Below are 115,343 nucleotides of genomic sequence, written 5' to 3'. Positions count from 1 at the left end.
TGGTTTGGCGGTGACAACAACAAAGCTTCTGTTATTTCCATATTTTCTGATAAAGAAAAAATAGAGGGGGCAAAAAGATGAAACAATATTCCAAAATTATTGTTTGTTGCCTAGTAGCTTCGTTTCTCATAGGCTGTGCAACGGGTAGTGTTATCCTTACTGGAACTGCCCGGCCATCTACGGATCCACAATCAGTAAAGCTTTATTTAGAGGAACCAAAGAAATATGATGTGCTTGGGGTTGTTGAAGCATCAAGTGATTCGGGATGGACGGATCAAGACTCACAAGATTATGCAGTTGCGGAGCTTAAAAAACAAGCGGCAAAAATCGGCGCAAACGGTGTGTTATTAACAAATACGGGAACTCAGACATCTACTATGGCCGGTGGTTATGGGAGTGGTGCAATATGGGTTGCGCCTGTAAATGCCAAGGTTGTTAAAGGAACGGCGATTTTTGTAAATGAGGAAGAATAGAGATTACAAAACGGTAGTGTTTAAATGACTCAGGAGGATATATGAAGAATTTTGGAATAATGATTCTGTGTATTTCTTTGGCAGTATCAGCCTTTTTGTTTGCACTGAATGGTAGATATCAAGTCACAACTTATCAAGGAAGTGGTCAGTTGGGTGGAATGATGTGGATGAAATGTGACACCATAACCGGCAGAGTCTGGGATTTAAACATAAACAAAGGTAAACAATGGGTAGAGATAATAGATTATGGTCAAGGTTATGTTCTTGAAAATGAGGAACAAAAGTAAAAGTTTAAGAGATTTTCTCTAGGAGTAATGAATGGGCGATTTTATTGCTTGGTGGGATCAAGCCCCTGTAGCATGGATTGTTTTGGGAATTATTGGCGGTATCGTTGCCATCGGTTTTTATTTCTTGCCGACTGTTGTTGCTAGAAAGAGGAAGCATAATAATGCTTTAGCCATATTTATCTTAAACCTGTTTATGGTTTTTACTGGGGGAATTGCGTGGATTGTCGCTTTAGTATGGGCTTGCACTAATAACACCGAAAAAAAAAGGAATAAAATATGAGATTTGCTCTGGTTGGCGGAGATAAGACGGAAGCTCAGCCGGGGTTACGAGGTTCGTGTGTGCATTGCCAAAGCGATATGATCGCTTATTGTGGGGCAGAAAAAGTTTGGCATTGGAAGCATAAGCGAAAATCGTTGTGTGATCCATGGTGGGAGAATGAAGCGGAGTGGCACAGAGAATGGAAGAAACATTTTCCGAAAGAATGGCAGGAGCTTGGGCACTTTGATTCTATGAATGAAGAAAAACATATTGCAGATGTAAAAACGATCAGTGGGCTTGTAATAGAATTTCAGCATTCGGCAATCGACTCTGATGAGATAAAGAGTCGTGAAAATTTTTATAAAAATATGGTGTGGCTTGTTAACGGTACACGATTGTCGATGGACTACCGACGTTTTTGTAAAGGGTCTAATGATTTCCATGCCGGGTCAGGGCATAAAGACTTTGGATCTTCAATTTGGAAAGGCATATATTTTACCTATTTCCCAGAAGAATGTTTTCCTAAAAGGTGGCTTGAAAGCTCAGTACCAGTTTATTTTGATTTTCAAGGTATTCCCCCTGTCGATCAGGCAGATGAAAGGCGATCTTTTCTTTGGTGTCTTTTTCCGGGAGATATGGGCGGATGGGCTGTAGTTGCCAGCCTTAGTCGAAAAGACTTTGTAGAATGTGCCTTAAATAATTCACGTTTGCTTTTAGCTCAAGATATTCTATCTCACATGGATGAGCAACGAGAAAAAGAGAAACAACAAGCTGAAGAACAAAAGTGGAGGGAAAATCAGCGAGCTGAGGCTTTTCGTCAGCTTATGATAAACCCAAAACGTGGTAGGTATAGGCGGGTTATCGGTAAAAGGTAGATTTTCACTCGCCAAGATTAGCGCTTGTATAGGGATCGAGAATTTTAGTTTTGAGTGACCATTTTCATGGTTTTTTGCCGGTGTTGTGATAAAACACCTTTTCGATAAGGTGCTGAATTATTAATGGGTTGGCCGAGGGACATCAAAGTGCCCATAGAACGCTTTTTATAAAGTTTCACAAGTAGTTGTATTGATTGGGCTTGTGTAGTTTGAGTAGTGTCACATTCGGCCCGTCTTCATTATCTATCAAATCCCCGAAAACATGCTCACAGAGACTAAAGCAATTTATATTTTAATTTCGATATTAGAAGGGTGAAGATTAATAAAGTTTGCTTTAGTTTCGGGAAGAAGTATAATATTAGCGATAGCAAAATAAATTTTATTTTATGAACAATCAAAAATCGATAATTTATTTTTTTATCTTAATTGACACAAATCCAGCCTAGGCCATATAGATCTAAACCGGGCATAGACACTATTTGACCAACATGTTATAATTAAAACGTAGTTGACATTAAAAATAGAGGAGTTTTTATTTAGGGGCTATTGCCTATCACGCAGGTGATCGTGGGGTCGAATCCCATTGACCTCGCTATACTTCGTTTCGATGGAATTTCTTAAAAAATATTTTTTGCTTTTTGTAGTTTTTGTCACTGGCGCCTCGGTACTTGTTATCGAAGTGGTTGCGGTTCGTATTTTGTCTCCTTATTACGGCAATACGATTTTTACCGTATCGAGCGTAATAAGTGTTATCCTTGCCGCGCTAAGTTTTGGATACTATGCCGGCGGCAAGCTGGCTGATCGTTATCCATCTTCGAGTTGGTTCTTTAGCATCATTCTTCTGAGCGGACTTACGCTACTTTTGTTTCATTTTGTCGGCGTTATTCTTTTGCCGATTTTGAGCTTGGCCTTTTCAATTTCCGCCGGACCTTTAGTGTCCTCAATATTTTTATTTCTGCTACCAGCATTATTGCTCGGCACATTGTCTCCCTATACAATTAAATTACAAAGCGTTCACTCTCCAAACCAAGGCGTTGGAACGATCGCCGGAAAAGTTTTCTTTTGTTCAACTTTAGGAAGTATATTCGGAAGCTTGTTGGCAGGATTTGTGCTCATACCTAATTTTGGAATAAATCAAATTGTTATTGCTAATGGAGTAGTTTTGTTTCTTCTCGGGCTAGTCCCTCTTTTTGTGCTCGGTTTGAAAAAGAAATATTTGTATGGTGTTCTATTTGTGTTTATGCTTTTTTTCATCATGGCGCTGTTTATTGAATACCAAGAAAATGAAGGTGTTGTTTACAGTAAAGATGGCGTTTATGAAAGAATTACTATCTATGATAGTGTTTTTGATGGGCGACTAACAAGGTTTTTTCAGCAAGACCGCAGCATCTCAGGGGCTATGTTTCTCGATTCCGATGATCCGATCGATCTGGTAGGGGGCTATGCAAAATACTATGCTCTTTATAAGATTTTTACGCCCGACGTAAAAAATGCTCTTGTTATCGGTGGTGGTGCGTATTCTCTCCCCAGAGCATTGCTCGCGGAGTTGCCAGAGGCGACAGTAGATGTTTCTGAGATAGAACCTTCTTTGTTTAACCTTTCAAGAAAGTATTTTCGGGTAACCAACACACCGCGGCTGAGAAACTATATAGAGGATGGACGTCGCCTGTTGCGAGACTCAAATAAAAAATACGATTTAATTTTTAGCGATGTATACTACTCGTTTTTTTCTGTTCCGGCACACTTTACTACCAAAGAATTTTTTACAATCGCGAAAGAGAAACTTAGTGACGAGGGTCTTTTTATCGCAAGCCTGATTGGGAGTTTGTCTCGTCAACAACCATCGCTTATTATGTCCGAGATAAAGACATTCCAATCGGTTTTTCCGAATAGTTATTTTTTTGCGGTTGATTCGCCGGGGATAATCGAATCACAGAATATCGTTTTAGTTGGCCACAATAGCGATAAAAGGATAGATCTAGGCGCAGCTTCGGTAGTTGAACATCCTAATGAAATTATTCGATCCCTACAAAATAAGATTATCGATATGAACCGATTTGAGTTTTCGGTTTATCCTGTATTGACCGACAATTTTTCGCCAGTTGAATATTTGACCGGACAAATTTTGCGCAATAGCTTTAATCAGAAGTCATCCCTTAAGGGTGAAGAAATGCTAGCTCTCGTTGCTCAGCAACTTCGCTATGGCCCACGTTACCTAAGCGCAGGTGGACACGAAAAAGCCCAAAATTTTATATTGGCCGAAATGAAAGAACTTGCGCCGGAGGTAAAAATTCAGACCTGGGAGCAGGCTGGACAAGACGGGAAAGTTCATAGATTGACAAATATCATTGGTCGATTGTTTCCCGCCCAAGAGCGGCGGATTATACTTGGAGCGCATTACGACAGCAAAAAATTTGCCGACAAGGACAAAAGGAACCCCGACCACCCAGTGCCGGGGGCAAATGACTCTGCTTCGGGAGTGGCAGTTCTTGTGGAATTAGCTCGTTTATTCGCCAACGCACAGGCGGAGCCAAGCATAGGGATTGATGTTGTTTTCTTTGATGGAGAAGAAGGTGAAGAAAATCAAGGTGGAGATTATACTTATTGGAAGCCGCTCGGCTCCACTTACTTTGCTGAGCATTTGAGCGAAATATACAGCAATACCAAGCCAATCGGTGGGATTGTATTGGATATGGTGTGCGATAAAGATTTAAGAATCTTGAAAGAAGGATTATCGGTTAAAAATTCTCCTAACCAAGTAGAATCTTTTTGGAGTATCGCACAGGAAATCAACGGTAATGTTTTTCAAAAAAGAGTTGGGCAAGATATTAGAGACGATCACATTCCGCTTAATCAAGCCGGAATTCCAAGCTTTTTGCTGATTGATTTTGAATACCCGTATTCCCATACAACAGGTGATACAGTTGATAAATGCAGCGCACAAAGCATGGAAACGGTTGCTCGTGCGATAGGCGATTATCTTTATACGATTGAGTAATATAACGATTTGAGGTACGACAGGGTGCCTTGAGTAAGTTTATAAACTATACACAGAAAGATAAACGAAGGCTACAATGCGCAATGAGTTTAAGGGGTTTTTAAATCAATGGGCGGCAATGCCGTTGACCCCGTTTATAAAAGAAATTAAAGGGATTTCGCGGGGATAAACTCCAGCCTCAGAGGGGACCGACACAAACCTATGGCAATGCCTAATTTTTTGATTATTGGTACTGGGAGGGTTGGTACGACCTCGCTTTATAACTATCTGGGGCAGCATCCCGAAATTTATATGAGTCCGGTTAAGGAGCCAAATTTTTTTGGCTTTGAAGGCGAAAAGAAAAAAAACGGGAGAATAGCTAATTTAGAAAATTACAAAGAGTTATTCAAAAATGTTTCAAGAGAAAGGGCTATTGGCGAAGCATCAATTATTTATTTGTCTAAGCCAAAAGCCGCTGAGCAAATAAAGCGCTATATCCCAAAAGTAAAACTCATTGTTATCTTTCGTGACCCGGCTGATAAACTATATTCGAATTTTATGCATCGGTGTCGAGAAGGCAAAGAGAAGCCCGACAGCTTTAGTGATTTCCTTGGACAAATAGATACGGGGTCGCCTGGATACCGCAGACAGCATCTAGAAAACAACTCTTATTATCGGCACCTTAAGCATTATTTTAAACTTTTTGACCGTTCGCAGATAAAAATTTTTCTTTACGAAGATTTACAAACTAACCCTTTTGACTTATTAAGAGATATTTTTAGGTTTTTGAATGTAGATGAGAATTTTTTACCAGATATCTCTATTAGACATAACCCTTCTGGCCTGCCAAAAAATATCGTCATGCGTGGGTGGCTAGTGCTTGGGCGCAAGGCTACAGCGGTGGTTAAACGCCTTAGAAGTTTTTTGCCAAAAATAGTTTTGCGTTTTTTTTCGGCTCTTCGTGATCGATTTTGGAAAGCCTGCCTGGTTAAACCATCTCTATCACCCGAGGCACGAAGGCGGATAGTTAATTTGTATAGACAAGATATTTTAGAACTAGAAAAACTTATCCAAAGAGATCTTTCAAATTGGCTCAAGTAAGGCAGAGTTAAGGTGTATTTTCGGTCTATTTTAATTGGCGTAACAGTTTTAATCCTTGCTGTGGTTGGTTGCCATTATGACCAGCCGAGCAAAGTTTGTTTTAAACAGCACTGCTTTGTTGTGGAGATTGCTGCAACTCAGGAACAGCGCGAGCAAGGATTAATGTTTCGCAAGAGGCTTGATCGGGATAGAGGGATGCTGTTTATTTTTACCGAAGAACAAATCCATAATTTTTGGATGAAAAACACTGAGATACCTTTAGACATAGTTTGGTTGAATAAAAATAAGGAAGCAGTTTTTATTAAAGAAAACGCTAAGCCATGCACTTTAGATAATTGTTCGGTATTGAGTCCGGATAAGAAAGCTCTTTATGTTTTGGAAGTAAGCGCTGGTATAGTTGAAGATGTGGGGCTAAGAGCTGGCGATAAATTAATATTTGATTTGAATCTTTAAATATCGGAAAAAAACAACAATCAATAAGAGTAGAGGTTATGAAGAGAGAAACCAAGAAACAAAAAAAAATAGTTATTATAGGAGCGGGCCCAGTAGGTTGTTATTTGGCACAGCTTCTTAAGGGATCGGGGCTAAACCCTTTACTTATAGAAGATCATAAGGAAATAGGCCGACCAGTGCATTGCGCCGGGCTGGTCGGTGGAAAGGTTTTTAGCGAAGCCAAGGTGTCGATTGCTCGGGGCTGCGTTTCAAATACGATAAATGGAGCAGTTATTCGTTTGGGGAAAGACAAGTTTGTGCTTAAAAAGAAGAAAGTCGCTTATGTGGTTGACCGAGAAACTTTCGATAAAAACTTAAGCAAAGGTCTTAATATACTTTTTGAAACTAAATTCCTTGGTCTGGAAAAAGAAAACGGCAGCTATATTATCGAAACCGACAAGGGAGAGATTTTGGCAGATATTGTTGTTGGTGCTGACGGAGCTAACTCTGCAACCAAAGGGTTTGTTACTAATAATTATAAGGGGAGCACCTTGAAGGGGGTCCAGTTTCGCATGGCACATAAATCCCAGAGAAAGGATTTAGTAGAAGTATATATAGAGCGGCCTTATTTTTATTGGGTAATTCCAGAGTCAGAGCGGGTGGCCCGAGTCGGGGTTATCTCTAAAAACCCTTATCAAGATTTATTGACTTTCATTAAAAGGCAAAAAATGAACGGGGAGGTTATTGAAAAATTTGCTGGAGCTGTGCCATTAACTCAGCATAAGGATATATCTCGGGAGAAAGTATTTTTGGTCGGTGATAGCGCTTCTCAAACTAAGCCACTAACTTATGGCGGAATTTATATGGGTATGCGTGGTGCTGAAACATTAGCCGAGTGTATTATTGAGAAGAGGTATTCTAGCTATCCTTCGCTTTGGATGCAGAGATTTGGCCGAGAATTAAAAATACCCTTGAGAGCTCGAAAGATATTTCAAAAGCTAAGCGATCAAGATGTTAAGCGAATATTTTCCTTCGCTAAAAAAAATATTACCACCATTGAGCGCGAAGGCGATTTTGAGCGCCACGCAACCCTAGTTTGGGAGCTGTTACGAAATCCTAAAAGTTCAGGAGAGTTGACCGCGATTCTTTTCAAGATACTTAAGGCGAGTCTAGGCAATAGCCAATAACCCCCCGAAATTTAATTTCTAGTAGTTTTAGCCAAATAGCTATGCTCCTTGGGTATTTTTTTAGTTCTTTTAGCAATTATTAGCAATAGCTAGCAAATGATGATTATTATTAATCTTTAATAAAAAAAGTCATCATTCGTTGACTTCTTTGCAAAAATGTGCTATTTGTATAATGTTGGAGGAAAATGAAACCTAAAAACCCAAAACAAAAGCAGTTCGAGTATTCGGGAATTATGAACCCTAAAGAGGCGGCTAAATATTTAGGGTTACATCCAATCACGGTTTATCGTCTTACAAAGAAAGGTCAGCTACCGGGTTTCAAGCTTGGTGGGCAATGGCGCTTTAAAAAAGATTTACTTGATTCCTGGATAGCAAACAAAATAAATAAAACTAGCGAGCAGGAAGGTAAAATCACACGCATTTAGGATGTAGAAATTTAAGGAGCTAAGGAAATGAAACTGTATTTGAATCTTGTACGGTTAATAAAATTCTTTCACAGAATAGATGTAAAGTTGTCGCATTTTATTTTTCCGGTAGTTTTAGCTTTAGGGGCAGCGCTGTTTGAGGGTCTTAGTATAACGCTTTTAATCCCCACGGTAAGGGGAATCATTAAAGCAGATTTTATCTTTGTCAGAGAAGTCCCCATTCTAAAAAATATTATTGAACAAATTCCAGATTCGCTTAGCGCAACAAATACTTCATTATTTATCTTGCTTTTGGTCATGATTGCGACGACAGCAGTCGCAAAAAACATTTTTCAATATCTATCCGCCGTTGGCATAGCTCGTCAGGTAAGGAAGTTTTCCAATCAATTAAGAAAAAATATCTTCAAGCGCTACCTTGGTTTTGGGAAAAAGCATTTCGACCTTAACAGCACAGGGAGTCTTAACCAGGTGCTCATCGGTTTTACCAACAAAATTTCGAGTCAGCTCATGATTTTAGAAAATTCATGCATTTTGATACTTATGCTTGTTGTATACATTATTATAATGGTGATGATTTCTTGGAAGTTGACAATTTTCGCAATGCTTGTTTTTCCCCTGGTATTTTATTCTTCGCAATGGCTTATTGATAAGATCAAAAAAAGTTCAGTTGTTTGGGCCGGTGCCCATACGGTTTTGGGCCAAAGTATTTTCAATATATTATCTAATATGCTTTTAGTTAAAGCCTGTGTTGCAGAGAAGAAGGAGGAACATCGTTTCAGTAAGGCCAGCGATGCCATAGAAGAGCTGGAATTTAATGTTGATAGAAAGCGTTATTTAGTGCCTTTGGTTCATGAAATTATTGCCTTAGTAATGCTCTTATTATTTATCGCTGCCACCGCCTTTTTGATCGTAAAAAAACAGTCAGGGGATGTAGCAATCTTTGCGGTGTACATCGTTATTATCAAGAGGATTTTTACCTACTCAAAAGGGCTAGGTTTGTTTAGAGTTTCTTTAGCTAATATAGAAGGCCCGATGAGGAGCATATTAAAGGTTTTTGACGATAAAAATAAATTTTTTGTAAACGGCGGCCGAAAAGAGTTTAAACAATTAAACGAAAGCATAGATTTTAGGCATCTAAACTTTTTTTATAAAAAAGGAATACAAACATTAAAAGATGTTAGTTTTTCGGTCGAAAAGGGAAAAATGACTGCGATAGTTGGTTCGACCGGAGCCGGGAAAACCACGCTTATCAGTTTGATTTTACGTTTTTACGATTGCCCACCTTCAACAATTTTTATCGACGGCACCGATATAAGAGAGTTTACAGTGGAATCGTTGAGAGGGCAAATAGCCCTGGTAAGTCAAGACTCAGCACTTTTTAATGATACCCTTAGAAATAACATTACCTATGGCTTAGATAGAGAATGCTCGGAAGAAGAAATAATGGTTGTTGCCAAAAAGGCAAGATTGCACGAAGTTATTTTGAAAGCATCGAAGGGCTTGGATAGCTTGGTAGGAGATAGGGGGGTCCAGCTTTCAGGCGGGGAAAAGCAGAGAGTTTCTATCGCGCGAGCAGTGCTTAGAAGGTCTGAGATTTTAATTTTAGACGAAGCTACCAGCTCTCTTGACACACATACCGAACGGCTTATACAGGAGGCGGTTGAGCAGATGGTTAAAGGGAAAACTGCGATAACTATTGCTCATAGGCTTTCTACGATAAAGAATGCCGATAAGATCGTGGTAATCGAGGATGGTCGATTCATAGAGGAGGGGGATTTAACCGAGCTCCTTAAGAAGAAAGGTAAGTTTTACCAATATTGGGAAGAGCAAAAGTTTTATTGAAAGGGCGGCTTAAGAGATGGCGAGAATAAAAAAACTAATATTCTTTTTTGCTTTGGTAGGTGCCGCAGTCATAATCAGCCAGGCAATTGTTTCTCAAAATCTAAGGTTTTTATATTTGATTTTGGGGCTTGGCGGCTTGGCCGGTAGTCTTTATTTGATTAAAAGGATCGGCTTGTTTCCCTTTTTGTGCGTGGCGGTCTTTGTCTATTGGCTGCCTTTGGACTCAAGGTTACAGAGTTTCTCTCCGGCATTGACCCGGGTCTATCCAACTGAACTAGTTATCTGGGGGCTAATTATTCTCGGACTGCTTCTTGGCAGTGTTTCTAAGAAGGTCCCATCTATCCCTACCCGAGGCGGTTTTCCTTTTTTACCTTTTACGCTATTTGTTATCGGTGCTTTACTCGCTTACATATCAGCTGAGTACAAAGGCGAATATTCGCTTATCGTGATTCGAACGGTGTGCTTTCTGCCGCCGTTGTTTTGTTTTTTATGTTTTTGGTTAATTAGAAATATTAAACAAGCCGAGCGCCTGCTTTGGTGTTTTTTAATTTCAGCTGGATTGCTGGGTTTAGTTTTTCTTTATGCGCCGCAGCTAGCTAGTTATGAGCAGGAACTTATGAGCGCCTCAGTTATCGGCAGCGAGCGCTTGATGAAGATAATTAATCTACCTTTGTGTGACTCTTTATTTATGGGGGCTGAAGTCACCCCGATTAGCTATGCTTTTGTAGCGATATTAGCATTCAATCTCTGGTTAAACGACCGGTCTTTTGGGAAGCGCCTAGCGGCTGCCGGAATTATGTTGGTAGCGGCTTTAATAATTATCAAGTCCCAGGGAAGAATGGCGTTAATTGCAACCGGAATTTCTACAGTGGTGTTGGCTGTATTGGCTTTGAAAGTAAAGAAACACTCTCCGGCAAGCTTTGCCGGAACTTTATGGAAGATAGGCTTACCGGCATTTGCCTTATTTTTTGGTTTTTGGTATTACGCTAAGTTTTCTTTGGGGGCGCGGGCTCAACAGCGCGTCTTAGAAGTTTTGAACGACCCCAGCCAAGCACCCGGATTAGCTGACCGCATTTGGCGGTGGCAAGAGTCGGCTTTGGTAGCTTTGGAGCATCCTTTTTTTGGTGTGGGCCTGGAGGGATTCCAAAAATATGGCTATGTCTATACTTGGTTTGCCCATAACACCTATTTATATTTATGGCTTTCTTTTGGGATCATCGGATTTATTGGTTTTATTTGGATTTTTGTCCGGTTCACAAAGGCCTATCTTCGGGCTTTGCATTCTAGCGATGCTGGTTGTCAAACCTTAGCTTTCAGCGGAATAGCTTGTGTGGTTGCTTTGTCTTTGGTAAGTATTACCTCTTCTACATTTTTTGTTACTCCCTGGCAGTTATTCATGCTTTGGACACCTTTCGGTATTACTTTTGCTGCGGTTACCTTGGCGAAAAATGAGTAATTATCCGAAAATCACTTTTGGCCTGATCGTGTTTAACGGAGAGCCGTTTACACGCTACTGTTTACGGTCTTTATATCCTTTCGCTCATCAAATCATTGTGGTAGAGGGCGCGGTTCGCGCGGCAGCAGATCTAGCCACAGCTAACGGACATTCAGTTGATGGGACACTTGATGTACTCCAGCGGTTTAAACAGGAGGAAGACCCCGATAACAAAATCGAGATCATTACAGCTAAAGGATTTTGGAGCGAAAAAGAGGAAATGTCGCAAGCCTATGCGCAACGGGCAACGGGAAATTATCTTTGGCAGGTTGATGTAGATGAGTTTTATAAACCCCAAGACATGCAGGCGATATTAGAAATGCTGCGCAGCGATTCGAAGATCACCGCTGTTTCTTTTAAACAGATAACTTTTTTTGGTGGATTTGATTATGTGGTTGATGGATGGTTGTTTCGTGAAAAGCCTGCTAAATATTGGGCCCAAAGGTATCATCGCTTATTTAAATGGGGGCCGGGCTATAGATATATTGACCATCGGCCGCCAACGGTTTGCAATCCAGAAGGTGTGGATTTACGTAACTTGAAATGGGTCAACGGAGACAGCTTAATTAAGAAAGGTATTTTTTTGTACCATTATTCGCTAGTTTTCCCCAAACAAGTCTTGGATAAAAGCCGGTATTACGACCAAGCTAAATGGGCGCAACTTAAAGGATTCCAAGAGTGGTACCAAAAAATATTTTTGGGTTTAGAAAGCGGCTATCGAGTGCATAATGTTTATAACTATCCGGCTTGGCTGGAACGATTTTCCGGCCAACATCCGCCAGAAATTAAAAAAATGATAAAAGATGTAAATGAAGGAATAATCCAAGTAGAGAGGCGAAAGGTTGATGATATTGAGCACCTTTTGGGTTCGCCAAGGTATTGGCTAGGAAAAAAGTTTTTTAAATTATGGGGGTTTATTAATAGACTAAAAAGGGCAATAAGGCGAACAATCAAAAAACAACTGATATGAAAACTCTTCATTTAAGTACTTATGATTCTGGCGGGGCCGGCAAAGCAGCCTATAGAATTCATTGTGGTTTAAAACAGGCAAAGGTAGATTCTAAAATGTTAGTTTTGCGCCGCTCATCGCAGGATTGTGATGTTGTTGAACTAACTGAAAGCGATAGTTTAGTTACTCGGTTTAAAAACAAAATCAAGAAAAAACTGATTTTTAGAGAGATTAAGGGCCAACAGCGAAAGCAAAAAGAGGAATTAATCTTTAGTAATGAGCGGTCAATCTATCGGCTAAAAAGGCAGCCAGTGGTGCGTGAGGCAGAGGTTATTAACTTGCATTGGGTAGTAAAAATGGTCGACTATAAAGATTTTTTTCTAAATTTAGGGCCTAAACCGATAGTTTGGACGCTGCACGATCACAATCCTTTTACCGGCGGGTGCCATTGTCTTGAGGGGTGTAACAAATATGAGATTGGTTGTGGATATTGTCCTCAGCTGGGTTCAAGGAAAAACAGAGACCTTTCCCGGAAAATATTGGAAAGAAAGAAAAAGGTTTTAGAGAAGGCCAATATTAATATTGTTGCTCCCAGCTTTTGGCTTGCCGAACAAGCTAGGCAAAGCCAACTTTTTAAAGACTGCCCGATAAAAGTTATTCCCCACGGAGTCCCTATTAATGTATTTATTAAGAAGGATCGGTTTAAATCGAGGAATTTATTGGGGCTGCCTCAAGATAAAACTATTATTTTATTCGGAGCAGATTACAAGAGTAAAAACAAAGGCTTCCAATATTTAGTGGAGGCTTTAAGTATATTAGGGCAGAAAATTAATACCTCCAAACTAGCCTTAGTTATTTTTGGCGCCAAACAAGATATAGAGGATAAATTAAGAAGAAGTGATTTAGCTATTTATCAATTGGGGTATTTTTATGATGAAGAAAGTCTAGCCAATGTTTATAGTGCCGCTGATGTAGTAGTGATCCCCTCTTTAGAGGAGGCTTTTGGTCTATTGTTGTTAGAATCAATGGCTTGCGGCATTCCAGCGGTAGCCTTTAATATTGGGGGGATTAACGAAATAATGGTACCAAACGAAACTGGGCTTTGGGCTGAGGTAAAAAATAGCCAAGAGCTAGCCGCAAAAATAGCTTGGCTGATAAATCACCCTCAGGAGCGTCAAAGGCTCGGACATCACGCTAGGGAAAGAGTAGAGAAGAAATACGCCCTTAAGAATCAGGTAGCACACTACATAAATCTATATCAAGAAATAATAGGAAAACCGGAAAAGAATTTTTGACTATGATTAGCGTCATTACCCCAGTTTATAATGGTGAGCGGTTTATCCAGGGCTGTTTAGAAAATGTGATCGAACAGAAATGCCCGGAAGCAGAGCATCTGCTTATTGATGGCGGATCAACCGATAAGACCGTAGCAATTATCAGTAAATATGCCAAGCGCTATCGGCATATTAGGTGGGTTTCCGAAAAAGACCAAGGGCAGTCGCAGGCTTTGAATAAGGGTTTGGCCATGTCTAAAGGGGAAATAATCAGCTCTTTGAATGTAGATGATTTTTATGAGCCCGGTGTTTTAAATCAGATATTAGAACTTTTTAAAGATTTGCCCGAGCCTAGTTTATTGGTGGGTAATTGCAATGTTTGGGGGGATGAAGGTAAAATTTTACAGATAAATAAACCGAAAAAAATGGGGATAACTGACCTATTGTCTTTAAAAGAGCCTTTTCCTTGGAACCCTTCGGCATACTTCTATCATAAATCGCTGCACCAAAAAATAGGGCTGTATTTGACCGATGAGCCTTATGGCCCGTACATGATGGATATAGATTTTATTATTAGGGCGGTGCTGGTTGCCAAGGTTAAGTATATTGATGAGATTTGGGGGAATTTGCGGTTAATTAAAGGGGCCAAAACCACAACCCTTAAAGAAAAAGGGTTGCATGATATTTATTATAATCAGCTTTTAGAAAGGCACCGGCAAAAGCTTTCTTTCCCTTTAAGAGTATTAACAATGATTAAATATATCCTTTTTCGGAAATTTAAAGTGCGGCGAATCAGTTATTATTTTAGGAATCCTTTTAAGATATTTTCTTTAATTAGACGAAAATTAAAAAAGCTAAAATGAAAAAAACCGGCCGGCCAAAACTTTTAGTGATTTCGCCAATCGCCAACCTATCTCTTTTAGAAATGGGTTGCCGAGTGCGGATTTTTAACATTTTGCGGGCTGCGCGGGAAAAATTTGAAATAACTTTTCTTTCTACTAGTAACCAACGAGATATTCTTACCGATAAAAAAGTTTTACAATCGCTATGTTCACGGGTAATAATTTTGCCTAGTTGTTACACAAAAAACTTCATTACCCGGGCGCTACATCGTACCTTATCTGGTTTAGCCTGCTATCTTTTTGGTATTCCAAAAAGTTATTATCTAGGCAGTCTTAATCTATCGCCGAAAAGAGTGAAGAAGGCTCTTGACAACGATGAGTTCGCTATTGTTCTTTTCGAATATTGGTACAGCGCAGCATCATTAAGCTATTTTAAAAATAAGGGTATCCCTTGTGTTTTGGATATGCATGATATTCTTTGGCAATGGCGGGCCGCTCAGATAGATGCGATAGGAAGTTTTAATAATGCCGGAAAGAGTAGAAAGGGGCCGGGCAGGCTTTACCAAAAATTTTTGATTAAACGATATCGTACAATAGAAGAGAAAATCTGGCGACAATTTAGCCAGATCATATCGATAAACCATGTTGAAGATGAGTATCTTCGCCAAAAAATACCTCAGAATATTTCTACGCTAATTGCCGGCATGGGAGTTGATTTGGCGGAGTGGCCATATTGTTGGAAACCGGCTAAACCGCAACGAATTATTTTTTATGGTTCGCTTTCCGGTGAGCAGAATGAGCAAGCTGCCTTACGTTGCGCCAATAGAATTATGCCCTTGGTTTGGCCTAAGGTTCCTGATGCCGAACTATGGCTAGTGGGGGCAAGGCCTTCAAATAAACTGCAGGCTTTAGCCGGGGATAGCCGGGTGAAGATAACGGGATTTATTGAGCGAGTTCAGGAGACGCTAGCCTCAGCTACGGTTATGATCTGTCCTTTAAAAGGAACTTATGGTTTTAGGAGCCGGGTTATCGAGGCCATGGCTTTGGGGGTTCCGGTTATAGCTACTGATGAGGCAATTTATGGAATGAATTTAGATAATGAGCGGGGCCTAATTATTCAGAATAATGATCAAGGGATAGCTGAAGCAGTAAACAAATTTTTAGCTTCGGCCGAACAAGCCAAAAAACAAAGTCTTTTTGCCCGCAAACAGATTGAAGAAAAGTTTTCTTTCCAAGATACTTATGGACGGATTACTTCATTTCTTGTTTCTTGTTTAAGGGATTAATTAGAGGCGCAGTTATAATATCGGGGACGGGTAAGGATTAAAGATTAAAAAATGGCGATACGTATAACTTTTGTTATCCCATCTCTTTCAGCCGGCGGAGCAGAAAGAGTGATGAGTACGGTGGCTAATTATTTTGCAAAGCAAGGCTATTCAGTTACTTTACTTACCTTGGATTGGGGCAGGAAACCTTTTTTTAAAATAGATGAAACAATAACTCAGCGTTCACTTGGCTTATTGTCTGTATCAAATAATATTTTCCAAACCGTAATAAGGAGCCTGCGTCGAAGTTATCGGCTGCGCAGGGAAATAAAAAGAAGCAACCCCGATGTCGTTGTAAGTTTTATGGATAAGACCAATGTGCTAACTTTATTTTCTTTGTTTGGTTCAAAGATCCCAGTAATTGTTTCAGAACATATGGATTCAAAACAGGGAAGACGAATGCTGATTTTATTGCGAAGAATTGCTTATCGTTGGGCTAGCCGGGTTGTGGTGCTAACTAAAAGCATGAAAAAATATTTCACTAATTGGTTGGCTAGTGAACAGGTAGTCATAATCCCTAATCCGATCAGGCTTGAGGATGAAAGGAGTAATATTTCTAATCAGGTTAAGCTCCCCAAGGGTAAATTAATAGTTGCTATCGGGAGGCTGGTTCGGCAAAAAGGGTTTGATTTGTTGATTGAGAGTTTTGCCAAGGTTTCTTCCAATAATCTTGATTGGAACTTAGTCATCTTAGGGCAAGGGCAGATGCAAGGGGAACTAGAGAGGTTGATCGGCTCATTAAATTTGAAAAATCGCATATTTTTGTTAGGGCTAGTTCCTAACCCGCTAGCTATTTTAAAACAGGCTGACATTTTTGCAATGTCATCGCGGTTTGAGGGTTTTCCGATGGTCATTCTTGAAGCAATGGCTCAAGGGGTGGCGGTGGTAAGTTTTGATTGCCCCTGCGGGCCAAGTGAAATTATCAGAGATAAAATTGACGGAGTGTTGGTACCGCCAGAAAATGTGGCGGCTTTAGCTACAACCATTGCTAAGCTGATGCGTGATGAGAATGAAAGGAAACGATTGGCTTTGCGTGCTCCAGAAGTGTTGGAAAGATTTGGCTCTTCAAGAATTTTAGAAATGTGGCGAAGGGTGGTCGATGAAGTTTATCAGTCTGGAGCTAATTCGAAAAAACCATGAATAAAGACAAGGTAGCTATTTTTGTGCCTTCAATGCGTGGTGGGGGAGCCGAACGAGCGATGCTTAACTTAGCTATTGGGTTGCAGGAACGCGGCTTGACTGTAGAAATAGTGTTGGCTAAAGCCCAAGGCCCTTATCTATCTCAAATCCCACCCGAGGTCAAAGTAATAAATTTAGGGGCTCAACGAGTTTTAACCAGCCTTAAAGGGTTAGTTGGATATCTTAAAAAAGAACAGCCAGCGAGTTTGCTTTCAGCTATGAGACATGCTAATGTCATAGCTATTTTGGCAGGTTGGTTTGCTAGAGTGAATACAAAAATTATCGTTATAGTTCAAAATACGGTTTTGGCCAGCCGGTCAAAACAATTCAGGTTAAAGGATAGGGTGGGTTTATTTTTAGCTAAGCTAATTTATTTTCGAGCCCAGACGGTGGTAGCAGTATCGCAAGCTGTCGCCGCGGAAATAGCTAAATTGGGCATGGCTAAGTTAAGCCAAATTAAGATTATCCCTAACCCAGTTATTACCTCAGAGCTTATAGCTAAAGGCAGGGATAACCCTAAACACAAGTGGTTTATTGAAAAAGATATACCAGTTTTACTTTCGGTAGGCCGGCTAACAGCGCAAAAGGATTTTGGGACGCTGCTTCGAGCGTTTAGACGGATTTTGGAGCAACGCCCAGCTCGGTTAATAATTTTAGGCGAGGGGGAGGAACGCGGCAGCCTTGAAAAGTTAATTAAGGAATTAAACTTGGAGGCAGACGTAGCGATGCCTGGGTTTGTTGAAAATCCTTATGCTTGGATGGCTAAAGCTAAAATATTTGTTTTGTCTTCAGCCTGGGAAGGGCTTCCCACAGTTTTGATTGAGGCCTTAGCTTTGGGGGTAGCAGTAGTGGCTACTGATAGTCCGGGGGGTTCTAGGGAAATATTACAAGGCGGACGGCTGGGAAAGCTAGTTCCGGTAGGTGATTGGGAGAGGTTAGCCGCAGCGATTATTGCTACACTCGATCGACCCGGTAAAGGTATTGAGGCCGAAGAGTTAAAAATATTTACTAGAGAGGCAGTTGTTGGGGAATATTTTAAACTGCTTAAGAGCTAAAAATAAACGGGACAGTTAATTTAATGAGAATCTGTCATATTATAACTGGTCTAAATATTGGTGGTGCCGAGATGGTATTGTATCGGCTCCTTTTGGGTTTGGATAAAGAAAAGTATAAAGTTTCAGTTGTTTCTTTAACTGAGCTCGGTCCGGTCGGAGAAAAAATCCAAAATTTAGGTATAAATGTAAAAGCCCTAAACATGCGCTATAGAGTTTCTGACCTTAAAGCTCTAATCCAGTTAATAGTTTATTTGAAGCGCAGCCGGTTTGACTTGGTTCAAACCTGGATGTATCATGCGAATTTAATCGGAGGCATCGCCGCTAAGCTTGCCGGCGGAATCCCGGTTATTTGGGGGCTGCATCATAGTGATACCAGTGTAGGGTTTGTGAAAAAAACCACTTTATCGGTAGTAAAGGCCGGGGCTTTGCTGTCAGGTTGGGTCCCTGAGGTTATAGTATGCTGCTCACGAGAAACCCGGCGAATACACCTTAAATATCGCTACCGTAGCGACAAAATGGTTGTAATTTTTAACGGTTACGATTTAGTTGAGTTTAAACCCGATCTATCGGCTCGAGCCAAGCTTCTTCAGGAACTTAAACTTTCCAAGGAGGCGCTGTTAATAGGTTTAGTTGCCCGGTTTCATCCCCAAAAGGACCAGCGAGGTTTTATTGAGGCTGCCGAAGGTTTAAGTAAAAAAGTTCCGGCAGTCTATTTCATTTTAATTGGGCCAAGGGTCACTGAAAGCAATAAACAACTTTTCCAATGGGTTGTTGAAAAGGGTCTTCAGCAACGGGTTTACCTATTAGGGGAAAGAAATGATTTACCACAAATATTGTCAGGTTTAGATATTGTAACTTTATCGTCTTCCTGCGGAGAAGGATTTCCTAATGTATTAGGGGAAGCCATGGCTTGTGGCACTCCTTGTGTCACAACCGATGTGGGAGATTCAGCCTTTGTGGTTGGCGAGACCGGACTGGTTGTTCCGCCAAAAAACCCAAAAGCGCTTACCGAGGCTTGGCAGCAACTTATAGAATTGGGTTCGGAAGGCCGCCGAAAACTGGGAACAGCAGCCCGGCAGCGGATTAAGGACAATTTTCCCTTGAGTCGGAACTTAGAGCAATATGAAAGATTGTATGAACGATTAGGGCCATCATAGGGGTAATTTTTTCGTAGAGAGATTAATCGAAAACAAGTAAAATGCCGGCAAGGTGATTTCAGATGAGGATTTTATATATTACTACAGCAGCTGCTTTTGGCGGGGCTACTAAGCATGTGGTTCATTTAATGCGTTATTTCGCCGCAAAGGGTTGTAGGGTCGGTTTAGTTGCCGGTCCCGAACCGCGCTTAATGCAGGCGGCCAAAGTTATTGGAGCCAAAGTTTTCCCCGAGCCCCATTTTATTTATCCTATTTCTCCTTACCACGATTTGAGGGCTTTAATTTCAGTATGGCGGGCAATAAAGTTTTTTAAGCCGGATATAATAAGCAGCCATAGCACTAAAGCTGGGTTGGCGGCGCGGCTTAGCGCAGCCTGGGAGCGTAAGCCAGTAATCTTTACAGCTCATGGATGGAGTTTTGGCGAAGGACGCTCTTTTGGGAAACGTTGGTTTTTGTCATGGCTTGAACGTTTAGCTGCTAAATCTACAGTTAAGATTATCTGCGTTTCCGAGTATGACTATAGGCTAGCGCTTAAGTTCAGAATCGCACCGCCGAACAAGCTGGCAATCATTCATAATGGCATAGATCCAGCCCCAATTGGCGAAGCTGATAGAATGAAAATTCGAAAGGAGCTAAAACTAGAGAAGGCCACGGTGATAACTTTTGTTGGCCGCCTAAACCCTCAGAAAGATTTATCTACTCTTATCAAAGCGGCAAAGCTTATCGCAAAAGCAAAAATAATTATTGTTGGTGATGGCCCTTTGCGTCAGCAAGTGCAAGGGATGATCGGTAAGAGTAATTTAGCTGATCGGGTGGTGCTCGTCGGCGAACAAAAGCGGGTGGAAGAGTTTTTAGTTGCTTCAGATATTTTTGTGCTATCTTCGAATTGGGAAGGCCTTCCGCGCTCAATCATTGAAGCAATGTTAGCTAAGCTGCCAGTAGTAGCCACAGATGTCGGGGGAGTGAGTGAGTTGGTTAAAAATTCAGTTACCGGGTTTTTAGTCCCGCCGCGCGACCCCGCGGCTTTAGCCGGAGCCTTAGAGAAGCTAATCGAAGATAAGAAATTGCGCAAAGATATGGGGGAAGCAGGTTATCAACGGGCCCTAAGAAAGTTTAGTTTAGATCGGATGCTGGTCGAGAGCCAACAGGTGTATGAAGAGATATTGAAATGTAGATTGTAATATAGTAAAATGCCTTCGGAAATAATTTTTAGATTTATGGCTTAACTTAAATGCTTAAACGATCATTCGATATTATTTTTTCCTTAACTGGCTTAATCTTAGCTTTTCCCTTGGGGGTTGTCATTGCTTTATTGATTAAAGTGGAAGACGGCGGGCCTATTTTTTATTCTCAAGCCAGAATTGGCAAAGATAATAAAGTATTCAAAATACTTAAGTTTCGTTCAATGGTCCCTAACGCTGAAAAGGATATTGGCCCAACTCTATCCTTAGGAAATGATGCCAGAAGTACAAAGATCGGGAAAAGGCTAAGGAAGTCGGCTTTAGACGAGCTTCCGCAATTAATTAATATTTTAAAAGGAGATATGAGTTTCGTTGGCCCGCGGACTGAAAGACCGGAATTTGTTAAAAAGTTTTGTCTGGAGTTTCCCGATTTTACTAAGCGAAATGCTATAAGGCCGGGACTGACCGGGGTGGCTCAAGTGTTTGGTTCTCACTATCTTAATTTTCGCGAAAAGTTTAAATACGATATCTGGTATGTAAAAAATCGGACCTTTTTTTTAGATTTTTATCTTATTTTTCTATCATTTTTAGTAACGTTTAACAGCAAGTGGGAAGTAGAAGGCGATAAATTTCGTTTTTTAGGAGGAGCTCTTAAAAACAAAATAGAAAGCCAACTAAACGACCCTAATTAATTTTAAGTTATTTATATGGAAAAAGTTGAGCAGTTACGAGAAAATTATAAAGAAATTTTTGCTTTAAAGGGGCCATTGCCGGTTAGGCCTTGTAAAGCGATATTTGACCGTTGTGCTTCAGTCATTGCGATTTTATTTGCTTCGCCGGTTTTTCTACTGATATTTTTTGCCTACCTAATTGATAATCTTTTTTATCCCGACGATCGAGGCGGGATTTTAGCTTCCTATATTGCTTCAGACCGAGGAAAAAAATTCATAAAGTATAAATTTAGAATTACTAAAATGCGTTTTATCAACAAACGCTTAAGAGAGCAATATGATGTTGCGGCTTATCCGGAAGAGTTTCCCGAAAAATTAACTCGGGTGGGAAAAATTTTAAAAAAAGCTTACTTAGATGAGCTTCCCCAACTTTTCAATATCGTTAAAGGCGATATGTCCTTTGTTGGAACACGAGCTATTGCTTGGGAGGTTTATCAGGATGTTTTGCAAGAAGGCTATGTGCATAAAAAAGTTTTAAAGGCTGCTTTGTGGAGCGAAACGGATGTTCGTAAGGGTACACCAGATTTACATAATTTAGTTTTGGAGTACGACTATATCAAAAAATATATGGAGTTTTCGGCTTGGCGTCTTTTATTGACTGACTTTAAAATCATGGCCCGAGGCATAAAACAAAATATTGAGGCTAAAGGTTACTAAGCTAAAGGGTAATTTTAATCCCTCGCAGAAATCCCCGGGCTTTAGCCCGAGGGATGAATGCTCTTTTAGGATTTCTGCTCGGGAGGAAGCCCTGGCCTTTAGGCCGGGGAGGATTCACTTGATCAGCTAGATTATTTTGGAGGCGTTGAGAGGGTAAAACAATAAGGCGTAGATAAAATATTTGTTTGTATTGGTGATGGCCGATGTATAATATAGGCTAGCAAGAATTATGAAAATACAGTTGATCACTAAAAGTTTTTAAATGAACCGATTAAAATTAAATGAAAGCTATTAGTTTAAAAACCAGAATCATTCTTATAGTAACGATTTTTACCATAGTTACTATTAGTATGTTTCTTGTAATCCAGCTCGCTCACGAAGTGGGGACGGTTGACGGGTCGATAAAGTATAAGGCAAAAACAACTTCTTTACATATTGAAGAAAAACTAACTGAGGTATTAAATTCATCAGGAGCAGAGACCAAGCTAGAGGCCTTAGGTAAGGGTTTACAATTGTTAAGTGAAACTCTAGCATCTTCAATAGCGGACAGCGAAAAGATTAAAGCTGTAAATAAAGGGCTACGGTTGTTAAATCGACAACTAAGTATTGATTTGCCAATTGAAGAAAGAATTGGCTATCTTGGCAAAGGTTTGGAGTTTCTAAAGAATGCAGAGTCTTTGCAGGCAGCTTATATCTTGGACAGAAAAGGCCAAATAGTATTCTCAACCGAGAAATGGTTTTCCGGGGCTCAAGGCGATTATGATGATCTGGATATAATTAAGAAATTAAGACGAAACGAGACGGTTAGCGGCCAGTCGGTAGTGAATAAGAGCTTAAAACAATTTTCTGTATATATTCCACTCACCGATAGCCAGAAACGCATTCCCTTAGTGGTCCGAGCCTTTTTCCCTTTGGGTGACGTCTGGTTAGCCATAAAAAAAGTTTATCAACCGGCGATCATAGTAGGAGTGTTGTTGGTAATAACCAATATCTTTTTAGGCATTTTTTTATCCCGCTTAGTAGTCAGGCCAATAAGGGTTTTTAACCGGGCAGCTAAAACCATTGCTTCTGGCCAACTCGATTCGCGCGTAAGAATCTCTACTAATGATGAACTCGAAGAGCTGGCTGATACTTTTAATACCATGACTAAAGAATTAGCCTTAATGAAGGAAAAGGCAGAGGATGCGAATCCTCTTACCAAGCTCCCTGGCAACATCGTAATTATGGAAGATGTGACTAGAAGAATTGAAGAGGGTAAGAAATTTACAGTTATTTATTGCGATTTAGATAATTTTAAGGCTTTTAATGATAAGTATGGAATTCATAAAGGTGATGAAGCGATCATGTTAACCGGGGGTATATTTAAGGAGGCAGTTAAAACCAAGGGAGCCGCTACGGATTTTATCGGGCATGAAGGCGGCGATGACTTTCTTTTGGTGACTGAACCGGAAAGAGCACAAGATCTAGCCGATCACATAACTTCTACCTTTGATGAGAAGGTCAGAGCTTTGTACAATCAGGAAGATTTAGAAAGAGGGCATATTGTTGCTCATGCTCGGGACGGTTCAGTAAAGCAGTTTCCGATTATGACCATATCTTTGGCCGGCATAACTAATGCTCACCGGTCGATTGAATCTTATGCCGAAGTAACTAATATTGCCGCTGAAGTAAAGAAAAAAGCCAAGAATGAGCCAAGAAGCTGTTTTGTTTTAGACAAAAGGAAGGGTGATAGGCCAGCAGAGGCCTAAGCTATAAAAATAATTTAATGAGTAGTATCTTTAAGATTCCTTAGGAAAGTAAATCAAAGGTTCGCTTACTACGAGGTCTTCGGCAACTGCCTTAGTGCTAATTTTATCGCTGTCGCGTTCGCGAGAGGTTTTCTCATCATAGTGGATTTTCGGTGAAGCAGCATCCTTTTTGTCTTTATCGGAGAATACAACCCCATTGAAAATTAGCCCATTTACAAACAACACTATTAGAATAAACAGTATTTTTTTACTCATATTGTCCTTTTCTCCTTCAATTTAAGTATAACATTAGTTAGGACCATTGTCAAGGAGGTAACTTATTGGTAGACAGGAAGTTAGGAATAAGAACCATCGGTTATTTTTATCTCTGCTTAAGTATCCTTTACGGGCTACCTCTTTTCGTCTTTTCTACCCAACTGGTGATTTTTGGAGTAGCGGTTAGCCCTTTTTTGGCCAAAATCATTCATTTTAACTTTCTTATTTTATTTTGGTTTCTTTATTTAGCAATGAGGGAAGCTAAAAAAAGCGGCTTTGTGGCTGCTTTGTTTTTGCATATTATTTTTCTAATTAATGGCATTCTTATTGCCAATCAGAAGACGGCGTTTTTAAAAATAGAAGGCCTAAGGGCAACTAGACATAATGGTGAAAATTTAATTGTTGTTTTAGGTATAGTAATTAATATATTAATAATAATTTATTTAATGAAACGAAAGGCCTATTTCGTTGACAATGTCTAATATTTTGCTACACTAAGACTTAGTGATGAGTAAAAGGATATTTTTCAAAAATTTTCTTCCTTTGATTGTTGCTCTTGGGGGAGCTTTTGTCTTTTTCGCTGGCTATAACCATTATTTATTAGATAATTCATTAGTCAACTTAAAGCTTTCTTTAAGGGAGCTAGATGGAGCGGAAACAGTAAGCCAAATAAGGGCAGTTAAAGATATTTTAGATAATGCCTTTGTGGCAGAGTCAACCAAAGAAGGATTTGATCTAGCAGCGGCTTTAAAAATAGAAATTGGTGATTTAGCAAGCGAAAAAATTTCTTTCCAACAACGGGAAACTAATAAAAAGTATATAGAAGGCATGATTGCTGCAACTGAAATTGATGTTGCCAGCGATCTTCTTTCTCAAGCTTCTAGCGGCGACCACATCGAAGATGCAAAACATTTCATTCGAGCAACTATCGTAAAGAAACAGAAAGATAAATCGTTTTTACGTTCCAAGCTCGATGATTTTGTGATTGCTCTCACGACTGTTGGCAAAAAAGGCGTGAAGAGAAATTTAAATAAAGATATCGAAGATGTAAGAAGTAAGCTAGTCGCTTATAGTAAGCAAGGGTCTTATAGCAAAGAAGATCTCCAGCGAGAATATTTAAAATTGGGCCAGCTATATTTGCAGATGAAAGATTTTGATAATTCTTTAGTTTATTTGAATAAGGTGGTAGAAGCTGATCCCAACAACATAGAAGCCTTGGCGGCTAAGTTCTATTCAGGTATTGCTTATAAAGCCAAAAAAGATTTTAAAAAAGCACAGTTAGTTTTTAATGAAATAAAACAAAACTTGCCCAAAGAATGGCAGGGGTTTTCTAGCTATCAGGAGGCTAGCTCTCTTTACGCTTTAGGGGAAACTGAGAAAGCTTTAGCTATGTTTAAGGAAAATTTTGAGGCAGGTTTATCTCAAAAAACGGGACAGTTATCGCAACTTCGGGTAGGTTATATTTATATGCGTGATATGGAAGATATGAAAGCAGCTAAGGCTGCGTTTGATAAGCTAAAAACTAAGTCCGGAGAAACTGAGTACAGCGATTATTATGAGGAAAAGATTAAATACGATTTAGCCGATCATTATGGCTATGAAGGTTTTAATTTGTTGAGGGAAGGGTATCGAACTTCCAATCCCGAAAAATATTACCAAGCTTTGAAACAATTTGATTTAGCTTTAGGAGTTTCTTCTGATTTAGACTTAGCCTATAGCGGAAAAAGCTTGGCTTATAATTTGCTTAATAAAACCGAAGAGGCTCTAGAAGAAGTCGAAAAAACGCAGCAACTTTCTGAGAAAGGGGCTGAAAGTACAATTGTTTTAGGTTCAATTTATTACAATTTGGGCATGGGTGATGAGGCAATAGCTGAGTACAAGAGGGCCTCAAAAATTAACCCCAGTTTGGATGTATCGAATTACAATTTAGGAACTCTTTATCTGTTAGACAAGGATTATGCAAAAGCTAAGACTTTACTTATCCGAGCTATAAAAGTTAATCCTGATTTTGCTGAAGCCTATAATAATTTAGGTTATATTTTTTGGCTTGAGCGTGATCACCGCACAGCTCAAAAATATTTCAGAAAGGCCATAGCTTTAAAGCTCGATTATATCGAGCCAAAGTATAACTTAGCCGTAGTTTTATTTTCTTTGGGAGACTATGCTAGGTCGCGGGAAATGTTTAATCAGGTAGTTGGTCTGCAATCAGGTTACAGAAAAACCGAACAATATTTAACCAGGATTAAAGAAAGGATGGGCTACTAAGTGATGAAGTCGCTGTTTTTTTCAAGATTGGCCAGTAAATTTTTTAAGAAGAGAAATAGAAATTTTGCTAGGATTCGAGTGCACTGTTTATTGAAATATAAAAGCATTGATGGCCAGTCAAAGTTGTCTTTTGCCAGAGATATAAGTGCTGGCGGGGTTCTCTTCCATGCCAAGGAAAATATTCCGGTTAACAACATAGTAGAAATAGAGATAAATTTTCCGCCACGGGTTGATTCAATTAAAGTCGTGGCTAAAGTTTTAAGAAGCAGGGCTTTGAAGAAAATGGGTGGATATGATCTTGCAACCGAATTTGTCAATATTGATGAGAAGGCGAAAGAGTTTATTAATAATAGCATTGTAAATAGTTATAAGGCTCGAGGCAAGAATATTAGAGAGGGAGAAAGGCATTAATAAGGTTATGCAATATCAGCAGAGAACTTTGTTATTAAGAGTGATAATTATAGCTGCTGTCTGTTTGATTGGGGTGGGGTCAGTTGGAGCCTACGCCGAGACCGAGCCGGATCAGAATAGCTTTGATGTCTTGGTTCAGGAAGCTCAGGGGGGAAGACTTAGCGCAATAAGAAAATTTTTAGACAATCTTACTCCTTACGTTGAGCTTAAAACGACTATTAACGATAATATTTTTCTTACCACTGAAGATATTGAGGGAGATTTTGTTACTGAGATTAGCCCGGGGGTAAGATATGGAGATCTAAGCAGTCAGAAAAAAACTAATATTTTTGTTGATACCGGGATTTTGGTTAAACAATATGCTGAACATGACGAGCATAACGTTGAAAATCCCTATTTTAGTTTTTTGGTTAGCCATGGCCTGGGTATGTTTGCTTTAACTCTAGACTATCGATTCATAAAGGAACAGGCTACTTTGACCGACTTGAGCCTTACTACTGACGAAGGGTTTGTGGATTATTTAGAGCATTATCCAAAACTAAGCCTGGATGTAAATTGGAATCGGTTTCGTTGGGAGATGGCCTATCTACATCGCGATAAGGCCTACGAAGAAGGCGATTTTCGAACAACTCATAGCTATAAAGCCGATACAGTTAGTTTTACTGGGTCTTTAAGGATTGCTTCTAAAACCTATGCTTTTTTGGAGTACGATCATGAATGGAAAGATTTCTATAAAGGTGGGAGTGTAGACCGGGATCGCGATGAATATTGGATCGGAGTAAGAGGGGATATATTTTCAAAGATTAAGGGGCTAATAAAATTTGGTTATGAGGAAGGGCACTATCCAGAAGAGCACGTATCTTCCAATGCTGTGAATATAAATTTAGATTATTTACTTTCTCGAAGATTCATTCTTAATGTTAACGCTGAACAGGGAGTGGGAGCGTCTTCTATTAGCACTGATGAGCTAGATTCTTATTCTAACTTCGGTTTCGGGTTTCGATACTTTCCGCCGTTTAACCGAAAGCTAAAATTAATATCTAACGTCTCTTTTAATTTTGATGAATATGAATCTGGGAGACAAGATAAACAATACAATATTTTGTTAAGCTCAGAGTACACTTTAACAAAACAGCTAAAAATAATCGGTAATTATGAATTTGAAAAAATAGGTTCAGACTCAACCTTGGCTGAGCATGATAATAATATAGTGTCTTTAAAGCTATCAATGGATTTTTAAAATGATACCACCCGCAGAAGTAAAAGTGTTAGGCATTAAGGATTATTGGGAAATTTTTTTGAAGCGTAAATGGTTAGTTGTGTCTTTTATCTTGATAACCGTAAGCCTAGTTGCTTTTTATGATTTCACTCAACCTAAAAAATATCGGGCAGAGATGACAATGCATATTGAAAAGCAAAACCCGCAGATTATGTCTGAAAAGGGTGGGTATGCTTATCAGGGCGAAGTCAGAGATAGAGAGTATTATTATAGCCAGTATGGTTTGTTGAAATCACTTTCTTTGGCTGAACGGGTTATTGATAAGTTGGATCTTGCTAATGATCCTGAAATTGGCGGGAAGAGAAATCCGGCTAGAGTTCTTTTGTCTTGGGTTGATGTTAAGCCTGAGCGGATGAGCAATTTAGTTATCATTACGGTTACCGGTAGGGACCGTTTAAAAATAACCAGTATCGCTAACACTTGGGCTAGGGAATTTATTTATCAGGATATAGAAAGAAGGACTGGGATTGCCAAATATGGTGTTTCTTGGTTGGAAGGACAGCTTGAAGAAGCATTAAAGAAAATACAACAATCGGACAAAGAGTTAAATAATTTTGTTCGTAAAAATAAGATCGTTAATATTCCAGACATGGAGAAAGAGTATGATAAAAGTATTTTGCGTGACCTCGAAAAACAAAAATCTGACTTGGAAAATGAAGTGGCTTCCTTATCTAAGAAATACAAAGGAAAACATCCTGAAATACTTGCTTTGAATGAGGAGCTAAATACGGTTATTTTAACGATTAAAAGTGAGACTGAAAAATTCATGGCCATTCAAGATATTTCGGCTGAGTACAGAATTCTTAAACGAAGAGTAGATTCGAATAAATCGATATATGAAAACCTTCTGCAGCGGGCTAAGGAATTAGATGTTTCTAAAGAACTTTCTATTTCTAATATACGCATAGTTGATGAAGCTGATGTTCCTTTGTCTCCGGTTTGGCCTCGGCCGAAGCGGGATATCATTCTAGCTTTAGCGATGAGCATTTTTCTAAGCTTATCTTTTTGTTTTTTTCTAGAATATACCGATTCTACCTTGAAGACATCGGACGATGTAGAATTTTACGCTAAGCTCCCCTTTCTTGGAGCAATCAACTTGGCAAAGGAAGAGCAAACCCGAGAAAAACTAAATTTATTGTCTCACACCCAGCCTTTTTCTATAGTTGCTGAAAACTTTAAGAATTTAAGAACAGCCTTAATTTTTTCTTTTCCGGAGGATAAGCCTCTACGAACTATAGTCATTGGTAGTACTATTCCGCAGGAGGGAAAAAGTTTTACTTCTGCTAATTTAGCAATAGCTTTTGCACAAACCGGCGACTCAACTTTACTTATCGATGCTGATATGCGCAAGGGGCACTTAGCGAAATCTTTTAGTCCTTCTTCCGAAATTGGCTTAAGTAGCCTGCTGGCTGGCGTAGCTTCTTTAGAGGAAGTAATAGTGTCAACTGATGTCCCGAATCTTGATTTTATTGGTTGTGGTCATTACACGCCTAACCCCACAGAGCTTTTGGGCTCAGCCACTTTAAAAGATATATTGCGCGAGGTAGAGAAAAAGTATAAAAGAGTTATTATTGATTCCACCCCGGTTTTGAGTGTATCTGAGGCTATTCTTTTAGCGGATAAATGCGATGGGTTAGTTTTTGTGATTCGAGCCGGAGTTACTCCACTTAAGCATATAGCTGAAGCTAGGAAAATATTAGGCAATAAAACAAAAATTATCGGCGCTGTTTTGAATGGTATTGAGCAAAGTAAGGGTGGTTACTATTTTTATCATTATTCTTACTCCCCGGAAACTAAAAAATGATAAAAAAAGTAATTCCGGATTGGCTATTTGAAGCTATCTTGGTTTTTCTTATAGTTTTTGTTCCCCTCGGTTACGGTTCAGTTAAAGGAACATTTCTTTTTGTCGTTCAGATAACTATACTAGTTATTTTAGCTTTATATCTGGCGAGGAGTTTTCCTGGTCAGTTGCAAATTGTTTATCCGCGGCAGACCTATCTTTTAGTTGTTTTTATCGCTATTGTTATTTTCCAGATTTTACCGCTTCCACAAGCTGCAATAAAATTTATTTCATCAAAAACCTATTTTTTTAAGCATAACTATATGCCGCTTGATAGTCAGTCGGGATTTTTATCGTTATCTTTTTATAGAGCAGCAACTAAAGCAGAAAGCATAAATCTGTTATCATTTTTGATTTTATTTTTGGTTACACTTAATACTATAAAGAAACGCTCTCAATTCGAGCGTCTGTTTTTAACGATAATCATTTGGGGAGCGATTCTTTCATTTTATGGGGTCATAAAAAAGTATTTTATAATTAATGCTGAGATAACTGGTGCTTTTAGCACTTTCGGTAATCGTAACCATTTTGCCGGCTATATGGTTATGGTTGCGCCTTTGGCTGTCGGCCATGCTTTGTATTACCGAGACAAGGCTAAAAAAATTATTTTTGGATTCCTAGCAGTTTTGATTTCAGCCAGTGTATTTATTTCTCTTTCGCGAGCCGGATCGCTGAGTTTAATTTTTTCCTTGTTATTGATGGGGATATTTTCTAAACGAAAATTTTTAATAAAGAGTAGCGGCTGGATTATTCCCTTGGTATTAATTTTCGGTTTGGGATTAGTTCTAATTCCAGGCTTAGCCCCAATAAAAGCGCGATTTATTATGATTGAAGAGGGATTTTTGGGTCGTCTTAAGATAGCGGCTAATTCTTTGGCTATTATAAAAGATTTTCCTTTATTCGGTATAGGTCTAGGAAATTTTTCATATATTTTTCCCTACTATCAAGAATTCGCATGGAGTAAATTTTTTTACCATCTTCATAACGACCATCTCCAGATGGTTGTTGAAACCGGACTTATCGGAGCTTTTTTTTATCTGGGGTTTATAGTTACGATTTTTAAAAGCATTTTAAAAAAGATTAGTCAAAGGCAGGACAGTTTTGTAAAGATAATTACCTTAAGCGGCGCCTGCGGTCTCATTGGGGTTTTGTTGCATAGCTTTTTTGAGTTTAATTTTCATATTCCAGCGACGACATTCCTATTTTGGCTAATTTTGGCTTTAATTTATAAGTGCGTTAATACTCAGTTTAATCACCATGTGACTAATAAGAATAGAACTTAAATGAAAGAAAAGGTTTTTGATCGGAAAGAAAAATATATTTTTTTTATAGGAAGCATTTTTTTATTAATCTACCTCACTTTTTATATCAGTTCTAATTATAGAGCAAATTGCATTTACGAAAATCTTTCTACTTTTCAGAAACCAGATTTAAATGCGGCTAGTTTAAGTTATTACCGCAAGGTTTTAAAATCAGTATTTAAAGCCATAAAAATAAGTCCTGATAAAGCTGACTATTATGCAAAAAAAGGGGACTATCTATTAGAGGCCAAGGAAGAGGGGTTGGCTGATGAGCTTTCTATCGATAAGGTCCAAATAGAGAGTCTTTACAAGAAAGCAATAAGGTTGAACCCGACCAATTTTGATTATCACTTAAGGTTGGGTCGGTTTTATACAATCGAAGGCGATGAAAGGGCTAAATCTGAATTAATTAAGGCAACCCAACTATATTCCAAAGATCCGAATACTTATTCTTATCTTTTTGAATATTATTTAATTAAGGGCTTGGAATCAGAGTTAATTAAAGCAGCCCAGACTCAACCAGAAAATCCGATTATTTATTTATGTTTGGCTAAGTATTATTTTTCGGAGAATCAAGAGAAGACAGCATTTATAAATTTAATTTCATTTTTCCACTATCAAAAAGATAAAGTATCTAGGTATCAAGCCGCGCAGAAGATTAGCAAAAAGATAAAAAATGTAAAAAGAGCGGAGATAGACCTTGAGGGAAGAAAAACGAAGCTAATCGTTTATCCGCAAGCTCCTGAATTTTTTCTCAAAGAAGAAGGATTCCCTCAGTTGGAAATTAATTTGGAAATTCATGTTTATGCTAATGGTCCGATAACTGGAGTTACTCTTTATAGGGGGGTAGTACCGCAAGAAAAATTTCGAATGATAAAAAGAAGAGACGAGCCAATATATTATCGCCTTCGGATAAATAATGTTACTAACAATGGTTCGCTTGATGATTTTAAAATTAGTACTAATGATGGAACAGTGATTGAAAAAATAGAATTTATTAAAAGATTCTAATTTTTTTCAAAGATGTGGTATAATTTTTCCCCGTTGGCGGCGTAGCTCAGGCTGGTAGAGCAAACGGCTCATACCCGTTTTGTCGGTGGTTCAAGTCCACTCGCCGCCATTGTCTTCCTTCCTTAAATGCTGGTGGCTAAAAAGGATAAATAATGGAAAAGAAAAGTTTAGTTGTCGTAATGATTGTTTTTGTCATTATTGGTGTAATTATGGCATGTGTGTATGGTAAGATTACAAATAAGATAGCAAATATCGGTATGTTAATAGCTGCAATTTACTTTGTTATCCAAGGCATGAAACTTAATAAAGAGTCACCTAATAAGACAATTAAAGTATTTAAGTCTGTAAAAGTAGGTAAATTCACGATGTTCATGGGAGTAATTGTGTTTATTGGCAGCTTAATATCTCTTTTTGTTGGGTAGTTCACTTACTCTAAAGCAAAAGAATAGTTTAAATAAATGAAAAAGAAGAGGAGGTAAAAGATCGGATGAATATTGAAGTTAAGAAACCTACAGAGCAAGAGTTAGAAGTTTTAGGAGTTAAGAGTTGGCCGATTTGGGAAAAGGAAGCGAGTAGCTTTGATTGGTATTATGACCAAAAAGAGTCTTGTTATTTTTTAGAAGGAGAAGTTGAAGTAGAGGTTGAGAGTGGTGAAAAGATTAAAATTAAGAAAGGCGATTTTGCAACTTTCCCCAAAGGCTTAAGCTGCAAGTGGCATATTCAGAGAGACGTTCGAAAACATTACAAGTTCGAATAAACTAAGAAGTTTTTCTTTCCTGTTTTCTTTTCTTCTCTAGAAAATGTTTACCGCGTTCAGTTAGCTTTTCAAAGGGCAGCTCTTTTTTTGCGTGTAGCCGTACCTTTTCTTTAGCCTTTCTGATTTTTTTCCGGTGGAGCTTTTTTAATTCTTTTTTTGGCCTTCCCATAATATCTTCGATTATGGCTAAAACTCGGGTTTTGTCAAGGTTTTCTTTATTGAAAACTGGTTAGGTTTTGATAGAATGAGCATATGGTTTTTAAAGGTTTTTCTCAGAGGAAAATTTTTATAATAGCCAGCTTTCTTGTTTTAGGGGCAATTTTTCTTTATTTGAAGATTGATCTTGTGCTTTTCGAGGATCGGCTAATATACGGAAGTGACCCACGATATTCAGGGACAAACTTATCGGAGCGGGCTATCCGCCACGGGAAGCAACAAATTCGAAAAATGCTTAAAGACAGGCCGGGGATGTCCAAGTATGTTAATAGGTTCCATTTTCTAAGATCGGTCAGCGAGGAAGACTCTATTTGGCAGTGGGTAGTTAGAAAATATGCTGGTCAAGATTCTAGAGAGTTAGTCGATTGGAACCCCAAATATCCTCCTCAGGGTTGGTTAGCTGTAAATCGTAATCAAACCGGTCGCAGAGGATCTATTAGTATAAATATAATTTATACAAAAGAGACGGCTCATAATCGGAAAAGTATTGGCAGAGATCTTTCCTTTGAAGATCTGTGGGCTTGTGCTATATTTGAATTAATTAATATTAACAACAAAGATGAGTTTAATGATATTTTTGAAAAAGCCGCAGATAGAAAAATTACTAAAGAAGAGTTTGTTATGCAAATTGCCAAGGTAGAATTTGAAGCAGTTAAGAAGACAAAGGAATTTTATTATCGGGTTTGGCAGCCCTGGGCTATTAAGCATCGGTTTAAGACCAGTTCAAAATCACTTTTTGCCGGTTATGCCACAGCACCAACTGATTTAGAATATGGATATATGATGTTTGGCAGAGAGAGTTATTTTAATTTTTATCGAGATATGTACGATAAGTATTTTATTAATAATTAGGAGGGATTATGAGAAAAGACCGTTTAAAATGTTTAGTCGATGAGTACCGCTTAGTCCAGTTGCGACTGGATGAGATAAGAGGAGATCAGACAAAGAACCAGACTTCATTAGAGATTTCAAAAGAGCTAGAGAAAGACCTAAAAGAAGAGGTGGAGAAAGCAAAGAATTCAGAAGACAGCTCCTTGCTTAAGCGTTGGCAAGAAATCAGTAATTTTATTTCTGAAGATAAAGATTTACCTAGCCAGGAAGAAATAAAGAAAGCTAACGAGAAAGCTTCCGGGGAAGGGGAGAAGCTAATTGTTTACTATGAACGGAAGTTAAAGAGTGTAAGAAAATTATTAGGAGATCGGCTTGCTGAACTTGTTGAAGGCTATGCCGAAAAAAATATCCTAATTGGAGGAGGGTCTTCCTCAGAAGGGTCTTTTAGGAGAGTGGTAGACAAGGAGGAAGAGGAAAAAGAAATTACTGACAGACAAAAGAAAGACAAAGATGTTAATTTTACCAAGATGTAGAGGCAAATAAATGAAACCAGTAACTATAAGTATTTCAATTATGGTATTTTCATTTTTTGTCTTTCAGAATGTTTTTTCTGAAGGTAGAGTTGTAGATATCGAAACTGGTCTGCCGGGCATAGAGGGGAAGGCTAATGATGAGCCTTTAGATAGATGTACTGATCGTTGCGGTGATGGATTTTGTCAAGATAAAGGCTGTGGTTCTCGCGGATTTACTTGTTGCGAAACGGCAGAAAGTTGCCCGAAAGATTGCTTTAGAGATAAAAAGGCAACTCAGGAGCTTTTTGGTAAGCTCCGAGAGTTAAAAAAGGGTTCTTTTCAAAACAAACTAGACATTGATGATTCAGAAGAAGAGTCTGATCAGCCAGAAGTAGTTATTCAGAAGGGTGAAGGCGTTATAACTAGATGTAACTACCGGGCTGGCAGCAGGGCTTGTGGAGCTTGTTATTGTCTGAAGGCGAGCAAAGGAAATACGATAGTATTTAATGGTCGAAAGCTAAGAGGGTGTGCCAGGCTAGATATTTCACAGGTTGGGGATTTAAGTAATTTTGTAGATAAGGCCGTTTTTTATAAAGGAACTTCTGATTTTGACACTACTTTTATTTGCCCACAACATTTTCAGTTATTTTCCATCGAAGAAGCCGAATAATAATTTAGAAACAGTTAATAGCTTGGACAGGTACTTTTCCGTCAACCTGATAGGTGGTTAATTGTAATGGAAACTTTAGTTTAATGAAAAACTTTTTATATTCTATAAGACCAAGGCAATGGATTAAGAATTCTTTTATACTTTTGCCTTTAATTTTCGGAAAGAAGCTTTTTTCTTATCCTGCTAATCTTGATGCCGTAATCGCTATGGTTTTGTTTTCAATGACATCGGGTGCGGTTTATCTGTTTAATGATTTAATTGACGTAAGGAATGATCGGGTTCATCCCTTAAAGAAATTTCGGCCAATTGCTTCCGGTAAGCTAAGCATCGCCAACGCGTTGATAGCGGCAATTATTTTATCTTTTTTGTCTATTGGCCTAGCTTTTGTTTTGAACAGATATTTGGGTTTGGTTATGCTTATTTATCTGTTGTTTAATTTAATTTATACAAAGGTGCTTAAAAACTTTGTTATTGTCGATGTTTTTTGTGTTGGTGGGTTTTTCCTTTTGCGAATAATAGCCGGCAGCGTGGCTACCGGAATTGAAATGTCACATTGGATTATATTAATGACGGTTTTGCTGGCATTATTTTTGGGATTTATTAAAAGGCGTCAGGAGCTGATAATTTTGCAAAAAAAGGCTGTTTTACACCGGAAGGTTTTGTCTAAATATAGCGTATACTTTATAGATCAAATGATAGCGGTGCTGACGTCTTCGATGGTAGTTATCTATATGCTTTATACAGTAGACACAAGGACTATTAATGCATTTGGAAGTAATCATCTTATGTACAGCCTGCCGTTTGTATATTATGGTATATTTCGTTATCTTTACATAATTCATCAACGCTTTAAACACGGAGATCCTACGCGAATACTTTTTGCTGACTTAAAGTTGCAGCTTAATTTGGCCCTCTGGTGTATAGTTTGCATTTTAGTAATTTATTTTGGAATTTAAAACCAGAGCCGCGATAGCCGCTGATACAGATTTTTATGTTTTGATAAATGGAGCAAAAGGAAACCCTAAAGCTCGGGCTAACCCAGAGAGCGCTTTAGAAGCAGAGCAGATTAGATTTTTTAAGAGATTTCCATGGGTAGATATTGCAATTTGAAGATGGACTAAATAGTTGTTGCTTAAATCACCTTTTCTTTTTATAATAAGGCCTATATGCAGGGGTTTTGGGAAGGAATATATAGAAATAGGGCTTTTTGGGCTATTGTAACCACAATTTTCGTAGCCCAAGTTTTAAAGATTTTTACCGGGCTCATAAAAGATAAGAAGTTTAACTTTTTTTGGGTTATGGGTACTGGCGGCATGCCATCAGCTCATAGTGCCGCAGTGGTTTCTTTGGTTGTTTGCGTGGCCAAAGAGGCTGGAACCGGATCTATTCTTTTTGCGATGAGTGTTTTGTTCGCGGTGATTAATATGTTTGATGCCCAAACTTGGCGGCGTTCGATAGGCTTCCAGGCAAAAGTGCTTAATCGAATGGTTGAGGATTTTCAGGAAGGAAAGAAGATTGGAGAATCTCGTTTGCGAGAACTTGTTGGTCATACTCCGATAGAAGTTTTTATCGGGGCCATAGTCGGCATAGTAGTAACTCTTTTCTTTTACCGATAATTAAAATAAAAGGAAAGGCTTAATGAAGAAAATTCACATAGTTATTATTGTCAGTATCAGTATGGTGATAATTTTTACGCTTATAGCCCTATCTTCAAAAAAATCAACCATACCTAAAAAAACTATTTTTAAATCGGCAGTTTTAAAGGAAGCTGAATCAGCTTTTTCGGTTGGATCGTTCAAAGAGGCCAAGAGGTTGTATCAGGAAAGTTTAGAAAATGTCGATGATCCTAACCTAATCAATAGTATTCGCCAGAAGATTGAAGATATCAATATAAGAATTATTTTTTCAAAAGATCTTGATCAGTGCAGCACTACCTATGTTGTTCAACCCAAGGATACTCTAACAAAAATTTCCAAGAAATTTAAAACCACGGTAAGTCTAATTAAACGTTCTAATAATTTGTCGTCGGATACGATTCGTCCTAAGCAAAAGTTAAAGGTAGCTTCTTGTGAATTTTCGATAGTAGTTGATAAGTCGCAAAATTTACTTTTTTTAAAACGAAAAGGTGAAGTAGTAAAAACCTATATTGTTTCTACGGGGAAGGATAACTCAACTCCGGTAGGTAAGTTTACTATCGATCGGAATAAGCTTAGAAATCCTACTTGGTTTAGGACCGGGGCTATCGTTGATCCTGCAGATCCAGAAAATATTTTGGGTTCTCGTTGGATGGGTTTAGAGGGTAAAGATGCAAACGGAGAAGATATAAAAGGGTACGGCATTCATGGAACAACCAAACCTCAAGAATTAGGTAAACAGATTACCTTGGGCTGCATACGGATGAGGAATCAAGAGGTTGAGGAACTTTTTGATATTGTTCCGATAGGAACCGAAGTGTTAATCATTGATTAGATATTATGATGCAGACTTGGGATTTTGAAAAACCAATTATTGAGCTAGAGAATAAAATTGAGGAGTTACGAAAGTTCTCCAAGGATAAGGCGGTTGATCTTAACTCTGAGATTTCCGATTTGGAAGAGAAGCTGCAAACTTTGAAGAAAGAAGTTTATTCTGGCCTATCGGCTTGGCAAAAAGTTCAAATCGCCCGTCATCCTAATCGGCCAACCACCCTTGATTATATAAATTTAATTTTTAAAGATTTTGTTTCTCTTTGTGGCGATCGTCTTTATGGTGATGATCTAGCTTTAATCTCAGGTCTTGCTAAGCTGGATGATAGAAAAATTGCTATCATCGGGCATCAAAAGGGTAAAGATACCAAGGAAAACATTGAGCGTAATTTTGGCTGTGCTCATCCGGAAGGATATCGCAAAGCTATGCGGGTGATGAAATTGGCTGAGCGTTTTTCAATGCCAATTCTTTGTTTAGTTGATACTCCGGGAGCTTACCCGGGAGTAGGGGCCGAAGAGAGGGGCCAGGCTCAGGCAATTGCTGAAAATATTAGAGATATGTTTTTGCTCAAAGTGCCGATTTTAGTCGTAGTCATCGGCGAAGGTGGAAGCGGCGGGGCTTTAGGTATCGGTGTTGGAGACAGGGTTTTGGTTATGGAGTATTCTTATTATTCGGTTATTTCACCTGAAGGTTGCGCAGCAATTCTTTGGAAAGATGCATCTAAACGTGAAAAAGCAGCTGATGTTTTAAAGCTTACTGCTCCGGAGCTTCTTTCTTTGGGGCTCATTGATGGGGTGATTCCTGAAGTTGAGGGTGGCGCTCATTGGGAGTATGAAGCATCAGCCGGTAATTTAAAAAAAGCAGTTAATAAAAATTTAGACGAACTTACTCAGCTCTCTGTACCGCAATTGCTAAGCTCTAGACAACAGCGTTACAGAAAGATGGGAGTTTTTAACGAGTAACGGATGCAACGCCTAATAATATTAGGTATTTTAAAAAATAGCCCACGACACGGTTACGAGATAAAAAAGATTATAAAGAAAGACCTCGCTGTTTTTACCTCTCTTGAAAATAAATCAATCTACTATCCTTTAAAGATTATGGCCCGAGAAGGGCTCATCAAAAAGACTACTGCTAAAGATAAAGGAAGACTGCCTAGATACGTATACTCTATTACTCCTCATGGTAATAAAGAATTTTTAAGGCTGGCCCTAGAAGCTTTATTGAGCGAGAAGCGGCCGTTTATCGATATCGACATTCCTTTATATTTCCTTCCTTTTTTAGATACAAAAGAAGTAATGGCCCGCTTGCGTTTGAGGAAACGATTCTTAGAGAAAGTAAAGCAATGGTTGTCTGAGAACATTGCGATTGAAGAAGAATTTCCAGTTCACCAACGCCTCCTTCTTAAACATCACCTTAATCTCTTAAGTGCCGAGGAAACCTTTGTTGATGAAATTATCGGCATTGTTAAGGATTACTAAGGACTAAAAATCCTTAACTGAGTTTACTTTTTTAGTCTAGTTGAAAGGTCTCCCCTTAAATGGTAAAATTGAATTGAGAGGGTAGGTTAAATATTGGGTTATGAGGAATTTTAAGGAAAAAGGCCAAATAAATAAAGCTATGCGTAAGAGTTTTTCTAAGCGGGCTGGGTTTACTCTATTGGAAGTGATGATAGCTGCGGCTATTATAATGATAGTTGCTAGTGGGTTGATTATGGCTTTTGTTTCTTGCGCTTTTCTCAATGAATCAAGCAATAACTTAGTAGCTGCGGCTAACGATGCTCAATGTGTATTAGAGGAGATCAAGACCTTATCTTATGGGGATATAGATGTTTATTCTCCGCCGGTGTTTGATAATTTGATAGATGAGAATGTTACTGTTCAGGCGGCAGGTACAGAAACGTCGCTTACGGAGGTAATAGCAAATGTTAGCTGGTCTGAAAGGCAGAAAACAAGATATTTTGAGCTCTCAACATGCATTCATCGCTAAGCAGAAAGCATTTACCCTTACGGAGATATTGATTGCTTCTCTGGTGCTGTCACTTATTGCTACTGCAGTGGTTAGAGTTCTTCAAGCAGGAGAATCAGTTTTTCCGGTAATGACTGCCAAAATAGATTTTCAGGCTAAGATAAGGTCGATAGGGAATTTAATAGTTAGAGATATCCGCCAGGCTCCTTGCTGGGACATAGCCAACAATAACCCTTCTGCTTCGTATATTAAATTTCGGACGGTTGACGGGATAAATACAACTACCGGTAATTATATATTAAGTCTGGACTATATTGAGTATGATTACGATAATACTTTAAGTAAGATTACGCGCAGTGTTATTGATAGCGGCAACAATACAACAGAAAGCAGGGAGTTTATAGGCATAACAGAGCCGCCTTTTTATACTATCGATACTGGCGGCGCGAGAACGACGGATAATTTTAAAGATAATCTTAATAATAGTAAGAGGATGGTTGTCGCGATCACCGGCCAAAGTCAGGTTCGGGAGAGGGACCTTCTTCCAATTACCTTAGAACTGGATGTGAAAATAAGAAATGAATAAAAGAGGCGGTGTTTTAATCCTTAGTCTTTTAATGATGTTGATTATGATTATGCTATCGACAGCACTTTTTTTAAAAACTATAAATGAGAACAAGCTTACCACAAGATATGTAGGGGCTGTCGAAGCTTTTTGGCTGGCCGAGGCTGGTATTGCAATGAGCAAGGGTAATCTACCCGACAATACATCTGGATGTATGAAAAGTAACTATTGTTATGCGGCAACCACAGAAGCGTTAGGTAATTGGTATTATCAGATCGACTCAACCGGCACAGTTACTTTATCTTCCGGGGCAACAATCGAAAAGTCTTTACGCGCAATTGTAAGAGTAGATCCTCCTGATTCCTCCAAGTTCCAATACGCGATTGAGACAACAGGTGATTTAGTAATTAAAGGCCAGGCATATACCATTACTCCTGAGGATTCGTTCAATGAACAAGCGGTTTTAAATTTTTCGGATTTGTTTGCAAATAGTAAAGAATCAGTAAAGAATATGGCCACGCACCTTTACGATGAAAGCACTTTTGGTGAGCCGGTTGACGGCATAACCTGGGTTGAGGTTTCTCCGGGGGTAACTTTGACAACGGCAGGAAATTTACAGGGCAGCGGGATTTTAGTCATAGAAGGGGACGTTCACATGTCGGGAACTGAAAATTTTGAAGGTATAATTTATGTTATCGGGGAACTTTCAATTACCGGTAATGTTGCTATCAGCGGGTCAGTTCTTGCTGAAAGCGGCGCCGGTATAGATACTACCATTAAGGGCAGTGTCGATTTAGCTTATGACCCTGACCTGATAAGTGCAGCTTTAGCTAATTTGGGGTTCTCATCTTCGGAGACAGTGTCTTGGCAAGATATTGAATAGATAAATACAGTAAAGATGACATATTGGCAATAGAGCCCTTGGGCTTAGATGCCGATGCTCAGTTTATTTCTTGGAGGGATGCTCAGAATATTTATCCTCTTAACTGAGGTAAGATCATGAAGCCAAAGGGGGCTTACTTTAGTTGAATTAAACTAGCGGTTTTGTCTAAAATTACAGTAAATATAATATGTTTTCGGTTCAGTCGAGTTGACACTAGCAATGAAAGGTGTTAGTATTTTGTAGTAAGCGTATAAATACTATATTATTATAAGAGGGGGCAGAGTGAAAACAAAAAATAGAATAACTAATTTAAGTCTAGCCAGAAGGATTTGGATTTCGATTGCTTTGGTTTCTCTCATTCCGTTGATTGTGCTTCTTTACTATTTATTCGGATACCAGATATCTTTTTTTGCAGCTACGACATTATTATTAGTTGTAATTTTGGGATGGCGAGTTGTTTTTGAGGTTTTTTCATCAATTATTAGACTATATACACAATCAAAGACTGCTTTAGAAGATATTGGCGAACAGGCTCCAGAAATTTCAGATGAAGTCCAGAGCCTAGAGACAGTTATTAACGTACTTTCGGATAAAGTTAAAAGCGGGTTTGAAGAATTAAAAGACTTTACTCAAAAAACCGAAGAACTCAACCGAGAGGTCACTAAGAAAGTTCTTGTCCTCTCAGCTATTCTACAGGCCAATGATTTATTTTCTAAGGATGCTCCGGCTGAAGAGATTATTAAGTTTTTAAGTGAGCATTTAAAGAAGATTTTGGAAACTAATGTTTGTTTTTGTAGCTTAAAAGATGATGCTCAAAGTAAGCTAAAACCAATTTCCTTTTTAGGAGTAGAAATACCGATTATCGATTCTTTTATTGAAAATCGTAATAGTGATTTACCTCAGAGGATGAAGCTGTCAGTTGTTGATTCTAGCAATAAACCTAAGCCTTATCTGGGGTGGGCTAAAGAATTGGGGCTTGTGAATATGGCTTTAGTCCCGGTTGTTGCTAAAGGCATAGTTGTTGGTATCGTCGGAGTCGGCAATAATCAGGATGAGTATAATTTTAGCAAAGACGAAATAGATGTTTTGAACCTATTTTCTCAAAATGTAACTCTTATTTGGGAGCATCGACGTCTTTCTTCAAAGATTGAAGATTTAGAGGTGCTTGACGATTTGACTGATCTATATAATGAAAAGGTAATTATTAGAAGGCTTGATGAAGAAATAAGGCGCTCAAGCATTTATCAGCGTCCCTGTGGCTTTATCTCGGTTAGTTTGTTAGATCCTGATAAATATCAGAAAGAATTTGGTTTGATTGAATCTGAGAAGATACTTAAAAAAATCGCCCATGGCTTTAAGAGAAGTTTGCGTCCGATTGATATCGCCGGAAGAATAGGCCCCCAAACCTTAGGTGCCATTATTATAGAAAGCAATAAGCGTCATTCTCAAGAGGCAGCGAAGAAGGCAGAAGCCGCTCTTAAGGTAATAACTCAGGGAAAAGTTAAGCTTTCTTTTTCGGTGGCAGCAAGCCCATTGGACGGGACAACTGCCAAAGAGTTGATTAAATTCACCAAGCTTAAGAAAAATAAGCAAGATAATTAAATGAAATCTCACAAAAAAATAGATAAGCCTTTGGGGCAGATTTTAGCAGAAAGAGGGGTAATTACTCCCGATCAACTGAAGGAAGCTATAACAAGCCAGAAACGTCAAGGAGGTTTAATCGGTGAAGTCATTGTAAGTTTAGGCTTTGCCAAAGAGGAAGATATTGCCTATTGCTTGTCTTTACAGTTTGGTTATCCCTATCTTCCTTTAGAGAACTATCAAGTTTCCGAAGAGGTAGTTTCTTTAGTCCCCAAAAACGTTTGCGGTCATTATTGTTTACTTCCAATAGATAAAATAGGGAACACTTTGACTTTAGCTATGGCCAATCCTCTTAATATTCATGCCATTGAAGATTTAGAAGACCTGACCCATTGCGATATCCAAATATTTGTTAGTACCCCTTCAGACATACGTAGTGGTATAGGTAGATTCTACCCTTAAATGAAGAGTAAAAAATTTACCGATTACATATTAGAAAAAGGACTTTTAACTAAACAGGATTTAGATAAAGTCTTAGTCGTCCACAAGGAGAAGGGCGGTTCTTTAGTTGAGCAGCTTATGCAGTTAGGCTACATAAAAGAACCAGATCTTCTCGATTTACTATCTAGCTATCTTTCAATCCCACCGGTTCGAATCCTTAATCTTAATATTCCCAAGGAGATCATATCTTTAGTTCCGGAAAGAGTCGCCCGAGACCATAAGGTTTTACCAATCGGCAAGATTGGCAACACCTTAACCTTGGCCATGGGTGATCCTTTAGATATTTTAGTTATTGACGATATTAAAAAAATTACTAAGTGTGAAGTAAATCCGATAATTGCCCCGCTTTCAGAAATAAAAGAAGCCATCTCAATGCATTATTCTCAGGTCCATATGGTTTCGATTGAGGATATTATTAAGGGGCAGCATGCCGAAAGCTTAGAGTTTGTAAAAAAGGTCAAAAAGGAAGTAACTCAAGAAGAAATCGTCCGTTCAATTGAAGAGGCTCCGGTAATAAAGTTTACCAATTCTTTTTTAACTAAGGCAGTTGAAGAGGCCGCTTCAGATATTCTGATAGAACCCTTAGAAAACGTAAGTCGGATTCGATTTCGGATTGACGGAATTTTGCAAGAAATCGATACCTTTTCAAAAAAAATTCATCCTTTTGCTATATCACGGATAAAGGTAATGTGTAATTTAAACATTGCCGAACACCGTTTGCCTCAAGAAGGAAGATTTCGGAGCAGAATTTCAAATAAAAATGTTGATTTTCGAGTTTCAGTTCTTCCTACTAGTGTTGGAGAAAAAGTCGCGATTAGAGTTTTAGATAAGGCAACTGCTTTACTTAATTTGGATCTTTTGGGGTTTGAAGAAGATGTTTTAAAACAGTTACGGGAAGATAGTCTTAAGTCTCACGGTCTTCTTTTGGTTTGTGGTCCTACTGGGGCCGGTAAGACCACCAGCCTTTATTCGGTGATTAAACATGTTTACGCACCGGAGAAGAACATAGTTACCGTAGAAGATCCGATAGAATACCAATTAAAAGGGATCAACCAAACCAGTATTAATCCTTCGATTCATTTGACTTTTTCTGCCTGTTTACGTTCAATATTGCGTCAGGATCCGGACATAATAATGATCGGTGAGGTCAGAGATGCTGACACTGCTGACATGGCCATAAAGTCAGCTTTAACCGGGCACTTAGTTCTTTCCACACTTCATACTACGACCAGCGCAGGTTCAATCACTCGTCTTATTAATATGGGAGTTGAGCCATTTTTGCTTTCTTCGACATTGGTTGGGGTGCTCACTCAGCGTTTAGTGCGAATGTTGTGTCCTAAGTGTAAAGAGGAATTTGAATTATCTGATTCGGTTCGCGAGCGATATCTTATTAATAAAGAAGTTTTAATTTATAAATCAAAAGGCTGTAGAAATTGCCAGAATACTGGCTATAAGGGAAGAGTTGCCCTTTGTGAGTATCTGCACGTTGATCAACAAATAAAAAATTTAGTAAACTCTTCGGCTTCAGAAAGTATCATTAAGAAAAAAGCCCGTAACCTAGGTATGCGTACTTTGCGCCAGGATGGAATTTTGAAAGTCGAAAAAGGAATTACTACTTTAGAAGAAGTACTTAAAGTTACTGCGCCAGATGAACCATTAAAATAAGATGACCATAAAAGAGAAGATAATAAAGTACATTCAAGAGGACAAAAAATGTGACAAGAAGGTCCTTATCGATATTGCCAAACGAGCTCGTACCTATGCTGATTTAAGGAGCCTTTTGATTGAGAGCGGGCTTATCAGCGAAGAAGAGCTCTTATTGATGTTTTCCAAAGAACTTAAGATCCCTTTTCTTGATTTAAAAAAATATAAACTACCTTACAAGAATCAAGAGCTATTACCTAAAGATATAGCAATTAAGCATAAGGTTCTTCCTTTATGCAAGATCGGCAATGTTCTGACTTTGGCCACAGCCAATCCTTTAGATGTTATTACTCATGACGACATAAAGATTATTACCAATGCCGAAAAGGTTGATTTGGTTCTTTCTCGTGAGAAGGATATAAGTAGAGCCATAAATTTTTTATACAAGTCGGCTGAACATATTTCCGAAACCCTTAGTAGCGATGTATCTCTTGATTCGGTTGGCGAAGGATTGTTGCATCAAGAGTCTAAACAAGATCTAGAGAGTTCAATTTCAGAAAGCAAGCATCCTCCGGTCGTGAGAGCAATTGATGTTATTATTTATAATGCCTTAAAGAAGCGGGCATCAGATATCCATATTGAGCCTTGTGAAGATAAATTATTAATTCGTTATCGAGTAGATGGATCCTTGGCCGATGAGTTTAGTTTTCCTAAAACCAGCCAGCAAGCCGTAATTGCTCGCTTGAAGATCATTTCATCTCTAGACATTACTGAGTCGCGGCTTCCTCAAGACGGTAGATTTCGGGTTAAATTTGAGTCTCGGGAAATAGATTTTAGAGTTTCTAGTTTACCTACCCACTTTGGCGAGAAGTTTGTTCTCCGGGTGCTCGATAGAGAGAGCTTATCGATAGGGTTAAAAAAACTAGGGTTTTCGCCCGGGCCGCTGGCTTTGTTTGAAGAGGCAATCAAAGCTCCCTTTGGAATAATGTTAGTTACTGGGCCAACTGGAAGCGGTAAATCAACAACTCTTTATTCAATCATTAATCAGATTAACTCGACTGATAAAAATATTATAACTATTGAAGAGCCGGTTGAGTATCATTTAGAAGGTATAACTCAAATTCAAGTTAATGCTGAAATCGGCTTAACTTTTTCTGCTGGTTTACGGTCGGTTTTGCGTCAATCACCGGATGTAATTATGGTTGGTGAAATCAGAGATGCTGAGACTGCCGACACAGCGATTAAAGCTTCTTTAACCGGCGAGACCATACTTTCTACTCTTCATACCAATAGCGCAGTGGGAGCAATAGCTCGTCTGCGCGATATGGGTACAGAGCCATTCCTGTTAGCTTCATCGTTAGTTGCCCTTACTGCTCAGCGTTTAGTGCGTAAGCTTTGTCCTAAATGTAAGGAAGGATATATCCCGGATAAGGATTTATTGAAGCGTTTGGGGTTTGGATTAAGTAGTAAAATAATGGGGAACAACGAGCCAAAAAAGATTTATCGAGCCAAGGGCTGTCCTCACTGCGCTCACAGCGGTTATAGAGGTAGAGTAGCAATACTGGAAATTATTCTTTTAGATGATAAAATAAGAGAGATGATTATTGAATTAGCAACTGAGGAAACGATTATCCAGTACGCTCGAGAATTTAAGGGTTACCAATCTTTGGCCGAAGATGGTTTTTTAAAATGTAGCGAAGGGGTAACTTCGGCAGAGGAAGTTATTCGGGTAATCTCGGAGTGAGATGAAGTTATTTTCATATATCGTTAAGGACAAGGAAGGAAAAACAACCAAGGGGGTTATTGAGGCTGAGTCTAAACAAAAGCTTATTGAGCATTTTCATGGCCAAGAGAGTATTATTTTTTCAATTGAAGAGACTAAGGAAAAGGCTAGGAAAAAAAGAAAAGGCAAGATAAAAACCGATGATTTAGTAATTTTTTCGCGTCAATTCACTACTTTAATTGAAAGCGGAATTCCGGTAGTTGAGTGTTTGGGCATTCTAGGCGAACAAACCGAGCAGGCTTATTTTAAGGAAGTTATCTGGGCTATTTTGCGCGAGGTTAAAGAAGGAACATCTCTTTCAGCCAGCCTTTCTGGGCATAAGGATGTTTTTCCTGATATTTATTTAAGCATGGTTGAAGCAGCGGAAGCTTCTGGGAATTTGCCGGAGATTTTAGATCGGGTTTCATTTTACTTAGAAAAAAGCAGTGCTTTAAGGAAGAAAGTGATTTCGGCTCTTTATTATCCGGTAATCATTGTTCTTATGGCGATAGCCATAACTTCGTTTTTAATCTTTAAGGTAATCCCTACCTTTAAAGAGATTTTTTCTGCTCTTGGCGGGGTTTTACCTTTGCCTACTAGAATTTTGATAAGTTTTTCGGATTTGGCCCGAAAGCCAACATCAATCCTTGGCTTACTGATTATTTTAGGCGGCGGCGGCATGCTTTTTACTCGTTATATCAAAACACCAAAAGGCAAGCGCAACTTCCATAAATTTATTTTACGGCTTCCGGTATTTGGAAATTTAGCTAGAAAGTTAGCGATTGCTAAATTTTCCCGGACATTTTCTACTTTGGTTCGTAGCGGAGTTCCGATATTAAAGTGTTTGGAGATTGTAGCCAAGACCTCAGGAAATGTTGTTATTGAAGAGGCAGTTATGGAGTCCCGGACAGCGATTCAAGAAGGACAGCCGATTTCTTTTCCTTTAGAAAAAACCGGAGTTTTCCCTCCAATGGTTACCAGGATGATTTCGGTAGGTGAAAAAAGCGGAAGGCTGGAGGAGATGTTGTCTAAGATAGCTCAATTTTATGAAGAGCAGACTGATGCTATGGTTGCTGGGTTATCAAGTTTAATCGAGCCTATAGTTATTGGCTTTTTGGGAATAGTCGTTGGTGGCATTGTAGTTTCTTTATTTTTGCCAATAATCAAAATTACCCAATATATTGGCGGAGTTCATTGATAAGCTAAGTCTTGGCGTTGACAAGCTGAGGTCGATATGCTATATTTGAAGTGGTCGGGTAAAATAGGCAAGAAGCCTTAAGTTAAGCCCTTGAAACAGTGTTCTTTATATTATTTTATTAATGAGGTTCTTTTTTGAAAAGGAGGTGAAAAAGTTTAAAAAAGAGGATCTCGCCATTTGAAAATTTGGAGGTGTTAAGATGAAGAAAGGTTTTACTCTTGTTGAAATTATGATCGTTGTAGCTATCATTGCTCTTTTAGCGGCGATAGCTATACCCAATCTTTTGAGGGCTCGTTTGTCAGCCCAAGAAGCTGCTGCAGCTGCAGCCGCTCATACAGTTGCTGCCGCTGAGATTCAATATCGAGCAACTAATCCTGGTTATGCTGCCTTGGCAACTTTAGGCAGTGAGAATCCACCCTATATTGATACAACTTTGGCTGGTGGAACTAAACAGGGATATACTTTTTCAGTTGTTACCGACAACACTAATGGGACTTTTGCAGCTAGAGCAGTTAATACTGCTGCACAAGGTCATTCTTTCTATATAGATGAAGATGGAATTCTATGTAGATCTACTGCTGTTGGCACTGCTGCCGCAGCTCATGAAGGTACGAATGCTTGTCCATCTGGTTATGCTGAAATGCAGTAAGCAAAAAAGTGATTAAATAATAAGGCGGTGGGATTCCCACCGCCTTATTATTTTTACGACCCGCCTTTAAAGTCAATCCGGTTATTGCGATTTAAACTTAGTATGGTAAAATATCGATAAAGATATGGATAAGCTAAAAAAAGTAACCATTTTTTTAATCCTCGCAACTGTATTGGGGCTAAATGTCTACCTACGTTTATTTCCGGCCAACTTTCCCCAACTTAAGAAAAGAGCCCATCTTAATATAGAGGATCGGATGCTTTCTCAGGCTCGAGAATTTACCCAAAAGCAGTATCCTGGCTATAACTCTTTGATAAAGGAAAAAATTGCTAAGCAGGTAGTCAAAGAGGGCAGAAAGAATTCTAAAGGCTTTAAACTGCGAGTTAATAAGGAATACGAGCGGCTAAAGTCACAATATCAAGATGATAGTGGTCAGACTTACTTACTTGAAGTTGATCCTTATTGTCGAAAACGTTTTACTAGGCTTACCTTAGAAAATGGTTATCCGGGAAATAAGATAGTAGACGGCAAGATCTATGATAAGTTTATGCTTGCCCCCCAGGGAGGGTTAGTTCCACCTGAGAGGTTTCTTTATTATTTTTCAGCCTATTTATATAGGGCAGTTTCATTTATTTTCCCCAACCTGTCTTTGGAGAAATTTGTTTTTTATTTGCCGGTTTTCCTTACCTTTGTGTTTTGTATTGTTCTTTACCTATTCTGTCGTTATTTCTTTTCGAACATTTCCGGAATATTTGCGATTATCTTTATTGGTCTTTCTCCGGTGTTTATTCATCGTAGTTCTGCTGGTTGGTTTGACCAGGATGTATTTAATGTTTTATTTCCTTTGTTGATAGTTTGGTTTCTTGGTATAGGGCTAAAAAGCAAAACTTTTATACAAATCGTTAAGTACTCTTTATTAGCTTCATTGCTTTTAGGATTATATGCTTTTAGCTGGGTTGGTTGGTGGTTTATTTTCGCGGTAATCGTTATATTTTTTCTTGCGACCTTGGCTAATAATTTTTGTTTACATTTTAAAGATAGAGATACCCTGAAGAAAAAAAATGCACCCTATCTAGTTTCTCTGGCTGTTTTCTTATCGGGGAGTGTAATTTTTTGTTTACTTATTGCAAAGGTTGAACCTTTTTCTTTTCTTTATGGTTCTTTAGCTAGCAATTTAAGATTGGGCAACTCTCTTTCTTTCTCGATTTGGCCCTCAGTTTTATATACGGTGTCAGAGCTAAAGCAAGGAAGCTTTACAAGTATTCCGGTATATACTGGCGGTTGGGCTATATTTATGTTGTCTTTGTTTGGTTTGCTTTGGACATATTTGCGAGAGAAAAGAGGCAAGCGGGCAGATATAGTATTGATTCTTAGCTGTTGGACCTTTGTTATGTTTTTTGCCAGCCTAAAAGGGTTGCGTTTTACTCAATTCCTTTTTGTGCCTTTAGGTATTTTTTTAAGTGTTAGCTTGGGCGATGTCTGGCGGTTACTTCCGAATTGGGTAAGAGGCGTTAGTAGCCATAAGGTTAGAAGTGGCCTTATTTTGAGTGCGGTTTGTTTAATTTGCCTTGTAGTTTCAATTCCGGTGCGAAGAAGCTTTTCTCAAGCCAGTATACAGTTTCCAATACTTAATGATGGTTGGTATGATCTTATGATCCAAATAAAGGAAAAAACACCTGAGAATAGCGTAATTAATAGTTGGTGGGATTATGGCAACTGGTTTAAAGAGATAGCTAATCGACGTACCTTAGTCGACCCACAAATTCAAGATGCACCGATTACTTATTGGATGGCGAGGGTTTTCTTGGCTGGTAACGAAGAGGAAGCTGTACGAATTTTACGTATGATCAATAATTCTTCAGACGCACTTTTTGATCAAATTAATTCTTTCCTTGGTGACGACTTTTCCTCAATTGTTTTTCTTAATAAGATATTGAGATCTGAAGAAAAAAATATCGAGGCTATTTTTAAAGAGTACAAAATACCTAAAGGATTAGCTAAGAAAATAAAAGATGTAATTTTTGTTAAAATTCCGGCACCAGCCTATTTGTTTATTGATGAGACCATGATCTATAAAATTTCAGCCATTTCTTTTTTAGGTAATTGGAATTTTGCCAAAGTTTATATAATCAAGCATCAAGATCTGCCGAAGTTGGAAGTGATTAATAATCTTTTTCGGGTGTTTGGTTTAAAGCAGTCAGAAGCAGAACTTCTTTACGAAGAGGTAATGTTTTCTAGAATTGGCCGAGAGGTAAACGAGGTAGTTTCTGAGAAGTGGACATTTCCGCTTTATTTGGCGGCAGGTAGGGAGGATTCAGGAACTGTTTATTTTGACAATGGCATAGTTTTAGCTCTGAATAGTTCTCGGGCTACGATGTTTCAACAGCCGGAAAAAAAATTCAAAGAGCTTAGTTTTACTTTTATTTTTGATGGCGACAACTTGACCTATAATGAATCTAAAATGAGCCAGCCAATGCGATTTAATTCTGGTGGTTTCTTTTTTAAGGATAACGGTCAGTGGAAATGTATCGGAGTTTCGAATAAAGCTTTAGGCGAGAGCTTGCTTGCTAAGCTTTATTTTACAAAAGCAAAGACTCTTGATTACTTTGAACCGTTTATAGCGTTAGATAAAGCTAACCTTTATGCTTTTAAGATAAAATGGAAAAATTAAAAAAGGCCATAACTCTCATGGAGCTTATGATAGTTGTAACCATAATATCTGTCTTGGCAGCTTTGGCTATACCTAATTTATTGCGTTCGCGGATGTCTGCCCGAGCAGCTATTTCGGCGAATCTTCTTCGCATTGTTTGTTCTGCTGAAGTGCAGTGGCGGGCAACTAACCCGGAATATGCAACTTTACAGGAGTTAGCTTCTGCCCAGCCTCCCTATATTGACGTTTCTTTAGCTAGCGGCATAAAGCAGGAATATATTATTAAAGCGGTTCCTAATACTTACATTGATTTCTACGCTACGGCCACACCGCAGAATTTAGCTCAAGCTAAAACTTATTATATTGACGAGGACGGTCTTCTTTGTAGATCTAATTCTGTAAACACTCCTGCCCCAAATATTCATATCGGAACAAGTTGTCCTGTTGGCTTTTCCGAAGTAGAGTAAAATTCTTCCTATTGCGTTGACAAGCCGTAATGACTATAATAGTATATATATGATGATCAAGGCTAATGTTTTTCTAAAAGCAATTCAATCGCAGTCTGTTTTGAAGCGATTCAAAAAATCCTTACCGATTAGCCAATTTAAAGAACAGGTTAGAAAAATTCTCCGGCCGAATGATTTTCTTAAAACTGAAGCTAGGCCCACGGTAGGTTTAAACATTGGAAATTACTACCTTAAAGGGCTAATTTTTAAAGGAGATAGCCTTTCTGATTATTTTATTGAACCGAATGAAGATTTAGTTAAAACTCTTGGAAAAGTCTGGGCTCAAAAGAAGATTTCTGCCAAATCAGTCAAGATTTCTATTAAGAATCCGAGTTGTCTAGTGCGTTATTTTTCCTTTCCTAAAATGGAGAAGAAAAGATTAGAGCAGGCACTTTTCTATGAGCTGAATAAGCATATTCCTTTTTCTCCGGAAGAGGTGTATTTTGATTATTATATTTTAAAAGATGCCAGCCCAACAGAGCTATCAATTTTGCTAGCCGTCGCCAAGAAGGATTATATCGATAATATTTTGGAAGCTTTTAAAACACTCGGAGTAGAAGTATCTGAGATAAATTTAGATAGCATTTGCATCTTCAATCTTTTTCTCGATAACTGTAGCGATAACAAGGAGATTAATTCTTGCATTTTAGACATTGGCAGTAGTTTCTCGGTTATGACGATCGTAAATAAAGGGGTTCCTTTTCTAACTCGGGATGTCAAATTCAGCACAAAAGATATAGTGGCGATCGTAGCTCGGACCAAAGGTTTGAAGCCAGGTGAGGTTGAAAAGCAACTTGTGAGTTCTCCTGATGCTGGCGAATTTCTGGAATTTATTCAAAGCGGCATCTCGGGGCTTTGCAAGGAAATGAAAAGCTCTTTTGATTATTTCGAAGTTAACAAAGGTGAACATATAGATAAAGTCTATTTGACCGGCGGGTTAGCTTCGATTAAAGATATTGAGAGTGTTTTTGCTGAAGCCTTAGATGTAGAGGTGAGCCTTTTGCCAAATATCCCTAGCTTTTTAAAAAAACTAGACGGTCAAATCCTAGATGAGCGGTTTAATCACTTTAAGAGTAGTTTTTCGGCCGCCTTCGGTTTGATTTTATAATGTATTTATTAGCATGAAAAAAGTAGTTATAAATTTAAGTCCTCAAAAACAAAAGGCGATGAAATTAGATTTAGGAAATTTAATCGCCTATCTTCCTTTGTTGATTGTGGTTGCCATTGTTGGCTTGGCCATGGTTTTATTGCTTCAGGTAATAGCTTTGAAAAAGGCCCATACTTACTCTTCTGAGGCTAAAAATTGGCAGCAATGGGAGTCAAAAGCTAAAACCCTGCAGGATATCAAGCAGCAAACCAATAATTTAAAAACAAAACGCGACAGGTTAGATAAAGTTTTAACCCCGCGCTATAAAATGTCCCTTATTTTAGGGGATATTTTTTTCTCACTACCTAAAAACATATGGTTTCAAAATTTAGATTTTCAGGAAGGAACTCTAGAAATTCAAGGCTATGTGGTGAAATGGAATAAAGATTTTTTAGTATCTTTAAATGATTTTATTAGATCTTTGCGTGAGCGAGAGTACTTTTCTTCACAATTCTCGGTAGTTGAAATAAAGGAATCCCAAAAGGAAAATTTCAATAATGCTGAGGTTCTAAAATTCATTGTCGAATGCAAAAAATAAATTTTGATAAAAAAATAATTGCGTTTTCACTTTTAATCGCGGTCATTGTAATTGAAATACTGATTTTGCTTCCTTGGAGCATAAAGAGAGTGATTGGCCTTAATAAGAAAATCGCTTTAATCGGTCAGCAAATTAAGAGCACCGAGAATGATTGGCCTAGGCTTAATGAGTATTCAAAGGTTAATCAAGAGCTTAAAAATCAAATAGAGAATAGTCGAAGCAAGCTCATTCTTTCTCAGGAAGCTTCAGAATCACTATCTTTTATTTCAACCGCTAGCAAGGAGTTTGGGGTAGAGATAAAGTCTTTTCTCCCTGGCGAATTGATTAACTATCTTGCGGAATCGGAAGAGAATTTATTCTATTTGCCAATCAGTATAGAGGCCAAAGCTAAATTTCATAACTTAGCTTTATTTTTGGAATATCTTCAAACTAGCCAATATTTTTTTGATATTAAAGAGTTAAAAGTTTCTTCAGATTACCCTTATAATTCTATAGAAATAGTAGTATGCGCGATAGCCGAAAAGTAATAGTTGTATTTTTTATTTCGTTATTGTTGGTTTTGCCGACTTTGGGATTCTCTCAAACGGCGACCACCGATGCGAGTTTAGAAAAATATTCTTTTGGGCTAAATAGCCGGGATCCGTTTGTCCCTTTAGTTAGCCGAAATGGGCTAATTCTTATACCTCGCGAAACAGACGTTACAAACATGGAATTAGGAGGTATAATATACTCTGAAGAAGAATCAGTGGCAATTATTAATAATGAAGTAGTTAAAATCGGAGACATGATTGGTGAGTATAAAGTCTTAACTATTGAAAGAAGGAAAGTTATTCTAGAGAAAAATAACCAAGGGTTTACTTTAGAACTGGAGGAATAGTGAAAAAATATAAAAAATCAATTATATTATTGTTTATTGTTTGTTGTTTGATCCCGGCTAGCTTTGTGTGTGCTCAAAATGAGTCAATATCGGTAATTAAGTTTAAAGATGTCGACATCAAAATTGTTCTTCAGTCAATAGCTCAAAAAGCTTACAAAGAAGGTCAAAAAATCAACATAGTGGTGAGTCCCGAGGTTCAAGGTTTAGTTAGTATAAATTTAGAGCAAGTAGATTGGTTTACTGCCCTTGAGGCAGTCATCCGCCCCTATAATTATAGTTATGAGTGGGTCGGAGAAAATATAGTTTTGGTAGACACTACTGAAAAGATAAGCGGAAGAGAAGCTTCAGCTAAAGAGCGTCAGGAGGTGGAGCCTGCTCGGACTAAAGTTTATCGCTTAAAATTCATCGATGCTAATGATGCTAGGAAAATGATTGAGCCGTTACTTTCTCCGATGGGAAGAATTTCAGTTTTAGAAACTACTGGCCAGGCTGGTTGGGAGTTTGGTACCGATGTTACTAAAAGACAAAGAGTCAAAGAAGGAAAAACCTCTCGGACTAAGATAATGGTTGTTTCCGATATTGCTAAGAAATTAGATGAGATAGATACCCTTTTTGAAAAAATTGATGTTATGCCGAAACAGATTTTGATAAAAACCAGGATTATGGAGGTTAGTAAAGACGTGCTTGAAGATTTTGGTCTTGACTGGGGAACTGGTACAACCGGAGCGACTGCAAGCTCAGCTCAATATGTAGATGCTGATAAAAATAGTGCCGGTGATCTTATTGGCCAGGCAGCAATTCGGGCGATATCTCCGATACCTTCAATATCATCAACACCTTCCGGGGCAAGCGGTATCACTTCTAATGCTTATCAATTTTTGTACCGTAAGCTTACTGGTACTGAGTTTGAGATGATAATTCATGCTCTTGAGGAAGATGTTCGGACTAATACGCTTTCGGCGCCGGTAATCCTTACTCTGAATAACCAGGAAGCATCTATTCTTGTTGGACAGAAATACCCAATTGTTAAAACCGAAACCAGTAGTGAAACTTCTCAGATTACTGGCGGTTCTCTAGATTTCTATCAGGATATTGGAATTCAACTTAATGTTGTGCCTCAGATTTGCGGCGAGAACGAAGATTTTATCAGTATGATTGTCCATCCGGCGGTTACCGCTCGTTTAAGTGACATCGGAGTCGTTGATCAAAATCAAACCACCCTTGTTTCTTATCCTTGGCTTACATCTCGAGAAGCAGAAACTCAAGTAATAACTAAAGACGGCGAGACGATTGTCATTGGTGGTTTGCTTAAAGATGTAAAAAGCAGGTATGATATTGGTATACCTTATTTAAGCAAGATACCTTTAATTGGTTGGTTATTTAAGCGTCAAACCGAAGACATTGATAAGATTGATTTGTTAATTTTTATCACCGCTGAAATCGTACAGCCTGGTGAAATATTCGGTCAAGATCTTATAAGGGCAAGTCAGATACCGGTTCAGTTTAATCTAAATGAAAAGAAGGAAAAATAGTTTTCTTTCTGATTTCATCAATAGAGCCTAAAGATGTACCTAGAACTTTACGGTTTAAAAAAGATACCTTTCAATATTACTTCTGATCCACAATTTTTCTTTGAGAGCTTATCTCACAAGGAAGCATTGGCGGCGTTATCTTATGGAGTTCAAGAGAAAAAAGGCATTATTCTTATCACTGGCGAAGTAGGGACAGGTAAAACTACTCTTTGTAAGGCTTTTCTTAATCGAATTTCGGCTAACACTAGGACTTCTTTGATCCTTAATCCTTATTTTAGCGAGGTTCAGTTATTGCGAGCAATAGTAGAGGATTTTGGTTTGAAGCTTAAAAAGAAAACCCGTCTCGATATTGTCAATGCCCTAAATTCTTTTTTGGTCGATATTAATTTGAGGGGTGAAAAGGCAGTAGTCATTATTGATGAAGCTCAGGATTTAAGCAATCGTCAGTTAGAACAAATCCGCCTACTTTCTAACTTAGAAACTTCAACTGATAAGTTGTTGCAAATTGTTCTTGTTGGCCAGCCGGAGTTGACTGAAAAGCTTAATCGGTTTGATTTACGACAAATACATCAACGTATTTTCGTAAAACATAACCTTAGTCCTTTAAACCAGGCTGAAGTGGAGCGGTATGTTAATTTTCGGTTAAGACAAGCTGAGGCTGAACATATCGTAATTGCCCCAGAGTCTTTTAAGTTAATTTATGAATTTTCTAAAGGGATTCCTCGTTTAGTTAATATGCTTTGTGATCGAGTTTTACTTTTAGGATTTGTTAAAGAAAAAAGTATTTTTGGTCCAGAGATGTTCTCTTCATGTATTAAGGAGTTGCAGTGAGTATAATTTATGATGCTTTAAAAAAGTTGGAAGGTAATGATAAATCGGGTAGCTCTCAAGAAGAGCCAGGTAAAAATTTAACCCAGCCTAAAAAGTCAAGGTGGTCATTGAACAAAAAAATTATTTCGATTTTAATAGTAATTTTAGCGGTAACTATTTTAGTTTTTTCTTTCACTGTTGGCCGACAATACTTGCTAGAAAAAGCCAGCTCTTTATTTTCGCTAATAAAGAAAGGAGACTTGTCTGATCAACAAAAATCTTTAGGTTTTAAGTTGCCACTTCCCTCAAAGAGTGTCCCTGGGTCAGGAAAAGCAGGGGTCTATCGTCTTGATGGGATTATCTATGATTTAGATTTTCCGGTTGCAATCATTAATGGTAATACTCTTAAGGAAGAAGATTTGGTTGGTGAGTATAGAGTGGTTGAGATTACTGAAAGTACTGTTGAATTGGTTAATATTAATGACCAAACGAAACTTATTCTTTCGATAGGTTTTTAAAATATATCGGTAGAATTTCCTACCCCAAGTAAACTGTAATCCTAGTATTTTTACTCAAAGAATTTCTTTTTATTAGGTAGCTATTATTCTTAGGTGTTATTTTTTTGCCGGCTACTAATAATTTTTTTATTTTAAGAATTTTGTTTTTGCTGATTCTTTGGTAGCAAATAGTTAGTTTTTTATTACCTAAGGAAAAGCTGACCTTTATCCTATCTTTAAAAAAATTTCCTGCGTTTAAAAGCGGTTTAAAACGTATGTCACCGATTGTGAGTTTAATTCCGAGGACTTTTTCAAAAAGGGTGTAGATATACCAGCTTGCCGATCCGGTGAGATAGAGATAAAGTCCTTTTCCTTGGCTGTTAAAATATTCGGGAATCCCGGGGTAGATTCTAGCTTCCTTGGTGGTTGCCATCTTATAGATGGATTCTAGGGCTATTGAGCCCTCTTGGCTTAATTCCTGGCCATAGAGAGCGTAACTAAGCATTATCACCATATGGTTAAAAAAAGCACCATTTTCCTTGTCGCCGTAAGAAAAGCCAAAGGCCCTTCCTAAGTCAAGATAAATTGAACCAAAGTCACTATTTAGCCGAAAGCCACCCAATTTTGGGTCTTTTAAATATTTATTTATTGAGCTCCAAGTTTTTTTAAGCTGATAAGAATCTAGGCCCTTATTCATTAAGGCAAAAACTTGAGAAGGTAGGGCTATCCTAATTTTTTTATTAATTTTGCCTTCAACCCTTTTTCCTTTATTATCGTAATAGCCGTTAAAGAAACCATTTTTTAGCCATTCCTTTTTTTTAAGCCAACTTAGCAGGTGGTCAGATTTATTTTCTAAATCTTTGATCACTGCGTCGATTTCCAAGCTAATTTTTTTTCCGTCTATATTTTTTGTTTTTTCAAAAAAATCTTTCAATCGTTGCTGTTTATTTTTAAAATCATTGTAGTTGATGGGATTTTTTATTAGATCAAGCAGAAAAGAAATTTCTTTGAGCAAGATTATTTTTTTCTGCTTTTGTTTCAGCTGCTTTAAGAGGCAAGCCAAATCTTTTAAATTCCGAGCGTACATGAAACTAAAAGCTACGCTTTCACCTAAATCTGGGGCCATATCTAAGCCATCGTTCCAGTCAGCATTCTCTAGACGGATGATATTATGTTTTCCAACATTAAAAAAAGAAACCAGATGTTGAATTAAGATGTGTTCAAGTACAGTGCCTTTATAAATACGGTTTGATTTATCGCGAAGCAAAAAATCTTTTTGCTTGAAGTTTTGGTCGACTTCCTTGGCTCTTTTTAGGACGTGATCTTTAAAATAGGTAATATCTTTATTGAGAATATTAAGGTCAGCTGTTTGGTTAATGTATAGGCGCAGGGATAAGTAGGGCCAGATGCCATGGTCCATCCAGACTCTGGGAATGCTGTTTCGGTCAGAAAGAAACTCACCCTTTTTAGTAATTATCGTAGCATTGGAACCATCCAGCCGGACACCTTTAAAATTATTGATAATTATTTTTTTAGCTTTGTCCGGTTCTGATAGTAGTAAGGCCAGAGCGTCTTGTGAAAGGTCGCGCCAGCCACGGCCCCCCTTACCGTAGTCAAAGTGGGGCAGAAACGAGTTGCCGAATAGCTTGCGCAAGGTTGGCTGCAACTTAACCCAGAGCAACCAGTTATTTAGATCTTTGTTGGCGAAGTCAAAGTCTATTGTTTTAAGATTTTTTAACCAATATTGCTTAGTGTCCGATAGGCTTTTTTCAATTTTAGCCGGTGTGTTTAGCTTTGAGAATATGTTGTTTATTGCTAGCTTAGCCTTGCCCTTAGAGGCTCTGACCATACCGGTGATTAAAAAGTAATTTACTTCAGACGATTTTTTTAATATTTTTTTATCAAAAAGCAAGGCCGCGATCGTCTCTTTTCCGTCAAACTCCTTTTGGTTTTTAGTGATCGGCTTAACAGTTTTCTCAATAGCATCAGGTTTAATTAAATCGCCTTGGCCGCAGAAGTAGTTTAAGCTGGGGAATTGACCTAATGGGGCTCTAGCGTTATCTTGAAAACCCAGAGAGAAATAAGTTGCATCATTGGCCTTGTGACCGGTTTCATCAAAAACCATAGTTGGCTTTAGCAATATTCCGTGCTTAGTCAGATCAACTCGATTTAGGAGGCTACTTACGTGGCGATGGTCGCGAAGACAATTAGCGTCACGGCCATAGAGAGGCATAAAGGAAGTAGGAGTTATTTCTAAGGCAGTGTTGCCTGTATTGATTAATTTTATCCAGGTAATTTCAACCCCGAGATTGTAGGGGATAAAATTTAAAACTTCTGCTTTTAGCTGTGAACTTTCTTTTATAACTTTGTGGTAGAGAAATCCTGCTTCGAGGGTATCTTTCCAGGGGCTAGATAATCGTAAAATTTTATTTTTTGTTTTGATGTTTGGAGAACTAATTTTTATAAAGAAATCTCGTCGACAAAGGAGGTTAGTCTTTATATCAACCAAAGAAAGAGGCGGAGTTATAAAATGGTCGTTGTCAGCTTTTATATCTCCAGCAAGATTCGGGCTTATTGAGCTAAGTAGTGAGCCATCACGATTGGTAAGCGGGAAATATAGGTTGTGGCCTTGAGGATTTTTTACTTTAAATGTGCCTTGATTGTCGATGAATTCGTAAAGCATCGTTACATTTTACCCTAAATTGTTTGTTTTTGAAATATAAATTCTGGTATAGATTTTTTAGCAATAATTGGTATAATCCTAACTATGAGAAAGATAATTATTATTTTAACTATGGCCTTTTTAGGCCTCATTGGATATTCTTATGCGCAAGATAAGCCAACAATTTTAGTATTTACTTCTTCTAGTTGTCATGTTTGCCATAAAGTTAAGGCTGAACTTTTGCCTGAGCTAAAAGAAAAATATAAAGGTAAAGCTGATTGGTTGGAGTCAGGGGTTAGCGAGCCAGCCAGTCTAGAGATGCTTAAATCGTTGAGTGAGCAGTTTGGCCGCGAAAAAGCTCTAGTTCCTAGCATTGTGGTTGGGGATAAGATGTTTGTTGGTTTTGGTGAAATCCAGGCTGGGCTTGATCAGGCTATTCAGGATGTAATTGATACTAAAGTAGGAGTACCGGCCTTTTCTAAACAAAACTTAATGGATATTTTTAAAAAGTTTTCGCTTCTTGCAATACTGGGTAGCGGTTTGGCCGATGGGGTTAATCCTTGTGCCTTTGCGGTGATTGTATTCTTTATATCATTCCTTTCGATTTATGGCTACAAAAAGAGAGAGATAATTTATGTAGGAATTTCATATTGCCTTGCTGTTTTTATCACTTATCTTTTAATTGGTCTGGGAGTTTTTGAGTTTTTTTACTCTTTGGGTAATATTACTTTTTTTATAAAGTGGTTTTATTATGTTGTCGGCTTTTTTTGCTTTTTTATGGGTATCTTTGCAATTTATGATTATATCCATTTTAAAATAACCAAGAAGTCAGAGGGTGCTTTGTTGCAGTTGCCAAAATTCTTAAAGAAAAAAATAAATCTTACTATTGGCTCAAAGCTTCGCGATAAGAAAAAGGATAGCCTTTGGGGGTTAGCAATTACTTCTTTTTCGGTTGGGTTTATGGTCTCTTTGCTCGAAGCAGCTTGTACTGGACAGTTGTATCTTCCGACTATTGTTTTTGTTTTAAAGAGCGATCAGCTACGCTTGAGAGCTTGGTTTTATCTGGTGCTTTATAATTTGATGTTTATTTTTCCTTTAGTGATCGTGTTTATTCTTTCATTAGTGGGGGTAGGATCCCAAAAGTTTAATAACTTTTTAAAGAAAAACGTCGGCTTAATAAAGTTAATTATGGCTTTTGTTTTTTTTGTTCTCGGTAGTCTTATTTTGATTTTTAATTAATTCACCCCGCCTTAAATAGCGATTTATGAGTTCGATAGCCAAATTACCTGATTTATTATTTTCCGATTCTAAGGGTAAGGTTTACCACCACTCAACCTTAAAGATGGTGGTTGAAAGCTTAGGAAAGTATTCTTTACCTAAGGGCCAGGAGATAATTGCAATGCCTAAGGGCTCAACTCTTTTTTATCTGCCTGGGCGAAAACCCCTGGGATTTAATCCTCAAAGCAAGAAAGTTGAGCTTTTAGATAAATTTAAGGGCCAGGATGTTTTTGCTGTTGCAGTTTTTCCGATTCCAGCTTATTTAAGGTTACATCTACCAGTAGTAAAGGTTATTAGTAAAAAATGTCTACCGCTTTGGGCCTATACTGCTTGTGGTTTTCATCGAGGTCGTTTTGTTGTTAGCGCTATAAGAGTAGATAAAAGAGTCCGCCAAAGCCCGTGGTTTTACGATGGTAAGCGAGTTAAAGAAGGGGTGAGAAGCTTTTTTAAAAGATATCCTAAAAATAGGCTTTATCAGCACTTAGCTAATTGCGCTCTTAATTATAATTGCTTAGCCGCGAAAAATTTGTTTCTTCAGCGGTGGGAGGCACCTTTGCCGACAGCCAGAAGTTGTAATGCAAAATGCTTGGGTTGCTTGAGCCATCAAGAGGAAGGTCTTTGTGCTTCGCATAACCGGATTAGTTTTATGCCTGATCGAGATGAGCTGGTTGAGGTTATGAGTAACCATTTGAGGGTGGCCCAAGAAGCTATAGTTAGCTTTGGTCAGGGTTGCGAAGGCGAACCATTGCTAGGCGCAGATAGCCTTGCTAGGGCTGTGGTTGAGGTTAGGAAGTTGACTTCCCGAGGCACGATCAATATGAATACTAATGCTAGCTTGCCCAATAAGATTAAAAATTTATGCTTAGCTGGGATTGATTCTTTTCGGGTGAGCTTGAATAGTCCAGATAAGAGGTTTTATGATCTATATTTTAAACCCCAAGGATATAGTTTTTCAGATGTTTTAAAGTCAATAGCGATAGCCAAAAGGTATAATAAGTTTGTTTCGATAAATCTGTTTGTTTTTCCCGGTTTTTCAGATTCAACCAAACAAATAAAAAGTTTGATTAAACTTATAAAAAATAGTGGGATTGATATGATTCAATGGCGTAATTTGAATATGGATCCGGAGATCTATCGAAAAATAATTCCAACCAAAAATGTAAAAGCTCAAGGTATTTTATATCTGCTTAAATCTATCAAAAGAGAGTTTCCTAAGCTCAAAATGGGCTATTTTAACTTGCCAAAAGAACAGTTTAAGTCATTCTAAGATATTAAATGTTTTTTAATATATAGTTTAATACCACATCAGCTTGTTTAGCTGCCGCAATATTTACCCGTGGAGAAAGCGGTGGCAAGTCTTGGCTGGCTTCGGACTTAAGGTCACCAACAATAGCCAGATTTTTTCTTAGGCGGTGAATTTTTATTTCATCACTTTTTCCATATCCGGCTAAGCCTGAGGCCGAAACAATAAACTTATCGGTAGGGAGGAAAGTTTCAACGATTAAGCTTTTGTATTCGGCTTTATCGAAAGCTTCAATGATAATAGAACAACCTTTAAAAATATTTTTTAGGTTGTTTTTTTCTAATTTTTCACAATAAGTCGTGATTTTGATGTCGGGGTTAATTTTAAGCAGATTTTCTTTAAGGGCATCAACTTTGCGCTTGCCTATTTGATTTAAGAAGTAAAATTGGCGGTTTAAATTTGAAAGCTCAACCTTATCAAAATCAACAATTATTAGTTTTTTAAAACCGCAGCGGATAAGATTATGGCTGCAGTTTGAGCCAAGGCCACCAAGCCCAGCAATGCCGATGGTTACTGATTGAATTTTTTTAAATTGATCTTTACCAAAGTACTTAATGATTTCTTTTTCAAAGTTATTCATTTTGCAGTGCTCCGACCCAGTCCTTTAGCACTGGTTGGTATCCTTCTTTAAGCAACATTATTTTGATTTGAGAAACATCTCGTTTGTCAGAAATTTCAAACTGGAGTGAATTTTTAATGTAAGTTTTTTCCAAAGTATGACCGCCGACAGCAGTGGTTGAACCAGCGCTCATTTTAGTTATGCCTAATTTAATTAGGTTATTGCGAAGCTGAGAATTTTCCCGGGTTGATAGGGTAATTCCTAAGCGTGGCATAAATATCCTGGCGGCAGTAATTATTTGGACGATGTTTTTATCACTTACCTCATAAGGAGTTTGAAAGTTATTAAATTGAGGTCTTAGCCGCGGTAAGGAAATGCTCATTTCTATTTCTGGGTATTTATTTTGCAGGTATTCAGCATGCTTTAGCATGAAAAAAGCTTCTTTTCGCCAAGGAGCTAGCCCTAGCAGGCTTCCGATGTTAATGGTACGTATACCGGCTCGGGCAGCCCTTTCTGGAGCATCGAGTCTAAATTGATAATCTTGTTTTGGACCAGCCGGATGGAGTTTTTTGTATTCTGATTGAGAATATACCTCTTGATAAATTGTTAGACCGTCGACACCCGCGGCGATAAGTTCTTTATATTCTGTTTGACTTAAGGGGTAAATTTCAATTGATATTGAACTAAATAATTTATTTAGTATTTTTACAGATTCTTTTATGTAGGAGAGTGGGCTTAGCTTTTTCGATTCGCCAGTAAGAATTAGTATGTGTTGCAGGCCGGTCTTAGCGATGAATTTAGCTTCTTTTTTTAGCTCATCAATTTTTAGTTTCCTTCTTGGAATTTTATTGTTTGCATTGAATCCGCAGTAAAGGCATTCATTCTCGCAATAGTTTGATAGGTAGAGTGGGGTATAGAGGCTAATTGTTTTTCCGAAATTCTGCAAGGTCAAAGTTTTGGCTTTTTGAGCCATTGCTTCTAAAGATTTTTCAGCCTCAAGAGAAAGAAGCTTGGTTAGCTCTTGGTTGGGTAGTTCTTCAAAGGAGCAGTTTTTGTATTTGTGATAAATATTATAAAAACTCATAGCTATTCACTTGTTTGCAGGAAACCGGTAAGCGGAGAAGATGCTGATGCCTGTCCAGAGCTTTTAGTTGCGTTAAGATAAGACAGGCGGCCGGCACGGACTGCCAAGTTGAAGCTTTCAGCCATTTTAACCGGATCTTTGGCAGTGGCTATGGCCGTATTAACTAAGACCGCCGCACAGCCTAGTTCCATACAGTAAGCTGCTTCTGATGGATAACCAATTCCAGCGTCAACGATAATTGGTTCAGCAATTTCTTTAATTAGAATTTTGACTAATTCCGCAGTTTTTACTCCGCGTTTTGAGCCGATTGGTGAGCCCAGTGGCATAACTGCAGCAGCTCCGACCTCGATCAATTTTTTAGCTACTGATAAATCAGGGCTCATATAGGGCAGGACTATAAAACCTTCTTTGGCTAAAACTTCAGTAGCTTTTAAAGTTTCTAGATTGTCAGGCAGGAGGTGTTTATTGTCGGCGATTACCTCTAGTTTTATCCAATTTCCACAGCCAGCAGCTTTACTCAATCTAGCAATACGGATTGCTTCCTGGGCGTTTCTTGCACCAGAGGTGTTAGTCATAACTGTGCAGTTAGTTGGAATGTAATCAAGAATATTATCTTCTTTTGATTCTAGGTCAATTCGGCGCAAAGCAACGGTTGCAACTTCTGTTTTAGCCTGTTCTAAAACTTCCTTTATGATTGGTTTGTTGGGAAACTTACCGGTCCCCACGAAAAGGCGGTTTTTGATTTCTTGTCCGGCGATTATTAATGAATCCGACATTTAACCTCCTCCTACGAAGCTAACAAATTCAATTGAATCTCCTTCTTGAATTTGAGTACTTTTAAGATTGTCACGGGGAATAATCTTGAGATTTAACTCAACTACCATTTTTTCTTTATTTAGTTTTTTTTCACCGATAAGCTCAAGGAGAGATTTAGGGTTATCGATAATTTCTTTTTTCCCGTTAATTGTTATCTGCATTTTTTTTATATTTGGTTATCAGGCTTTTTAGCTGTTTCACTTTTTTTTCTATATCTTGACTTTCAGTAATTTCTCGAATCATAGCAATATTAGTTGCGCCCAGCTTTAAAACTTCTTCGATATTATTTGAGTTTATACCACCAATACAAACTAAAGGAAATTTTGATAACGATAAAGCTTTAGTTAAATCTCTAGTTCCAATTGAGTAGTTTTTAGTTTTAGTTTCAAATAATGGTCCAAAGGCAATGTAATTAATATCAAGCTTATTAGCTTGTTCTATTTGTTCTAGGGAATGGGTTGATAGGCCAATAATTTTATTCCTACCGATTAGTTTTCTTGTTTTTTCTACCGAGTATTTTTCTATGTCAGTTTGTCCTAGGTGCACTCCGTCAGCATCTAGCTCAGCGGCTAAATCCGGGTCGTCGTTAACAATAAATACTATATTCTTACTCTTAGCTAATGTCGAGAGTTTTTTTCCTAAGCTGACTAGCTCAGACCGGGCCATATTTTTATCACGTAGCTGGATAATATTTGCCCCGCCGTTAATGGCTAACCTCACTACTTCTAGGGTTTTTTTTGTAGCTGAGCGTTGCTCACCAGTAACTAAATATAAGTTGTAATTGCTAATGCTCTTCATTCCCCAGGGGTTAATTTTGATTATTATCCTTAATAATACCATATTTGGGCTACTTAGCAACTAGAAACAAGGTTTAAAAAACTTAAAATTTATCCTTGACAATTCTTAATAATATGGTATATTTTAATCTCTATCAAAGAGATTGCATTGATAGTGATTAAAAAAGGCGTTTGTGCGCCTATATTTTTTGAAAGTATTAGCTAGTATTTTGATAGAATAGGTAGTGTATAAAATACATTTTTATACTATTTAGTGAGTAAATGGAACATCCAAAACGATCTTTAGTCAAATCTTTAACTTGGCGGGTAATTGCTTTTTTGACTACGATAATTGCTATCTATATTTATACCAAAGACGTTAAAGAGTCATTGGTAGTGGGCATTGCCGCAAATACAGTAAAGATATTCCTTTACTATATACATGAACGAATTTGGAATAAGGTAAAATTCGGAAGAATTAAGGAAATAGAGTATCAAATCTAATTTAACTAACTCATTTTAAGGGTTAGTATCATTGAAGGAGGGGAAAAATGAGTTTGTTAGGCACACAAGACGATTTGAAAGTATTGGTTGAAACTTTAAATTTTAAGCAAAAGGTGGATCGATCCTTACAACTTATAAGAGAAGCATATGATAAATATGGTGATGGCCTGGTTGTTGCTAACAGTTTAGGTAAGGATTCAGTTGTGGTTTGGGATTTGGCAAAGAAGGTTGACCCAAAAATAAAAGGGTTTATTGTAACCACTCGGTTCAAGCCCAAAGAAACAGTTGAGTTTATGAATCAAGAAGTTGTCCGTTATCCGGAATTGGCAGTATATAAGAATGATTCAGAGATATCGCCCGAATTATACAATGTTGATCCTGATCAATGTTGTGAGGTTTTAAAGGTTGAGCCGGTGAAGAGAGCGGTGGATGAGATGAAAGTTACCTGTTGGGTTACTGGATTGCGTTGTACTGAGGGTCGAACCCGGACCGATTACAAGGAAGTTGAGGAACGCGATAAAGGATTGATAAAACTTAATCCGATTCTCATTTGGAAAGAAAGAGAAGTTTGGCAGTATTTAGCCTTATATGAAGTTAAGGTGAACCCTCTTTATAAGGAGGGTTATCGTTCTTTAGGTTGCTCTCCTTGCACCAGAATCACTAATGACGACAATGAGCGGGCCGGACGTTGGATTGGAACTAGCAAATGCGGTGGTGAGTGTGGAATCCACACTCGGCCGTTAAAGTCTAATTTAGACGGAGATGGGATATAAGTTAAAGAGTTTATGAATTATTTACCAGTTGCGCTTAAAATTAAAAACAAGAAAGCCATCGTGGTTGGCGGTGGTAAAGTAGGCCAGCGTAAAATTGAGGCTTTGCTTTTGGCTGAAGCCAGAATTACTCTGATTGCGCCTAAAGTCACAGTAGAGTTAAGAGAGTTAGCCAAGCAGGGGGCTATTGAATGGTTGGAGCGCAAAGCTAAAGAATCAGACATCTTCGGAGCAACTTTAGTTATCTCGGCAACCGATGATTCTTTCCTAAATGAACAGGTGAGCAATTGGGCTAAAGTCAAGGGCATTTCAGTTAATGTTGTAGACAAACCTCTTTTGAGTGATTTTATTTCACCAGCTGTTCTGCGAACGGAAAAAGCTTTAATCGCAGTGTATACTGATGGCAAGGATCCGGTTTTATCCCGAGATTTAAAAAATTATCTCAAGGAGAAGTGGGATGAATTTTTACTCTATCGCAATAGACTATAAGAATACACCTTTATCGCTAAGGGAACATGCTTGCCTGCGGCGTGATCAGATTGTACGGTTCTGGAAAGAATCAGTTTTTGAATCCGAGGTGCTATTTACTTGCAATCGAGTAGAAATTTATGGTCTTGCTGAAAACACAGAGCTATTAATAAAAGATATTGCAAATTTTAAGAGCCAGTTCCATCCGATTTTTGAAAAAGCCCACTTTATACAGGATACACAGGGTGTTATCCGTAAAGCTTTGAGGTTGGCTTGCGGTCTTGAGTCACAAATTGTCGGAGAAAGGCAAATTCTTGAGCAATTAGATTCTTGGGTTAGGAGGGATAGTTTTTCTTGGCCAATTAAGAATCTTTGGCGAGGAGTTTTAACTTCGAGCTACGATTTACGTCAACAGCTAGATTTATTCGGTAACGAAAACAATATTTCCGAGATTGTTTTAGAAGATCTTATTTTTAATACCGGATTAGCTAGTAAGAAAAAAGTGCTTATTGTCGGTACTGGAAAAATAGCTAAGATGTTTTCAGAAAGTAAATTTACTGATCTCGAACTATATTTTTTCGCTAAAAAGAAGATAAAAAAGGCTCAAAGTCTAGCTAGGAAAAATTCTGCCAAAGTTTTTCTACTAGATAATTTATCAGAAGAGCTTTTAGGGGCAGATTGTTTAGTGAGTGCAACTTCAAGCCCTCACCAGGTGCTGAGTAGCAAGTTATTAGTCAAGGTTATTCGGTTGCGTAAAAAGCCACTTTATGTTTATGATTTAGCTTTACCGCGAGATATAGATTTTGAGTTGACAAAAATTCCAGGCGTTTTTTTAAAAAACCTTGATTCGTTAAGTGATCTTTGCAAAAGACATAATCAATCTATGAGCAGCTATGTAAAATTAGCTGAAGCGGCCATAGAAGAACAGGTGTTAGCTATTAGGAGGCAGATTGATGATTCGCTATATCAAAATAGGAACTCGGCCGAGTTCGTTAGCGCTTAAACAGGTTGAGGAAGTTAAACAGCTTTTGCCGTTTTTTAACTTTGAGGTTGTTGTAATTAAGACTAAAGGGGATAAAGATAAAAAGACACCTTTGGCTTTTAAGGAAGGGAGTGATTTTTTTACCTATGAAATTGAAGCAGCTTTATTGAGTGGTGAAATAGATCTTGCTGTGCATAGTGCAAAGGATCTAGAAGATGAAATCCCTAAAAGTTTGATAGTGGCGGCGCTAACCAAATCTATAAGCCGGGCCGATTGTTTGGTCGTTCGTGGCAACTTTACCTTAGATACGCTGCCCAAGGGATCTCGAATAGGTACCAGTAGCAAAAATCGCAAACAAGCAATTTTAAATTATCGAGAGGATTTAGTTGCTTTGGATATTCGTGGTGACATTGAAGAACGCTTGGCCCAAGTTGATTGCGGAAAATATGACGCAGTTGTTATGGCTAAGGCAGCTCTAATCCGTTTGGGATTAGAAAAACGCATTTCACAAATTATTCCTTTTAGTATTATTGAACCACACCATTTACAGGGCCGTTTGGCAATTCAGCTATTTAGAAAAAGGGATGATTTATTGGAAATCATTCGGAGGCTAAATGTCAATTAACAATAATAAAGGAAAAGTATATATAGTTGGAGCTGGACCAGGAGATCCTGAATTGATTAGCCTAAAGGGAGTCAGGGCTCTTCGTACAGCCGATTGTGTTCTTTATGATTTTTTATCGGCTCCGGAATTATTAAGAGAAGTTCAACCGTCTTGTGAGAAGATTTGTGTTGGTAAAAGTGACGGTTTACATTTAAAAGAGCAAAACCAAATCAATCGGCTTTTATACAAGAAGTCCTTGGCTTTTAAAACGGTAGTTCGGCTTAAAGGGGGGGACCCTTTTATTTTTAGCCGGGGAGCTGAGGAAGCAAGGTATCTTAATTTAAAAAAAGTTAACTACGAAATTATTCCCGGGATAACTTCAGCTTTGGCAGGGCCTTTAAGTGCTGAAATCCCGCTTACAATAAAAAATCGAATTTCATCGGTGGCCATTTTAACTGGCAGAAAGAAAGACAAAAAAGCTTTGATAGATGCCCCTGATTGTGAAACCTTAGTTTATCTTATGGCCGTAGCTAATATTGGAAATGTAGTTAAAGCTTTGCGCAAGTCCGGTCGAAAAGATACAGTACCTTGCGCTTTTATTGAACGGGCAACTACAAAAAAGTCGCGGATTTTACAGGCAACAATAGGAACTATTGAAAAAAGATCTAAAAAATCGAAAATTAAACCACCGGCGGTTTTAATCGTTGGTGAAGTAGTTAGAGAGAGAGTGAGGCAATTTAGAAATGATAAAAGAAAGTAATAAGTTTAATTTATCGCTTTCAAAGTTGATCTATCCTTTGTTTGTAAAAGAAAAGGAAGGTCCGGCCGATGAGGTTAAGTCAATGTCAGGAGTTTTTAAATATTCTTTAGAAGCCTTAAAGGATGAGCTGGTTAATCTTGATCATCTTGGGATTAGGAATATTTTACTTTTTGGTCTGCCAGTTCAAAAAAGTTGGCGAGGAAAATCAGCTTGGGAGAGTAATTATTTTCTTTGCGAGGCTATAAGTTTTATTAAGTCTCGTTATCCTAGTTTTACTATTTTTACTGATATTTGCTTGTGTGCTTATAGTTCACATGGTCATTGTGGAATAGTTCTGGAGGGTCAAGTCGCCATTGATAATACCCTAACTCTTAAAGCTCTTGCGGCAATGGCACTTTTACATGCAAAAGCTGGCGCTGATTTTGTTTGTCCTTCAGCAATGGCCGAGAATCAAGTTCGGGCAATTCGCAATAAGCTTGATCAAAATGGTTATAATCAGGTTAAAATTATGGCTTATTCAGCAAAGTTTGCTTCTCAATTTTATGGTCCTTTTCGTGAAATCGCTGATTCAGCTCCGCGTTTTGGAGATCGTCGAGCCTATCAACTTGATTATCATGATCGAGAAACTGCCCTAGAGAAGATAAGACAAGATATCAAAGAAGGAGCAGGCATTGTAATGGTTAAGCCGGCTTTAGCTTATCTGGATATAATTGTTCAGGCTAAAAGGCAATTTAATTTTCCTTTAGCTGTTTACAATGTAAGTGGTGAATATGCCTTGGCTAAGCTTGGCGCCCAACAGGGTTTTTGGTCGGAGGAAGACTTTGTGTTCGAACTTATTGGAGCAATCCAGCGTGCGGGAGCAGACTATATAATCAGTTACCATGCAGCTGATATTGCTTATTGGCAAAAAAAATATGAACAAGAAAGAATATTACTCAGAGAACAGTCAGTTGTTTAAAGAAGCCAAACAGTTTTTAGTTGGCGGAGTGAATAGTCCGGTACGGAGTTTTTCCTATGTCGGCGGTGAACCGGTATTATTAAAGCAAGGCCATGGTTCAAAGATATACGACTATGAAGGTAGAGAGTTTATTGACTATTGTTCATCTTTTGGTGCAATGATTTTGGGTCAGGCTCGTCCAGAAGTGGTTGAAGCAGTTAGAAATCAATTAACTAAAGGGTTTGGTTTTGGCGCAACTCATCAAAGTGAAGTTGAGCTTGCCCGAACCATTAACGCAGCAATCCCGGCTATCGAAAAGATCCGTTTTGTTAATTCAGGGACTGAAAGCTTAATGAGTGCGGTTCGTCTAGCTCGTGGCTACACTCAAAGAGATAAAATAGTTAAGTTCAAAAACTCTTATCATGGCCATGCCGATTATTTATTGGCTGAAGCTGGTTCGGGCTTGGCAACCGGACAGATTCCTTTAAGCAAAGGTGTACCGCTTGAGTTTATAAAACATACTTTAATTGTTGATTATGGTGATACCGAAGCCTTGAATAGCATTTTTAAGCAGTACGGTAAGTCAATCGCTGCAGTTTTGGTTGAACCAGTCGGTGGAAATTACGGAGTAACCCTTCCGGATATAGAATTTTTGAAAGCTTTGCGGTTGATTACTGAAAAGCATGATAGTTTGCTTGTCGCCGATGAGGTGATTACCGGTTTTAGGTTTAACTTTGGTTCTTTTTTACAAACTGTTGGCATAAATGCTGATTTAATCTGTTTAGGAAAGATTATTGGTGGTGGTTTACCGATTGGTGCCTACGGTGGCAGCTCTAAGATTATGAATTGTTTAGCTCCTCAGGGAGAGGTCTATCAGGCGTCAACTTTTTCCGGTAATCCAATTGTTATGCAAGCCGGCATTGCAACCTTGAGAATTTTGAACCAGGAAGCTAAAAATTACGAAATAATTAACCAGTTCGCTAAGCAGTTTTGTGATTCGATAAGTAAATATGCTGTTGCTAATGGTATAGATTTAAAGATAAGTAGATATCGATCAATGTTTAGCTTTAAGTTTTCCGACAGGGCTTTGTTTAGTTTATTTTATCGGTCTGCTTTGGAGCAAGGGGTTTACTTTGCCCCTTCGGAATATGAGGCAAATTTTTTATCTTTTGCCCATAGTTCAGCTGATATTGCTAAATCAATAATTTCGGTTAAAAAGACTTTAAGTTGTTTTGTAAAAAAAGAGGTTAGCTAATGAAGGATAAGATAGACCTAGATGCTTTAAAAAAGAGAGGGTTTTTGAAGGCCCGAGAAGATGGCTATTTTACTTTACGTACAAGGATGCTTGCCGGTAACTCTTCAGCTGAGCAGCTAGAGAAACTTTCTCAGATTTCTAAAAAGTATGCTAGGAGTTTTGTTCATTTTACAGTTCGTCAGTCAGTAGAAATTCCTTTTATTCGTTTCGAAGACATTGGGAAAGTGGAGAAAGAGCTAAGACTCGCTGAAATTAAAGTTGGAACTTCTGGCCCGCGACTTAGAGTTACAACTGTTTGTCCGGGTAATAACTGGTGTAAGCGAGGTTTGGTTAATACCTTTTCTCTTTCTGAAAGAATAGAAAAGGAGTTAAATATTGTTTGCGGATTGGATCTACCGCATAAATTTAAAATTGCGATTTCCGGTTGTCCTAATCGTTGCACTCGATCCGAAAGTTCTGAAATTGGTATACACGGTGAGATTGACCTTAATCATTCTGAGAAAATAGTTGGCTATGCTGTTTATTTGGGTGGCTGTGGAGGGAGAACTCCCCGGTTGGGATTCAAGCTAGGTAAAATTTTTACCGAAGATGAGGTGCTTTCTTTAATCGAGAAGGTAGTTAATTTTTTCAAAGATAATGCTAAACCCAGGCAAAGATTGGCTCTTTTAATCGAAGAGATCGGTCGTGATAACTTCCTTGACAAATTAGGGGTCAGTAATAGAATTTGATAATACCTATGGTGGTGATTATCTTACTAGTAATTAGGAGAAAAAAATGAAAATTTCAGCTCGTAGTCGATATGGAACTCGGTTGATGCTGGCCTTAGCCTTGGCCTGCGATAAGGGGCCAGTTTTTTTAAAAGACATTGCCCGGAAGGAAGATATTTCTGAAAAGTACCTTAGTCAGATCATTATTCCTTTACGGACCCAAGGGTTAGTTAATTCTTTTCGTGGAGCCCACGGTGGCTATTCTTTAGCGAAAGCTCCCGGAGAGATAACGGTTAGAGAAATAGTGGAAATTCTTGAAGGTGGCTTAACTTTAATTGATAATTTGCAAGATGATAATAGTCTTCAACCAGCCTCAGTATCAATTGTTCGTCAACTTTGGGATGAGACCGGAAATAGTATTATCAAGGCTTTGGATTCAGTGACTCTTGAAACTTTAGTTAAACGATATAATGATAAGAATGCTAAGAGTGTTTTTATGTATAATATTTAAACTAGAAAAGGGTTGTCATGTCAAAAAGAAAAATAATAAAAATTGATTTGGATAAATGCACTGGTTGCGGAGATTGTATCCCTAATTGCCCCGAAGGGGCTTTACAGCTTATTGACGGAAAGGTTCGTTTGATTAGTGATCTTTTTTGTGATGGCCTAGGGGCTTGTATCGGAAGTTGTCCGGTAGATGCAATTACCATTGAGGAACGGGAAGCTGAAAAATACGACGAAAGAAAAGTAATGGAGAATATTGTAAAGCAAGGCGCAGGTACTATTAAAGCTCATCTTGAACATTTGAAGGTTCACGGAGAAGGAGGATACCTTAAACAGGCCTTAGAAGTGTTAAAAACAAAGGGCATAGAAATTCCTGAAGGTTTTGCGGTTGCTAAAGATAAGCTTGTGGCGGCGCATCAGGGTTGTCCGGGGATGCGAACGATGGATTTTTCTGATAAGCCAGACATAGGAGAAGTGTCAGGAGAGCAACCGTCAGCTTTAAGGCAGTGGCCGCTTCAATTACATTTGGTATCACCCCGAGCGCCATATTTTCAGGGAAAAGATGTTTTGCTTTCGGCTGATTGCGTAGCTTATACCTTGGGTAATTTTCATTCCAAATATCTAGTTGGGAAATCTTTGGCTATTGCTTGCCCTAAATTAGATACGAATAAAGAGGTTTATTTAGAAAAGATAAAAATTTTGGCTGATGAGGCAAAAATCAATACTTTAACTGTAATGATTATGGAGGTTCCTTGCTGTGGTGGTCTCTTGGCTTTAGTAAAAGAAGGGTTGGGCCAAGCCCAAAGAAAAGTACCGTTGAAATGTGTAGTGGTAGGCATTAAAGGAAATATTGTATCTGAGGACTGGGTAAGTTTATAAAATAAAATGAAAGCAGTAGGATTATTCTCTGGCGGCTTAGACAGCACCTTGGCGATTAAGGTCATTTTGGAACAGGGCATTGAGATAGTTGCTTTAAATTTTATGAGTCCTTTTTGTCGTTGTCAGCGAGGAGAAGGTTGTGGATCGGTGATCGATCAACGGGCGAAAGAGCTAGGGGCAAGCTTTAGGTCAATGTACCTAGGGGATGAGTATTTAGAAATTGTAAGAAATCCTAAGCATGGTTATGGTAAAAATCTTAACCCTTGTATAGATTGTCGAATTTTAAAACTTAAGAAAGCTAAAGCCTTTATGCAGGAAATAGGTGCTTCTTTTATTATCACCGGGGAAGTTCTCGGGCAGCGGCCAATGTCGCAGCATCGCCAAGCTTTGAATTTAATTGAAAAGGAATCTGGTTTGGAAGGTTTGATTTTACGACCGCTCTCAGCAAAACTTTTCGCTCCGACTTTGGCTGAAAATAAGGGTTGGGTTAATAGAGAGGCTTTGCTGGAAATTTCCGGTAGAACCAGAAAGCCGCAGATAAAGTTAGCAGCTCAGTTAGGAATAAAAGATTATCCCTGTCCGGCCGGAGGTTGTCTTTTAACTGATTCTGGTTTCTCTAAAAGGTTAAATGATTTAATTAAGTATGATATATTTACTATTAAAGATATTGAATTTTTAAAGACTGGAAGATATTTTAGGATTAATCCTTACTTTTCTTTAACTGTTGGTCGAGATGAAAAAGAAAACGATCGATTAGTTAATATTTGCAGCAAGGAAGACGTTGTCTTCGAACCACTGACTGAGCCAGGTCCGGTAGCTATTGGCCGGGGACGCTTAGATAGTGAAGCTAAAGATATCTGTGCTAAGATCGTTGCTAGGTATACCACTAAGGATAAAAAAATTAAGGTAAAAATAAAGATACCTGCTGATAAAGAAGAGTGTCTTGCGGCAGAAGCCATAGAAGAAAGGGAATTAGGTAAATTAAGAATTAACTAAGGGAGGTAATAAAATGACAAAAATCGATTCAAAATTAAAACCGGAAACGTTAGCCCTTCATGGAGGCCAAGAGGCTGACCCGACAACTGGTGCTAGGGCCGTGCCAATCTATCAAACAACCTCTTATCAGTTTAAAAGCACAGATCACGCTGCCAATCTTTTTGGTCTAAAAGAGTTTGGTAATATTTATACTCGGCTGATGAATCCAACTAACGATGTTTTTGAGAAAAGAGTAGCCGCCCTAGAGGGCGGAGTTGCTGGTCTAGCTGCGGCCAGCGGCCAATCAGCAATAACTTTATCTTTGCTGAATATTGCTCAAGCTGGGGATGAAATAGTTTCAGCTGACAATTTATACGGTGGAACCTACACTCTTTTTCACTACACTTTTAAAAAACTGGGGATTAAGGTAAACTTTGTGCCATCTGATGACTTAGATGCTTTTAAGAAAGCAATTACTCTTAAAACCAAAGCAATTTATGCTGAGTCAATTGGGAACCCCAAGCTTAATGTAACCGATTTAGAGGGTCTTTCTAAAATTGCTCACGATAATGGAATCCCTTTGATTGTCGACAACACCGTATCGCCTTACATTTTGAGACCGATAGATTTTGGTGCTGATATAGTAGTCTATTCAGCCACGAAGTTTATTGGCGGACACGGAACATCGATTGGCGGAGTAATTGTTGATTCAGGAAAATTTGACTGGACCAGAGGAAAATTCCCTTTAATTGCTGATCCTGATCCTAGTTATCACGGCATAAACTTTGTTGAGGCTTTAAAACCGATGGGTAATATCGCCTATATTATTAAAGCCAGAGTTACTCTGTTGCGTGATCTTGGGCCGGCAATGTCGCCATTTAATGCTTTTCTCTTTTTGCAGGGTCTTGAAACTTTGCATTTGCGCATGCCCAGGCATTGCGAGAATGCATTGAGTGTTGCCCAGTATCTTGAGAAACATCCTAAGGTAAGTTGGGTGAACTATCCCGGCTTAGACTCTAGTTCCGAGAAAAAAAGAACCGATAAGTATTTACCTAAGGGTGCCGGAGCAATAGTTGGTTTTGGAATTAAAGGCGGTGCTGAATCAGGTAAAAAGTTTATCGATGCTTTAGAGCTTATTTCACATCTTGCTAATATCGGTGATGCTAAGAGTTTAGCTATACATCCGGCTTCAACAACTCATCAGCAGCTATCAGCCGAAGAACAGTTAGCAACCGGAGTTACTCCTGATTATGTGAGGCTTTCGGTGGGCACTGAGCACATAGATGATATAATTTCCGATATCGAACAGGCATTAAAAAAGAGCAGCTAATAACTAAGGAGGTTATTGTGGCGAAAATATTAGATGATATTACGAAAACTATTGGCAATACTCCTTTGGTGAAAATCAACCGTTTGGCAAAAGATACCCAGGCTACAGTATTGGCAAAATTAGAATCTTTTAATCCACTTTCCAGCGTTAAAGACAGAATTGGCGCAGCAATGATTGCGGATGCTGAAAGTAAAGGTTTAATCAAGAAGGGTTCGGTTATAGTAGAACCGACTAGCGGAAATACTGGGATAGCTTTAGCTTTTGTTTGTGCTGCTAAGGGCTATAGATTAATTCTTACCATGCCTGACACAATGAGTATTGAGCGTCGGCAACTTCTTGAGATTTTTGGAGCAGAATTAGTATTGACTGAAGGAGCTAAAGGCATGAAGGGGGCTGTTGAAAAGGCAGAAGAAATTGCAAAAAACACTCCCAACAGTTTTGTACCTCAACAGTTTAATAATCCGGCTAATCCCGAGATTCATAGAATTACAACAGCCGAAGAAATTTGGGAAGCCACTGGCGGAAAAATTGATATTTTTATTTCCGGGGTTGGTACTGGAGGCACAGTAACCGGGGTAGGCGAAGCCTTAAAGAAAAAAAATAAATCTTTAAAGGTTATCGCCCTTGAACCAGTTGAGTCAGCGGTTATCTCCGGTGAAAAACCAGGTTCGCATAAAATTCAGGGAATCGGTGCCGGGTTTATCCCGGAAGTTTTAAATCGAGAAATAATCGATGAAATTATAAAGGTGTCCCATGTTGATGCCGGTAAAGTTGCTGGCCTTTTAGCTAAGAAGGAAGGAATTTTTGTCGGTATATCCAGCGGAGCAGCAATGTGGGCGGCCCTAGAGGTAGCCAAGCGTAAAGATTCCTCAGGAAAAACAATTGTGGCAATTCTACCCGATACTGGCGAAAGATATCTTTCAACCTGGTTGTTTAAGGGCTAAGAATAAAGGCCTTGAACAATGTTTGCTCTTGTGGTCTAATAATCTTTAGTCAGATTAAGTAGTAAATCTAGTAAATTATGAGCAAAAATGCTAAAAATAGCTTAGGAATTATTGAACCGCAGAGTTTTACTTTTGCTGATCAGTCTGATCAGCTTAAGCTAGCTAATGGGGGAGAGCTAGGCCCGATTACTCTTTGCTATGAAACTTATGGGGAATTAAATTCAGCTAAAACCAATGCCGTTCTAGTTGCCCATGCTTTAAGCGGTGATGCTCATGCGGCTGGTTTTCATCAAGGAGACGAAAAACCCGGCTGGTGGGATATAATGATTGGCCCGGGCAAAGCTTTTGATACCGATAAGTATTTCATAATTTGCTCTAATGTTCTTGGTGGCTGTAAAGGCTCAACCGGGCCTTCTTCAACTAGCCCTAAGACCAATAAACCTTATGGTATTGATTTTCCGATAATTACCATTGCTGATATGGTCGCGGCTCAGAAGAGACTTATAGATTATTTAGGCATTAAGAAGATACTTTGTGTTACTGGCGGATCAATGGGTGGTATGCAAGTCTTACAATGGGCAGCTTCTTATCCGGAAGTCATCTCATCGGCAATTCCTATAGCTACGGCCTTAAAGCATTCTCCTCAGCAAATAGCTTTCGATGAGGTTGGGAGGCAGGCGGTAATGGCTGACCCAGATTGGCTTGAGGGTAATTACTACGGAAAATCTCAGCCTCAGAGGGGTTTGTCTGTTGCTAGGATGATCGGTCATATAACTTATATGAGCGATGAGTCGATGGAGAAGAAGTTTTCCCGTAAACTTAAAGAAAAAAACTATAGCTTTAGTTTTAAGACTGACTTTGAAGTTGAAGGATATTTGAGATATCAAGGAGATAGCTTTGTAAAGCGCTTTGATGCTAACAGCTACCTTTATATCACTAAGGCTATGGACTATCTTGATTTGTCAGAAGGGAAATTAGTGGCGAAGAGTAACAAAATTGATACTCGCTTCTTAGTTATTGCCTTTAAGTCAGACTGGCTCTATCCGCCTTATCAGTCTAGAGAGATAATTCAGCAGCTTAAAACTCGACAAGTTGATGTTACTTATTGTGAAATAGAGTCAACCTATGGCCACGATGCTTTTTTGCTGGAGGTTGACGAACAGACCCGTTTGGTTAAGAATTTTTTGAGAAAGACCTATGATTTGGTGAAAAATGGATAAGATACGTTTGGACCATAGGATAATCTATAAGATTGTTAAACCCGGAGCTAAGGTGCTTGATCTTGGCTGCGGCAATGGAGATCTTTTGCATTTTTTAGTCAAAGAAAAGAAAGTAAAAGCACAAGGCATTGAGCTGGATGAGAGAGGTATTTATAATTGTGTTGAGAAGGATTTAAGTGTATTCCATGGCGACATTGAAACAGGGCTTTCTGGATATCCGGCTAAAGCTTTTGATTATGTGATATTGAATCAAAGTATGCAAGAAATTAAAAAAGTCGACTACGTAGTGACTGAATCTTTGAGGATTGGCAAAGAAGTAATTGTTGGCTTTCCCAATTTTACCTATTTTCCGGCCCGCTTTAGAATTTTCTTTAGAGGAAAAGTTCCGATAACCGCTTCTTTACCTTACCATTGGCATGATACACCCAATGTTCATTTTTTGAGCATTAATGACTTTAAAGACTTCTGTGTTGAAAAACAGATAAAGGTTTCTAGTGCCTTTTATCTTGGCAAAAGGAAGTTAGTAAAGTTTTTCCCCAACCTTTTCGCTTTAAACGCTATTTTTTTGGTTACTAAGGATTAAGCTTGTAAGACCCTTATTCTCAAGGAGTTATGAGCGGAAAATATTTTAATATCATCTTGACATACCATAGGGGGGTGTGGTATCATAGAGTTGGCTATTGGGCTAAGGTCTAATTTACAGTCTTGCCTAGACTAGGCATAATTATAAATGAAGATAAATATGCCTGGAGAAGGTTTAGACAGTTATGCATACGGGATGTGGCCGGTTCTTGTGTCGGTTTACTACAAGTTAGCGATGAGAGAGGAAAAAGAAGTCGAGAAGCAGTTCGACTGGGAATTTCTGGAGTACAGAAAACGGGTTCCGGCTTTTATTCCCGGATTAAAAAAGGAGGCGTAAGATGAAGCGGTTTACCGGTATTGTTTTAGGTAGTTTGCTGTTGGTTGTTGTTAACTTTTCTGTTTTTGCTGAAGAACATTCTTCAGAGATGATGGATAAAGGTATGATGAGCAAGAGTATGATGGGAAAAGGTATGATGCAGATGATGGTTAAAAAACAATTAGTGGCCACTGAAGATGGAGGGGTAGTGTTGCTTTTAGGCAATAAGCTTGTTAAATATGATAAAAAGTTAAATTTGGTGAAAGAGGTTGAGCTAAGCATCGATAGCGAAGGAATGCGGCAAATGATGAAAGAAATGATGAAAAGTTGTCCGATGATGGGTAAAGATGATGCCGGCCAGGGCAGAAAAAACAGTGAAAAAGAAATGCCTTCCGGACATGAGGCTCATCATTAAGAGTATCTCGGAAAAGAACAGTCAGGGGGTTGCGGATAACGAAAGGAGAGGGTAAATCTATGTCTGGTTTAAGTAAGACGGTTATCAGTATAAGCGGTATGCACTGTGCGAGCTGTGTGGCAACTATTGAAGGTGCCTTGAAAAAAACTCCGGGAGTAAAACAAGCCAGGGTTAATTTTGCCAGCGAAAAGGCTTATGTTGACTATGATTCCGGTAAAGTTAATTTGGAGGTTTTGCATAAGGCTATAGAGAAAACCGGCTACAAGGTAGCCGGCAATAAGAAAACCGCAGGCCTGTTAGAGCTTAAAGTTATCGGTATGGACAACCCTCATTGCCTTAGCACGGTAGAGGGAGCCCTAAACAGCCTTAAGGGGATAACCAGCAAAGAGTTATTGGTGAACCAGCGGGCAAAGATTAAATTTGATCCGGCTATTCTTTCTGCCGAGAAGATTAAAGCCGTAATTAAAGCCGCTGGCTATGAGCCGATTGAGCAAGAAAAAGCCACCCCGGATTTAGAAAAAGAAACTCGAGAAAGGGAGATAAGAATTCTTAAACTTAAGTTTATAGTTTCGATTATTCTGGCTGCGCCGCTGATGTATTTTGCGATGAGTTCGGGGTTAAAACTGCCTCTTGCTTCCTGGATGGTAAATAATATGGCTTTGATTCAGTTTCTCCTGGCTACTCCGATTATGTTTGCCGGCTATCAGTTTTTTACTCGAGGTTTTTCGGCAGTGATTAAAACCCATACTGCGAACATGGATACTTTGGTGGCTTTAGGTGTGGGAGCAGCTTACCTTTATAGTTTATATGTTTCGATAGTGATCTGGTCGGGCTCATCTGCTTTTGATATGAAAAATCTTTATTATGAGATTGCTGGATTCTTGATTGCTTTTATCTTGTTAGGTAAGTTTTTAGAATCAATCGCTAAAGGTAAAACTTCTGAGGCGATAAAAAAACTCATGGGCCTTCAAGCGAAAAAAGCCCTGGTTTTACGTAACGGTAAGGAGCAGGAGGTTTCGGTAGAAGAAGTAATAGCCGGCGATATTGTCATAGTCAGGCCGGGAGCAAAAATTCCGGTTGACGGCCAAGTAACAGACGGCTATTCCAGCGTGGATGAGTCAATGATCAGCGGAGAAAGTATCCCGGTTGAAAAATCTAAAGGCAGCCAGGTTATCGGAGCTACCATAAATAAAACCGGTAGTTTTAAGTTTAAAGCTACCAAAGTCGGCAAAGATACGGCTTTGGCTCAGATCATCAGATTGGTCGAAGAAGCCCAGGGGTCTAAGGCGCCAATTCAGGAATTAGCCGATAAGATATCAGCCTATTTTGTGCCGGCAGTAGTAGGAATTGCTATCTTAGCTTTTATTATCTGGCTGGCTGTTGGCCAGGGGTTTGTTTTTGCTTTAACTATTTTCATTGCCGTTTTAATTATTGCCTGTCCCTGTGCTTTGGGCTTAGCTACCCCGACTGCCGTAATGGTCGGGACCGGTTTAGGGGCAGAAAACGGCATATTGATCAAGAGTGCCGAAAGCCTTCAGCTAGCCCATCAAATTCAAGCAATAGTTTTTGATAAGACCGGTACACTTACCAAGGGAGAACCGCAAATTACAGATGTGGTAGCTTATGATAAAGCTGATAGTGAAGTATTGTGTTTAGCGGCGTCGGTGGAGAAAAGTTCTGAGCATCCTCTGGCTGAAGCAATTGTAAAAGGAGCCAAAGATAAGGCTATAGAATTAAAAGCAATCACTGATTTTAACTCAATCACCGGCAAAGGCGTATTGGCCCGGGTAGAGGGAGTAAGAGTTTTACTGGGTAATCGAAAGTTTATGGAGGAAGAGAATATCGATATTTTAAAAGCAGAAAAAGATTTAGAAAAATTAGAGAACGAAGGGAAAACCGCTATGCTGGTAGCTGCTGCCGATAAGCTAATCGGAATTATCGCCGTAGCCGATACTTTGAAGGAATTTTCTAAAGCGGCAGTGGCTAAATTGAAACAGATGAAAAAACAGGTGATTATGATTACCGGCGATAACAAACGCACCGGCCAAGCCATAGCCAAACAACTGGGTATTAAGCGGGTTTTAGCCGAAGTCCTGCCTAAAGATAAAGCTAATGAAGTCAAGAAGCTTCAGGCTGAAGGTTTAAAAGTAGCTATGGTCGGCGACGGTATAAATGATGCCCCGGCTTTAACTCAGGCTGATATTGGGTTGGCTATCGGCAGCGGAACCGATGTAGCTATTGAATCCGGCGACATAGTATTGATTAAGGATGACCTGCGCGATGTGGTTATGGCTATGGATTTATCGCATTATGCGATGAAGAAGATAAAACAGAATCTTTTCTGGGCTTTCTTTTATAATGCTGCCGGTATACCGGTTGCTGCCGGTATACTTTATCCAATATTTGGGTTTTTATTGAACCCGATGATTGCCGGCGCAGCCATGGCCTTTAGTTCGGTCAGCGTAGTATCTAATTCTTTGTTGATGCGAAGGTACAAGCGGGCAATATAATTGGAGGTTAAAAATGTTTAAAAAACGGGATCCCGTATGCGGAGTAAGGGTGAGTAAAAATACGGAATATTTTTTTTCTCATCAGGGAAAAACTTATTATTTTGATTGTCAAGCCTGCAAAGCTACTTTCCAGGAGAATATTGGAGATTATCTTAGGAGAAAGCCCACTGATGGATTCTTAAACTGGATTGCCAAAGGCAGCGGAAAAGTTCCTAAGAGCTGTCATGAAGGAAAGCAGAAAAAGGAAGCTGATTGATGAAAAAATTGCTTTATTTATTATTGTTTTTTTCTTTATTTTTCAGCCAAGAAGCCGCCGGAAAATCCGGCCCCAATATTAGGGTTGATTCAAATTACTGGGATTTTGGCAAGATAGAGGAAAGCCAGAGAAAAGAGAAGATTTTTACGGTAGAGAATGTCGGGGATGAGGATCTGGTTATTGAGAAAGTCTATACTACCTGCGGTTGTACTACTGCTGAGATTTCTTCTAACCGAATACCAGCCGGAGTTAAGGCAGAATTAAAAGTAATTTACAATCCTCAAGGCAAGCAGCCCGGCAAAGACGAGAAATATATCTACCTTGTTTCTAATGATCTCTCCCAGCCCAAGTTAAAATTTAGTATTTCAGCTGAGATTGGGCCTAAGGCATCCTTTGGCCAGAAAAACATTTCCAAGATACCCAGCCTTAGCTCAACTGAGCTCTATGAACGGTTAGGGAAGGAACAAAAAATAGTTATTTTAGACGTAAGGGAAGAGAATGAATATATTGAACGGCACATCCCCGAGGCCGTATGGTTTCCTAAAAGCAGGTTCGACCGCAATGATGAGAATGTTTTAGCTAAACTTCAGGACATCGACAAAGAAACACCTCTAGTTTCTTATTGCGGAGCCGGCCATAGAAGCAGTTACATAACCAAGAAGCTGCGGCAGAAGGGTTACAACGCTTACAACTTAGACGGTATCTCTTTTTGGGAGAAAAAAGGTTATCCTTTAATTCGCGGGCCAAAGTTACCGGCTAGCCAAGAACCGGCCATAGTCCACCTAGAGGAAGCTTACGAACATTACTTTTTATTGTTTAAGGATATTATTTGGGTTGATGTTAGAAATAAGGATGATTATTCGGCCGGGCATGTTAAAGACGCTCTGGGTATTCCGCTTTCAGATTTAGAATACAATCTTGATAAAATATCACCTGATAAAGAGGTGGTTTTTTATTGTGAAGGTACCTGGGACGGAGGAAAGTGCGATGCCAGTATGAGTGCCGGAAGAATTTTGATCAAGAATGGTTTTAAGCCGGGAAGAATCAAGGTTTTTGAGGATGGCTTTGGCGCCTGGGAAGATGCCGGCTATCCGGTAGAAGGAGGAGAGAACGATGAGTAAAAAATTAAAAGTTATTGTTTTTGTTTTACTGGTTGCGTTTTTTAGCAGTACTGTTTTTGCCGGGGCCAAAGAAGACATTTATTCTAAATTGGAATGTTGCAAGTGCGGCAAATCTTTTATTTCCTGCACTTGTGCTCACGCTAAAGAGATGAAAGCTTACATAGACGCCTTTTTAGAGGCTGGCCTGGGGGAAGAGGAGATTATGCTAAAAATAGCTAAAAAATATTCTCTTGATAGCATAATCGACTTTAAAACTAAAAAGGTGGTCGAGAAAAAGCTAATAGAGGAAGCCGGAGCAAAGCGGCCAGAGATTTTTATTAAGCCTTTGGCATACGATTTAGGAAAGGTCAGTAAGAGTAAGGGTAAATTAGAGTTAGCGGTCAAGGTAAAGAATAAAGGCAATACGGCGCTGACCATTAATGAACTTAAGACTAGCTGCGGGTGCACGACAGTCAGGCTAAAGACGAAAAAAAGCGAGAGTCCGGCTTTTTCAATGAATATGGAGAATTTAAAAAGTAGTTGGAAAGCTGATCTTGCGCCTGCCGAAGAAGGAAAGTTGATCATTGTAACCGATTTAGACCACCCCCATGTTAAATTAGGCCATATGGCAAGGTCGGTCACAATTAAGAGCAACGACCCGGTATATTCAACAATAAATGTTGAGTTTGAGGTTGAAATAGTAGAGTAGGGATAAAAAGTCTGGTATAATTTAGAAAAGGAGGCTGGGCGATGAAAAGAGTAGTTTTGTTTGGTTTAATTATTTTTTTGAATCTGAGTTTGGGTTATGCTCAAGACATGGATCATCATCACCACGACATGGATAATCATACCAATAAGCAGATGACGGATGAAAAGGCAGTTAGATCCGAAGACAATTTAGGAATTTGCCCGGTTATGGGAGGAGAGGCTAGCAAAGAATATTCATACACTCATCAGGGAAAAACTTATTATTTTTGTTGCCCTTCCTGCGTCGATGAATTTAAGAAGGATCCTGAGAAGTATATCTCTAAAATTAAAGAGTTTGAATTAGAAGCCTATCAGTTTGGTTTTGAGCCAGAGGAGATCGTTGTAGAAAAAGGTGACATAGTAAGAATTCTGGCTAGTTCCCGGGATGTACCTCATGGAGTCTATATTAAGGAATACAATATAAACGTCACAGTTAAAAAAGGGGAAACTAGAAAAATAGAGTTTATTGCTAAAGAAGCAGGGGAATTTCCGATTCTCTGTTCAGTTTATTGCGGAAGAGGCCATCATAGCATGAAGGCTAAGTTAATAGTTAAAGAATGAGAAAATTTTTAAAAGACAAGAAAAATATCGTAATCGTCCTTTTGAGCGCGCTATCGTTAATGATGGCCGTTCAAGAGGGATTGCGCTTTCTGTTTTGGGTTCTAGGTGGACTGGTTAGCGCCAGTCTGGCTGATTATTATATAAATAAAGTATTTTCTAGGCGCAGGGTTTCAGTCAAAAGCGCCCTAATTACCGGATTTATTGTTTCAGGAGTTTTGGATTATCATCAGGCTTTTTATATACTAGTTATTTTTTCTTTACTAGCCATTGTTTCTAAACACCTTTTAAGATTTAGAAAAAAACACCTATTTAATCCAGCTAATTTCGCTCTTTTTTTAGCCGTTCTTTTTCGATTGCCGCTTACCTGGCATATCGAAGCTAACATTTTTTTAATTATAGTTGTGGGGATTTATCTGGCTTATGTTTTTAAGAAAATCCCGCATATTTTAGGGTTCTTAGTTTTCTTTTTATCTCTTTTCGTTCTCGAAAGAGTAAATCCTTTTAGTATTTTGAGTTTTTTCTTTTTGTTTATTATGCTTATTGAGCCTAAGACCTCGGGTTTCGGAGCTCTACGAGGGTTCATTTTTGGAAGCTTAGCCGGCATTTTTTCTTTTCTTATTTTCAAGCTATTCCCTGGCTATGATTTCTTTATCGGCTCACTATTTCTAGCCAATTGTTTCAATCCCATTCTAGATAGGATAAAATTAAACAGGAGGTAGGTAATATGCCCCACAAGACAACTCACCAAGAGAATTTAATTGCTTTGAAACGAATTGAAGGCCAAGTTAAAGGTATCCAGAAAATGATTGACGATAAGAAGTATTGTATTGATATTGCTACTCAAGTATATGCTTCAATCGGCGCCCTACGCAGAGTTGCTGAAAAGATACTTTCTAAGCATATGGAGCATTGCGTAGTCGATGCCCTGAGCGGCAGATCGGAAAAGGATAAGCAACAAAAAATAAGTGAGATAATCAGTATAATAAAAAGATTGAATAAGCTATGACGAAAAAATTGCTTGTAGTTTCTTTGATGTTTGTTTTTGTCTTGAGGATGACAGTTTTTGCTCAAGATAAAACGAGAGACACTTTAGAATTATTGCTTGATGAGGCTTTAGTTAATAATCTTAAGTTGAGGGCTTTAAATAAAGAATGGGAGTCCAAGAAGGCCAGGATTACCGCTGAGAGAAGCCTGCCTCAGCCGGAAGTTGGTTTTGGTTTTTGGGGCGAGTCAGTCGAAACTAAAGCTGGTCCGATGAAGAGAAAATACAGCATAAAACAAGCGATACCTTATCCTGGTAAACTTTGGCTTAAAGGCGACATAGCCCAGAAAGAGGCTGCAGTGGCCTATGCCCGTTATATTTTAGAGGTAAGGGGGGTTATAGAAAATTTGAAGTCTTATTTTTATGATTATTTTTTCGTCGTTGAATCCGTCCACATCATGGAAGCTGAAAAGTTGATCTTGGAAGGTATTCGCAGTAGTATAAAGAGTAAATACGAAACCCTCTCCGCCCCGCAGCAGGATTTGGTGAAAGTTGATTTAGAAATTGCTAAGATCGAAGACAAAATTTTGAAATTAAACAAGCAAAAAAACCTTCTTCGAGCTCAAATTAATCGTATCTTGAACCGGCCCCAAAATAGTTATATTAAGCTTCCTTTAGGTTTTAGGCTACTGGCTCAGAGAGTCAACATCGATAAAAATGAGTTATTAGATAAAGCTTATGCTGAAAGCCCTCATATAATCATTGATCTTTTAATGCTTGAGAAACAAAAGGATAAGTTTTCTTTAGCCAAGCAAGGCTATATTCCTGATTTCGGAATTATGGCTGAGTATATCGATATCGGCGGCGGAACCACTAATCTTGAAAATGACGGCCAGGATGCCTGGATGATTGGCTTTCAGGTAAAAGTTCCTTTGTGGTTTTGGAAAGTACGTTCAGAGATTAGTTCTGAAAAAGCAAAGCTAGAAGCTCAAGAGTATCAAGTTGAAGATAAGGAAAACTTTTTATCATTCAAGATAGAGGACTTACACTTTAGGCTGGAGACTGAAGAGCAACTTATTGATTTGTATAAGAATGTAATCTTGCCTGAGAGCATGCATAATTTTTCGGTATCACGTATTGGCTATGAAGATGGAGTGGTTGATTTTTTGAGTTTTCTTGATGCTGAAAGAAGCGTAATTTCTATAAAAATCGCCGAGTTAAAACAAACTGTAGATTACATGAAGACAGTTGCTCAAATTGAGTATATTATTGGGGAGGATCTTTAGGAGGTAAGGAATGAAAAAATTAATATTGATAATTATAATAGTTATTTTGGCAGCTGGCGCCAGTATTGCCTTTCTTTATCTGAATAAACATAAAGGCCATCAAATGAGTGGTATGAAAATGTCAGAAGAGGCAACTCCGGAGAGAAAAATATTGTACTACACCTGCGGCATGCATCCTTCGGTTAGAGTGAGTCCTCAAGAGTTTGAAAAAGGAAATAATAAATGCCCGATTTGCTTTATGGATTTAACTCCGATATATTCAACTCCTCAAAATACTTTAATCGGTAGTAAGGATTTAGAAATGGTTCAGGAAAAAACTAACATTGTTACCATAAACCCTACCGAACTGAAATTGGCCGGGGTAGAGACTTTCAAAGTCGAGGTGGTACCTTTATATAAAGAGATGCGGACTGTAGGGATTGTCGCTCACGACCCTCAGTTAAGAACTGCCGAAGAAGAGTATTTACAAGCGCTTAATACTTATAAAAAGGTTTCTGAGTCGGGGTTTGAAGATGCTAAAGAAAGAGCTCAAGATGTAGTTGAAGCTACTAAGATAAAACTTGAGCTTTTGGGTTTGGATCAGGATTTGATTAAGGAGCTTGAAGTAGCCGGAGTTTCCGACCGAAGTTTAATTTTACCTGATGAGTATATGTGGGTTTATGCAGAGTTTTATGAATATGAAATTATTTGGCCTCAAAAAGGAGATTTGGTCGAGATAACTTTGCAAGCTGATCCAAGTCTTGTTTTAAAAGGCGAAGTTAAAAGTATTGAACCGGTGATAAAGGAAAAAACCAGAACTGAGCGGCTTAAAATTTTAGTTGCTAATGAAGGGAATATTCTAAAACCTAATATGTATGTGGATGTTTGGCTTAGAAGTGATCTTGGTTCGGTTTTAAGTATCCCCAAGGATGCGGTTTTAGATACTGGAAGAAGAAAAGTTATCTATGTTGATTTGGACCAGGGGCGTTTTCAACTAAGGGAGGTAGTTGTTGGGCCACTAGCTCAAGGGGTTCTTGACGGTATGACCATGGATTTCTATCCATTAGTTTCCGGAGCTGAAAAAGGAGAGTCAGTAGTTTTAAAAGGAAATTTTTTAATTGATTCTCAATCACAGCTAGGCGCAGCAGCTTCAGCTTATGGAGGAGCTTTGGGAGAAGATGAATCGATGCCAGCCGGGCATCAACATTAAATTAATAAGTTATGATTAATAAAATTATTGAAATTGCTCTCAAGAATCGCTTCTTGGTAATAGCTACCTTTATTTTGCTAATTGTTTGGGGTTATTCTTCGATGAAAGAAATTCCGGTAGATGCCATACCCGATATCGGTGAGCTTCAAATATTAGTTTATGCTGATTGGCCGGGCAGAAGTCCTAAAGATGTTGAAGATCAAGTTATCTATCCTTTAACTACTGGTTTAATGGGAGTACCTAAGGTAAAGGTGGTGCGCTCTACTTCAGCCTTTGGCTTTGGTTTAGTTAATATGATTTTTGAAGACGGAACTGATTTTTATTGGGCTAGAACCAGAGTTTTGGAACGCCTCGACTTTGCCAAAAAAAATATTCCCAAGGACGCTTCAGTAACTTTAGGGCCCGACGCAACTGCTTTGGGTCAGATATTTTGGTATACAGTAGAAGGTGATGGTTATGATTTGGCCGAGCTTCGTTCGATTCAAGACTGGTATGTTCGTTATCAGCTAACTTCGGTTGAAGGGGTGTCAGAAGTTGCTTCAGTCGGCGGATATGTTAAGCAGTATCAGATAGATATAGATCCGAATAAGCTTTTTTCTCACCAGGTTAAGCTGCATCAAGTTATTAGTGCAGTTAAAAAGTCAAACATCGATGTCGGGGCAAAGGTGTTTGAAGAGGGTGGGGTTGAGTTTGTGGTTAGGGGCTTGGGCTTTATTAAGAATACTGAAGATATTGAAGATATTGTAATTGATTCCCGAGGGGGTGTACCGATATATGTAAAGAATATCGCTAAGGTTACTATCGGTTCAGATTTTAGAAGAGGAGCTCTGGATAAGCAAGGAAAGGAAGTAACCGGTGGCGTAATTCTTATGCGCTACGGGGAGAATCCATTGAAAGTCATCCAGCTAATCAAGTCAAAAATAAAAGAGTTGTCAGTGGGCTTACCTGAGGGAGTTAAAGTAGTTCCTTTTTATGACCGTACCGGTTTAATTTTGCGGGCGATCGACACTTTAAAGACAGCCTTGAGTCAAGAAGTCCTGATTACCATTTTTGTAATTATTATATTTTTATTACATTTGGGCGGCAGCATAGTCATTTCGATTGTTCTTCCGATAGGAGTGTTAATTTCTTTTATACTTATGCGTCAATTTGGAGTTGATGCTAATATTATGTCTTTGGGTGGTATTGCTATAGCTATCGGAGTTATGGTTGATTCGGGATGTGTCTTAGTTGAAAATATTTACCGGAGAATTGTTGAGAAAAGAGAGGAGCTCAAAGTTTCTAAACTCTCTTCTTCAGAAAGACTGAATACTTGTATTAGCGCATCCCAAGAAGTAGGTAAGCCGGTTTTATTTGCTTTGCTTACCACAATAGTTGGTTTTGTCCCGGTTTTCGTCTTAACTGGCCAGGCTGGAAAGCTCTTTAGACCGCTTGCCTTTACTAAGACTTTTGCTATGGCTGCAGCTGCAGTTATTGCTTTGGTGCTTTTGCCCACGCTTTGTTATTACTTTTTGCGCGGTAAGTTACGTCCGGTTGAAGAAAACAGAACTGCTCGAGCATTAAGCAAAGTCTATAAACCAACTATTAGCTGGGCATTGAGGCATAAGAAAATAATAGTGCTAATTTCTATTTTGGTGATAGTAGTTGGGCTTATTTGTGGATCGCTCATGAAACAGGAGTTTATGCCGCCCTTAAATGAAGGGGATCTTTTATTTATGCCGGTACTATTACCGGGAGCGTCTCTAACTCAGGTTATGGAGATAATGCGAAAGCAGGATTTTATTATTAAAAGCGATATTCCCGAAGTAGAGTGGGTGGTTGGAAAATTAGGCCGGGCTGAGACGGCAACTGATCCGGCTCCGGTTTTGATGATTGAAACAATTATTCATTTAAAGGATAAAAAAGATTGGCGTGTTGGTATGACTCGGCAAAAATTAATTCAGGAGATTCAGGAAAAAACTCGCATGCCCGGGGTGAGTCCGATTATGACCCAACCGATACGAAATAGAATTGATATGCTAGCGACCGGAATCCAAACTCCGGTAGGGGTTAAGGTTTTTGGGTCAGATTTAGAAAAAATAGTTAATATTGGCATACAGGTTGAAAAAATTGTGGCGCAAGTTCCCGGAGCAGTGAGTCCTTATGCTGAGCGGGCATCAAGTCGGCCATATTTTGAAATAGAAATCGACCGTCAACAGGCCGCTCGCTACGGCATAAAAGTTTCCGATATCCAGCATGTTATTATGACTGCAATCGGTGGAATGAATATAACTACTACTGTTGAAGGCCGAGAGCGTTACCCGGTAAGAATCAGGTACTTACGTGAACTTAGGGAGAGCCCTGAGGCCTTAAAGAGGATATTTGTCCCAACTTCTTCCGGCGGCCACATTCCTTTGGCCCAACTGGCAAAGTTAAAGAAAGTCTTGGGCCCGGCAGTTATCAGTGCCGAAAATACTTTGATGTATGCAAGGGTTTTTATTAATGTTGATCAGGAGAAGGTTGGCTTGATCGATTTTGTGAAAAATGCTCAGAAAGCAGTTCAGGAAAAAATTGGCAGTGGGGGTCTTAAATTACCTTCAGGATATTTTATCTCCTGGTCTGGCCAATTTGAATCAGAGATGGAGTCGAGAAAAAGATTAATACCTTCATTGATTATAGCCTTAACGGTTATTCTCTTGCTCCTTTACATTGCTTTTAAGAACTTTAGTTCATTAATTATTCTTTCAACTGGTTTGCCAGTGTCTTTGATGGGTGGCCTTATATTGCTATATTTTTTAGATCTTAGATTATCTACTGCAGTTTGGGTGGGGTTCATTGCTTTGTTCGGTGTGGCTACTGATAATGCGGTAGTATTACTTTCAACTTTAGATAATTTGTTTAGAGAGAAGGTCCCCAAAACTATTGAAGAAATACGAAAGACAGTCATCCGGGCTGGACTCTTGCGCCTTCGTCCGGCAATGATGACTACAGCAACTACAATTATTGCTCTTTTGCCGGTTATGTTAGCAACCGGAACCGGTTCAGAAGTTATGAGGCCAATGGCTTCACCAACTGTAGGCGGTCTGATTACTGCTACCCTTTCTAACCTTATTTTGGTCCCAGTGTTGTACTGTTGGTTTAAGGAAAGGCAGATTCTTAAGAAATAAGGTGTTGCTTTTCATTCGGGCGATTTAATAGTATAATCTTTAGCGAGGTTTAAGGAGAAAATATGGCTAGGCAGAATATTTATTTAGATCATAATGCAACAACCCCCTTGCATCCTCAAGTTGAAAAGGCCTTAAGGGAGTCGCTAGGGCTTTTTGGTAATCCCTCAAGTCTTCATGCAACCGGCAGGCGTGCTCGTGGCCAGATTGAGGAAGCCAGAGTAGGTATTGCTTCTTTTCTTGGAGCTGAAAGCGCTGAGATTATATTTGTCGGTAGTGGTTCAGAAGCTAACAATACAGTTTTATCTATTTTTTCTTGCCCCTCTTCGCATTGTACTTCTTTACGTGGTGGTCGTACCGAGATCGTCACAACTGCCATCGAACATCCTTGTATATTAGAAACAGCAAAATGCTTGGAAGAAAAAGGTACTAAAATTTTATATCTTGATGTTAACTCTCAAGGCAAAATCAATCTCGAAAGTTTAGAGAAAATGCTTAGTGAGAGGGTTGGTTTAGTTTCAGTGATGATGGCTAATAATGAAATTGGTACAATTCAAGATATTAAAACGATTGCAAAAATAGCTCATTCTAGGGGGGCACTTTTTCATACTGATGCAGTTCAGGCAGTAGGAAAAATTCCAATAGATGTAAAGGAGTTAGACGTTGATTTTTTAACTCTTTCTGGACATAAAATATACGGGCCTAAAGGAATTGGTGCTTTGTACGTAAAAAGAGGGGTTCCTTTTTGTCCTTTAATCAGGGGTGGCCATCAGGAAAGAGGTCGCCGGGCCGGAACTGAAAATACTTTAGGAATAATCGGATTAGCTAAGGCGATAGAGATGCGGACTAAAGAGATGAAGCCAGAAGAGGAGCGTTTATTAAAATTAAAAGCAATTCTCAAAGAAGCAATAGAGAAGAATATTTCTGATATTTATTTTAATGGTCATCCTAGTGATTGCATTCCCGGTACCTTAAACGTATCGTTTGCTGGTGCCGAAGGAGAGGCAATTTTGCTTTATCTTGATTTAGAGGGCATAGCTATTTCAACTGGTTCGGCCTGCGCTTCTGGTTCGCTTGATCCGTCACATGTTTTATTAGCAACTGGCCTAGGAGCTGAATATGCTCATGGTTCAGTGCGAATTAGTTTGGGAAGAGATACGAGCGCTAAAGATATAGAATATGTAGCTAAAGTCCTTCCGAAAGTAATAAAAAAGATAAGAGATATGTCGAGTGCTTATCAAGGAAGTGATGAATAATGACTAATCCAGAATGGGTATATAGTGAGAAGTTAAAGGCACATTTTACTAATCCTAAAAATGTTTTAGAAGATGAAGCTGCTTATCAGGCAGACGGCAAAGGCATAGTCGGAAACATAAAGTGTGGCGATCAGATGGTTGTGGTCATTAAGGTTGACAAGGAAACTAATAAAATTATTGATTGTAAGTGGAAGACTTATGGCTGCGCTAGTGCTATTGCCTCAACTTCAATTTTGTCAGAGATGGCCAAGGGAATGACTTTAGATCAGGCCTCTGAACTTTCACCTAAGGATATTGCTAAGGAACTTGGCGGTTTACCGGAACATAAAATACACTGTTCGGTTTTAGGCGATAAGGCTTTGAGAGCTGCAATCAGTGACTACTATCAGCGCCAGGGATTGGTTGATAAAATCGAAAAAGAAAAAGCTAAGATTATCTGTCAATGTATGAATGTTACTGACATTGAGATCGAACAGGCTGTTTTAGAAGGTACCCGTAGCTACTATGAGTTGCAAGAGAAAACAAAACTTGGTACAGTCTGTGGTCAATGTAAAGATGAAGCCACGGCTCTTCTAGAACAATATTTAAAGAAGCATTTTGGGAATTAGATAATAATTGAGGAGGTGAGATATGAATATTATAATCAAATTTATGCTGCGTCCAGTTACGCATTGCAAAGAAGGTTGTTCTAAGATGTCCCGGGTAAGACGTTAAACTGCCTACCTTGTATTCATAATAGTTTATTAATTATTTTAGGAGAGGCTCAATGGATAATAAATCAGTTTCAGTTGAGAAGGCTTTACTGGGAAAAGTAACCCGCTTAAGCGAGTTAATTGAATACCAAGAAGGTTCAGTGGTCAGTCGTACTTTAATTAAAGGTGAGACCGGAACAGTTACTGTGTTTGCCTTTGATAAAGACCAAGGTTTAAGTGAGCATACTGCTCCTTTCGATGCTTTGGTTGGTGTTATTGATGGTGAAGTTGAAGTTATGATTTCTAATGAACCGCACATTTTGAACAAAGGTCAAATTATTATTATGCCGGCCAATAAACCCCACGCTCTGCGCGCTTTAACCAAGTTTAAGATGATTTTAACTATGATTCGTTCATAGCCTCTTAGATGAAAACTAGCAACAAAAATCTAGACTATGCAATATTAGAAGCTTTAAGGGGTGGATCCGGCTACTCTTCTGGGGAAGAACTAGCCAAAAAGTTAAAGATTAGTCGTCAGGCTCTCTGGAAACACATCTTAAATCTTACTGAAAAAGGTTATGAAATTACAGCTGTACCTCATCGAGGTTATAGTTTAGTTTCAGTGCCGGATAAATTCTATCCTGAAGAGATAAAGCATAATCTAAAGACAAAGCTCATAGCCAGACAAATTCATTACTATGATAGCTTAGGTTCTACTCAAGATTTTGGTCGAGAGCTCGGTTTAGATGGAGCACCGGAGGGAACAGTTGTATTTGCTGAAACTCAAAAAAAAGGAAAAGGCCGCCTGATGCGTAAATGGATCTCTCCATCAGGGGGAATTTACTTTTCTTTGTTGTTGAGGCCGAGTTTTTTTCTTTTGGGCGATGTTTCACAAATTAGTTTGGTTATTGCCTTAGCTGTAATCAAGGCCATTAAGAAAGCCACCGGCATTAATTGTCAAGTTAAATGGCCCAATGATATTATTCTTGCGGGTAAAAAGTTAGGTGGAGTACTTTGTGAGATTAACGCTGAGACCGATAGAGTGAATTTTATAGTAGTTGGAGTAGGAGTAAATATTAACTCAAAAGATTTACCGCCGGAAGCAACCTCATTACTTCTTAATACTAGAAAGAAGTTTAAGCGGGTCGAAATTGCTAGAGCCATACTTGGAGAAATTGAAACTTGCTACAGAGAGGCCAAAAAAGACAGTTTTTCTAGTTTGCTTAAAGAATGGAGTAAATTTTGTGTTCTTTGGGGCAAACGCATAAGGGTTAAGATTTTTGACCGGATGATTGAAGGAGAAGCCCAAGGAATTGATGAAAAGGGCTATTTACTTTTGCGTAGCAATAATGGGCTTATCACTAAGGTTTCAGCCGGGGATATTATAAAAGTAATTGTAAACTAACTATCTAATTTGGTTGACAAATAAATTAGCCTTAATATAATGATAGTTAGTGGGAAAAGAAGATTTAAGCCTATTGCAATCACCGCTTTCCGAATTACTTATTCAAGCCAATAAAATCAGGCAAAAGTTTTTGGGTCAAGAGCTAGAGCTTTGTTCGATTTTAAACGCTAAATCCGGATCTTGTGGCGAAGACTGTAAGTTTTGCGCCCAATCTCATAAGCATCGAATTGATATTTCTACTTATCCACTTAAAACTAAACAAGAAATCATAGCCGCAGCTAAAGCGGCTAAGGCTATTGGAGCTAAAAAGTTTGGAATTGTTACCAGCGGTAATCGCTTAACAGCCGAAGAGCTAGCGGTGATAATTTCAAGTATCGTTGAGATAAAAGATAATTTTGATATTACTGTTTGTGGATCTTTAGGGGCATTGCCTAAGTCTGATTTAGAAAAATTAAAACAGTCTGGATTAGTTCGCTATCATCATAATATAGAAACTTCAGAAAATTTTTATCCTCGAATTGTTTCTACTCACAGCTTTAAGGAAAGAGTTGATACTATAAAAGCAGCAAAAGAGGTTGGCTTAGAAGTTTGTAGCGGCGGAATAGTTGGCATGGGTGAGAGCTGGCAGGATAGATTTGATATGGCTTATATTTTAAAAGAGCTTAATGCTGATTCAGTGCCAATAAATTTTTTGGTTCCGATTAAAGGAACACCCCTAGAGTCAATTAAGCCAATAACTTATGAGGATGCGATAAGGACAATATGTATTTTTAGAATAATTTTAAAAGATAAGATTATCAAGATAGCGGCTGGTCGGGAAACAATATTAAAGGATCATCAGAGTCAAGGTTTTATGGCTGGAGCCAATGGTATGTTGATTGGTGGCTATCTCACGGTTAAGGGTCAGAAGCCAAAAGAAGATTATAAGTTGATTAAGCAAATAGAGGATTTATGGAGAAAATAGAAGATTTTTTTAAAATACAAAAAGATAATAATCTCCTGAGGACTTTAAGTCCGGCCAGTCTTAGATTGAAAGGGACTATTTGGATTGACTCTCGGGAGTATGTTGATTTTTCGTCGAACGACTACCTAGGTTTGTCCAGCCACCCTAAGCTAAAGGTGGCCTCAAAAAAGGCCCTGGATCAATTCGGTACCGGTTCCTCAGCCTCACGTCTTTTAAGCGGCGACTTAGAAATTTTCCATCAATTAGAGGAGAGACTAGCAGTATTTAAGGGTAAGCCAGCGGCTTTAGTTTTCAACTCTGGTTATCAGGCTAATTTAGGTATAGTCAGTGCTCTTTGGGGAAGAGGCGATGTTATTTTTTCTGATCGTCTAAGTCATGCCAGTATAATTGATGGGATAAGTCTTTCCGGTGCCAAATTATTTCGGTTTCAGCACAATGACTTAGATCATCTTAAGATGCTTTTAAAAAAAGAAAGAAATAAATTCAAGGCGGCGGCGATAATTACTGAGACTGTTTTTAGTATGGATGGTGACAAGGCTAACATTTCGGAAATTGTTATATTAAAAGATAAGTACAACTGTAAGTTAATGGTTGATGAAGCTCATGCTACCGGAATATTTGGCCAAAATGGCTCAGGTCTAGTTGAAGAATATAATTTAGCTGATAGAGTCGATTTAATAATGGGAACTTTTTCTAAGGCCTTGGGAAGTTTTGGGGCTTATCTTGCTTGCTCAGAAAAAGTAAAGCAATACTTAATAAATAAGTGTCGCAGTTTTATTTATTCTACAGCCTTGCCGGCTTCGGTCATAGCTTCCAACCTAGCTAGTTTAGATTTGGTAGCGACTGAGCCATTCAGGAGGAAAACCCTTCTTGATAATGCTGACTATTTTTATAATCAGCTAAAGAAACAGGGGCTTGAATTGAGAGGTGCTTCTCAGATAATACCTTGGATTGTCGGCGACAGTCAAAGATCGGTTAAAATAAGTCAGGAGCTTAAGTCTAGGGGCTATTGGGTTCTTCCGATAAGGCCACCTACTGTGCCTAAGAATGAGGCTCGCTTGCGGTTTTCGTTGACCAGCGAGCATAAAAAACAGATATTAGATAAGTTAATCAATGATGTCATTTCAATCAACAGACAGTTTTAAGTATATCGATCGAGGGAGTCGAGAATTGATGGTTTTAGTTCCTGGTTGGGCCAGCGACTATAGGATTTTTGATTCTTTAGATCTAAACTTTAATTATTTAATTCCTTTTTTTTGCTCTCCTTTTGATTTTGAACGGAAACTGCTTAAAGTAATTCGAGACAATAAGATAAGTCGCCTTTCTTTTTTTGGTTGGTCTCTGGGAGGACTTTTAGCCGCAAATTTTAGTGCCAAGTTTCCTCAAATTGTAGATAAGCTTATTTTAGTAGGTATAAGAAATAAATATCCGGCAATTCAATTAGCAGAAATAAGAAATTTTCTTAAGCGAAGTAAAAAGGGGTATCTTTCTAGGTTCTACAGCCAGTGTTTTTCTAATCAAAAAACAAGTCTTAAGTTTAGAAAGGGTCTGATGAAAGATTATCTTAAGGATTTAGATTTATCTTTTTTGCTTGAAGGGTTAAATTACTTAGAGCAAACTGAAATAGATGTCTCGGGCTTAAGAGTTTTGAACCAGGTAGTAATTATCCAAGGCGAGAATGATAAAATCGTTCCTTTGGCCGAAGTTAAGGATATTAAAGATAACTTGCCTCAGGCGGAATTTATCTTAGTGAAAGGAGCCGGGCATGCAGTTTTTTTGGAAAAGGATGTAGCTGGATATTTATGATTAATAAGGAAATTGTAAGACGTAATTTTTCAAGGTATGCCAAGGTTTATGATTGTTATTCGACAGTCCAGGGCCTCTCTGGTTTAAAATTGATTAAAATAGCGGAGGCTAAAAAGTTTAATAAAATATTAGATATTGGTTGTGGAACTGGAAATTATACCAGCTTACTTAAGGAGTGTTTTCCCAAGGCGCAGATAAAAGCGATTGATATATCTAAAGAGATGGTTGGGGTTTCTAAAACTAAGTTGAGGAGTAAAGATATTGAATTCATTACTGCTGATGCTGAAACAACTGATTTTAACGAGGAATTTGATTTAATAAGTTCGAACGCAACTTTTCAGTGGTTTGATAATTTAGCCAGGGTTTTGAAAAAATATACTAAATTTTTAAAAGACGAGGGCCTGATTTTATTTTCTACTTTCGGTCCGAACACTTTTTGCGAACTTCAAAGTTCGTTGAAAGAGTTTTCTCAGAATAGTTCGCCATTACCTGCGGCTAATTTTCCGGACAAAGAGAAAATAGATAGTTTCCTTGAGGCTAGTTTAAGGAAAGTTAAGATAGAGGAAGAAACCTACAAAGAAAGTCATGGTTCGTTGAAGGAGCTATTAGAAAAAATAAAATATACCGGCGTCAGAGGCAGCTCTCGGCAGGGTTTTTGGACTAAGAGCAAAATTGCGGCAATTGAGAAAATATATTTAGCTAAATTTAACAAGATTAACGTGACTTATCAAGTTTATTTTTGTCGGGGGGTAAAATGAACGGTATTTTTGTAACTGGAACCGATACCGGAGTAGGCAAAACTATTGTAACTAGTTTGTTGGCAAGATTCTTAAAGGAAAAAAGTTATCGAGTTGCAACCCAGAAGTGGATCGAAACCGGATGCCGGAATCTAAATAAGCCCTGCCCTTTAACTAGAACCTATCGCTTTAAGTTTCCAGCTTCGCCACATTTAGCCGCTAGGAGCGAGAAGAGGAGCATTCAAGAAGTTAAGATCAAAAGAAGTTTTAAGCTTTTAGCTAAAAATTTTGATTTTGTAATAGTTGAAGGAATCGGTGGAGCTTTAGTGCCTTTTAGCAAAAAAAGATTGGTAATTGACATCGCCAAAGATCTAAATCTCCCTACAATAGTCGTTGTAGCTAATAAATTAGGGGCTATCAACCATACTCTTTTGACCATTGAGGCAATAAGGAAAAGAAAGATGAAAATAATCGGCCTGGTTTTTAATAATTTAAAGCCAAAAGAAAACAAGATTGTAGTAAAAGATAATCCTCAGATAGTAAAAGCAATTAGCCAAGAAAAGATCTTAGGTATTTTGCCTTACTCTAGAAGTAAGAATTTTTTGTATAAAAAATTTATTCCTATCGGAAAAAAGTTGATATGAATCATTGGATAAAAAAAGATTCAAAATATATTTGGCATCCTTATACTCAGATGAAGGATTGCCGTAAATACCCACCGATTTTAATTGCTCGGGCAAAAGGAGTAAAGCTCTACGATGTAAAGGGTAAGTCTTATTACGATACTATTTCCAGCTGGTGGTGCAATATTCACGGTCATAACCATCCTAAAATAAATTCAGCGATAACTAAGCAGCTAAAGTTTTTGGATCACACTTTGTTTGCTGGATTTACCCATCGGTCGGCCATTGAGTTAGCTGAAAAGTTAGTTTCAATTACTTCGAGTAATCTTACTAAGGTTTTTTACTCTGATAATGGTTCAACCGCAGTAGAAGTAGCACTTAAGATATCTTTTCAGTATTGGCAGAATCTAGGCAAGATAAATAAGACAAAGTTTATTTCACTCGATCATGGTTATCATGGCGATACTATCGGTGCAATGAGTGTGGGTGGGGTAGATTTATTTAATCAGATGTTTAAACCTTTATTTTTTAAGAGTTTTAAGGTTCCCTCGCCTTATTGCTACCGTTGCCCTTTAAATAAAGAAAGATCAACTTGTAATATGGAATGTGCTAATACTCTTGAGCAGTTGTTAAAGAAAAAAAGCCGGGAAGTGGCTGCGATAATTTTAGAGCCGTTAGTTATGGCTGCCGGGGGAATGATTATTTATCCTGAACAGTATTTGAAAAAAGTATCCCGGCTTGCTAAAAAATATAAGGTTCATTTGATTTTAGATGAAGTTGCAACTGGTTTTGGCCGAACCGGAAAGATGTTTGCTTGTGAACATACAAAGACAAAGCCAGACTTTATTTGTCTTTCCAAAGGAATAACCTCTGGCTATCTGCCTTTAGCGATAACCTTAACTACTGAAAAAATATTTAAAGCTTTTTGTGCTGACTATGAAAAGAAGAAAACTTTTTATCATGGCCATACCTATACTGCTAATCCAATCGCTTGTTCAGCTGCCTTAGCTAGTTTAGCTTTGTTTAAACAAGAGCGGACATTAGAGAGAGTTAACCAGTTGTTGCCAGAATTTCATAAAGGGCTAGAAAATTTTCGAGAACTAAAATTGGTTGGAGACCTGCGTTATAAAGGAATGATTGGGGCTTTAGAGTTAGTTAAGAACAAGAAAACCAAAAAACAGTTTAGCTTTAAGGAGAGAATTGGTCTTAAAATTTATCGGGAAGGCTTGAGGCAGGGGGTTATCCTGCGCCCTTTAGGTAATATCGTATATTTTTATTTACCTTTATCAATAAAGATTAGCGATTTACGGAACATTTTAAAAAAGACTTACCGAATAATTAAATGTCTTTAAGTTTTTTGTCGATTATGGCTATTCTTTATTTTGTTGACAAAATCACTCCTAGGTGTTTAATATTTGCTTAAACTAATTAATCCTTTTATTTAATCTATGTTAGAACAATTTAGCGCTTTTTTATCCAAAGTCTCATTGCCCCATCTGAATATGTTATTTCTTTTAGGTCTAGCTCTTTTTGGCGGAACTATCGGAGGTCGGCTATTCCAAAAACTGAAAATACCCCAAGTGGTAGGTTATATAGCTATTGGTTTAGCTATTGGAGAATCAGGCTTAGGAATGGTTGACCAAAGTGTAGTTTCGGCTTTACAGCCGTTTAACTATTTTGCCTTAGGTTTAATTGGTTTCATGGTTGGCGGTGAGTTAAAAAAAGAAGTATTTTCTAAATATGGCCGACAGATGATGACTATTCTTTTTTGTGAAGGCATTGGCCCTTTTCTTCTGGTTAGCTTATTGATTGGTTTTGCTGGTTTGTTTTTATTTGGAGATTGGAGAATGTCTTTTGCTATGGCTTTGCTTTTTGGTGCTATTGCTTCAGCTACTGACCCGGCTACAACCACCGAAGTATTGCGTGAGTACAAAACTCGCGGACCTCTGACTCGTTCTATTTTGGCCATAGTCGCCTTAGATGATGGTCTGGCCCTGTTACTTTTTGTTATTGCTTCAAGCATTGCCGGAGCCCTAATCGGCAAAGTAAATACTACTTTTTGGACCGCTTTTCTTTGGCCTTTGTATGAGGTAGGCGGGGCTATTATGGTGGGTTGCCTTTCCGGATTAGGGTTAATTAGTATTCTTAAGAAGTATTCCGAAGAAGCTAGGCTGCTGGCTTTTTCTGTCGGCATAGTGTTGTTAGTTGCTGGTTTATCTCTGGCTATACATGTGGATATGCTGTTAGCGGTAATGACTTTGGGAGTGATTGCCACTAACTACAGCCCGCGCAAAAGTAAAGACGTTTTTAAACTGGTTGGAGCCTTTACTCCACCGATATATGTACTTTTTTTTGTTCTGGTGGGTGCAAAATTAAATCTTGGCCAGATGGTTCCTTCGACGGTTCTGCTGGTAGGAATATATGTAGTTGGCACTATGCTCGGAAAAACATTTGGCGCTCGTTTTGGTGCCCGTATTTCCGGAGCACCGAAAACAGTTCAGCGTTATCTACCTTTAGGTTTATTTAGCCAGGCTGGGGTAGCTATTGGTTTATCTATTTTGGCCGCTCAATACTTCCCTGGCGATATTGGTAATACCATAGTCATAGTTATTACCGGCACTACTTTTATTTTGCAATTGGTCGGTCCGGCCCTAACTAAATTAGCAATGATTAAAGCCAAAGAAGTTGGCTTGAATATTAGTGAAGAGGATTTGATGGACAAGACTTTGGCCGCAGAAGTAATGGATAAGAATCCGCCATTAATATATAAAAATACACCTTTAGCTGAAATTTTGAATATTTTTAGCGCAAGCGACAATTCACATTATCCGGTTGTCGATAAGAATAAAAAACTTCTTGGTATCATTAGCATTGATAATATAAGAAACATATTTATGGCTACTGGTTTAAATGATTTACTTTTAGCCGTAGATTTTATGGAACCCCCGGTGGACTCAGTTCGGCCGGAGTCATTATTACTCTCGGTTAAGGAGTTAATTGATAGGTATAATCTTGAATACGTGCCGGTTACGAATAACGCAGGGGTCATGGAAGGTTTTATCGAAAGGCGATCCTTGAAAAAATTCATTTCAACTAAAGTAATTGAACTCCAGCGACAAGTTGATTCTTTAGAAAACGCTAGTTAACCCTCCCGATTATTATTAGATATTTTGTTGACAGTTTTTGGGTTTAGAGTATAATTGAGACTCAGTCTCAATAAACAGAAGAGTTATGGATTTATTGTTAAAGCATAATATTCGAAGTACCCAAGCCAGAGCTGAAATCGCTAAGTTGATTTTTTCTTTGAGAAAGAGACATTTTTCCGCCGAAGATGTTTTAAGAAATCTTCGGCGGAAAAATAGTAAGGCTTCTCGAGCTAGCACCTTCCGGACCCTTAAGCTTTTTTACGAAAAAGGAATCTTAGAGGCAATTGATTTAGGTAAAGGCTTTAAGATCTATGAAGTTTCCGGTAACGATAAGCATCATGATCACCTTTATTGCTTACGCTGCGGGAAGATAATCGAATTTGAGGATAAAAATATAGAAAAATTACAAGATCAAGCTTGTCGCAAAAAAAGCTTCAAAGCTTTTAAGCATACTTTAAGGATTGTTGGTATTTGTAAGGAGTGTAAATAATGTTAAATTTAGTTGAACTAAAAGACGGCCAAGCGGCAAAGGTAGTGAGTATAGATGGAGGCAAGAATTCTCAGGAGAAACTTAAAAACTTAGGCCTTAGGGAAGGGGTAATAGTTAAAAAAATTAGAGGTATGTTTACCCATGGTCCAATAATTGTAAAAGCCGGTCAAACCGAGATTGCTCTCGGTCGTGGCCTGGCGGTGAAAGTTATCGTAGGTGAGTTATGAAAGTAGTTTTAATTGGAAATCCTAACGTAGGCAAAAGCGTAATTTTTTCGCGTCTAACCGGAACAAAGGTGATTGCTTCTAACTATCCAGGAACCACAGTTACCTTTACTAAAGGTACCATGAAATTTTTTAACATTGAAGCCGAGATAATTGATACCCCGGGTACCTATAGCTTAAAGCCTACCAGTAAAGCAGAAAAGGTATCAGTAGAGTTGCTTAAAGAGGCAGATTTAATTATTAACATAATTGATGCTACCAATCTAGAAAGGAATCTTTATCTAACTTTAGAGTTGATTCGAAAAACCGATACACCAATGCAGGTGGTGCTTAATATGTGGGATGAAACAAAGCATAAAGGTATTGAGATTAACAAAGTTAAACTAGAGAAATTATTAGGTGTTCCGGTAGTGGCTACCTGTGCGCTTAGCGGTGAAGGAATTAAGGACTTAGTCCAAAGAATCGATCAGGCAAGCACCTCTCCTTTAAAGAAGGTTAAAAATCCGATTTGGGTTGAGATTGGCGATTTAGTTTCCCAAGTTCAGAAACTCACTCATCGTCATCATAGCTTTCTAGATATCTTGCAAGATTTAAGCATTAAACCTCCGTTTTCTTTTTTTATTGCCGGCTTTATCGTGTTTTTATCATTTTTGATAATTAGGTTTCTTGGTGAAGGGTTAATTAACTATGTTTTTAATCCTTTTTTCAATAATATTTATACTCCCTTAATTATGAAGCTAAGTCTTTTATTAAAGGAGGGGAGCTTCCTTCACGATATTTTTATCGGCAATCTAATCGAGGGGAGTATAGACTATGGTGTTTCTTTTGGTATTTTGACTACCGGGTTATATGTTCCAGTAGCAATGGTTTTACCTTACATTTTTAGTTTTTATTTGATTCTAGGAGTATTAGAGGATTGGGGTTATTTGCCGAGATTGGCAATTCTAGGTGATAGAATTTTTCACCGTCTAGGGTTACATGGCTATGCTATTGTTCCGATGATTTTAGGTTTAGGATGCAATGTGCCGGGAGCTTTAGCCACCCGTTTGTTTGAGGAAAGAAGGGAAAAATTCATCTCAGCTACTCTCTTGGCAATCGCTGTTCCCTGTATGGCTCAGACAGCGATGATTATAAATATTTTGGGTCGTTTTGGCGGCCAGTACATAGCGATTGTTTTAGGGACTTTGTTTTGTCTTTGGTTAATCTTGGGTTGGTTGCTTAATGCTTTTACTAAAGGTATAAGTCCGGAAATATTATTAGAAATTCCTCCCTATCGCCGGCCGCATTTAGTTGGCGTGTTAAAGAAACTCTGGATTAGGATAAGCGGATTTTTAAGAGAAGCCTTACCTTTAGTGCTTTTGGGAATATTGGTAGTAAATGTTCTTTTTTTTCTAAAGATAATTGACTTTTTAGCAGTTATTCTTTCACCTTTAGTTACTCGTCTTTGGGGATTGCCTAAAGAGGCAATCGGAGCACTGGTGATTGGTTTTTTAAGAAAGGATGTGGCTGTAGGAATGCTTAGGCCGCTTGATTTAAGTTTAAGACAGCTGATTGTCGGATCAACAGTGCTGGCAGTATACTTTCCTTGCATCGCTACTTTTGTCGTATTAATTAAGGAGTTAGGTATTAAGGATATGTTAAAATCAGTTTGTATTATGCTTATAGTGGCTGTTTTGGTTGGTTTTGGTTTAAATGTCATTCTTTCTTTGAGTGGAGTGTAAAATGGAAGTAAGAGTTAAATTACAATTTTCAAAGGGTAAAGAGTCTCAGTTTGGTCAGGCAAATTTTTTGGAAGTATTGCTTTCGGCTTTGGGAGGTTGTATTGGAGTATATGCTAATAAATATTTGGAGCGCCATGCGATAGCATTTACAAAGCTTGAAATTATGGTGACTGGTGAATTAACCACTGAAAGCCCGGCCAGGATTGTTGACATCAAGGTTAAAGTAGACACCGATGCTCAGTTAGGAGATAAAAAAGAGGTATTCTTGAGGTTTATTCACAATTGCCCGGTGCACAATACTCTTCTAAATACCAAGGAAGTAGAGATCGATTTACTCTAGAAAGGAAGACCCGTCGCAACCAGAAGTATTTAATTCCTCAAACCCTTCCCGGCAGCTGGAAAATTTCAAACCATAACTCAAGGTAACATTGCGCACTTTTTCTATTAACTCTTTTCTAATTTTAAAGGGCAGGTAAATATACTGATTTTTTCGTTGACCTTGTTTTAAGTAAAGTTCTTCCCAGAGTTTTTTAAATTGGTTAAAACCAGCGATCATTTTTTTAAAATTGTCTGGCTTGGTTTTGTAAGTTGAGGTAATAATTTGTTTTGCTCCGACAGTTTTTAAATTTTTTATCATATCCTCAATTTTCTCTGTAGTTAAGGGATAGATTAAAGGGTCTAGTCGCACAGCTATTGGAATTTTTTTAGCGAGCAGTTTAATTGTTTTTAAGCGTTCCTTTACTGTTGAGGCTCCTGGTTCAAGTTTCTTAGCCAACTTTTCATTAGGAGTAGTTAAAGAAATGCAAGCAACAATCCTTTGTTTACGATTAATAGCTTCTAATATTTTTATATCGCGTAAAATCAATGACGACTTTGTAACTAGGTTTATTTTTAAATCGTAGTTTTTTAATATTTCTAAAGTTTTCCTGGTTAGCTGTAATTTTTTTTCTAAAGATTGATAGGGGTCAGAGGAATTAGCGATAGTTATAGTTGATCCAGGAGTAATTTTTTTAACTTCGGTTTCAAGCTTTTTTAAAAAGTCTTTTTTAGGCCGTGGTGAGTCAAACTTTCTTATATATGATGAGGCATAACAGTAGAGACAACCATGTGAGCAACCCGTATAGGCTGATAAGCTATATTTAGTTGGACAGGTGCAAAGTTTGCTTTGCCAAGGGTCAAAAGGAGTAATTAAATTCATGGTGTTATTTCTATATTCTAATAAATGACCTATTTAGTCAATAGGCTAAAAAAAGGTTGATTTCTCTAGATGGTTGGTTATAATAACGGGTCTTTTTAATTTGTTAAGGTAGAAGCTAAAAAGGTAATAAAATAAAGGATTTTGTGAGGTGAAAGATGGCTCGACAAGTTGAACTAAAAAAAGTAAGAAATATTGGGATTATGGCTCATATTGATGCTGGGAAGACTACGCTTACCGAAAGAACTCTTTTTTATACTGGACGGTCGCACAAGATTGGTGAGGTTCATGACGGAGCAGCCCAGATGGACTGGATGAAGCAGGAGCAAGAGCGGGGAATAACTATAACTTCAGCGGCTACAACCTGTTTTTGGAAGGAGCATCGAATAAATATTATTGATACTCCTGGTCACGTTGATTTTACGGTGGAGGTCGAAAGGTCATTGCGTGTTCTCGATGGCGCGGTTGCTTTATTTTGTGCTGTTGGTGGAGTTGAGCCACAGTCAGAGACGGTCTGGCGACAGTCAGATAAATATAGTGTTCCTAAAATAGCTTTTGTTAATAAGATGGATCGGGTTGGAGCTGACTTTTTTGAAGTATTAAAGAGCATCGAGTTTGATTTAGGAGCCAATGTAATTCCTTTGCAAATTCCGATTGGGGCTGAAGATAATTTTCGCGGCATAATCGATCTCATGGAGATGAAGGCCTATATTTATGATAATGATTCTTTAGGAAAAAACTTTCATATTGAAGATATACCTCAGGAACTTTCTGAGTTGGCTAAAAAGTATCACCATATTATGGTTGAAAAAGCTGTTGAGTTGGAAGATTCGCTGATGGAGAAGTATCTTGAATCTGAAGATAAAATAAGTGCTGATGAATTGATTCCAGCTATAAGAAAGGGAACTATTGCTAATCAAATCGTTCCAGTCCTTTGTGGTTCGGCATTTCGCAATAAAGGTGTTCAGAAATTACTTGATGCAGTAATACTTTATTTGCCGGCTCCCAGTGACCAGCCAACCATTAAGGGACATGAACCGGGAAATGCCGATAAGATTATCGAAAGGCACCCTAAAGACGATGAACCTTTCTCAGCGCTTGCTTTTAAGGTTCAGGCTGATCCACATATGGGTAAGTTAGTTTATTTTAGAGTTTATTCCGGCAAGCTGGATGCAGGAAGCTATGTTCTTAATGTTACCAAGGAACGTAAAGAACGAGTAGGAAGAATTTTACAGATGCATGCTAACCAACGCGAGAATAGATCAACGATTTATGCCGGTGATATTGCTGCCGCAATTGGTTTTGATCATACGGTAACCGGCGATACACTTTGCGATCCTGATCATCCCCTCTTGCTTGAGGCTATAGAATTCCCGGCTCCGGTTATGTCAATTAGTGTTAAGCCTGAGAGCCGTGATGATCAAGATAAAATCGGCAAGGCTTTATTAAAGCTAGCTGAAGAAGACCCCACTTTTACTGTGCATAGCGATAAAGAGACTGATGAGACCATTATTTCAGGAATGGGAGAACTACATTTAGAGGTTATAGTTGATCGCTTAAAACATGAATTTAGTGTACAGGCGATAGTTGGCCAACCTAAGGTAGCTTACCGGGAGACAATTTTAACTAAAGTTACTCAAGAATATAAACATCAAAAGCAGACTGGCGGCCGTGGTCAATATGGACATGTTGAGATGGAGATCATCCCAACTGCTCCCGGAGAAGGCTTTGAGTTTAAGAATAGCGTTGTTGGCGGTAGAATCCCTAAGGAGTATATACCAGCAGTAGAGAAAGGTGTAATCGGTGCGATGCAGAAAGGGGCTTATGCTGGATATCCGGTAGTTGACGTTAAGGTGAACCTCATTGATGGTTCATATCACGATGTTGATTCTTCAGAGTTAGCTTTTAAATTGGCGGCAGCTCAGTGTTTTAAGAAGGGTTTTTTAAAGGGCGCTCCAGTATTGCTTGAGCCGTGCATGTCGCTTGAGGTGACTACGCCTGAAGAGTTTGTTGGTAATGTTGTCGGGAATATCTGTTCACGTCGTGGTAAAGTTTTAGGTATCGAGACTAAGGCCAATCAACAGATTATTTCAGCCGAGGCTCCTTTAGCCGAGATGTTTGGCTATGCAACTGCTTTACGTTCTCTAAGCAGTGGTCGCGGCAACTATACTATGCATTTTGAAAAGTATGTTGAGGTCCCTTCATCTATATCTGAGAAGATATTAGAAGAGAGGCAAAAAAAAGATAAGAAATAGAATACCTTTCTATGGTATAATAAATTTATGATTTTAAATTTTATCGCTTGGCTTTGGATCATTTTGGGAATTTTGTTTTTTATTTGGCCGCAGCTACTTCAGAAAAGACTGCGTAAAAAGAGTTTCAAAAAAATTAAAAGAGTTTTATTTTTTATAACCCTTTTTTTGGCCTCGAGTTTAATTTCAGTTTCTTTTAAAGCCTTTGGGCTCATTCCTAAGTTGATCGCTCTAATCGGAATCATCGGAGTTTTTAAAGCCTTTTTTATTCTAAAAAGCAAAGCTGCTGATAAGTTAATCGAATGGTCCTCAAACCAGCCGCTAATTTTATTTAGGGTCGGGGGCATAGCTTATATTTTAATAGGTTTTATTATCCTTAAGCTACCCAAATAAGCCCCTATAGCCTTATAAAATTTATCTTTCTCAAAGCCTCCTTTATGCTATAATAAAAAACTGATGCTTCAATAGTTAGTCAAAAGAGTCTAATTTTGGCTATTTTTTTGCAGATTGAAGGTGGCCGGTTATGAACAATATATCAAAAAAAGTTAGTTGGGAAATAGTTAAAAAGATATTTTTTCCGGTTTGTCTTTTTGGTTGTTTTCTCGGCAGTTATATTTTCTATCGGCTAAAAATTTCGAGTTATATCTCATTGGACTTACATAATAGTTTAAAGAAGTACTCAGCCACTGTACTAATTCTGATTATAGGCTTTATTGTTCAGAGAGTGATCGGGGCAATAACCGAATGGTACAAAGAAAACGTAGCCGCTAAAACTAAAACTCGTCTTGATGATGAGTTAATTCCGCTTGCCCGCAGAGTGCTTAAAATAATCACTTGGATTATTGCTCTTTTAATAATTTTGCCACTTTATGGTATTAATATAAGCGCCCTTATCACTACTTTAGGCGTGGGTTCTTTAGCGATTGCTTTAGCCGCTCAGGATACAATAGCTAATATTATTTCTGGGTTCATGATTATGATTGATCAACCTTTTCGGATTGGCGATTCAATTAAGATCCCTTCTGGCGAAGTGGCTGAAGTTCTTGAAATTGGTGTCCGAAGGTCAAAATTTCTAGCTCAGGATAAAGCTATAATTATTGTTCCTAATTTAGATTTAAGTAAAAGTAAGATTATTAATTATACTTACGGAGAAGAAAGGAAAATCAATGGGCTTTAAGGGGGCAATTTTTGACTTAGACGGGGTTATTGTTCATACGGTGTCTTTGCATTTTAAAGCTTGGCAAAAGATGTTTTCTGAATACGGTAAGGAGTTTAGCTTTGAAGATTATAAGCAAAAGGTAGATGGCATTCCAAGAATTAGCGGTGCCCGGGCAGTTCTTACCGATCTATCTGATCAGGAACTTATGGTCGCGGCAGCTCGAAAACAGATTTATTTTCTTGAATTTTTAGAGAGAGACGGCGTAGAGGTCTATCAGAGTACTATAGATTTGGTAAAGGAGCTAAAAGCCCAAAATATAAAAGTAGCGGTGATTTCTTCGAGCAAAAACTGTCTTTTTATTTTAAAGCGAGTCGGCGTTGATAGTTTGTTTGATGTTATTCTTACTGGTAATGATGTTAAAAAAGGGAAACCAGAGCCGGATGTATTTCTTTTAGCTGCCGAAAAACTAAATTTGACTTCTGATGTTTGCCTTGTATTTGAAGATGCTGTTTTAGGTATTGAGGCGGCAAATCGAGCTAAGATGAAATCGATAGGGATTGATCGTTATCAAAAACCGGAGCGCCTTTCAAAAGCAGATATAGTTTGTTCTGACCTTTCAGAGCTTAACTTTCAAAAGCTTGAAGGGTTATTTTCTTAAAATACTGATTATGAAAAATATTTATTCTACTTACACAGCTGATGACCTTTGGTTAATTAAAGAAACTGAATTTTCCAAAGATATTCAGAATATCCGTGAGGCGCAGTTTGCTTTAGGCAATGGTTATTTAGGTTCACGAGGAATCTATGAAGAAATTCCTTATGATTCTTCGCCAGCAACTTTTATCGCTGGGCTTTACGATAAGATGGCCGCTCAAGTAAGCGAGATGGTTAATTTACCGAATCCGATTAATTTTAAATTTTCGGTTGAAGGTGAAAAAATCGATGCTGTTGCCATGGATGTTGTTAGACATCGGCGTACCTTGAATATGAAAAAGGCCCTTTTAGTCAGAAATACCTTATATCAAGACGTTAAAAAAAACCGCTATGAATATCAATCTTTACGGTTTCTTTCTCAGCATAACAAAAATATCGGTGTTATGCAGACAGTGCTTACCCCGCTCGATTCGGCTTGCACGGTTGATGTTAATACGGGAATCGATACCTCAGTTTCTAATGCCGGAGTTTTAAGCGAAGGCAGGAAAAAACATTTTCGAGTTAAAGAATTGGGTCAGCATCGCCGGGCTGGGTATTTGGTCGCTGAAACTTTTGATAAAAAGTATACTATTGTTTATTGGGCCGGATTTTACTATACAATTGACGGAAAAAAAATAGTAGCTGAGGATAATGTTTTTCGCCTTAAGCTTAAAAAAGGCCAAACGGTAGTTTTTACTAAGGTTTTTTGTATTAAACATTTTCCTTACAAAAGCAGTTATCTGGTTCAAAAGAAAAATACTTTTGGTATATTCGATAAGGCTTTTAATAGTGATTTTTCCAGTCTGCTCAAAAATCATATCTTTGCTTGGGATAAGCTTTGGAGGAAGGCTGACGTTATTATTGAGGGAACAGCCAACCTTCAACAAAATATGCGGTTTAATATTTACCATATGCTTATTTGTGCGCACAGCGACAATGGCTTATCAAGCATAGGTGCTAGAACTTTAAGCGGCGAAGGCTATCGAGGGCATATTTTTTGGGATGCTGAGATTTTTCTTCTTCCTTTCTATCTTTTCACTTTTCCTAATATAGCCAAGAACATGTTAATTTATCGCTACAAGCGCCTAAATGCTTCTCGAGAGATCGCTAAGCAGAATGGGTATCGCGGTGCTCAGTTTGCTTGGGAGTCAGCCGATACCGGCCAGGAGGAGACTCCGGAGTGGGCCCATGATTTCGACCGTACAATTATTAAAATACATACCCACAAGATGGAACACCATATTACTGCCGACATAGCTTACGCAACCTATAAATACTATGTGGCCACTAAAGATGAGTCGTTCATGGATAGTTATGGCTATGAAATTATTGCTGAGAGCGCTCGCTTTTGGGCTTCTCGGGTAACCTATAACAGCAAAAATAAAAAATGTGATATTTGTCATGTGATTGGCCCAGATGAATTTCATGTAGATGTTAATAATAATGCTTTTACTAATATGATTGCTAAATGGAATCTAATTACAGCAGCTAAATTGTTGACTAGCCTAAAAACAAGATCCGGTTTTTATGAAAAATTAATAAAAAAGCTTGGGATTAATGATAAGGAGATACGTCAGTGGAAAAAAATTGCTTCACAAATAACTATAAGATTCAATAAGAAAAAAATTATTGAGCAATTTGATGGTTATTTTGGTCTTAAGAAAGTTGCTCTTAATCGAGCTGACGAAAATGGAATTTTGTTAATTCCAGCTACAATTAAAGCCAAGAATTTAAGCAAAACTCAGATCATTAAGCAGGCGGATGTTTTAATGTTGATGGTTTTGCTTGATGATGTTTTTAGCCCAGCTACTAAGGAGGCGAATTATGATTTTTATATTTCGCGAACAGTGCATAAGTCATCCTTAAGTGCTCCGATGCACGCTTTGATTGCTTGTGAGGTTGGTGATCTTCATCGCGCCTACAATCTTTTTAATGTTTCTTTGCGTACGGATATCAGTAATCTTTATGGGAATACTCCCGAAGGAATGCATGCTGCTTCTTTAGGCGGAACCTGGCAAGCTTTGGTTTTTGGTTTTGCTGGGATTAAAATTAAAAAGGAAGAGCTGTCGATTAGTCCTCGGATGCCACATTCTTGGCGAAAGTTAGTTTTTAGTTTAAGCTGGAAAGGAGATAATTTACAACTTGAAGTAACTAATTCTTTAGTTAAATTAAAGATAAATTCTTCAAAGCATAAGCAAGTTAAAATTGTTATTTTTGGTAAATTAATTAATGTTAAAACTAACATGACCCATAATTTCAAAAGTGGGCCTAATGGGTTTAAAAAGGAGGATTACTATTAGTATGAATAAAAAGAAGCTTAATATTTCTCATTTTCATTGGGGGTTTCCTCCGATAATTGGGGGAGTTGAAACTCATCTGACCATATTGCTTCCGGAATTAGTAAAAATGGGCCATCGGGTGAGTCTTTTGACTTGTTCAGTTAGTGGTTTAAGCGGCGAACAGGACTATGAAGGGGTTAGTATTTTTCGGACCCCGCTGATGGATTTAAACTGGTTGTTTAAGCGTGGCTTATCTGGCCTTGAAGATGAAATCGAAGAGCTGTTTTTTAATTTTTTAGAGAAAAACAAACCTGATGTTGTCCATGTCCACAATATGCATTATTTTAGCAAGATACATATTAAGACCCTTGAGAAAATGTGTCAAAAAAGAGGTATCCCGTTAATTCTTACCGCCCATAACGTTTGGGACGACATCCTTTATTTAGAGTTAACCCACAAGACAAATTGGTCACATATTATTGCAGTAAGCCATTTTATAAAAAAAGAAATGATTGGTATTGGTGTTGACGATGTTGAGATTACTACTATTCATCACGGGGTTGATCAGGATAGGTTTAAGCCGGGGGGCAGTACAAAAAAAATATTAAAAACTTATCCGCAGCTAAAAGGAAAAAATATTATATTTCATCCGGCGAGAATTGGCCTAGCTAAAGGTTGTGATACTAGTATTAAGGCTGTGAATATCGTTCGACAAAAAGACCCGAACGTGATTTTGGTCTTAGCTGGTTCAAAAAATATTATTGATTGGGGCGGGACTCAAGAGAAAGACATTGCTTACTTGGTAGATTTAGTGAAGCATTTCAAAATGGAGAAAAACATATTGATTAATATGTACACTTTAGATGAGGTTAAAGAACTTTATGAATTAAGTACGCTTTGTTTTTACCCTTCGACCGCTTGTGAGCCTTTTGGCCTTACCATGCTTGAAGCAATGTCAATGGCTAAACCGATAATAGTTACTGACATGGGTGGTATGCCAGAAATCATTAAAGATGGAATAAATGGGTTCATTGTTAAAATGAAGGATTTTGAAGCTTTGGCCGCAAAAGCTTGCCAGTTGCTTGAAGATAAAAAGTTAGCTCATCGTTTTGGCTATACTGGACGGCAAATTGTTGAGTCACAATACACCAAAGAAGACGTTGCTAAAAATACTTTAGCAGTTTATCAAAAAACTTTAGCTAAAGCTTAAAAATATTTTTTTTTACAGTTTAAAAATTATGCTAAGAGCCTGGAGCAAAAAAACAGTTCTTGATCTATTAAAGAAAAGATTTTCTGACTATTCTTTTGTGGTTGCGTCTAATCGCCAGCCTTATGTTCATAAATTATTTCGAGGTAAAATTGAATGCAGCCGTGGACCAGGCGGAGTAATTACTGCCCTTGACCCGATAATGCGTGAATTGAAAGGTACCTGGGTTTGCTGTAGCAGTGGCGATGGGGACAAGTTAGTAGCTAAAAATGCTAAGGTAAAAGTACCACCGGAAAACCCCTCTTATGATTTACGCTATATTTGGCTTAGCAAGGAAGAAAACCTAGGGTATTATTATGGATATTCTAACCAGGGGCTTTGGCCGCTTTCGCATTTAGTTTTTGTCCAGCCTGACTTTAGTAATGAGCATTGGAAGATTTATAAACAGGTTAATAAAAAGTTTGCTCAAAATATCAATAAAGAAATAAAAGGCAAAAAGGCGATCGTCTTTGTCCAGGATTATCATTTAGCTTTAGTCAGTAAGTATTTAAAGGAAATAAATCCCGAGGCGATTACTCTTATGTTTTGGCATATTCCTTGGCCGACTTATGATGTTTTTAGAATTTTACCTCAGAAACAGGAGTTGCTAGATGGACTGCTCTCTTACGATATGATCGGTTTTCATATCAATTATTTTTGTAATAATTTTTTCGATGCTGTCGCTAATGAAATTGAAGCTAAGATCAATAAAGAGCGGCAATTAGTGGTGTATAAAGGACGTAAATCTTTAGTTCGCGCTTACCCAATCAGTGTCGATTTTGACGGTATCAACAAAACTGCCCAAAGCCCGAAAGTTGAAGAATTAGCCAAGTCTCTTTATGAAGAATTCGGGCTAAAAAATTATAAAGTGGTTGTCGGTTTAGATCGTATCGATTATACCAAAGGTATTGTTGAAAGGATTCAGGCCGTGGATAAGTTGTTAGATAAATATCCGGAGTTAAAAGAAAAGATGGTTTTTATCCAGATGGGAGAAATATCGCGAATTCACCTTTCTCAATATAAACAACTTAATGAAACGGTCAACGCTTTAGTCGAAGAAGTTAATTTTAAGCATTCTCAGAATTCCTGGAAACCAATCGTCTTTCTACGTCGTCATCTTAATTTTGAAGAAGTGGTAGCTTTTTATAAAATAGCTGACACCTGCATTGTTACTTCACTTCATGACGGAATGAACTTGGTAGCTAAGGAGTTTGTTTCAGCCAAGGCCGACGATAAAGGAGCTTTGGTTTTAAGTCGATTTACCGGCGCCAGCCGCGAGCTCCGGGAAGCCTTTTTGGTGAATCCTTATAATACTGAAGAAACCAGCGAAGCCATCTATAAGGCACTTACCCTTAATGATTTAGCAAGGAAGAAAAGAATGAGAAAGTTGCGTCAGATTGTTCAACGTAACGATATCTGGAAATGGATTGGTCAAATAGTTTCAGAAATCCCCCAAGAAGAGTGATAAAACTCACCAAAGAATATTTAAGCAAAGTTTTAAAGAGCAGAAAGAGAGTTTTTATCTTTTTTGATTACGACGGAACTCTTTCGCCGATAGTTCGAAATCCTCACTTAGCAAGGGTTCCTCTTTCGACAAAAAAAAGCTTAAAAAAACTGGCTGGAAACCGACGGTTTGTAGTTGGCATAATTAGCGGAAGATCGCTTAGGGATGTTAAAAAAAGAGTTGGTTTAAAAGATATTTTTTATGCCGGTGGGCATGGCTTGGAGATAGAGTATAAGAAAAAGGTACTATTAAATCCTAAGCTGCAAATAAAATCTAGAGCGGTTATAAAAAAAGCAAAATCGCAGCTGGCTAAAAGTTTAAATGATATCGGTGGAGTTGTTATAGAGGATAAGGGGGCAATCCTGGCAGTGCATTATCGCAAGGTGCTTTTGAGCAAGCAGAGAACAGTTATTAAGATATTTAAAGAAACCAGTAAGCCCTTTTTAAAGGCCAAGCTTCTTAAAATTGGTTCCGGAAAAAAAGTTTTAGAGCTAAGACCAAATATAGCATTTAGTAAGGCTGATAGCGTTCAGTTTTTTCATAAAAAGCTTAGAAAGGCAAAGAACGATCTTACATTATTTTTTGGTGATGACTTAACCGATGAAGATGTATTCAAACTGCTTAAAGATCCTGATTTGGGGGTAAGGATCGGTAGATCTAAAAGCTCTAAGGCTAAATATTATTTAGCTAATCCGCGAGAGCTCACCCAGCTTCTTTTTGGCGTTAGCCGCCTTTCTTAACTCATTGGATAAAGGTAGTTTATGTATTTTTTGTCTTAGTTTAGACGAAAAAACCTTGCTAATTCAGTTATCTTATGATAAGTTAGGTGTCAAAATAAAGGAGATGATACGATAATTGTTCAATGATAGTTGGTGAAAACTCTGGATTATCAGTAGAATAAATAGATAGTCACAGAGTAGATAGGTTATAGGTTGTATTGTTTTTCTGGGGCTTAATTGACCCCGTAAAGGAGA

121 protein-coding genes and 1 tRNA gene (1 of these 122 running past the window's edge) are annotated in these 115,343 nt (G+C 38.3%); 112 read left to right on the top strand and 10 right to left on the bottom strand.

The genetic code is table 11. The annotated features are described in order from the left end of the window. The 23 genes from K9L86_04765 to K9L86_04655 form a co-directional block, all read left to right on the top strand. On the top strand, positions 1–81 hold the 3' portion of the coding sequence (locus K9L86_04765) for a hypothetical protein (protein ID MCF7908166.1). It extends 684 nt beyond the left edge of the window; 81 of the gene's 765 nt are visible here — the last part of the coding sequence; its start codon lies off the left edge, out of view; the stop codon is at positions 79–81. Beyond that, the gene (locus tag K9L86_04760) at positions 78–473 is read left to right on the top strand and encodes a hypothetical protein (protein ID MCF7908165.1); all 396 of its coding nucleotides are present in this window, start codon (positions 78–80) and stop codon (positions 471–473) included. Before K9L86_04765 ends, K9L86_04760 begins: the two co-directional genes overlap by 4 nt. A gap of 59 nt (positions 474–532) precedes the next feature. Then, the gene (locus tag K9L86_04755) at positions 533–760 is read left to right on the top strand and encodes a hypothetical protein (protein MCF7908164.1); all 228 of its coding nucleotides are present in this window, start codon (positions 533–535) and stop codon (positions 758–760) included. Positions 761–791: 31 nt separating this feature from the next. Continuing rightward, a complete protein-coding gene (locus K9L86_04750; protein MCF7908163.1) occupies positions 792–1,040 on the top strand; it encodes a superinfection immunity protein in 249 nt (82 codons plus the stop codon). After that, positions 1,037–1,894 carry a competence protein gene (locus K9L86_04745; protein MCF7908162.1) on the top strand — a complete coding sequence of 286 codons (858 nt, stop codon included), beginning with the start codon at positions 1,037–1,039 and terminating at the stop codon, positions 1,892–1,894. Before K9L86_04750 ends, K9L86_04745 begins: the two co-directional genes overlap by 4 nt. 607 nt (positions 1,895–2,501) lie before the next feature. Then, positions 2,502–4,892, top strand: a complete 2,391-nt coding sequence (locus K9L86_04740) for a fused MFS/spermidine synthase (GenBank protein ID MCF7908161.1) — start codon at positions 2,502–2,504, stop codon at positions 4,890–4,892. 201 nt (positions 4,893–5,093) lie between these two features. After that, positions 5,094–5,972: a sulfotransferase gene (locus K9L86_04735; protein MCF7908160.1), complete on the top strand. Its 879-nt coding sequence runs from the start codon at positions 5,094–5,096 to the stop codon at positions 5,970–5,972. Between the two features lie 12 nt (positions 5,973–5,984). Beyond that, complete coding sequence (locus K9L86_04730) at positions 5,985–6,425, top strand: DUF192 domain-containing protein (protein MCF7908159.1); 441 nt, start codon at positions 5,985–5,987, stop codon at positions 6,423–6,425. Positions 6,426–6,463: 38 nt separating this feature from the next. Then, positions 6,464–7,591 (top strand): NAD(P)/FAD-dependent oxidoreductase, encoded by a 1,128-nt coding sequence (locus K9L86_04725; GenBank protein MCF7908158.1) that lies wholly within the window; start codon positions 6,464–6,466, stop codon positions 7,589–7,591. 185 nt (positions 7,592–7,776) lie between these two features. Next, a complete protein-coding gene (locus K9L86_04720; GenBank protein ID MCF7908157.1) occupies positions 7,777–8,016 on the top strand; it encodes a helix-turn-helix domain-containing protein in 240 nt (79 codons plus the stop codon). 27 nt (positions 8,017–8,043) lie between these two features. Next, positions 8,044–9,858, top strand: a complete 1,815-nt coding sequence (locus K9L86_04715) for an ABC transporter ATP-binding protein/permease (GenBank protein MCF7908156.1) — start codon at positions 8,044–8,046, stop codon at positions 9,856–9,858. Between the two features lie 16 nt (positions 9,859–9,874). Next, a complete protein-coding gene (locus K9L86_04710) occupies positions 9,875–11,314 on the top strand; it encodes an O-antigen ligase family protein (protein MCF7908155.1) in 1,440 nt (479 codons plus the stop codon). Continuing rightward, positions 11,307–12,323 (top strand): glycosyltransferase family 2 protein, encoded by a 1,017-nt coding sequence (locus tag K9L86_04705; GenBank protein ID MCF7908154.1) that lies wholly within the window; start codon positions 11,307–11,309, stop codon positions 12,321–12,323. Before K9L86_04710 ends, K9L86_04705 begins: the two co-directional genes overlap by 8 nt. Beyond that, positions 12,320–13,597, top strand: a complete 1,278-nt coding sequence (locus K9L86_04700) for a glycosyltransferase family 4 protein (GenBank protein MCF7908153.1) — start codon at positions 12,320–12,322, stop codon at positions 13,595–13,597. The genes K9L86_04705 and K9L86_04700 overlap by 4 nt, the downstream gene beginning before the upstream one ends. 2 nt (positions 13,598–13,599) lie before the next feature. Next, positions 13,600–14,439, top strand: a complete 840-nt coding sequence (locus tag K9L86_04695; protein ID MCF7908152.1) for a glycosyltransferase — start codon at positions 13,600–13,602, stop codon at positions 14,437–14,439. Beyond that, positions 14,436–15,704: a glycosyltransferase family 4 protein gene (locus tag K9L86_04690; GenBank protein MCF7908151.1), complete on the top strand. Its 1,269-nt coding sequence runs from the start codon at positions 14,436–14,438 to the stop codon at positions 15,702–15,704. The genes K9L86_04695 and K9L86_04690 overlap by 4 nt, the downstream gene beginning before the upstream one ends. 51 nt (positions 15,705–15,755) lie before the next feature. After that, complete coding sequence (locus tag K9L86_04685) at positions 15,756–16,883, top strand: glycosyltransferase family 4 protein (GenBank protein MCF7908150.1); 1,128 nt, start codon at positions 15,756–15,758, stop codon at positions 16,881–16,883. Then, positions 16,880–17,977 (top strand): glycosyltransferase, encoded by a 1,098-nt coding sequence (locus K9L86_04680; protein MCF7908149.1) that lies wholly within the window; start codon positions 16,880–16,882, stop codon positions 17,975–17,977. Before K9L86_04685 ends, K9L86_04680 begins: the two co-directional genes overlap by 4 nt. A 23-nt stretch (positions 17,978–18,000) precedes the next feature. Continuing rightward, the gene (locus K9L86_04675) at positions 18,001–19,134 is read left to right on the top strand and encodes a glycosyltransferase (protein MCF7908148.1); all 1,134 of its coding nucleotides are present in this window, start codon (positions 18,001–18,003) and stop codon (positions 19,132–19,134) included. A 62-nt stretch (positions 19,135–19,196) separates the two neighbouring features. Further along, a complete protein-coding gene (locus tag K9L86_04670; GenBank protein MCF7908147.1) occupies positions 19,197–20,315 on the top strand; it encodes a glycosyltransferase family 4 protein in 1,119 nt (372 codons plus the stop codon). Between the two features lie 50 nt (positions 20,316–20,365). Further along, positions 20,366–21,007, top strand: a complete 642-nt coding sequence (locus K9L86_04665; GenBank protein MCF7908146.1) for a sugar transferase — start codon at positions 20,366–20,368, stop codon at positions 21,005–21,007. Between the two features lie 15 nt (positions 21,008–21,022). Then, positions 21,023–21,703 (top strand): sugar transferase, encoded by a 681-nt coding sequence (locus K9L86_04660; protein ID MCF7908145.1) that lies wholly within the window; start codon positions 21,023–21,025, stop codon positions 21,701–21,703. 281 nt (positions 21,704–21,984) lie between these two features. Beyond that, a complete protein-coding gene (locus K9L86_04655) occupies positions 21,985–23,451 on the top strand; it encodes a HAMP domain-containing protein (GenBank protein MCF7908144.1) in 1,467 nt (488 codons plus the stop codon). A gap of 30 nt (positions 23,452–23,481) precedes the next feature. On the opposite strand, the gene K9L86_04650 is transcribed toward K9L86_04655, so the two are convergent. Then, positions 23,482–23,706 carry a hypothetical protein gene (locus K9L86_04650; GenBank protein MCF7908143.1) on the bottom strand — a complete coding sequence of 75 codons (225 nt, stop codon included), beginning with the start codon at positions 23,704–23,706 and terminating at the stop codon, positions 23,482–23,484. 65 nt (positions 23,707–23,771) lie between these two features. Between K9L86_04650 and K9L86_04645 the strand changes: the two genes are divergently transcribed. The 10 genes from K9L86_04645 (at position 23,772) to K9L86_04600 (ending at position 32,570) form a co-directional block, all read left to right on the top strand. Then, positions 23,772–24,188, top strand: coding sequence for a hypothetical protein (locus tag K9L86_04645; protein ID MCF7908142.1), 417 nt, complete (start codon positions 23,772–23,774; stop codon positions 24,186–24,188). Between the two features lie 25 nt (positions 24,189–24,213). Beyond that, entirely contained in the window at positions 24,214–25,971 is a 1,758-nt protein-coding gene (locus K9L86_04640) for a tetratricopeptide repeat protein (protein ID MCF7908141.1), read from the top strand. A 3-nt stretch (positions 25,972–25,974) separates the two neighbouring features. After that, on the top strand, positions 25,975–26,382 hold the full coding sequence (locus K9L86_04635) for a PilZ domain-containing protein (GenBank protein ID MCF7908140.1): 408 nt from the start codon (positions 25,975–25,977) through the stop codon (positions 26,380–26,382). 7 nt (positions 26,383–26,389) lie between these two features. Next, positions 26,390–27,622: an outer membrane beta-barrel protein gene (locus K9L86_04630; protein MCF7908139.1), complete on the top strand. Its 1,233-nt coding sequence runs from the start codon at positions 26,390–26,392 to the stop codon at positions 27,620–27,622. 1 nt (position 27,623) lies between these two features. Beyond that, positions 27,624–29,465 carry a polysaccharide biosynthesis tyrosine autokinase gene (locus K9L86_04625; protein MCF7908138.1) on the top strand — a complete coding sequence of 614 codons (1,842 nt, stop codon included), beginning with the start codon at positions 27,624–27,626 and terminating at the stop codon, positions 29,463–29,465. After that, a complete protein-coding gene (locus tag K9L86_04620) occupies positions 29,462–30,784 on the top strand; it encodes an O-antigen ligase family protein (protein MCF7908137.1) in 1,323 nt (440 codons plus the stop codon). The genes K9L86_04625 and K9L86_04620 overlap by 4 nt, the downstream gene beginning before the upstream one ends. Further along, a complete protein-coding gene (locus K9L86_04615; GenBank protein MCF7908136.1) occupies positions 30,785–31,813 on the top strand; it encodes a hypothetical protein in 1,029 nt (342 codons plus the stop codon). It abuts the gene before it with no gap. A 35-nt stretch (positions 31,814–31,848) separates the two neighbouring features. Further along, positions 31,849–31,922 (top strand) — tRNA-Met (locus tag K9L86_04610). A gap of 43 nt (positions 31,923–31,965) precedes the next feature. Further along, complete coding sequence (locus K9L86_04605; protein ID MCF7908135.1) at positions 31,966–32,235, top strand: hypothetical protein; 270 nt, start codon at positions 31,966–31,968, stop codon at positions 32,233–32,235. A gap of 65 nt (positions 32,236–32,300) precedes the next feature. Next, positions 32,301–32,570 (top strand): cupin domain-containing protein, encoded by a 270-nt coding sequence (locus tag K9L86_04600; GenBank protein MCF7908134.1) that lies wholly within the window; start codon positions 32,301–32,303, stop codon positions 32,568–32,570. A gap of 1 nt (position 32,571) precedes the next feature. Here K9L86_04600 and K9L86_04595 read toward each other — a convergent pair whose 3' ends face one another. Further along, positions 32,572–32,739 (bottom strand): hypothetical protein, encoded by a 168-nt coding sequence (locus K9L86_04595; protein ID MCF7908133.1) that lies wholly within the window; start codon positions 32,737–32,739, stop codon positions 32,572–32,574. A gap of 83 nt (positions 32,740–32,822) precedes the next feature. Between K9L86_04595 and K9L86_04590 the strand changes: the two genes are divergently transcribed. From K9L86_04590 to K9L86_04460, 27 genes are all read left to right on the top strand, one after another. After that, positions 32,823–33,638, top strand: a complete 816-nt coding sequence (locus K9L86_04590) for a hypothetical protein (GenBank protein MCF7908132.1) — start codon at positions 32,823–32,825, stop codon at positions 33,636–33,638. Positions 33,639–33,646: 8 nt separating this feature from the next. Continuing rightward, positions 33,647–34,150: a hypothetical protein gene (locus K9L86_04585; GenBank protein MCF7908131.1), complete on the top strand. Its 504-nt coding sequence runs from the start codon at positions 33,647–33,649 to the stop codon at positions 34,148–34,150. 10 nt (positions 34,151–34,160) lie between these two features. Then, a complete protein-coding gene (locus K9L86_04580; GenBank protein MCF7908130.1) occupies positions 34,161–34,799 on the top strand; it encodes a hypothetical protein in 639 nt (212 codons plus the stop codon). Between the two features lie 83 nt (positions 34,800–34,882). Continuing rightward, positions 34,883–35,755, top strand: a complete 873-nt coding sequence (locus tag K9L86_04575) for a decaprenyl-phosphate phosphoribosyltransferase (GenBank protein MCF7908129.1) — start codon at positions 34,883–34,885, stop codon at positions 35,753–35,755. Then, positions 35,745–35,909: a hypothetical protein gene (locus tag K9L86_04570; GenBank protein MCF7908128.1), complete on the top strand. Its 165-nt coding sequence runs from the start codon at positions 35,745–35,747 to the stop codon at positions 35,907–35,909. Before K9L86_04575 ends, K9L86_04570 begins: the two co-directional genes overlap by 11 nt. A gap of 56 nt (positions 35,910–35,965) precedes the next feature. Next, the gene (locus tag K9L86_04565) at positions 35,966–36,415 is read left to right on the top strand and encodes a divergent PAP2 family protein (GenBank protein MCF7908127.1); all 450 of its coding nucleotides are present in this window, start codon (positions 35,966–35,968) and stop codon (positions 36,413–36,415) included. A gap of 22 nt (positions 36,416–36,437) precedes the next feature. Beyond that, a complete protein-coding gene (locus K9L86_04560; GenBank protein ID MCF7908126.1) occupies positions 36,438–37,268 on the top strand; it encodes a L,D-transpeptidase family protein in 831 nt (276 codons plus the stop codon). A 5-nt stretch (positions 37,269–37,273) separates the two neighbouring features. Further along, positions 37,274–38,227 (top strand): acetyl-CoA carboxylase carboxyltransferase subunit alpha, encoded by a 954-nt coding sequence (locus tag K9L86_04555; GenBank protein ID MCF7908125.1) that lies wholly within the window; start codon positions 37,274–37,276, stop codon positions 38,225–38,227. Positions 38,228–38,230: 3 nt separating this feature from the next. Next, positions 38,231–38,746, top strand: coding sequence for a PadR family transcriptional regulator (locus K9L86_04550; GenBank protein ID MCF7908124.1), 516 nt, complete (start codon positions 38,231–38,233; stop codon positions 38,744–38,746). Positions 38,747–38,846: 100 nt separating this feature from the next. After that, positions 38,847–39,254, top strand: a complete 408-nt coding sequence (locus K9L86_04545; GenBank protein MCF7908123.1) for a prepilin-type N-terminal cleavage/methylation domain-containing protein — start codon at positions 38,847–38,849, stop codon at positions 39,252–39,254. Next, positions 39,190–39,819, top strand: a complete 630-nt coding sequence (locus tag K9L86_04540; GenBank protein ID MCF7908122.1) for a prepilin-type N-terminal cleavage/methylation domain-containing protein — start codon at positions 39,190–39,192, stop codon at positions 39,817–39,819. The genes K9L86_04545 and K9L86_04540 overlap by 65 nt, the downstream gene beginning before the upstream one ends. Continuing rightward, complete coding sequence (locus tag K9L86_04535; GenBank protein MCF7908121.1) at positions 39,812–40,681, top strand: hypothetical protein; 870 nt, start codon at positions 39,812–39,814, stop codon at positions 40,679–40,681. The genes K9L86_04540 and K9L86_04535 overlap by 8 nt, the downstream gene beginning before the upstream one ends. Before the next feature lie 282 nt (positions 40,682–40,963). Then, a complete protein-coding gene (locus K9L86_04530) occupies positions 40,964–42,283 on the top strand; it encodes a diguanylate cyclase (protein MCF7908120.1) in 1,320 nt (439 codons plus the stop codon). Next, positions 42,284–42,724 carry a hypothetical protein gene (locus tag K9L86_04525; protein ID MCF7908119.1) on the top strand — a complete coding sequence of 147 codons (441 nt, stop codon included), beginning with the start codon at positions 42,284–42,286 and terminating at the stop codon, positions 42,722–42,724. Further along, a complete protein-coding gene (locus K9L86_04520; GenBank protein MCF7908118.1) occupies positions 42,725–44,428 on the top strand; it encodes a GspE/PulE family protein in 1,704 nt (567 codons plus the stop codon). 1 nt (position 44,429) lies between these two features. Next, positions 44,430–46,151 carry a GspE/PulE family protein gene (locus K9L86_04515; GenBank protein ID MCF7908117.1) on the top strand — a complete coding sequence of 574 codons (1,722 nt, stop codon included), beginning with the start codon at positions 44,430–44,432 and terminating at the stop codon, positions 46,149–46,151. Between the two features lies 1 nt (position 46,152). Then, complete coding sequence (locus tag K9L86_04510) at positions 46,153–47,367, top strand: type II secretion system F family protein (GenBank protein MCF7908116.1); 1,215 nt, start codon at positions 46,153–46,155, stop codon at positions 47,365–47,367. A gap of 199 nt (positions 47,368–47,566) precedes the next feature. Then, complete coding sequence (locus tag K9L86_04505) at positions 47,567–48,016, top strand: prepilin-type N-terminal cleavage/methylation domain-containing protein (GenBank protein ID MCF7908115.1); 450 nt, start codon at positions 47,567–47,569, stop codon at positions 48,014–48,016. Between the two features lie 124 nt (positions 48,017–48,140). Next, positions 48,141–50,687: a hypothetical protein gene (locus tag K9L86_04500; GenBank protein MCF7908114.1), complete on the top strand. Its 2,547-nt coding sequence runs from the start codon at positions 48,141–48,143 to the stop codon at positions 50,685–50,687. Continuing rightward, positions 50,675–51,133 (top strand): prepilin-type N-terminal cleavage/methylation domain-containing protein, encoded by a 459-nt coding sequence (locus K9L86_04495; protein MCF7908113.1) that lies wholly within the window; start codon positions 50,675–50,677, stop codon positions 51,131–51,133. The genes K9L86_04500 and K9L86_04495 overlap by 13 nt, the downstream gene beginning before the upstream one ends. 49 nt (positions 51,134–51,182) lie before the next feature. Beyond that, entirely contained in the window at positions 51,183–52,280 is a 1,098-nt protein-coding gene (pilM, locus tag K9L86_04490) for a pilus assembly protein PilM (GenBank protein ID MCF7908112.1), read from the top strand. Between the two features lie 13 nt (positions 52,281–52,293). Then, positions 52,294–52,857, top strand: coding sequence for a PilN domain-containing protein (locus K9L86_04485; protein MCF7908111.1), 564 nt, complete (start codon positions 52,294–52,296; stop codon positions 52,855–52,857). Next, positions 52,845–53,384 (top strand): type 4a pilus biogenesis protein PilO, encoded by a 540-nt coding sequence (gene pilO, locus K9L86_04480; protein MCF7908110.1) that lies wholly within the window; start codon positions 52,845–52,847, stop codon positions 53,382–53,384. The genes K9L86_04485 and pilO overlap by 13 nt, the downstream gene beginning before the upstream one ends. Beyond that, complete coding sequence (locus tag K9L86_04475; GenBank protein MCF7908109.1) at positions 53,363–53,734, top strand: general secretion pathway protein GspB; 372 nt, start codon at positions 53,363–53,365, stop codon at positions 53,732–53,734. The genes pilO and K9L86_04475 overlap by 22 nt, the downstream gene beginning before the upstream one ends. Then, a complete protein-coding gene (locus K9L86_04470) occupies positions 53,734–55,266 on the top strand; it encodes a hypothetical protein (protein MCF7908108.1) in 1,533 nt (510 codons plus the stop codon). The genes K9L86_04475 and K9L86_04470 overlap by 1 nt, the downstream gene beginning before the upstream one ends. 33 nt (positions 55,267–55,299) lie before the next feature. Next, a complete protein-coding gene (locus K9L86_04465) occupies positions 55,300–56,097 on the top strand; it encodes an AAA family ATPase (GenBank protein MCF7908107.1) in 798 nt (265 codons plus the stop codon). After that, entirely contained in the window at positions 56,094–56,594 is a 501-nt protein-coding gene (locus K9L86_04460) for a hypothetical protein (GenBank protein MCF7908106.1), read from the top strand. Before K9L86_04465 ends, K9L86_04460 begins: the two co-directional genes overlap by 4 nt. A 19-nt stretch (positions 56,595–56,613) precedes the next feature. Here K9L86_04460 and K9L86_04455 read toward each other — a convergent pair whose 3' ends face one another. Continuing rightward, a complete protein-coding gene (locus tag K9L86_04455; GenBank protein ID MCF7908105.1) occupies positions 56,614–59,256 on the bottom strand; it encodes a cellobiose phosphorylase in 2,643 nt (880 codons plus the stop codon). Between the two features lie 84 nt (positions 59,257–59,340). On the opposite strand from K9L86_04455, the gene K9L86_04450 reads away from it, so the two are divergent. Together K9L86_04450 and K9L86_04445 are read left to right on the top strand one after the other, a co-directional pair. Continuing rightward, the gene (locus K9L86_04450) at positions 59,341–60,474 is read left to right on the top strand and encodes a hypothetical protein (GenBank protein MCF7908104.1); all 1,134 of its coding nucleotides are present in this window, start codon (positions 59,341–59,343) and stop codon (positions 60,472–60,474) included. Positions 60,475–60,499: 25 nt separating this feature from the next. Beyond that, positions 60,500–61,780, top strand: coding sequence for a radical SAM protein (locus tag K9L86_04445; GenBank protein ID MCF7908103.1), 1,281 nt, complete (start codon positions 60,500–60,502; stop codon positions 61,778–61,780). A gap of 4 nt (positions 61,781–61,784) precedes the next feature. Here K9L86_04445 and thiF read toward each other — a convergent pair whose 3' ends face one another. The 5 genes from thiF to thiE are packed head-to-tail and all read right to left on the bottom strand — an operon-like array spanning position 61,785 to position 65,073. After that, positions 61,785–62,396, bottom strand: a complete 612-nt coding sequence (gene thiF, locus K9L86_04440; GenBank protein ID MCF7908102.1) for a sulfur carrier protein ThiS adenylyltransferase ThiF — start codon at positions 62,394–62,396, stop codon at positions 61,785–61,787. Beyond that, the gene (thiH, locus tag K9L86_04435; GenBank protein MCF7908101.1) at positions 62,389–63,459 is read right to left on the bottom strand and encodes a 2-iminoacetate synthase ThiH; all 1,071 of its coding nucleotides are present in this window, start codon (positions 63,457–63,459) and stop codon (positions 62,389–62,391) included. The genes thiF and thiH overlap by 8 nt, the downstream gene beginning before the upstream one ends. Positions 63,460–63,461: 2 nt before the next feature. After that, positions 63,462–64,235: a thiazole synthase gene (locus K9L86_04430; protein ID MCF7908100.1), complete on the bottom strand. Its 774-nt coding sequence runs from the start codon at positions 64,233–64,235 to the stop codon at positions 63,462–63,464. Continuing rightward, complete coding sequence (gene thiS, locus K9L86_04425) at positions 64,236–64,436, bottom strand: sulfur carrier protein ThiS (GenBank protein MCF7908099.1); 201 nt, start codon at positions 64,434–64,436, stop codon at positions 64,236–64,238. Further along, a complete protein-coding gene (thiE, locus tag K9L86_04420; protein MCF7908098.1) occupies positions 64,420–65,073 on the bottom strand; it encodes a thiamine phosphate synthase in 654 nt (217 codons plus the stop codon). Before thiE ends, thiS begins: the two co-directional genes overlap by 17 nt. A gap of 260 nt (positions 65,074–65,333) precedes the next feature. Between thiE and K9L86_04415 the strand changes: the two genes are divergently transcribed. From K9L86_04415 to K9L86_04205, 43 genes are all read left to right on the top strand, one after another. Further along, on the top strand, positions 65,334–65,555 hold the full coding sequence (locus tag K9L86_04415) for a DUF2061 domain-containing protein (GenBank protein ID MCF7908097.1): 222 nt from the start codon (positions 65,334–65,336) through the stop codon (positions 65,553–65,555). 47 nt (positions 65,556–65,602) lie between these two features. Further along, positions 65,603–66,328: a phosphoadenylyl-sulfate reductase gene (locus K9L86_04410; GenBank protein ID MCF7908096.1), complete on the top strand. Its 726-nt coding sequence runs from the start codon at positions 65,603–65,605 to the stop codon at positions 66,326–66,328. 12 nt (positions 66,329–66,340) lie between these two features. Beyond that, a complete protein-coding gene (locus K9L86_04405; protein MCF7908095.1) occupies positions 66,341–66,814 on the top strand; it encodes a bifunctional precorrin-2 dehydrogenase/sirohydrochlorin ferrochelatase in 474 nt (157 codons plus the stop codon). Next, positions 66,783–67,796 (top strand): hypothetical protein, encoded by a 1,014-nt coding sequence (locus K9L86_04400; protein ID MCF7908094.1) that lies wholly within the window; start codon positions 66,783–66,785, stop codon positions 67,794–67,796. The genes K9L86_04405 and K9L86_04400 overlap by 32 nt, the downstream gene beginning before the upstream one ends. Next, entirely contained in the window at positions 67,747–68,400 is a 654-nt protein-coding gene (gene hemC, locus K9L86_04395) for a hydroxymethylbilane synthase (GenBank protein ID MCF7908093.1), read from the top strand. Before K9L86_04400 ends, hemC begins: the two co-directional genes overlap by 50 nt. Continuing rightward, on the top strand, positions 68,390–69,139 hold the full coding sequence (gene cobA / locus K9L86_04390; protein MCF7908092.1) for a uroporphyrinogen-III C-methyltransferase: 750 nt from the start codon (positions 68,390–68,392) through the stop codon (positions 69,137–69,139). Before hemC ends, cobA begins: the two co-directional genes overlap by 11 nt. Continuing rightward, positions 69,123–70,097 carry a porphobilinogen synthase gene (gene hemB / locus K9L86_04385; GenBank protein ID MCF7908091.1) on the top strand — a complete coding sequence of 325 codons (975 nt, stop codon included), beginning with the start codon at positions 69,123–69,125 and terminating at the stop codon, positions 70,095–70,097. The genes cobA and hemB overlap by 17 nt, the downstream gene beginning before the upstream one ends. After that, on the top strand, positions 70,054–71,331 hold the full coding sequence (locus K9L86_04380; GenBank protein ID MCF7908090.1) for a glutamate-1-semialdehyde 2,1-aminomutase: 1,278 nt from the start codon (positions 70,054–70,056) through the stop codon (positions 71,329–71,331). Before hemB ends, K9L86_04380 begins: the two co-directional genes overlap by 44 nt. Next, positions 71,331–72,059 (top strand): hypothetical protein, encoded by a 729-nt coding sequence (locus K9L86_04375; GenBank protein MCF7908089.1) that lies wholly within the window; start codon positions 71,331–71,333, stop codon positions 72,057–72,059. Before K9L86_04380 ends, K9L86_04375 begins: the two co-directional genes overlap by 1 nt. A gap of 46 nt (positions 72,060–72,105) precedes the next feature. Further along, on the top strand, positions 72,106–72,549 hold the full coding sequence (locus tag K9L86_04370) for an Rrf2 family transcriptional regulator (protein MCF7908088.1): 444 nt from the start codon (positions 72,106–72,108) through the stop codon (positions 72,547–72,549). Between the two features lie 17 nt (positions 72,550–72,566). Next, positions 72,567–73,421 carry a 4Fe-4S dicluster domain-containing protein gene (locus tag K9L86_04365; GenBank protein ID MCF7908087.1) on the top strand — a complete coding sequence of 285 codons (855 nt, stop codon included), beginning with the start codon at positions 72,567–72,569 and terminating at the stop codon, positions 73,419–73,421. A 6-nt stretch (positions 73,422–73,427) separates the two neighbouring features. After that, positions 73,428–74,417, top strand: coding sequence for a hypothetical protein (locus K9L86_04360; GenBank protein MCF7908086.1), 990 nt, complete (start codon positions 73,428–73,430; stop codon positions 74,415–74,417). Between the two features lie 13 nt (positions 74,418–74,430). Next, positions 74,431–75,726 carry a homocysteine synthase gene (locus K9L86_04355; protein MCF7908085.1) on the top strand — a complete coding sequence of 432 codons (1,296 nt, stop codon included), beginning with the start codon at positions 74,431–74,433 and terminating at the stop codon, positions 75,724–75,726. Between the two features lie 17 nt (positions 75,727–75,743). Then, entirely contained in the window at positions 75,744–76,670 is a 927-nt protein-coding gene (gene cysK / locus K9L86_04350; GenBank protein ID MCF7908084.1) for a cysteine synthase A, read from the top strand. Positions 76,671–76,747: 77 nt separating this feature from the next. After that, positions 76,748–77,890, top strand: a complete 1,143-nt coding sequence (locus K9L86_04345) for a homoserine O-acetyltransferase (protein ID MCF7908083.1) — start codon at positions 76,748–76,750, stop codon at positions 77,888–77,890. Beyond that, a complete protein-coding gene (gene metW / locus K9L86_04340; protein ID MCF7908082.1) occupies positions 77,883–78,473 on the top strand; it encodes a methionine biosynthesis protein MetW in 591 nt (196 codons plus the stop codon). The genes K9L86_04345 and metW overlap by 8 nt, the downstream gene beginning before the upstream one ends. A 147-nt stretch (positions 78,474–78,620) precedes the next feature. Continuing rightward, positions 78,621–78,809 (top strand): hypothetical protein, encoded by a 189-nt coding sequence (locus K9L86_04335; GenBank protein MCF7908081.1) that lies wholly within the window; start codon positions 78,621–78,623, stop codon positions 78,807–78,809. Between the two features lies 1 nt (position 78,810). Continuing rightward, a complete protein-coding gene (locus tag K9L86_04330) occupies positions 78,811–79,203 on the top strand; it encodes a hypothetical protein (protein MCF7908080.1) in 393 nt (130 codons plus the stop codon). 59 nt (positions 79,204–79,262) lie between these two features. Then, positions 79,263–81,713: a heavy metal translocating P-type ATPase gene (locus tag K9L86_04325; GenBank protein ID MCF7908079.1), complete on the top strand. Its 2,451-nt coding sequence runs from the start codon at positions 79,263–79,265 to the stop codon at positions 81,711–81,713. Positions 81,714–81,726: 13 nt separating this feature from the next. Beyond that, on the top strand, positions 81,727–81,969 hold the full coding sequence (locus K9L86_04320; GenBank protein ID MCF7908078.1) for a YHS domain-containing protein: 243 nt from the start codon (positions 81,727–81,729) through the stop codon (positions 81,967–81,969). Next, positions 81,969–83,090 carry a DUF1573 domain-containing protein gene (locus tag K9L86_04315; GenBank protein MCF7908077.1) on the top strand — a complete coding sequence of 374 codons (1,122 nt, stop codon included), beginning with the start codon at positions 81,969–81,971 and terminating at the stop codon, positions 83,088–83,090. Before K9L86_04320 ends, K9L86_04315 begins: the two co-directional genes overlap by 1 nt. Further along, a complete protein-coding gene (locus tag K9L86_04310; GenBank protein ID MCF7908076.1) occupies positions 83,083–83,778 on the top strand; it encodes a DUF1573 domain-containing protein in 696 nt (231 codons plus the stop codon). Before K9L86_04315 ends, K9L86_04310 begins: the two co-directional genes overlap by 8 nt. Before the next feature lie 41 nt (positions 83,779–83,819). Then, positions 83,820–84,377, top strand: coding sequence for a YHS domain-containing protein (locus K9L86_04305; protein ID MCF7908075.1), 558 nt, complete (start codon positions 83,820–83,822; stop codon positions 84,375–84,377). Continuing rightward, positions 84,374–85,096: a hypothetical protein gene (locus K9L86_04300; protein ID MCF7908074.1), complete on the top strand. Its 723-nt coding sequence runs from the start codon at positions 84,374–84,376 to the stop codon at positions 85,094–85,096. The genes K9L86_04305 and K9L86_04300 overlap by 4 nt, the downstream gene beginning before the upstream one ends. Positions 85,097–85,101: 5 nt before the next feature. Continuing rightward, complete coding sequence (locus K9L86_04295; GenBank protein ID MCF7908073.1) at positions 85,102–85,383, top strand: metal-sensitive transcriptional regulator; 282 nt, start codon at positions 85,102–85,104, stop codon at positions 85,381–85,383. Beyond that, complete coding sequence (locus K9L86_04290) at positions 85,380–86,645, top strand: TolC family protein (protein ID MCF7908072.1); 1,266 nt, start codon at positions 85,380–85,382, stop codon at positions 86,643–86,645. The genes K9L86_04295 and K9L86_04290 overlap by 4 nt, the downstream gene beginning before the upstream one ends. Before the next feature lie 10 nt (positions 86,646–86,655). Next, positions 86,656–87,834: an efflux RND transporter periplasmic adaptor subunit gene (locus K9L86_04285; protein MCF7908071.1), complete on the top strand. Its 1,179-nt coding sequence runs from the start codon at positions 86,656–86,658 to the stop codon at positions 87,832–87,834. 11 nt (positions 87,835–87,845) lie between these two features. Further along, positions 87,846–90,980, top strand: coding sequence for a CusA/CzcA family heavy metal efflux RND transporter (locus K9L86_04280; GenBank protein ID MCF7908070.1), 3,135 nt, complete (start codon positions 87,846–87,848; stop codon positions 90,978–90,980). Positions 90,981–91,042: 62 nt separating this feature from the next. Then, complete coding sequence (locus K9L86_04275) at positions 91,043–92,233, top strand: cysteine desulfurase (protein ID MCF7908069.1); 1,191 nt, start codon at positions 91,043–91,045, stop codon at positions 92,231–92,233. After that, the gene (locus K9L86_04270) at positions 92,230–92,841 is read left to right on the top strand and encodes an iron-sulfur cluster assembly scaffold protein (GenBank protein MCF7908068.1); all 612 of its coding nucleotides are present in this window, start codon (positions 92,230–92,232) and stop codon (positions 92,839–92,841) included. The genes K9L86_04275 and K9L86_04270 overlap by 4 nt, the downstream gene beginning before the upstream one ends. A gap of 158 nt (positions 92,842–92,999) precedes the next feature. Continuing rightward, positions 93,000–93,344 carry a cupin domain-containing protein gene (locus tag K9L86_04265; protein MCF7908067.1) on the top strand — a complete coding sequence of 115 codons (345 nt, stop codon included), beginning with the start codon at positions 93,000–93,002 and terminating at the stop codon, positions 93,342–93,344. Positions 93,345–93,352: 8 nt separating this feature from the next. Beyond that, entirely contained in the window at positions 93,353–94,330 is a 978-nt protein-coding gene (locus K9L86_04260) for a biotin--[acetyl-CoA-carboxylase] ligase (protein ID MCF7908066.1), read from the top strand. A gap of 73 nt (positions 94,331–94,403) precedes the next feature. Then, a complete protein-coding gene (gene bioB, locus K9L86_04255) occupies positions 94,404–95,294 on the top strand; it encodes a biotin synthase BioB (GenBank protein MCF7908065.1) in 891 nt (296 codons plus the stop codon). Beyond that, positions 95,282–96,439: an 8-amino-7-oxononanoate synthase gene (bioF, locus tag K9L86_04250; protein MCF7908064.1), complete on the top strand. Its 1,158-nt coding sequence runs from the start codon at positions 95,282–95,284 to the stop codon at positions 96,437–96,439. The genes bioB and bioF overlap by 13 nt, the downstream gene beginning before the upstream one ends. Beyond that, positions 96,408–97,100, top strand: coding sequence for an alpha/beta hydrolase (locus K9L86_04245; GenBank protein ID MCF7908063.1), 693 nt, complete (start codon positions 96,408–96,410; stop codon positions 97,098–97,100). The genes bioF and K9L86_04245 overlap by 32 nt, the downstream gene beginning before the upstream one ends. Further along, complete coding sequence (bioC, locus tag K9L86_04240) at positions 97,097–97,858, top strand: malonyl-ACP O-methyltransferase BioC (GenBank protein ID MCF7908062.1); 762 nt, start codon at positions 97,097–97,099, stop codon at positions 97,856–97,858. Before K9L86_04245 ends, bioC begins: the two co-directional genes overlap by 4 nt. Further along, positions 97,855–98,481, top strand: a complete 627-nt coding sequence (gene bioD / locus K9L86_04235) for a dethiobiotin synthase (protein MCF7908061.1) — start codon at positions 97,855–97,857, stop codon at positions 98,479–98,481. Before bioC ends, bioD begins: the two co-directional genes overlap by 4 nt. Then, positions 98,478–99,812, top strand: coding sequence for an adenosylmethionine--8-amino-7-oxononanoate transaminase (gene bioA / locus K9L86_04230; protein MCF7908060.1), 1,335 nt, complete (start codon positions 98,478–98,480; stop codon positions 99,810–99,812). The genes bioD and bioA overlap by 4 nt, the downstream gene beginning before the upstream one ends. Before the next feature lie 150 nt (positions 99,813–99,962). Next, positions 99,963–101,606, top strand: a complete 1,644-nt coding sequence (locus K9L86_04225; GenBank protein ID MCF7908059.1) for a cation:proton antiporter — start codon at positions 99,963–99,965, stop codon at positions 101,604–101,606. A gap of 85 nt (positions 101,607–101,691) precedes the next feature. After that, positions 101,692–102,096: a transcriptional repressor gene (locus tag K9L86_04220; protein MCF7908058.1), complete on the top strand. Its 405-nt coding sequence runs from the start codon at positions 101,692–101,694 to the stop codon at positions 102,094–102,096. After that, complete coding sequence (locus K9L86_04215) at positions 102,096–102,323, top strand: ferrous iron transport protein A (protein ID MCF7908057.1); 228 nt, start codon at positions 102,096–102,098, stop codon at positions 102,321–102,323. Before K9L86_04220 ends, K9L86_04215 begins: the two co-directional genes overlap by 1 nt. Next, positions 102,320–104,041 (top strand): ferrous iron transporter B, encoded by a 1,722-nt coding sequence (locus K9L86_04210; GenBank protein ID MCF7908056.1) that lies wholly within the window; start codon positions 102,320–102,322, stop codon positions 104,039–104,041. The genes K9L86_04215 and K9L86_04210 overlap by 4 nt, the downstream gene beginning before the upstream one ends. A 1-nt stretch (position 104,042) precedes the next feature. Continuing rightward, positions 104,043–104,381: an OsmC family protein gene (locus tag K9L86_04205; protein MCF7908055.1), complete on the top strand. Its 339-nt coding sequence runs from the start codon at positions 104,043–104,045 to the stop codon at positions 104,379–104,381. Here the strand turns inward: K9L86_04205 and K9L86_04200 are convergent. Further along, positions 104,373–105,239, bottom strand: a complete 867-nt coding sequence (locus K9L86_04200) for a radical SAM protein (GenBank protein ID MCF7908054.1) — start codon at positions 105,237–105,239, stop codon at positions 104,373–104,375. The two genes, K9L86_04205 and K9L86_04200, sit on opposite strands and share 9 nt — an antisense overlap. Before the next feature lie 155 nt (positions 105,240–105,394). On the opposite strand from K9L86_04200, the gene fusA reads away from it, so the two are divergent. Continuing rightward, a complete protein-coding gene (gene fusA / locus K9L86_04195) occupies positions 105,395–107,491 on the top strand; it encodes an elongation factor G (GenBank protein ID MCF7908053.1) in 2,097 nt (698 codons plus the stop codon). A gap of 98 nt (positions 107,492–107,589) precedes the next feature. Here the strand turns inward: fusA and K9L86_04190 are convergent, their stop codons facing one another. Beyond that, positions 107,590–107,835 carry a hypothetical protein gene (locus tag K9L86_04190; protein MCF7908052.1) on the bottom strand — a complete coding sequence of 82 codons (246 nt, stop codon included), beginning with the start codon at positions 107,833–107,835 and terminating at the stop codon, positions 107,590–107,592. 176 nt (positions 107,836–108,011) lie between these two features. On the opposite strand from K9L86_04190, the gene K9L86_04185 reads away from it, so the two are divergent. Genes K9L86_04185 through otsB form a run of 6 tightly spaced genes read left to right on the top strand, consistent with a single transcriptional unit; the run spans position 108,012 to position 115,109 of the window. Beyond that, the gene (locus K9L86_04185) at positions 108,012–108,665 is read left to right on the top strand and encodes a mechanosensitive ion channel family protein (GenBank protein ID MCF7908051.1); all 654 of its coding nucleotides are present in this window, start codon (positions 108,012–108,014) and stop codon (positions 108,663–108,665) included. After that, a complete protein-coding gene (locus K9L86_04180) occupies positions 108,655–109,305 on the top strand; it encodes a beta-phosphoglucomutase family hydrolase (protein ID MCF7908050.1) in 651 nt (216 codons plus the stop codon). Before K9L86_04185 ends, K9L86_04180 begins: the two co-directional genes overlap by 11 nt. A gap of 10 nt (positions 109,306–109,315) precedes the next feature. Continuing rightward, entirely contained in the window at positions 109,316–111,640 is a 2,325-nt protein-coding gene (locus K9L86_04175; GenBank protein MCF7908049.1) for a glycoside hydrolase family 65 protein, read from the top strand. Position 111,641: 1 nt separating this feature from the next. Beyond that, on the top strand, positions 111,642–112,829 hold the full coding sequence (locus K9L86_04170) for a glycosyltransferase family 4 protein (protein MCF7908048.1): 1,188 nt from the start codon (positions 111,642–111,644) through the stop codon (positions 112,827–112,829). Between the two features lie 28 nt (positions 112,830–112,857). Beyond that, entirely contained in the window at positions 112,858–114,330 is a 1,473-nt protein-coding gene (locus tag K9L86_04165; GenBank protein MCF7908047.1) for a trehalose-6-phosphate synthase, read from the top strand. Beyond that, complete coding sequence (otsB, locus tag K9L86_04160) at positions 114,288–115,109, top strand: trehalose-phosphatase (GenBank protein ID MCF7908046.1); 822 nt, start codon at positions 114,288–114,290, stop codon at positions 115,107–115,109. The genes K9L86_04165 and otsB overlap by 43 nt, the downstream gene beginning before the upstream one ends. Positions 115,110–115,343: the final 234 nt, after the last annotated feature.

The sequence above is a fragment of the Candidatus Omnitrophota bacterium genome, from assembly GCA_021735655.1.
Lineage (GTDB): Bacteria > Omnitrophota > Gorgyraeia > Duberdicusellales > 4484-171 > JAHKAJ01.
Note: the sequence above shows the minus strand (reverse complement) of the source record. Positions and strands in the feature narration are given on the sequence as shown.

Excerpts from the sequence above, each read along its gene's own strand:
- K9L86_04760 (MCF7908165.1), top strand. The coding sequence starts at position 78 with ATGAAACAATATTCCAAAATTATTGTTTGTTGCCTAGTAGCTTCGTTT.
- K9L86_04755 (MCF7908164.1), top strand. The coding sequence starts at position 533 with ATGATTCTGTGTATTTCTTTGGCAGTATCAGCCTTTTTGTTTGCACTG.
- K9L86_04750 (MCF7908163.1), top strand. The coding sequence starts at position 792 with ATGGGCGATTTTATTGCTTGGTGGGATCAAGCCCCTGTAGCATGGATT.
- K9L86_04745 (MCF7908162.1), top strand. The coding sequence starts at position 1,037 with ATGAGATTTGCTCTGGTTGGCGGAGATAAGACGGAAGCTCAGCCGGGG.
- K9L86_04740 (MCF7908161.1), top strand. The coding sequence starts at position 2,502 with ATGGAATTTCTTAAAAAATATTTTTTGCTTTTTGTAGTTTTTGTCACT.
- K9L86_04735 (MCF7908160.1), top strand. The coding sequence starts at position 5,094 with ATGGCAATGCCTAATTTTTTGATTATTGGTACTGGGAGGGTTGGTACG.
- K9L86_04725 (MCF7908158.1), top strand. The coding sequence starts at position 6,464 with ATGAAGAGAGAAACCAAGAAACAAAAAAAAATAGTTATTATAGGAGCG.
- K9L86_04720 (MCF7908157.1), top strand. The coding sequence starts at position 7,777 with ATGAAACCTAAAAACCCAAAACAAAAGCAGTTCGAGTATTCGGGAATT.
- K9L86_04715 (MCF7908156.1), top strand. The coding sequence starts at position 8,044 with ATGAAACTGTATTTGAATCTTGTACGGTTAATAAAATTCTTTCACAGA.
- K9L86_04710 (MCF7908155.1), top strand. The coding sequence starts at position 9,875 with ATGGCGAGAATAAAAAAACTAATATTCTTTTTTGCTTTGGTAGGTGCC.
- K9L86_04705 (MCF7908154.1), top strand. The coding sequence starts at position 11,307 with ATGAGTAATTATCCGAAAATCACTTTTGGCCTGATCGTGTTTAACGGA.
- K9L86_04700 (MCF7908153.1), top strand. The coding sequence starts at position 12,320 with ATGAAAACTCTTCATTTAAGTACTTATGATTCTGGCGGGGCCGGCAAA.
- K9L86_04695 (MCF7908152.1), top strand. The coding sequence starts at position 13,600 with ATGATTAGCGTCATTACCCCAGTTTATAATGGTGAGCGGTTTATCCAG.
- K9L86_04690 (MCF7908151.1), top strand. The coding sequence starts at position 14,436 with ATGAAAAAAACCGGCCGGCCAAAACTTTTAGTGATTTCGCCAATCGCC.
- K9L86_04685 (MCF7908150.1), top strand. The coding sequence starts at position 15,756 with ATGGCGATACGTATAACTTTTGTTATCCCATCTCTTTCAGCCGGCGGA.
- K9L86_04680 (MCF7908149.1), top strand. The coding sequence starts at position 16,880 with ATGAATAAAGACAAGGTAGCTATTTTTGTGCCTTCAATGCGTGGTGGG.
- K9L86_04675 (MCF7908148.1), top strand. The coding sequence starts at position 18,001 with ATGAGAATCTGTCATATTATAACTGGTCTAAATATTGGTGGTGCCGAG.
- K9L86_04670 (MCF7908147.1), top strand. The coding sequence starts at position 19,197 with ATGAGGATTTTATATATTACTACAGCAGCTGCTTTTGGCGGGGCTACT.
- K9L86_04665 (MCF7908146.1), top strand. The coding sequence starts at position 20,366 with ATGCTTAAACGATCATTCGATATTATTTTTTCCTTAACTGGCTTAATC.
- K9L86_04660 (MCF7908145.1), top strand. The coding sequence starts at position 21,023 with ATGGAAAAAGTTGAGCAGTTACGAGAAAATTATAAAGAAATTTTTGCT.
- K9L86_04655 (MCF7908144.1), top strand. The coding sequence starts at position 21,985 with ATGAAAGCTATTAGTTTAAAAACCAGAATCATTCTTATAGTAACGATT.
- K9L86_04650 (MCF7908143.1), bottom strand. The coding sequence starts at position 23,706 with ATGAGTAAAAAAATACTGTTTATTCTAATAGTGTTGTTTGTAAATGGG.
- K9L86_04640 (MCF7908141.1), top strand. The coding sequence starts at position 24,214 with ATGAGTAAAAGGATATTTTTCAAAAATTTTCTTCCTTTGATTGTTGCT.
- K9L86_04635 (MCF7908140.1), top strand. The coding sequence starts at position 25,975 with ATGAAGTCGCTGTTTTTTTCAAGATTGGCCAGTAAATTTTTTAAGAAG.
- K9L86_04630 (MCF7908139.1), top strand. The coding sequence starts at position 26,390 with ATGCAATATCAGCAGAGAACTTTGTTATTAAGAGTGATAATTATAGCT.
- K9L86_04625 (MCF7908138.1), top strand. The coding sequence starts at position 27,624 with ATGATACCACCCGCAGAAGTAAAAGTGTTAGGCATTAAGGATTATTGG.
- K9L86_04620 (MCF7908137.1), top strand. The coding sequence starts at position 29,462 with ATGATAAAAAAAGTAATTCCGGATTGGCTATTTGAAGCTATCTTGGTT.
- K9L86_04615 (MCF7908136.1), top strand. The coding sequence starts at position 30,785 with ATGAAAGAAAAGGTTTTTGATCGGAAAGAAAAATATATTTTTTTTATA.
- K9L86_04605 (MCF7908135.1), top strand. The coding sequence starts at position 31,966 with ATGGAAAAGAAAAGTTTAGTTGTCGTAATGATTGTTTTTGTCATTATT.
- K9L86_04600 (MCF7908134.1), top strand. The coding sequence starts at position 32,301 with ATGAATATTGAAGTTAAGAAACCTACAGAGCAAGAGTTAGAAGTTTTA.
- K9L86_04595 (MCF7908133.1), bottom strand. The coding sequence starts at position 32,739 with ATGGGAAGGCCAAAAAAAGAATTAAAAAAGCTCCACCGGAAAAAAATC.
- K9L86_04590 (MCF7908132.1), top strand. The coding sequence starts at position 32,823 with ATGGTTTTTAAAGGTTTTTCTCAGAGGAAAATTTTTATAATAGCCAGC.
- K9L86_04585 (MCF7908131.1), top strand. The coding sequence starts at position 33,647 with ATGAGAAAAGACCGTTTAAAATGTTTAGTCGATGAGTACCGCTTAGTC.
- K9L86_04580 (MCF7908130.1), top strand. The coding sequence starts at position 34,161 with ATGAAACCAGTAACTATAAGTATTTCAATTATGGTATTTTCATTTTTT.
- K9L86_04575 (MCF7908129.1), top strand. The coding sequence starts at position 34,883 with ATGAAAAACTTTTTATATTCTATAAGACCAAGGCAATGGATTAAGAAT.
- K9L86_04565 (MCF7908127.1), top strand. The coding sequence starts at position 35,966 with ATGCAGGGGTTTTGGGAAGGAATATATAGAAATAGGGCTTTTTGGGCT.
- K9L86_04560 (MCF7908126.1), top strand. The coding sequence starts at position 36,438 with ATGAAGAAAATTCACATAGTTATTATTGTCAGTATCAGTATGGTGATA.
- K9L86_04555 (MCF7908125.1), top strand. The coding sequence starts at position 37,274 with ATGATGCAGACTTGGGATTTTGAAAAACCAATTATTGAGCTAGAGAAT.
- K9L86_04550 (MCF7908124.1), top strand. The coding sequence starts at position 38,231 with ATGCAACGCCTAATAATATTAGGTATTTTAAAAAATAGCCCACGACAC.
- K9L86_04545 (MCF7908123.1), top strand. The coding sequence starts at position 38,847 with ATGAGGAATTTTAAGGAAAAAGGCCAAATAAATAAAGCTATGCGTAAG.
- K9L86_04540 (MCF7908122.1), top strand. The coding sequence starts at position 39,190 with ATGTTAGCTGGTCTGAAAGGCAGAAAACAAGATATTTTGAGCTCTCAA.
- K9L86_04535 (MCF7908121.1), top strand. The coding sequence starts at position 39,812 with ATGAATAAAAGAGGCGGTGTTTTAATCCTTAGTCTTTTAATGATGTTG.
- K9L86_04525 (MCF7908119.1), top strand. The coding sequence starts at position 42,284 with ATGAAATCTCACAAAAAAATAGATAAGCCTTTGGGGCAGATTTTAGCA.
- K9L86_04520 (MCF7908118.1), top strand. The coding sequence starts at position 42,725 with ATGAAGAGTAAAAAATTTACCGATTACATATTAGAAAAAGGACTTTTA.
- K9L86_04515 (MCF7908117.1), top strand. The coding sequence starts at position 44,430 with ATGACCATAAAAGAGAAGATAATAAAGTACATTCAAGAGGACAAAAAA.
- K9L86_04510 (MCF7908116.1), top strand. The coding sequence starts at position 46,153 with ATGAAGTTATTTTCATATATCGTTAAGGACAAGGAAGGAAAAACAACC.
- K9L86_04505 (MCF7908115.1), top strand. The coding sequence starts at position 47,567 with ATGAAGAAAGGTTTTACTCTTGTTGAAATTATGATCGTTGTAGCTATC.
- K9L86_04500 (MCF7908114.1), top strand. The coding sequence starts at position 48,141 with ATGGATAAGCTAAAAAAAGTAACCATTTTTTTAATCCTCGCAACTGTA.
- K9L86_04495 (MCF7908113.1), top strand. The coding sequence starts at position 50,675 with ATGGAAAAATTAAAAAAGGCCATAACTCTCATGGAGCTTATGATAGTT.
- pilM (MCF7908112.1), top strand. The coding sequence starts at position 51,183 with ATGATGATCAAGGCTAATGTTTTTCTAAAAGCAATTCAATCGCAGTCT.
- K9L86_04485 (MCF7908111.1), top strand. The coding sequence starts at position 52,294 with ATGAAAAAAGTAGTTATAAATTTAAGTCCTCAAAAACAAAAGGCGATG.
- pilO (MCF7908110.1), top strand. The coding sequence starts at position 52,845 with ATGCAAAAAATAAATTTTGATAAAAAAATAATTGCGTTTTCACTTTTA.
- K9L86_04475 (MCF7908109.1), top strand. The coding sequence starts at position 53,363 with ATGCGCGATAGCCGAAAAGTAATAGTTGTATTTTTTATTTCGTTATTG.
- K9L86_04465 (MCF7908107.1), top strand. The coding sequence starts at position 55,300 with ATGTACCTAGAACTTTACGGTTTAAAAAAGATACCTTTCAATATTACT.
- K9L86_04455 (MCF7908105.1), bottom strand. The coding sequence starts at position 59,256 with ATGCTTTACGAATTCATCGACAATCAAGGCACATTTAAAGTAAAAAAT.
- K9L86_04450 (MCF7908104.1), top strand. The coding sequence starts at position 59,341 with ATGAGAAAGATAATTATTATTTTAACTATGGCCTTTTTAGGCCTCATT.
- K9L86_04445 (MCF7908103.1), top strand. The coding sequence starts at position 60,500 with ATGAGTTCGATAGCCAAATTACCTGATTTATTATTTTCCGATTCTAAG.
- thiF (MCF7908102.1), bottom strand. The coding sequence starts at position 62,396 with ATGAATAACTTTGAAAAAGAAATCATTAAGTACTTTGGTAAAGATCAA.
- thiH (MCF7908101.1), bottom strand. The coding sequence starts at position 63,459 with ATGAGTTTTTATAATATTTATCACAAATACAAAAACTGCTCCTTTGAA.
- K9L86_04430 (MCF7908100.1), bottom strand. The coding sequence starts at position 64,235 with ATGTCGGATTCATTAATAATCGCCGGACAAGAAATCAAAAACCGCCTT.
- thiS (MCF7908099.1), bottom strand. The coding sequence starts at position 64,436 with ATGCAGATAACAATTAACGGGAAAAAAGAAATTATCGATAACCCTAAA.
- thiE (MCF7908098.1), bottom strand. The coding sequence starts at position 65,073 with ATGAAGAGCATTAGCAATTACAACTTATATTTAGTTACTGGTGAGCAA.
- K9L86_04415 (MCF7908097.1), top strand. The coding sequence starts at position 65,334 with ATGGAACATCCAAAACGATCTTTAGTCAAATCTTTAACTTGGCGGGTA.
- K9L86_04410 (MCF7908096.1), top strand. The coding sequence starts at position 65,603 with ATGAGTTTGTTAGGCACACAAGACGATTTGAAAGTATTGGTTGAAACT.
- K9L86_04405 (MCF7908095.1), top strand. The coding sequence starts at position 66,341 with ATGAATTATTTACCAGTTGCGCTTAAAATTAAAAACAAGAAAGCCATC.
- K9L86_04400 (MCF7908094.1), top strand. The coding sequence starts at position 66,783 with ATGAATTTTTACTCTATCGCAATAGACTATAAGAATACACCTTTATCG.
- hemC (MCF7908093.1), top strand. The coding sequence starts at position 67,747 with ATGATTCGCTATATCAAAATAGGAACTCGGCCGAGTTCGTTAGCGCTT.
- cobA (MCF7908092.1), top strand. The coding sequence starts at position 68,390 with ATGTCAATTAACAATAATAAAGGAAAAGTATATATAGTTGGAGCTGGA.
- hemB (MCF7908091.1), top strand. The coding sequence starts at position 69,123 with ATGATAAAAGAAAGTAATAAGTTTAATTTATCGCTTTCAAAGTTGATC.
- K9L86_04380 (MCF7908090.1), top strand. The coding sequence starts at position 70,054 with ATGAACAAGAAAGAATATTACTCAGAGAACAGTCAGTTGTTTAAAGAA.
- K9L86_04375 (MCF7908089.1), top strand. The coding sequence starts at position 71,331 with ATGAAGGATAAGATAGACCTAGATGCTTTAAAAAAGAGAGGGTTTTTG.
- K9L86_04370 (MCF7908088.1), top strand. The coding sequence starts at position 72,106 with ATGAAAATTTCAGCTCGTAGTCGATATGGAACTCGGTTGATGCTGGCC.
- K9L86_04365 (MCF7908087.1), top strand. The coding sequence starts at position 72,567 with ATGTCAAAAAGAAAAATAATAAAAATTGATTTGGATAAATGCACTGGT.
- K9L86_04360 (MCF7908086.1), top strand. The coding sequence starts at position 73,428 with ATGAAAGCAGTAGGATTATTCTCTGGCGGCTTAGACAGCACCTTGGCG.
- K9L86_04355 (MCF7908085.1), top strand. The coding sequence starts at position 74,431 with ATGACAAAAATCGATTCAAAATTAAAACCGGAAACGTTAGCCCTTCAT.
- K9L86_04345 (MCF7908083.1), top strand. The coding sequence starts at position 76,748 with ATGAGCAAAAATGCTAAAAATAGCTTAGGAATTATTGAACCGCAGAGT.
- metW (MCF7908082.1), top strand. The coding sequence starts at position 77,883 with ATGGATAAGATACGTTTGGACCATAGGATAATCTATAAGATTGTTAAA.
- K9L86_04335 (MCF7908081.1), top strand. The coding sequence starts at position 78,621 with ATGAAGATAAATATGCCTGGAGAAGGTTTAGACAGTTATGCATACGGG.
- K9L86_04330 (MCF7908080.1), top strand. The coding sequence starts at position 78,811 with ATGAAGCGGTTTACCGGTATTGTTTTAGGTAGTTTGCTGTTGGTTGTT.
- K9L86_04325 (MCF7908079.1), top strand. The coding sequence starts at position 79,263 with ATGTCTGGTTTAAGTAAGACGGTTATCAGTATAAGCGGTATGCACTGT.
- K9L86_04320 (MCF7908078.1), top strand. The coding sequence starts at position 81,727 with ATGTTTAAAAAACGGGATCCCGTATGCGGAGTAAGGGTGAGTAAAAAT.
- K9L86_04315 (MCF7908077.1), top strand. The coding sequence starts at position 81,969 with ATGAAAAAATTGCTTTATTTATTATTGTTTTTTTCTTTATTTTTCAGC.
- K9L86_04310 (MCF7908076.1), top strand. The coding sequence starts at position 83,083 with ATGAGTAAAAAATTAAAAGTTATTGTTTTTGTTTTACTGGTTGCGTTT.
- K9L86_04305 (MCF7908075.1), top strand. The coding sequence starts at position 83,820 with ATGAAAAGAGTAGTTTTGTTTGGTTTAATTATTTTTTTGAATCTGAGT.
- K9L86_04300 (MCF7908074.1), top strand. The coding sequence starts at position 84,374 with ATGAGAAAATTTTTAAAAGACAAGAAAAATATCGTAATCGTCCTTTTG.
- K9L86_04295 (MCF7908073.1), top strand. The coding sequence starts at position 85,102 with ATGCCCCACAAGACAACTCACCAAGAGAATTTAATTGCTTTGAAACGA.
- K9L86_04290 (MCF7908072.1), top strand. The coding sequence starts at position 85,380 with ATGACGAAAAAATTGCTTGTAGTTTCTTTGATGTTTGTTTTTGTCTTG.
- K9L86_04285 (MCF7908071.1), top strand. The coding sequence starts at position 86,656 with ATGAAAAAATTAATATTGATAATTATAATAGTTATTTTGGCAGCTGGC.
- K9L86_04280 (MCF7908070.1), top strand. The coding sequence starts at position 87,846 with ATGATTAATAAAATTATTGAAATTGCTCTCAAGAATCGCTTCTTGGTA.
- K9L86_04275 (MCF7908069.1), top strand. The coding sequence starts at position 91,043 with ATGGCTAGGCAGAATATTTATTTAGATCATAATGCAACAACCCCCTTG.
- K9L86_04265 (MCF7908067.1), top strand. The coding sequence starts at position 93,000 with ATGGATAATAAATCAGTTTCAGTTGAGAAGGCTTTACTGGGAAAAGTA.
- K9L86_04260 (MCF7908066.1), top strand. The coding sequence starts at position 93,353 with ATGAAAACTAGCAACAAAAATCTAGACTATGCAATATTAGAAGCTTTA.
- bioF (MCF7908064.1), top strand. The coding sequence starts at position 95,282 with ATGGAGAAAATAGAAGATTTTTTTAAAATACAAAAAGATAATAATCTC.
- K9L86_04245 (MCF7908063.1), top strand. The coding sequence starts at position 96,408 with ATGATGTCATTTCAATCAACAGACAGTTTTAAGTATATCGATCGAGGG.
- bioC (MCF7908062.1), top strand. The coding sequence starts at position 97,097 with ATGATTAATAAGGAAATTGTAAGACGTAATTTTTCAAGGTATGCCAAG.
- bioD (MCF7908061.1), top strand. The coding sequence starts at position 97,855 with ATGAACGGTATTTTTGTAACTGGAACCGATACCGGAGTAGGCAAAACT.
- bioA (MCF7908060.1), top strand. The coding sequence starts at position 98,478 with ATGAATCATTGGATAAAAAAAGATTCAAAATATATTTGGCATCCTTAT.
- K9L86_04225 (MCF7908059.1), top strand. The coding sequence starts at position 99,963 with ATGTTATTTCTTTTAGGTCTAGCTCTTTTTGGCGGAACTATCGGAGGT.
- K9L86_04220 (MCF7908058.1), top strand. The coding sequence starts at position 101,692 with ATGGATTTATTGTTAAAGCATAATATTCGAAGTACCCAAGCCAGAGCT.
- K9L86_04215 (MCF7908057.1), top strand. The coding sequence starts at position 102,096 with ATGTTAAATTTAGTTGAACTAAAAGACGGCCAAGCGGCAAAGGTAGTG.
- K9L86_04210 (MCF7908056.1), top strand. The coding sequence starts at position 102,320 with ATGAAAGTAGTTTTAATTGGAAATCCTAACGTAGGCAAAAGCGTAATT.
- K9L86_04205 (MCF7908055.1), top strand. The coding sequence starts at position 104,043 with ATGGAAGTAAGAGTTAAATTACAATTTTCAAAGGGTAAAGAGTCTCAG.
- K9L86_04200 (MCF7908054.1), bottom strand. The coding sequence starts at position 105,239 with ATGAATTTAATTACTCCTTTTGACCCTTGGCAAAGCAAACTTTGCACC.
- fusA (MCF7908053.1), top strand. The coding sequence starts at position 105,395 with ATGGCTCGACAAGTTGAACTAAAAAAAGTAAGAAATATTGGGATTATG.
- K9L86_04190 (MCF7908052.1), bottom strand. The coding sequence starts at position 107,835 with ATGCCCCCGACCCTAAATAAAATTAGCGGCTGGTTTGAGGACCATTCG.
- K9L86_04185 (MCF7908051.1), top strand. The coding sequence starts at position 108,012 with ATGAACAATATATCAAAAAAAGTTAGTTGGGAAATAGTTAAAAAGATA.
- K9L86_04180 (MCF7908050.1), top strand. The coding sequence starts at position 108,655 with ATGGGCTTTAAGGGGGCAATTTTTGACTTAGACGGGGTTATTGTTCAT.
- K9L86_04175 (MCF7908049.1), top strand. The coding sequence starts at position 109,316 with ATGAAAAATATTTATTCTACTTACACAGCTGATGACCTTTGGTTAATT.
- K9L86_04170 (MCF7908048.1), top strand. The coding sequence starts at position 111,642 with ATGAATAAAAAGAAGCTTAATATTTCTCATTTTCATTGGGGGTTTCCT.
- K9L86_04165 (MCF7908047.1), top strand. The coding sequence starts at position 112,858 with ATGCTAAGAGCCTGGAGCAAAAAAACAGTTCTTGATCTATTAAAGAAA.
- otsB (MCF7908046.1), top strand. The coding sequence starts at position 114,288 with ATGGATTGGTCAAATAGTTTCAGAAATCCCCCAAGAAGAGTGATAAAA.